Source organism: Leifsonia shinshuensis, from assembly GCF_022606355.1.
Lineage (GTDB): Bacteria > Actinomycetota > Actinomycetes > Actinomycetales > Microbacteriaceae > Leifsonia > Leifsonia shinshuensis_B.
The window spans coordinates 505037-612865 of the sequence record NZ_JAHHZQ010000002.1 but is presented as its reverse complement, the minus strand read 5'-3'; the positions used below and the strand labels follow the sequence as shown (position 1 = coordinate 612865).

Genomic DNA, 107829 nt, shown 5'->3' with positions numbered 1-107829 from the left:
CGTCATCCGGATGCTCGTGGAGTTCTGGGACCGGGTCAACCTGCACGAGCAGGAGAACATGATCGGCCGCCGGCGCGACACCGGGGCCCCGCTCACGGCCTCCGCCGAGCACGACGACCCGCACTTCGAGAACGACCCCACCGGCGACGTCATCCAGCTCGACGCGCACATCCGGCTCGCCAACCCGCGCACGAAGGCGTCGGCCGACCAGCGGATGCTGCGCCGCGCCTACAACTACGACGGCGGTGTGGACGCCAACGGGACCCTCGACATGGGGCTCGTCTTCGTGGCCTTCAACCAGGACCTCGACCGCCAGTTCGTCGCCGTGCAGAAGCGTCTGGCCGGCGAGCCGCTCACCGACTACATCCAGCCGTTCGGCGGCGGCTACTACTTCGCGCTCCCCGGAGCGCGCGACTCCTCCGACTGGCTCGGGCGCAGCATGCTCGCGTGAGGCGGAGGTCCGGTAACACCCACTCGAACAGAAGGAAGCAGGATGTCCAGACTCACTGGTCTGCGCCGCCACCCGGTCGCCTCGGCCGGCCTTGCGCTGCTCGGCGCCGCGACCCTCACGGCGGCCGGCGTGCTCGCCGTCGCTCCCGCGTCGGCGTTCCCCGGTCACGGGGACCCCGACCACTCCCACCAGACCCAGACCCCGATCAAGCACCTCGTCGTGATCTTCGACGAGAACATCTCCTTCGACCACTACTTCGGCACCTACCCGAACGCGACGAACACCGACGGCACGCCGTTCACCGCCGCCAAGAACACCCCGAAGACGAACACCCTCGTCACCAGCGGGACGCTCACCGACAACCCCAACCTCTACAAGCCGACTCGGCTGACACCGGCGCAGGCGCTCACCTGCGACCAGAATCACAGCTACGCGGCCGAGCAGGCGGCGGTCGACGGCGGCAAGATGGACCTGTTCGTCCAGAAGACCGAGACCGACACCTGCACCGGCAACTTCGGCCAGCCGGGTCTCGTCATGGACTACTACGACGGCAACACCGTCACCGGGCTCTGGAACTACGCCCAGAACTACGCCATGAGCGACAACATGTGGGACACCACCTTCGGCCCGTCGACCCCCGGCGCGCTGAACCTGATCTCGGGCCAGACCCACGGCGGCACCGCGTACGACCCCACCACCGGGGCCGTACTTCCGGTCTCCGGATCGGTGCAGTCGAAGAACGCCGCCGGTGTCGGCACCGTGATCGGCGACCCCGACCCGGTGTACGACGACTGCTCGGACAACGACCACACCTCGACCTCCGCCCTGGTGGGCATGGCCGGTAAGAACGTGGGCGACCTGCTCAACGCGCGCGGTGTCAGCTGGGGCTGGTTCCAGGGCGGCTTCACGCCGACCACCGCGTGGAACGGCACGGCCGGCACCTACGCCAAGTGCGACGCGACCACCGCGAACGTGGGAGGCGCGACGCCGAAGGACTACTCGCCGCACCACAACCCGTTCTCGTACTACAAGTCCACCTCGAACCCGCACCACCTCCCGCCGACGTCGACCAAGGCCATCGGCCACACCGACCAGGCCAATCACCAGTACGACCTGACCTCGTTCGACAAGGCGCTGGCGGCGAACAACCTGCCGGCCGTCTCGTTCCTCAAGGCTCCGGAGGCGCAGGACGGCCACGCCGGCTACTCCGACCCGCTGGACGAGCAGAAGTTCATCGTCAACGAGATCAACGCCCTCCAGAAGTCGAAGGACTGGTCGAGCACCGCTGTCGTCATCACGTATGACGACTCCGACGGCTGGTACGACCACGTCGCGCCGACCGTGACCAACGGCTCGAACGACGCGGCCGTCGACTCGACGGTCTGCACCACGCAGACGAAGATCGCCGGCGGCTACGCCGACCGCTGCGGTCCGAGCCAGCGCCTGCCGTTCCTCGTCGTCTCGCCGTGGGCCGCTCAGAACAAGGTGGACCACACCGCGATCGAGCAGACCAGCCCGCTGAAGTTCATCGAGGACAACTGGCGCACCGGCCGCATCGGCGACGCGTCGTTCGACGCGCGCGCCGGCTCGCTGAACGGCCTGTTCGACTGGCGCCACCCGCAGCAGCGCGAGGTGCTGCTGAGCCCGACCACCGGTGCCGTCAGCCAGGTCATCCCCACCCACGGCCACTGGGGCGACGACCAGCAGTGATCCAACCCCCGAAGGGCACGTTGTTGTCGCTTTTCCCCGCGGAGAGTGACAACGACGTGCCCTTCGTCGCTGGTTTCAGGGCTCAGCGTTCGCCGGCGAGGTACTCGTCGAGGGAGAGCGGGCGGCGGCCGGTGACGCGCTCGACGTCGCCGCTCACGCCCGCGAACTCGCCGGCGGCTATGGCCGTGTAGGTGGAGACCCACGCGTCGTACTGCCACTGCGGGGCGTCCCACTTCGTGCGGGACCGGTACGCCTCCTCCACCGTCTCGTCGTGGAACGACACGGGACGGCCCAGATGGGCCGTCAGCTTCTCGGCGACCTCCGACATCGTCAGCTCCTCCGGACCGGTCAGGTCGTACGCGACGTTGCGATGCTGCTCGGGATGCTGCATGGCGATCGCTGCCACACGGGCGACGTCGGCCCTGGCGACCATCGCGGCGCGCCCGCGGTCGGCGGGCCCACGGATCACGCCGTCGTCGCCCACCATGAACTCGACGAAGTCCAGGTAGAGGTTGTCACGGAGGAACGTGTACGACATCCCGCTGCCGGCGATCCGCTCCTCGGTCGCGAAGTGGTCCCGCGCCAGTGTGAACGTCGCGTCTGGCGCCGCGCCGAAGAACGACGTGTAGACGACGTGCTTCACGCCCGCGGCCTCGGCCGCATCCACGAACGTGATGTGCTCGCGCAGGCGCTCGGCGTTCTCGGCCGCCGACACCATGAGCAGCGTGTCGACGCCCTCCAGCGCCGCGCGCGCCGACACCGGGTCGCCGTAGCTGCAGGCGACGACCTCGGTGTTCGGGTACCGCGGTGCCCGTTCCGGCGACCGCGCCAGCATGCGGAACGGAACCCCCGCATACGACAGCGCGTCCGCCACGCGCCGTCCGACCACCCCCGTGACGCCCGTCACCGCGACAATTCCCATCACAGCCTCCGTCCAGCACCGTCGAATACGCCAATGATCGGTCAGAAACCGCAACCGAGTCCACTGAGAATCGACGAAGTCCGCAGGGGCTGTTGACCCTCACACCGTGTCAGGCTGGAGCGTGGCCACCGTCATGTACACCATCGGAGAGTTCGCCGCGATCGGGCGGATCAGCGTCAGGATGCTGCGGCACTACGACGCGATCGATCTGCTGCCGCCGGCGCGCGTCGACGAATACAGCGGCTACCGCTACTACGCAGACGCGCAGCTGGCCGACCTGCTGCTGATCGTCGAGCTGCGCCAGCTCGGCATCGGGCTCGACGCCATCGCCGCCGTGCTCGCCTCTGCCGACCTGCAGGCCGCCCTGTCAGCGGCGCTGCGGCAGCGCCGGGTCGAGCTGGAGGCGGGGATCGCCGACGACCGCGACCGGCTCGACCGCCTCGAGCGGCGTCTCCGCATACTGGAAGGAACCGAGACCATGTCCACATCCGTCGAGTACCGCCCGCTGGAGGCGCTCACCGTCTACGCCGTCAGCGGCACTGCGCCCGGCATGGGCAACGAGTTCATCGGGCCGATGGTCGGCCCGCTGATCGGCTCGCTCGACCAAGCCCTCGCGGCCGCTGGCCGCCCCATCCTGGAGCCCTCGGTCTTCTGGTACGAAGCCCGCGACGACGAGCGCCTGGAGGTGCACATCTCCTACCCCGCGGACTCTCCCGCGCAGCCCGGCGACGGCTATGACGTCGTCGAGCTGCCGGAAGTCCCGCTCGCCGCGACCCTGCTGCACCACGGCGACATGACCGGAATCGGCGACTCCTGGATGGCGCTCACCGAGCGTCTGGTCGCCGACGGCTACCGCGTCGTCGGCCCGACCCGCGAGGTCTACGTCCAGGCCACCGGCCACATCCCAGCGCCCGACTGGATCACCGAGCTGCAGGCTCCCGTCGAGCGCGTCTCCTGACGCAGCGCCGGATCAGGCGGACGGACCGGTCGGGATCGTGGCCGCCAGCCCCGGCGTCACATCGACCCAGCCGACCGATCCGCCGAGCTGGTAGAGGCGCGCCATGGAGGCGATGGGCCGCTTGGTGCCGCCGACCAGCTGGTAGATCGTGCCGTTGGGGGTTCGGATGAAGGCGGTCGCCGGTGCACTCCGGGTCAACAGTGCGCAGGTGTAGGCGTCGAGTGAGGTGAACACCAGTGGATACAGCGGCTTCGTCGTCGCGTCCAACGCGCGAAGGGCACCGGATGCGGCGACGTAGTCCGTGCCGCCGCAGACGATGCCATAACCCATCAGCGCCGCCGTCGGATACCCCGCCAGCGCGGCGTCCGAGACCACCGCCGTGCCGGTGATCCCGATCGATGCCGGGTAGTCGAAGGTCGAGACCGGGATCTTGTCGGTCAGGCCGTCGACCAGGTACACGCTCGCCTTGGTGGGGCTGCGCACCAGCGAGCCCACGGTCAGCGCCACCGGTCCGACCGGGAGGCCGGCGACGACCGAGGCGGGAACGGTCTGGATCACCGGGCTGGTGCCCTTCGGCGTGAGCGAGAGCAACGCCGGCCATGACGACACCGGCCGGATGGAGGTCGGCGCGACCACGTAGACCGTATTGTTCGACGGCGACTTGATGAAGGAGCCCACCGCGTAACCGCCGGGAGTCGTCGGCGAGGGTGTGGGCGTCGGAGTCGGTGTGGGGGTCGGGGTGAGGGTCGGCGTCGGAGTCGGAGTCGCAGTCGCAGTCGCCCCGACCGTGTACGAACCGGAGACGGCCGTCGACCGGCTGCGGACGCCCCAGCCCGCGACCACGCGATAGGTGTGCGCACCCGCCGCCTGCGCCGGAACGGTCAGCGTCCACTGGGTGCTCGACGCATCCACGGCACCCGTCGCCGCAGCGGCCGTGCCGCCGTCGACGTAGACGGAGACCGAGTCGCCTGTCGCCGCGTTGGGCAGCGTTCCCTGCAGGACCGTGGAGGTGCCAGGGGTCACGGTGGAGACCACAGGGGCGTCGACCGCGACCATGGGCTCCCAGCCCGTCTGCTGCGCGGTGATGCTGCTCGGTGAGCCCTGCACTGGGTAGATGGCCGAGTAGCCGGAGCTGTCGGTGCAGGCCGCGCTCGACCAGGTACCGCTCGAATTCACCCCCACTGCGTAGAAGCCGATCATCGCCGGGCCGCCGCTGTCGCCGTGGTACATGCACATGCTCGTCTGCACCGAGTTGACCGTGTAGCCGCCGTCGATGCCCTGTGCGTAGTTCACGCGTTGGACCGTGCCGCACGACCAGCCGGTGGTGCGACCGGACTTGCACACGTACGCTCCGACAGTGGCGGTGATCGTGCCGCGGACGGGGACCGTGCTCCCGTCCCACGTCGACGAGGCCGGCTTCGGGCTCAGCGAGGCGTTGGCCACATCGATCAGACCGGAGTCGTAGCCCCCTCCGAACTGGAACGAGGCGTATTCGAGCGTTCCGATGGTCGAGCCGGAGGTCCCCGACTGATTCGGCTGGCTCTGCACATAGCGCGTGGCGGTGACCGGCGCGGCGGGAACGGGCGAGTTGCCTCGGAGGCAGTGACCGGCGGTCGCCACGGTCGCAGCGCCTGACGCGTTCCAGCCGTTGAAACCCGTCGAGCAGATGGCGATGGAGGTGCTGCTCAGCGGCAGATACCAGCCGGTGCCGTTCACGAGGTCTTCGTAGGAGGAGGCCGTGGCCACCGGCGGGGCGGACGGCGGGGCGGACGAGGTGGGCTCGGCTCCGATCGCGGTCGCAGCTTCCGCCTGCTCGGAGCTCGCGGTGTGCACTTTGAGGACGCTGCCGGCGAGCCACACGTCGGACGGGTCGATGCCCGCCGCGGTCAACCGGGTGATGGTCGACGGAGCCGCGGCGGCCGCCTGGGCTCCGGCGAGGTACTGCTCCGGCGTGATGTGGAGGTCGCGGACGATCGCCGTCTTCAGGCCGCCGGGCAGCGCGGACGGGTTCGCGGGCGGCGGCGTGCTCTGCGTCGCCGACGCGTCCGGTGACCGAGCCGGCTCCGGTGCCTGCGACGCGGTGAGCGGCGAACCGGAGAGCGGCGAACCGGCTCCGTCCGCGTGGGAGGTTCCCGTCTGCGACGGTGTCCGCGCGCTGCTGTCGGCCGCCGGGGCGGCGGTGCACCCGGCCAGGACGGCTGCCGCCAGCGACGAGCCGGCGATCGCGGCCACGACGGCCGCATAGCGCTTGGTGTGCACGGGGCAGCTCCGCTTCCGATCCGGGCGAGTGCGGATCGATCCGATACTACGGGCCGCTCCGCAGGGCGCCTATGGTCGGCGCACACTGACACGGGAACGCGCGGAGTCGGGACCCGGCCGCCGACGCCGATGACATGCCGGCGGCCGGGAGTCGTGGCGGCTAGATGCCGCGTGCGAGGCGCTGGTAGGCGGCGTTCCAGTCGAGCTCGCGGGAGAACGCACGCAGCGTCGTGTCGTCGTCGATGACGAGCAGCTCGGTGCGGGCCATCCTGGCGTAGTCCTCGAACGCCTGGATGCCGACGGCCGTGCTCATCACCGTGTGGTGGGCGGCGCCGGCCTCCAGCCACGCGGTCGCCGACGTGGTGAAGTCGGGAGCCGGCTTCCACACGGCGCGCCCGACCGGGAGCTTCGGCAGCGGAGCCGACGGCTCCACGACCTCCACGACGTTGGCGACGAGCCGGAACCGGTCTCGCAGGTCCGAGAGCGCCACCACCACGGCGGGGCCGGGGTCGGCCGTGAAGACCAGGCGCACCGGGTCGTCCTTGCCGCCGATGCCGAGCGGGTGGACCTCGAGGCTCGGCTTCGCGGACGTGAGCGAGGGCGCGACCTCCAGCATGTGCGCGCCGAGGATGCGCTCGTCGCCCGGCGTCAGGTCGTAGGTGTAGTCCTCCATCAGCGAGGCGCCGCCCGGGAGACCCGCGCCCATGACGTTCGCCGCGCGCACCAGGATCGCGGTCTTCCAGTCGCCCTCCGCGCCGAAGCCGTAGCCCTCGGCCATCAGGCGCTGCACGGCCAGGCCGGGCAGCTGCTTCAGAGCGCCGAGGTCTTCGAAGCTCGTCGTGAAGGCGCCGAAGCCGCCCTCCTCGAGGAACGAGCGCAGCCCCAGTTCGATGGCGGCGCCGTCGCGCAGCGACTGGTGACGGTCGCCGCCGCGGCGGAGCTCGGGGACGACGTCGTACAGCTCTTCGTACTCGGCGACGAGCGCGTCGACGTCGGAGGACGCGGCCGCGGCGACGGCGTCGGCCAGCTCGGTGACGCCCCAGGTGTTCACCTGCACGCCGAACCGCAGCTCGGCCTCCGTCTTGTCGCCCTCCGTGACGGCCACGAACCGCATGTTGTCGCCGAAGCGCGCCAGCTTGAGCGAGCGCGTCGCGGCCCACCCTGCCGCGGCGCGCGTCCAGGTGCCGATGCGTTGCGTCACGGCCGGGCTGCTGACGTGCCCGACGACGGTCGTGCGCGGCACCCCGAGGCGCGTCTGGATGTAGCCGAACTCGCGGTCGCCGTGCGCGGCCTGGTTGAGGTTCATGAAGTCGAAGTCGATCTCGCCCCACGGCAGCTCGACGTTCGCCTGCGTGTGGAAATGCAGCAGCGGCTTCTGGAGGGCGTCGAGGCCGGCGATCCACATCTTGGCCGGGCTGAAGGTGTGCATCCACGCGACCAGGCCGATGACGGCGTCGTCGGCGTTGGCCTCCAGCGCCGTGCGGCGGATCGCGGCCGAGTCGGTGAGAACGGGCTTCCAGACCACGCGCACCGGCACATCGGACGACGCGGCCAGCCGGTCGGCGATCGCGCGCGACTGCTCGGCGACCTGGGCGAGCGTCTCCGGGCCGTAGAGGTGCTGGCTGCCGGTGAGGAACCAGACCTCGTAGCCGTCGAGCCCGTTCGAGTTCGGGGAGGCGGTGAGCTTCGGCATCAGGCGAGGGTTCCTTCCGGGTTCTGTCCGTAGACGTTCTGGTAGCGGTCGAAGAGGCGGTCCACGGCCTCCGGCGGAATCGGGACGAGCGGGCCGCCCTGCCGGGCGATGTGCACGGTACGGGCCACGTCCTCCGCCATCACCGCGGCCTTGACCGCGTCGCGGGCGTCGCGGCCGATCGTGAAGACACCGTGGTTCTGCATCAGCACCGCGCGGCTGCGGTGGCCGTTCAGGGTCTGGACGATGCCGCGGCCGATGGAGTCGTCGCCGATGATCGCGAACGGCCCGACCGGGATCTCCCCGCCGAACTCGTCGGCCATCGCCGTGATGACGCACGGGATGGCCTCTGCGCGCGCCGCCCACGCCGTCGCGTAGGTGGAGTGGGTGTGCACGACGCCGCCGACCTCCGGGAGGTTGCGGTAGACGTACGCGTGCGCGGCGGTGTCGCTGGACGGCGAGCGCTCGGAGCCGAGCGAGCCGGGCACCACCACGCCGTCGAGCGTGCAGAGGATCATGTTCTCCGGCGCGAGGTCGTCGTAGTCGACGCCGCTCGGCTTGATGACGAAGAGGTCGGCGCCGGGAACGCGTCCTGACACGTTGCCGCCGGTCCAGACGACGAGGCCGTAGCGCACGAGTTCGGCGTGCAGCGCGGCGACCCGCTCGCGGACGTGGCGGACCGCGGCGGTCTCCAGCTCTGAGGTCATCGCGCGGCTCCCTTCAGGGCGATCGAGGCGACGGCAGCGCGCTCAGCGGCCAGCCCGTCGCGGTAGCGGTCGAGGTGGGCGGCGAACCCGGCGACGTCGTCGGGCTCCGGCTCCGTCGTATCGAAGACGAACCCGCCGAAGACGTCGCGCTGGAGGTAGGCGCCCAGGCCGTCGGCCGCGCCGTCGTCACGGCCGCCGGCTGCGTGGTCCAGGTAGGCCGCGAGCACCGCGATGCCCCACGCTCCGCCCTCCGACGCGGTCTGCGCGACTGAGACCGGGGCATCCAGGGCTCCGGCCAGGAAGCGCTGGGCGACCCCCGCGGTGCGGAACAGGCCGCCGTGCGCGAACATCCGGTCGAGCGCCACGCCCTCGCCGTCGAGCACGCGCATCCCGAGCGCCAACGTGCCGAACACGCCGTAGAGCTGGGCGCGCACGAAGTTGCCCAGGGTCAGGCGGCTGTCCGGCGTGCGGACGACCAACGGGCGCCCTTCGTCGAGGCCCGTGATCGGCTCGCCGGCGAGGTAGTTGTAGGCGAGGAGGCCTCCCGCGTCGGCCTCGCCGCTGAGCGCCTCGCGCAGCAGCGTGTCGAAGACCGCATCCGGGGCGACCGGTGTTCCCGCGGCCTCCGCGAACCTCCCGAACAGCGACGCCCAGGCGGAGAGCTCGCTCGCGCCGTTGTTGCAGTGCACCATCGCGACCGGGTCGCCGGCCGGTGTGGTGACCAGGTCGAGCTCGTGGTGCACGTGCTCCAACGGCCGCTCCAGCACGACCATGGCGAAGATGCTCGTGCCCGCGCTGACGTTGCCGGTGCGCGGCGCGACCGAGTTCGTCGCGACCATGCCGGTGCCCGCGTCGCCCTCCGGAGGGCAGAGCGGCGCGCCGGGCCGGAGCGCCCCCGTCGGGTCGAGCAGCGTGGCACCCTCGGCGGTGAGCTCGCCTGCGGGGCGACCGGCGACCAGCACCTCAGGGAGGAGATGGGCGAGCGGGGGGATCTCGGCGCGGGTCGCCGCGAGGGCGTCGTAGCGGGCGACGAGGTCGGCATCGTAGGTGGCGGTCGCCTGGTCGATGGGGAACATCCCCGACGCGTCGCCCACCCCGAGCACGTGGCGGCCGGTGAGCCTTCTGTGCACGTAGCCGGCGAGCGTGGTGATCGAGTCGAGCCTGGCGAGATGCGGCTCACCGTCGACGACCGCCTGGTGGAGGTGCGCGATCGACCAGCGCAGCGGGATGTTGACGCCGAACAGCGCGGTCAGCTCGGCGCTCGCGGCGCCGGTCGTGGTGTTGCGCCAGGTGCGGAACGGCACGAGCAGCTCGCCGTCGGCGTCGAGCGCGAGGTAGCCGTGCATCATCGCGGAGACGCCGATCGCGGCGAACGTCTGCGGGCGGGCGCCGTGACGGCGCTCGACGTCGGCGAGAAGGTCGGCGTAGGCCGCTTGCACGCCGGACCAGACCGCGTCGAGCGAGTAGGTCCACTGCCGGTCGGCGAACTCGTTCTCCCAGTGATGCGAGCCGACGGCGAGCACGGAGGCCGGGTCGTCGGCGTCGACCAGGCAGGCCTTGATGCGGGTGGAGCCGAGCTCGATGCCGAGCGCGGTGCGGCCGGAGCGGAGGGCGGCGCCGGCGCGTGCGCCGGCCTGTGCGGCGCTGGCCTCGGTGGCCGAGGTGTCGGCTGCCATGGTTCTCTCCCACTCCCTTGTGACCGGTCACATTGCTGCGTCGAGCATACACGCACCCCCTCCACCCGGACACCCACCGCTGCCGAAGGGCACCCAAATGCCCCTAAAACGCCCGGGAAGGGGCGCTTGGGTGCCCTTCGATCGCCCGCCGCCGCGCTAGACGGAGTCGCGGACGACCAGCACCGGGGCGACAGGCGCGGCGAACGCGAGCTCACGGCCCTCGATGAGGGCGACGAGCCGCGCGATGCAGCGGCGGCCGAGCTCCGGGAAGTCCTGCCGCACGGTCGTCAGCGGTGGCGAGAAGAAGGCGGCCTCCGGGATGTCGTCGAACCCGACGAGCGCCAGGTCGTCCGGCACGCGCAGGCCGAGCACCCGGGTCGCGTGCAGCACGCCCAGCGCCATCTGGTCGTTCGACGAGAAGATCGCGGTGGGTGCATCCCGGGCCGCGAGCAGCTCGGCGCCGATGGCCGCACCGGACGCGGCGGTCCAGTCGCCCTCCCGCGAGACGACCGGCTCCAGCCCGGCGGCGGAGAGCTCGGCGACGAACCCTTCGCGGCGGGCGCGCGCCTCCGACCAGTCCGCAGGCCCGCTCAGGTGGGCGATGCGCGTGTGTCCGCGCTCGATCAGGTGGCGGGTTGCGATGCGAGCACCCTCGAACTGGTCCACGAACACGCCCTCGTCTCCGGCGACCCCCGCACCGTGCAGGGCCACGGACGGCACAGACAGCGACAGCGCGGCCATGGCCTCCTGCACGGCCCGCTGCGGGGCGATGACCACGACGCCCTCGACGGACTGCGCGCCGAGGTGATCGATGGCGGCGGTCAGCTCGGCGCGGTCGAGGGACGCCGCGTGCGCGACCGTCACGAAGTAGCCGGCCTCCCGCCCGGCCTGCTCGACCGCGTCGATGCTGGAGGCCGGGCCGAAGAGCGACGACGCCGAGGCCGCGAGCACGCCGATGGTGCGCGAGCGCGCGGTGGTGAGCATGCGGGCGGCGCGGTTCGGCCGGAAGTTGAGGTCGGCCATCGCGCCGAGCACCCGCTCGCGCGTCTCGGGGCGGATGCTGGGATGGTCGTTGAGCACGCGCGACACGGTCTGGCGTGACACGCCGGCAGCGGCCGCGACCTCCCGCACGCCCGGCGCCCGCCCGCTGTCACTCACATCCACACCCTAACGGCCGCCCGGCACGCATCGAGGGGCACGTCGTTGTCGCTTCGCGGGGCGAAAAGCGACAACGACGTGCCCCTCGGGTTCTGGATGGGGTTACGCGACGACCGCGAAGCCTCCGGTCCAGGAGACACGCTCGGCCGCGGCGAGCGAGATCTGCAGGAAGCCGAGGGCTTCGAGCTCGCGGGCGCGGCGGAGGGAGCCGGCGTCCACGGCGTTCAGGCCGCCCGCCCGCACCAGGCCGCCGAGCTCGGCTTTGGCCGCGTCGTCGTCGCCGGCGATGAGCACCGTGGTGGTCTCCGCCCCGACCTTTCCGGTGGCGAGCGTCGCGGCGAAGGTCGTGTTGAAGGCCTTGAGCACGGTCGATTCGGGCAGCGCGGCCGCGATCACGGCGGCGGCCGACGAGTCGGAGGGAACGGTCAGGCCGTCGAAGGTCGCGAAGTCGACCGGGTTGGTGATGTCGACGACGGCCTTGCCCGCGAGCTGAGCGCCGTAGGTCGCGAGCACGGCGTCCACCTCGGGGTACGGCACCGCGAGCACGACGATCGATCCGTCCACCGTGCCGCCGTCGCGACCGAGGTACTGCACGGTGCTGCCACCCGCGGCGACGACTCCGCCGATCGCCTTCGCCATGTTGCCGTTTCCGATGATGCTGACCGTGGTCATGAGCCTGTTCTCCTTCTCGAGGTTCTGGGGGTCCGCGCCAACTTTTGTTGACGCTTCAACTAAACGATAACCCCAGTTGGTTGAAGCGTCAAGTAATCGGGTAGAATGCTCTCCATGAGCACGAACGAGGACCTCGCCGGCCGCGAACGCGACGCCTGGCTCGGGCTCGTCGCGCTCACCCAGCTTCTGCCGCCCGTACTCGACGGCCAGCTCGCCCGCGACGCCGCCTCGACCCACTACGAGTACTTCGTGCTCTCGCGGCTCGCCGAGGAGCCGAATCACCGCATGCGGCTCAGTGCGCTGGCGACCGCGACGAACGCCTCCGTCTCGCGGTTGAGCCATGTGATCACACGGCTCGAAGCCCGCGACCTCGTGCGCCGGATGCCCTGCGAGGAGGACGGCCGCGCCACCAACGCCGTGCTCACCGAGGCGGGCGCCGCCGTCGTCGCGGAGGCAGCACCCGGGCACCTCGAGACCGTCCGCGAGCGCATCCTCGGAGCGCTTCGCCCTGAGCAGGTCGAGCAGCTCGCCGACATCTCGGCCGCCCTCGTCGGGGCGATCGATCCGGCGCGTCGTCCGTCCGACGCCTGCGCGAGCATCGTGCAGACCGCCGAGGGGCACGCAAGCGCCCCTATCCCGGGGGCTTAGGGGCGCTTACGTGCCCCTCGAAGCCGTTCAGTCGATGAGGTCGAGGGCCGCCAGGCGCTCCAGGACCGCACGGCCGGCGGGCGGGCAGCGCTCGGCGTCCGCGGTGGTGACCCAGTGGATGGCGCCCACCTCGGCCGAGGGCTCGGGCTCGGCGTCGGTCTGCGCCCGGAACACGGTCATGTGCACCATCCTGCCGTCCGGCTCGCCGTGCGCCTGCGTGCGCACCTCGAACAGCTCGACCAGCCCGGCGGGGTCGAGGACCAGCGAGACCTCTTCTCGGGCCTCCCTGGCCGCGGCCTGCACGGCCGTCTCGCCTGCGTCGATCTTGCCGCCCGGCATGTAGTGCACATCCCGGCCCCGAGCGGTCACCATGAGCACCCGTCGGTCGCGCACGAGCGCGACGGCCGACACCAGCAGGGGAGGCAACGTCATCCCCCCACGCTACTGACCGCGCGCGATGCCCACTCGCGATGCCATGCTGTGGGGATGATCAGCGCAGACTTCGCACGCCGCTTCGTCGATCAGTGGGTCGCGGACTGGAACGCGCACGACCTGGACGCCCTGCTGGCCCACTACACCGACGGCGTCGTCTTCTCGTCACCGCTCGCGGAGCGGTTCCTGCCCGGTAGCGAGGGCGTCGCACACGGCAAGGACGCCCTGCGCGTGTACTGGACCGCGGGGCTGGCCGCCGTGCCCGACCTCCGGTTCGAGGTGCTCGAGCATTACGTCGGCACGAGCACGATCGTCATCCGCTACCGCAATCAGAGCGGAGGAGTCGTCTGCGAAGTGCTCGAGTTCGACGGCGAGCTGGTGAGCCGCGGACACGGGACGTACCTGCCGAACTGAGCGGCGGCGTGCCGAGCGGCAGCACACCGAGCGGCGGGCGCTAGCGGTCTTCCGCGACCTGCCGCAGCTGTCGCAGCCCCTTCTCGAAGTCGCCGCCGACGAGCCGGTCGAGGTTGAAGAACCGGCTGAAGAACGTCTTGGGGCTCTCCATCCTCCAGATGACCCGGGTGCCTTCACCCTCGTCCGTGAGCGAGAAGCGGATGAGGCTGTGCGACCGGAACGGGCGCGTGAAGACCAGATCGATGCCCACCCCGTCGTCCTGCACATCCTCGATGCGCATGCTGCCGGCTCCGGCCTTGCGGTTGCCGTTCCAGCTGTAGGTGGAGCCGACGGCGCCGGGCGTGCCCGTGTACTCGCGGCTCATCGCCGGGTCGGTGCCCTCCCACGGCGACCACTCGATCCACTTCGGGAGCTCCGCGACGAGCGGCAGCACGGCCTCCCGGGGCGCATGGATGGTTTCGGTGCGCTCGACGACGACGGTTGCGGCCATGCGCACACCTTAGCGGCATGGCATGATCGGGCTGTGACCGGGCGAACAATGCTCCTCGACAGCGCTTCCCTCTACTTCCGCGGCTTCTACGGCGTGCCAGATACGGTGCGCTCCCCGGACGGCACGCCCGTCAACGCGGTGCGCGGGCTGCTCGACATCATCGCGAAGCTGGTGACCGAGTACGGTCCGGAGTCGCTCGTCGCCTGCTGGGACGACGACTGGCGCCCGGGGTGGCGCGTCGACCTCATCCCGAGCTACAAGGCGCACCGCGTCGCGCAGGAGGTCCCCGGGGGCGTGGACGTCGAGGAGGTGCCGGCCGAGCTGGTGGTGCAGGTGCCGGTCATCCGGGAGGTGCTCGACGCGCTCGGCATCCCGATCGTGGGCGCGGCGGAGGCCGAGGCCGACGATGTGATCGGCACGCTCGCGACCGGCGCGTCCGGACCGGTGGACGTGGTGACGGGCGACCGCGACCTGTTCCAGTTGGTGGACGACGAGGCGGATGTGCGGGTGGTCTACACGGCGCGCGGAATGAGCAATCTGGAGGTGCTGACCGACGCGGTCGTCGTGGCGAAATACGGCATCCACGCGCGCCAGTACGCGGACTTCGCGGTGATGCGCGGCGATACGTCCGACGGGTTGCCCGGGGTGGCCGGCGTCGGCGAGAAGACGGCGATGGCGCTGCTCACCGAGTACGGCGACCTCACCGGGATCGAGGCCGCCGCCTCCGACCCGGCCTCGGCGATGAAGCCGGCGCTGCGCGCGCGATTCGACGCGGCCGTGGACTACCTCGCCGTGGCACCGAAAGTGGTGAAGGTCGTGCGCGACCTCCCGATCGCGCCGGTGGATGCTCGGCTGCGCGTGCCGACCGCCGAACAGCGCGAGACGCTCGACGCCCTCGCCGAGCGGTGGGCGCTCGGCGGCTCCCTCGACCGCGCGCTCACCGCGCTCACGGCCGCCGCCGACGCCGCCGGCGCCGCCGACGCCTGACCGAGGCGGCGCAGAATCGCCGCCTCCGAAGCGGCCGCCCGCGGCTACTGGGCGGCGGGATCCCAGCGCCACAGTTCGCGCTGGGCGAGGAGGGCGAGCTCACGGAGCACGTCGAGGTCGCCCTCCGACTCGGAGGGACGCCTGGGCGTGCGGCCGAAGACGCACATCGCACCGATGCGCGTTCCATCCGGAGCCTCCACCGGGTAGCCGGCGTAGAAGCGCAGGTGCGCGGGTCCGGTCACGAGCGCGCTCGACGCGAAGCGTTCGTCCTGCTCGGCGTCCGGCACCACCATCCCGTCCGGCGCCTGGATGGTGTGCAGGCACGCCGACTGCTCGATCGGGATCTCGGTGAGCGACGCCCCGACCGCGGCCAGCGGCCACTCGGTGCTGTCGTCCAACACGGTGAACATCGCGATCTCGGCGCCGAGTGTGCGCTGAGCGGTGCCGACCAGCCCGGTCAGCCTCCCGTCGCGCTTGTGCTCGGCGAGGCGCAGCCGCTCGATCGCCGCCACGCGGTCCCCGGGCTCCGAGGCGCGGTGCTCCTCCTCGATCTCGTGGCCGATGAGCGCCGGCGCCAGCGTGTCGGCGATCCGCCGTGCCCAAAAGAGATAGTCGGCCGGACTGCGGTGACGGCCGCCCTCCGCCTGGGGTGACGCCGGCAGCGGGACGAAGGTCGCCCCGGCTTCGCCGCACGCCCGGGCGGCGGCACGGTTGAGGCGCTCCGCCTGCTCCTGCAGGAAGGCGCGGAACTCCTCGTCGAACGGCGGCAGCGAGCGGATGGGGTGAGCACCCAGCCAGGCGACGACGGGCACTCCGTTCGCCCGGACCTCTCGGATCAGCGCCTCGACGCGCGCACCCCAGCGCGCCGGCTCCACCATCCGCACCGCATCGGCGACCGCAGCGCTGAGGATCACGACGTCGTAGCGTCCCACCTCCGCCGAGCGCAACCGACGGGCCAGCCTGCGCACACCCGCCGACGGGTCCGCGATCACGTCGACGACGACGCCGCGGCCTGTCGTCGCCGCGATCGCGCGGGCGACCGCACCGGGCAGCGCCAGGTCGTGGCTGCCGACACCCCAGCCCACCACCGGGCCGGATCCTGCGAGGAGCACGCGCAGACTCGACCGGCCGGCCACGAACGCCTGCGGCGAGTCCGCTGGGCGTGCGAGCCCTTGCCGCACGGCGCCGACGCGCAGCAGCCTCACGCGCGCGACCCACCGCTGGAGTGCGCTCAGCCGGTCGTCGTCCACGCGATCGAACGTATCCCGGTCGGGGGTGTGGCGGGAGCACCCCGCCGGAAGAGCACGGACATACCGACAGGTACGTTCACGCCGCCCGCGGGTGCACCGCCGTCACGGGAGGATGTGCCCGGCGAGCCGGAACAGGCGGTACCACTCCTCGCGCGTGAGCGGCACGTCCGAACCGGCCGCGGCCTCCTGCACACGCCCGGGGTTCGTGGTGCCGAGCACGACCTGCATGTTCGCGGGATGACGGGTGATCCACGCGGTCGCAATGCCCGTCGGGGTGATGTCGTAGCGCGACGCGAGCTCGTCGATCGCATCGTTGAGCTCCGCATAGTCCTCGCGGTCACCGAGGAACACGCCGTCGAAGAAGCCCTTCTGGTAGGGCGACCACGCCTGCAGCGTGATGTCGTGCAGGCGCGCGTAGTCGAGGATGCCGTTGTCGCGGTCGATCGACTGGTCGAGGGCGACCATGTTGGCGGCGACGCCCTGCGCGATGATCGGCGAGTGGGTGATGCTCAGCTGCACCTGGTTGACGCCGAGCGGCTGCTTCACCCAGCGTCGCAGCAACTCGATCTGGCCGGGCGTCTGGTTGGAGACGCCGAAGGCGCGCACCTTGCCCGAAGCCTCGAGCTCGTCGAACGCGGCGGCGACCTCCTCGGGCTCGACGAGGGTGTCGGGGCGGTGCAGCAGCAGGATGTCGAGGTAGTCGGTGCGCAGCGCGGCGAGCGATTCGTCGACGGTCGTGAGGATGTGCTCGCGCGAGAAGTCGAAGTAGCCGTCGCGGATGCCGACCTTGGACTGGATGATCACCTGGTCGCGCTCGGACGCGGGCACGGCGCCCGCATCGCCGAAGCGGGTCTCGCAGCCGTGCCGCTCGTCGCCGTAGATGTCGGCGTGGTCGAACATCGTGATGCCGGCGTCGCGCGCCGTGCCGACGAGCGTCCGGATCTCCTCGTCGCTCAGCGGGGTGATGCGCATGAGACCGAGGATGACGTTGGAGGCGGGGATCGGGACGTTCGGAAGCCTGAGCGTTTTCATGTCCCTATCTAACCCCTCGTCAACCCCCTGGAAAGGTTCGACGATGAGACTAGCGTTCAGGTTCCGGGACCGTGCCCGGCCGACGGTGGGAGGGACCGATGACGATGACAGCAGCGGCGAGGACGGCGGTCGACGGTTTCCGGCGGGAGACGCAGCTGGCGGCGCGTCCTCCGCAGAGCCCCGCGTTCGTGGTGCACGCACTCGGCCGTGACTTCGACGTGAGCGACGAGATGGCGCGCATCTTCCTGCACCAGGTGGAGGCCGTGGCCGAGTCGGACTCGTCGGCCCTGGTGGTGCTGCGGCACTCGCACGGCGTCGAGTTGATCATGGTGACCGACGACACGTCGTTCTCGATCCGGGCGGCGACCCCGGCCGATCGGCTGGCCGCGCCCGGCCCGTATCCTCGGATGCGTGGATGATCAGCGCGCCGACGAGGAGGCCGTAGCCGGCATCCGGACCGCGCTCGACGATGCGGCCCGCGGCCTCTCGGAGGCGGGGGCGCGCGACGAGGCGCTCGCAGTGCTCGTGCCGCGGCGGCGCACGCTCGGCATCCCCCGGGAGCCGGTGCTCAAACCAGTGGGCCGGGTCTGGAGGCTCGGCGTGCTGCTGCTCGGCGCCGACGGCACCCTGTACGCGACGGGTCACCTCGTGCGGGCGACCCCTCCCGGGCGCACGCAGTATGTCTCGGTCTCCGCCGAGACCCGGCGCGCCTACCGCGCGGCCGCGGAGCGCGGCCACTTCCGCGACGGCGAGACGGTCGACTTCGACGCCCCTCCCCTCGACCTGACGGCGGACGCCTTGCGCGCCTCGCCGGGGCCGCTGATCCTGCGGGAAGGGCGGCCGCTCGTGCGCTGGAGCGCCTCCTCCGATCAGACCGTGGACTTCCACGCCTACCTGGCGGAACGCGTCGAACTGCTCGTACACCCGCCAGAGGGCGCCTGAGGAACGGCTCGGAGCCGTCGGAGCATCAGGCTTCGGTCGGGGCCGTCCCTGCGCTCTTCCCGGTGACCTCGTCGAGCTTGTCGGAAGCCTTGCCCACGGCCTCCGACACCTTGTCTCCGAGGTCGGATGCGGCACGGCCCGCGAGGTCGCGGACGTCGCCTTTCACTTTCTGCACCGGGTCGGAGTCGGAGAACCCCTGCCACTTGTTCCGGATGTTCTCGTAGGCGCCACGGCCCGCGCGCGATCCGATCACGAACCCGACGGCGACTCCCGCGACGAAGATGATGAGCTTCATGCGCAGCACCGTACGCGCGCGGTCGCGATGGCGACAGGGGGCAGAATGGGCCTCGTGACGCGACAGCCGACGGGCGGGGGCGACGCCGTGACCGGCTTCGAGCGAGCCGTCACCGCCGCCACGGCGCGGCGCGAACGTCGGGAGGGCGCGGTCATCGGGCGACTCCCGGAGGCGGTGACCGGCATCGTGCTCGTGGAGGGCGCGAGCGACAGCGCCGCGCTCCACGCGGCGGCCGGCCTCCTCGGCGTCGATCCGGCGGCGGAGGGTGTCGCCATCCTTCCGATGGGCGGCGCGATGAGCGTGCGGCGTTTCGTCGATGCCCTCGCGCCCTCCGGAGTCCGCCTCCACGGCCTGTGCGACGAGGGCGAGGCCAACTTCTTCCGACGCGCGGGATTGGGCGACGACGAGATCTCCGTGTGCCGACCCGATCTCGAGGGAGAGCTGCTGATCGCGCTCGGCACCAGTCGGGTGGAGGCCGTGCTCGCGAGGTCGGGAGACCTCGGGCTGTTCCGCACCTTCCAGCGCCAGCCGGCCCAACGCGGAAGGGACGTGACCGCCCAGCTGCACCGCTTCTTCGGCACGACCTCCGGCCGCAAGGAGCTGTACGGCCGGCTGCTGACCGCCGAACTCGCGGCGCACGAGCTTCCCGCGCCCGTCCGCGACGCGCTCACCGCCCTCCTCGGCGATCCGTCGGGGCGAGCGCGCCTAGGGTGAGGGCATGGCCTCCACTCCCCGCGAGCTGCTCGACCGGCTCACCGAGCTCTTCGCCGCGCGCGACCGCTCCAACATGGCGCCGACCGTCGCCGCCCTGCTGGAGGTACTCGCCGAGCATCCCGACGACCCGCACGTGCTGTACGAGGTCGGCGGCTCCTACGACACCGCGGGCGAGGAGCACACCGCTGCCGGGTATTACGAGCGCGCCCTCGCGGCCGGCCTCGACGGCGACACCCTGCGTCGGTGCCTGCTGCAGTACGGCAGCACGCTGCGCAACCTCGACCGGTTCGACGAATCGCTGGCCGTGCTCGACCGCGCCCGCGCGGAGTTCCCCGACTCGGAGTCGGTGCAGGTCTGGCACGCGCTCTCGCTGCACGCGGCAGGGCGCAGCGACGCCGCGGTCGCCGAGCTCATGGAACTGGCGGTCGACCGGATCCGTACCCCCGACCTGCTGCGCTACGAGGCTGCCGTCCGGGGCAACGCCGAGTACCTCCGCTCGCTCGAACACACCCAGCCCGCCCGACCCCACTAGGCGAGGAGGGCGGCTATGACGAGCAGGGCGGGCACGGCGAAGAGGGTGGTCAGCAGAACGACGTCGCGCGCGACCGGGATCCCGCGCTCGTAGCGCGCGGCGAAGTTGTACACGTTCTGAGCGGTCGGCAGGGCGGCGAGCGCCACCGCTGCGAACAGGGCGTGGCCTTCCAGTCCGAAGACGAACCGGGCCGCCAGGAACGCGATCAGCGGCATGCCCACCACCTTCAGCGCGACGGCCGAGACGATCTCGGCCCTCTCATGCCCCGCCTGCAGCGGGCGCGACCCGTGCAACGACATCCCGAAGGCCATCAGCACGAGCGGCACCGCGGCGCCGCCGATCAGCTCGAACGGCTGGTAGACGGCGTCGGGCAGGTGGAGGCCGGATACGTCGACGAGGATGCCGAGCACTGACGCGATGATCATCGGGTTGCGCACGGGCTGGGTGACGATCGACCACACGGAGACCGCGCCGCGGCTGGTCACGTCGAGCACGGTGAGCGCGATCGGGGCGAACACGATCAGCTGCAGCAGCAGGACGGGCGCCACGAACGACGCGCTGCCGAGCACGTAGACGGCCACCGGGATGCCGATGTTGTTCGCGTTGACATACCCGGCGCCGAGCGCGCCGATCGTCGTCTCCGGCGCCGGCCGGCGGAAGAACAGCCGGGAGAGCACCAGGAACACGCCCGCCGTGACGACGGCGGCGATCGCAGCGACCAGCAGCTGCGTCGAGAAGACCACCCTGAGGTCCGCGTGCGCGAGTGTCACGAACAACAGTGCCGGGTTGGTGATGAAGAACGCGATGCGATTGAGGACGAAGGGCGCCGACGGACCGCCGACGCCGAAACGCCCCGCGATGTAGCCGACCAGGATGACGAAGGCGATGATCGCGAACCCGGTCAGCACTCCAGCCATCGCTGCGCGGTCTCCTCTCGCCGTTCCCTGCCATCGTGTCAGGGCCCAGTCGATCGTGTCACGAACGACGGTCGTGTCAAGAACGGCGCGGTTGTGGCCGTCGCCCCAGCACGAGCACGCCGATCCCGCAGCCGATCAGCGCTCCGAGCGTGTTCGCGATCACGTCGTTCACCGTCCCGAACCGGTGCGGGAGCATGAAATGCTGGGCGAGTTCGATGGTGATGCTGCACAGGAGGCCGCCGACCGGCGCGATCCACCAACGTCTCCGCCCGACGATCAGCACCACCAGCACGGCGGGCACCACGAAGAACGCCACGTTCGCGGTGAACTCGATCACGTCGTACGCGTCCTTCGGCGCGATGCCCACGCCTCTCAGCGTGATGAGGAAGCGGAAGAGCGCGGGGTCGAACGGCCGGTCGACCGGGGTCGGCCAGAAGCCGATGACGGCGACGAAGACCGCGTAACCGGCGAGTGCGATGATCGCACCGGTACGGATCCGTCGGTCGAAGGGCATTGGCACAGCCTACGACTCCGGCCATGTGGATTCCTGTGTGTCAGACCTCAGGTCTCTCATGCTCAGCTGGAGCGCATGATGGTCGGGTGTCGCTGGATGCCGCCCTGAACGCCGCCGCGCTCGCCCTCTCCGCGGGCGCGGTCGTGATCGTGCTCTTCGCCGTGCCGTTCGTGGTCGTGAGCTATCGCCGGCGCGGTGGCCTCACCTTCTGGCGCACGGCGGGCTGGATCGGGACGGTCGTCTACGCGTTCGCGATCTGGACCTACACGATCCCGCCCCTCCCCGGACCAGACGACGCGTGGTGCGTCGGCGCCATCCTCGATCCCCTGAACAGCGTCCGCGGAGCGCTCCACTACGCCGCGGCGGGGACTCCGCTGCTCCGGAACCCCGTTCTGCAGGAGATGGCCCTCAACGTCGTGTTCTTCGTGCCGCTGGGCTTCCTGCTGCGCGCGATCCTCCGCCGGGGCGTGGCGGCCGCGGCGATCGTCGGCTTCGGCGTGTCGCTTCTCGTCGAGACCACACAGCTCACGGGCGTGTGGGGGCTCCTCCACTGCGCTCACCGCTTCTTCGACGTCACCGACCTGGCCACGAACACCACGGGTGCGGTGCTCGGGTCGCTCCTCGCCCGCGCGTTCGTCCGTCCGGGGGCGGACCGTGCCGGCGCCGACGCACACCTGCCCCGGGCGGTCACCGCCGGTCGCCGGCTGACCGCCGGGCTCGTCGACCTCCTCGCCGCCGGGCTGCTGGCGGGCGCCGTGCGTCTCCTCGCGACACCCGGGGACGCGCCCGCCGTCGCGGTCGCGGGCACCCTGCTGGCCTTCGCGGTGCACGCCCGATTCGTCCTGGCGACAGGTGCGACGCTCGGCGAGCGTGCCGTGCTGCTCCGCGCGCAGCCGGGCCGGTTCCCCGCCGTCGCCGCGCGGCCGCTCCGACTGCTCGTGGGCATCGGAGGGTGCATCCTGCTCTCCGGCGCAGGACTCGACCTCGCCGCCACCCTCCTGGCCCTGGCGAACGCGGCGGCGCTGCTGTTCACGCCGTCGCGACGCAGCCTCGCCCAGCTCTCGTCGGACCTCCGGCTCGCGGACGCTCGAGTGACCGTGGCAGCGCGCAGCGAAGTCAGCCCCGCTGCAGCCGCCCCCCGCGAGCGACGCGCACAGCGACCGTGACCAGCACGATCAGCACCCCGGCCGCCAGCGCGGTCACCGCGACGACGTCCTCCTGGAGGCCGCCCTGCGCCCGGGCGACCGCGATCCAGACGAGACCCCATGCCGCCGCGAAAGCGGGCATGAGCCGGCCGCGGTCCCCGAACGCGAGACAGCACCCGATCACGGCGACCACGACGATCAGACCGATCGCCCAGAGCGACGGGCTCACCCCGAGACCCGTGAAGCCGGCCGCCTGCAGCCAGGCCGCGATGTTCGCCACGGTCGCCACCATCACCCAGCCGAGGGAGAGACCGACAGTGCCGTCGAGCAGGACGGCGTCCGCCGTCGACTCCCCGGGATCGTGGCGGAGTCGCGCGAAGGCCACGGCGAGCACCGACGACAGCACCACGATGACCGCGACGCTCAGCGCCAGCAGCCCGGCCTGCGCGCAGAGGACCCACGCGGTGTCGAGCAGAAGGTAGGCGACCAGCCAGTACCCCACCGCGCGCTGGCGGCGGCGCGCGGCCTGCGACGGGAGTGCCTGCCAGACCGCGTAGCCGGCGAATCCCGCGTAGATCACCGGCCAGATCGCGAAGGCCGGCCCGGCCGGCGCCACCAGAGTCTCGTCAGGCGCGAACGCCCCTCCCGCCACCTGCGAGACGGGCCGCCCACCGCCCGCTCCCGATCCGTACACGGCGCCGGCGAGCGCGACGACGGTCGCGACGATCACTCCGCTCTGCCGCACGCGGTCGGCGGCGGTCGGACGAGTCGTTCCGAGCGGCAGCCTTCGGGCCAGGCTGGTCATGCCGGACACGCTACCCCCGTCGCGCCCCCGGAGCCATCCGTCCTGGCCCCGCACCGACCCCGCGGTCAGGACGCCGGTTTCAGGAGGTGCGGGTCGCGAGCACGATGGTGGCGTCGAGGTCGTCGTCCTCGACCACGCGTGCGGAGAAGCCGACGGCCTCGAAGAGCGCGACGCTGCGCGCCGACTGCTCCCGGCTGGTCTCGATGACGACGGAACCGCCCGGCGCGAGCCACTCCCCTGCCTCCGCGGCGATACGGCGGTGGAGGTCGAGGCCGTCCGCGCCGCCGTCCAGCGCCACGGCCGGCTCGTAGAGCCGGGCCTCCGGCGGCATCAGCGCGATCGCCTCCGTCGGGACGTAGGGGGCGTTCACGGCGACCACCGAGATCGCCCCTCTCAGCGAGTCGGGCAGCGCGGCGAACAGGTCGCCGGCGAAGACGCGCTCCGGCGGGAGGTTCACCCGGGCGGCGCGCACAGCAGCCGGATCGACGTCGGCGGCGTAGACCACGACCCCGGGGACACGCGCGGCGACGACGGCGCCGATCGCGCCGGCACCGCAGCAGAGATCGAGCACCACCTCGCCGGACCGCGCGAGCCCTGCCGCCGTCGCCGCGAGCAACTCGGTGCGCCGCCGCGGAACGAACACCCCGGCATCGACGTGGATGCGCAGGCCGCCGAACTCGGCGAAACCGAGCAGGGGTTCCAGTGGCTCCCCACCGACGCGGCGTGCGACCAGGGCGTCGAGCTCCTCCGCGGAGCCCGCGGCTTCCACGAGCAGCGCGGCCTCCTCCTCCGCGAAGACACAGCCTGCCGCGCGCAGCCGTGCCACGATCACCTCGTCCTCGACACCTCCAGTCACGGCCTCATGCTAGAGGCATGCCGCACGCCGCGAGGCCGATTCAGGGTGACGGCGGGCAGACAACCCGCGATTGTGCGGATGCGCAACCCCCTCCCCGGCCCCTTGACCGCCGGGTGTTCGGCTCGTACGAATGGTTCATGAAAAGGATCCACTACGCGAGCGGCTCGTTGCTGACCGGCGACGAGATCGCGGATGCGGTGGTGCGATTCGCGGCCACCCTCGCGACGAACGCCGCGGCCGCGGAGGTCCGCGCGCCCGCGATCCTCGACAACGGCGATATCGGCGAGACGCTTCTGCTGCTCGGGCCGGCCAGTCAGATCCTGGCGGAGACCGAGAAGTTCGACGGCGCGGAGTTGCATGCCGACGACTTCGTCGCCGACCTCGACAAGCGCATGGACGCCTTCGGACCGCAACGAGCGACCTTCGTGCACCAGGGCACCGACGAGCTCGAAGGGCTCGACATCGACTTGATGTGAGAATCCCTTCCCGATACACCTGTGCACTGGCGCAACCCGGTGGGCCGCGTACTATTCGGCGAGAGGGCGAGATTCCGGGGAGTTGAGCATGCAGGTGTTCCACGTCTACATCGACGAGTTGCGCTTCACGTTCGTCGATCGCGAGCCTGTCGACGAACTCAAACGGCGCATCATCGAAGCGAGCAGAAGCGCGGGTGACTTCGTGTCGATCACGCAGTCGAGCCGGCCGCCGAGCGAGATCTTCGTGACCGGCCAGACCCGGGTGCGCATCGAGACGGCCAGCATCCCCCGTGAACCGGTCGCCGCGAGCGAGCACGAGGAGGACGACTCCTTCTGGTTCGACTTCGACTCCCTCAGTTGATCGCGCGCGTTTGATCGCGCGCGTTCGAATGTCAACCGCCTTACCTACGCTGCCGGGGTGGAGCACGCTCGGATCATGTCGACGTCGCTCTGGCTCCGGACCGCTCCCCCCATCCCGACCGACCGCTTCGAGTGGGACGGCGCCTACGACGTCGTGATCGCCGGGGCCGGCCTGACCGGGCTCGCCACCGGCGTCATGCTGGCGCACGGCGGTGCTCGCGTGTGCGTGCTCGAGGCCCGAACGGTGGGAGCGGTGACCAGCGGGAACACGACGGGGAAGGTCAGCCTGCTGCAGGGCACGCAGTTGTCGCAGATCACGCGCTTCTCGTCGGAACGCGTCGCCGCCGCTTATGTCGACGGCAATGCGGCAGGGCGCGACTGGCTGCTCGACTTCCTCGACGACCACCGGGTGCCGTACGACGTGCGAGACGCGTACACCTTCGCGACCACGCTCGACGGACTCGACCGTCTGGATGCGGAGCTCCGCGCGGCCCGTGCGGTCGGCCTGCCGGTCTCCGAGGAGCGCGCGTGCGAGCTGCCGTTCCCTGTCGAGGGCGCACTGATCCTGCGCGACCAGGCGCAGGTGCACCCGATGCAGGTGCTCGCCGCGCTCGCCGCGGAGCTGCGCAGGCTGGGAGGCCGCATCGTCGAGGGAGAGCGGGTCACCGCCGTCTCCGCGGCAGACCCCGCTGTCGTGACCAGCAGCTCGGGGCGGACCACCGCCGACGCTGTGGTCCTGGCGACCGGAACGCCCATCCTCGACCGCGGCCTCTACTTCGCCAAGACCGAACCGTACCGGTCGTACGTCGCGGCGTTCCGGGTGCCCGGCGTCCTCCCGCAGGCAATGCATCTCTCGGCGGAGACGCCCGCACGGTCGCTCCGCACGGCGCGCGACGCGGACGGCGACCTGCTCCTGGTGGGAGGCGACGGCCATCCCGCCGGCCGTGGCGGTTCGACCGCGGCGCACGTCGCCGGTCTGACGGCCTGGGCGGAGCGGACGTTCCCCGGTGCCGAGCGAACGACCTGGTGGGCGGCGCAGGACTACCGCTCGGTCAACCGGGTGCCGTTCGTCGGATGGCTGCCGCGCGGCCGGGGCCGGATCCACCTGGCCACGGGGTACGACAAGCGGGGGTTGACCAACGCGGTGGCTGCCGCGATCAGCCTGAGCGCCGACCTCTCCGGGGCGGAGGTCCCGGAATGGGCGCGGATCCTGCACCACCGGGTCACCCGGCCGATCGATCTCGCCGACGGAGCGCGCGCGAACGCCGCCACCGGAATCGAGGCGGCGCGCGGCTGGGCGGCGGCCGAGACGGCGCACGCGAACGAGAACCTCGCACCGGCCGAAGGGATGGGGGCCGTCGGCCGCCGCGGAGTCGCTCCGGTCGCCGTCTCGACCGTCGACGGGCGCACCTGCGAGCTGAGCGCGGTCTGCACGCACCTCGGCGGTATCGTGCGCTGGAACGATGCCGAGCGCTCCTGGGACTGCCCGCTGCACGGCTCTCGGTTCGCGCCGGACGGCACCGTGCTGGAGGGCCCGGCGGTCGAACCGCTGGGCCACGCGTGACACGCTCCCTCCGAGCGATCCTCACGCCGCGCGCGCCAGAGTATAGCTTGACCAGAGCGATTCCAGTATCGTCGCGGCATGAGCATTCCTGAGGACGAGAACACGCCGCGGCCCGCAGAGGGCGGCGACCAGAACGGCGCCGTCCCGCCGGCTTCCGAGCCCGCGGCGCCCGCAGAGCCGCCCGCGGCGCCCGCCGAGCCCGCTCCCGCTCCCGCCGAGCCGGCACCGCCCGCGCCGCCCGCAGGCGACCTGCCTCCGGCGCCTCCGGCCCCGCCCGTCGCTCCAGAGCCCGCAGCACCCGCCGGCGGTTTCCCCTCGGCACCGCCGGCACCTCCCGGGGCCTTCCCGGCGTACGGCGCGGCCGCTGCGGCGCCCGTCGAGCGCCCCACCGGCATCCCGACGACGGTCAACACCGCGTTCTGGCTGTACATCGCGAGTGCGGTGCTCAGCGTGATCGGCGGCATCGTGACCGTGGTCAGCGCCGGAAGCAACCGTGCCGCCGCCCTCCGCCAGCTGGCGGGCTCCAACACCGACCTGCACGGCCAGAGCGCTCAGCAGGTGGTCGACGCGGTGATCGCGTTCGCCATCGGCTGGTCGATCGTCACGCTGATCTTCTGGGCGATCGTCTTCGTGCTCTTCGCGTTCTTCGCGCGCCGCGGCGCCAACTGGGCCCGGATCGTCCTGACCGTGCTCACCGTGCTGTCGCTGTTCAACGTCCTCCCCGGCTTCCCATTCGGGCTGCTGCAGGTGCTGGCGTCGATCGTCGCAGTCGTGATGCTCTGGCTGCGCCCGTCCAACGCATGGTTCGCCGCGATCAAGGCGTCGAAGGCGCCGCGCGCGTAGCACTCACCGTCGCAGAAGGACCCGTGGCCGCCCGGCCACGGGTCCTTCTGCTTCCGCGCACCCGGTGACCGGAGGCCGACCGAGGGGTACCGTGCGCGCTGCACGACGGAAGGAGGGCATCATGCCCGGACGTGAGGCCTCGCTGAAGGACCAGGAACTGTACGAGAAGCTCCGCGACGAAGGCGATTCGAAGGAGAAGGCGGCGCGGATCTCCAACGCTGCTGCCGCGCGCGGACGGAAGTCGGTCGGCCGCAAGGGAGGCGAGTCCGGATCGTACGACGACTGGACCGTGCCAGAGCTCAAGAAGCGGGCCAAGGAGCTCGGGCTGACCGGGTACTCCAAGAAGACCAAGCCAGAGCTGGTGAAGGCGCTCCGCTCGCACTGACCACCGAGCCGCACCGACCGCCGAACCGCACCGACCGCCGAGCGCGCCCTCGGGCTCCGAGCGCGTACACTCGCGCCATGGACCTGCGCGACGTCGCCGCGGACCTGTACGGGGTCGCACCCGCTGACTTCGTCGCGGCACGGGCGACGGCGGCCGCCGGTGCCGACGGTGGGCTGCGCGCCGGCATCAAGGGGCTGCGCAAGCCGACCGCGTCGGCGGCCGCGGTGAACGCACTGACCCGCAGGGACCCCGCGCTGATCGACCGCATCCTCGCCCTCGGCGACCGGATGCGCGAGGCGTTCGCCGCTCGCGACCGCGAGGCCATCCGCGAGCTGACCCGCCAGCGTCAGCGGCTCCTCCAGACCGCGCTGCGCGACCTCGACGCGAGCCCGGCGGTGGGCAGGGAGGTCGAGGAGACCCTCCAGGCCGCCGTGATCGACCCCGCGGCTGCCGCTGCCGTGCGCAGCGGGATGCTCGTGCGCGCGCTCGAATCCACGGGGGTGGAGTCGGTGGACGTCTCCGAGGCGGTCGCCGTGCCGCTCGATGCGTCGGAGCTGACCGCGAGGCCGCGTCCCTCCACCGCCGCCCCGCAGGCCGAGCCCGCGCCGGAGTCGACGGCGACGGCGCGCGAGTCCGCAAGCGAGCGCCGCGAACGACAGCGCGCCGTCCGTGCGGCCGAGCGCGCACTGGAACGCGCGCGGTCGGAGGCGGACGCCCTCGACGACGAGCTCGACGAGGAGGTCGACCGTCGCGCCGACCTGGAGGCGGAGCGGGCCTCCCTCGACCGTCGCCTGCAACGCACCGAGGCCGAGCTGGCGGAGTCGAAAGCGGCGGAACGGGCGCTGCGGAAGCGCATCCCCGACCTCCAGCGCGCTGTGCGCGAGGCGGAACGGGCGCTGGCAGAGGCTCGCGGCGAGTGACCTCTGTTCAGGTGGTTCCGACCTGAGCGAACCTCTGACAGTTCCTTTCGGCCACTCCTCGCAACGTGACAGCTCTTTGCCCTCGACTGCCTCCGGAAGTACGACGCACCTCTGGCACGAACCACTGTGGGTGCGAACTCGCCCGAGAAGCTGACCGTTGCCCGGTCTCTCCTGATGACGGTCGCGTTAGTGGGTAGTCGGCTCTCCGGGGGACGTGGTTGATGCCTGGAGCGTGATGGGCCGCCGTGGTGCTACGGGAGCCAGTAGTTACATATCTATGTCAGATGCTACGCTTTGCCTTCTGGGTTCTTGATGAGGGACTCGGATCCGCAACGCAAGAAATACGAGGACGTATGACGCGCATAAGGTTGTTTGCAGGGGTTGCCGCGATGTGCACAGTCGGACTGTTGTCGGTGGGTTTCGCCCCGGCTGACTCGGCTGCAGTGAACTCAGCGGACGCGGTCGGAGCGATTCAGGCCACGACTCCAGTCACGGTGGCCGCGGCCGCAGGCATGGCGACTGGCGATGGTGTTGCCGTTGAGGCGACCATCGATGATGTTCGCCTATCCATTCCGACGGATGCCGCCGACGGGATCGAGCTTGGCGAGAAAATCCAGATCGGCTTGCCGTTCGCAGCCCAAGCCGGCGATGCCACTGCGTCGTCGATCGCAGGAGTTGTGGTCTACGACAACCACAACGGCTCCAGCACTGTCCCGGTCATCACGGAGGATGGCATCCTCCAGATCCACACGGTGATTGCCAACGCGGATGCACCCCAGCGGTACGACTACCCGATCGATCCACCGGCGGGCGCGTCGCTCGTGCAGTCGCCGGACGGAGTCGTCGCTGTCGTCACTGCAAACGGGGCACCCCTGACGGTGTTCGGCGATGCCTGGGCGAAGGACGCCAACGGGGACCCGGTGCCGACGCACTACGAGGTCAACGGGAACACCCTCACCCAGGTCGTGGAGACCACCGAGAAGACAGCTTTCCCGGTAGTGGCCGACCCGTCGACGGGCGTCTACTCGTACAACTGCGTCCTCCAGAACGGCAGCAGCTATTTCCTTCAGCCCGGGACCGCGCTCAACACATGCAAAGGTTCGTATCTGCAGAAGTACATCAACGGCACAAAAGTACAAACCATCGCGCTCACCGGCTATGGGACTCCCGCGAACCCTCAAGCTTTCGGCACCCCCGAGTGCTACATTGCGATCGGTGTTGGGGTGGCAACGGTTTATGGTCCCGGCTGGTTGGTGAGGTTCCTGTCCGGAGCAATCGGATATGTGGCTAGTCAGGGACTACCGAATATCACCGCTTGTCGAGGATGAAAGGGCATCAGGTGAGCGAGTCGCATGACCTGCCCCGTTGGATGAGGTGGTTGTTCGGTTTGCCGCGGCTGTGGACCGGGTTCGCTTGGCTTGGTCTGGCAGGATGCGTGACAGTCTTCGGCATCGCCGCCGACGACACAGCTTCCTGCGTTTTTGCGGGGATGGCCTGCCTGTTTGGTGTGATCTTCATCGCCATCGCCACTCACGACAAGAAGTACAGCGTTGGGCGATACCGACGGCTTGACGGAGTAAAGGAAACTTAGACCGGTTCGCTGGTTCGATGAGCTTCAGGACGGACAGCTACGGCAGGTGGTGCCCGACCTCGTCCTCGGCCATGACGACCATGCCGCCCGTGCGCTGCGAGGTGTGCATGAGTGCCTCCAGCCACTGCGGGTTGATCGCCGGCGGGCGGCTTCCGGAGAACTGGAACGCGAGCGGGATCTCGCGGCTGATCCAGAGCGAGACGCGTCCGGAGCCCTGATCCACGGGCACATCCCAGTTGAGCAGGAAGCTCTCGTGGCGGCGCAGTTTGGCGACGATCGCGAGCTTGACGTGACTCAGCACGCGGTCGTCGAGGTCATATTCCTGACCCGCGCCGTAGAGGAGTTTTCCCATGGTCCCAATAGTGCCTTACGAGTGCTCCATCCGCGCATGCGAAGAAAGGGGATTGACACGCTTCTGAATGACCTATAAAGGTTCAACCTTCGAGGAATGCCAGCAGGTACGGCAGGAACGATCGCAGCGCGCGGTCGTCTCCCGACGCCGCCAACAGCTCGCCGAGGTAGTCGCCGTGACCGCCAGGCACGATCAGCAGGCGCGCGTCGGGAAGCAGAGCGGCCAGCTCCACGAAATGCCCGGCGCGGATGACGTCGCCGTCTGCGCCGACGACGAGGGTCGGAGCGGCGACCGACGCGATCAGCTCGTCCGGGAAGTCGGCGAAGCCGAGCATCAGCTGCCGGTCGAGCTCGAACATCCGCCTGGCGTGCTCGGGGTCACGGCTCACGGCGAGGTCGGCATCGGCGTAGACCGCGGGGAGGTCTTCGAACCGTCCGGCCTCCAGGCCGTCCCAGAACCCGTCGACCATAGCCTCCCGTCGCACCGGCGTCGAGGCGAGGACCAGCCGGCGCACCCGCTCGGGATGGCGCGCTGCCAGCTGCAGCGCGACCTGACCGCCGTTGCTGAAGCCGAGGACGTCGACAGGCGCGAGGTGCAGTTCGTCGAGCACCGCCGCGACGTCGTCGGCCGACTCCTCGAACGACGGCTCGCGGTCGCCCGCGGGCGTGCGGCCGTGCCCCTGCAGCTCGACGGCGAGCAGCGACCGGCTGCGCTCGAGCAGCGGGATCAGCATCCCCCAGTTCGACGGGATGGTGGAGCCGCCGCCGTGGATGAGCAGCAGCGGCGGATACGGCGAGTCCTCGTCGCCGTGCCATTCGCGATGCAGTGGGATTCGCGTCACAGTGCCCGACGCTACACCCCGGCGGCCGCGCACCGCCCCGAGTCGTCGACTTCTGCTGGCAATCCGGCAAAAGGTCTTCGAAGCACGCGGTGAAGTGGTTAGGCTGGACGCGTTCGCGCGCATCGAATACCAGGCAAGGAGGCCTTCACAGGTCATGTCCCATCCACTCGCTGTCGCTGCGATCGGTTTCTGGCACGTGCACGCGGGCGATTACGCGCGCGCGGCCCAGAACCATCCCGGAACCACCCTCGTCGCCATCTGGGACGACGATCCCGAGCGCGGCCGGGCCGCCGCCGAGCAGTTCGGCGTCGAGTTCGTCGCCGACCTCGACGAGCTGCTGGCCCGCGACGGGCTCGACGCCGTCACCGTCACCACGTCCACCGATCAGCACCGCGACGTCATCGGTCGCGCCATCGCGGCGGGCAAGCACGTCTTCACCGAGAAGGTGCTCGCGCCGACCGTCGAGGAGGCCGAGGAGCTCGTCGCCGCGGCCGACGCCGCCGGGGTGTCGCTCGTCGTCTCGCTTCCGCGGCTGCACCACGGCTACACGCTCGCCATCGAGCGCGTGCTCGACGAGGGCACCCTCGGCGAGCTCGCCTACAGCCGGGTCCGGCTCGCCCACGACGGGTGGGTGGCCGGCTGGCTGCCCGACCGGTTCGGGTATCCGGCGGAGGCCATCGGCGGTGCGCTCACCGACCTCGGCTGTCACCCTGCGTACCTCACCCGCCTCTTCCACCGGAGCGAGCCGCTCCGCATCACCGCGACGTACGGCAGTGTCACCGGCCGGGAGGTCGAGGACAACGCGGTGGTCACCGCCGAGTTCGAGGGCGGCAGGATCGGCGTGTTCGAGGCCAGTCTCGTGCAGGGACAGGGCGACTTCACGATCGAGCTGCGCGGAACACAGGGGGCGCTGGCCTACGGCGCCGCCGGGGGCGGCCTTCTGCTCGACGTCGGCGACGGCTGGCGCGAGCTGCCGCTGCCCGACGACGAGCCGGGCGCGTTCGACGAATGGGTGCGACGCATCCACGACGGCAGCAGGGCCGACGCGAACCTCGACCATGCGCTCGCGCTCACCCGCACGGTGGTCGCCGCCAACGCGTCGGCCGCGGCCCACGCCGCAGTGACACCCGCCCTCCCCCTGCCGGCCACCCGCTGACCCACCTTCCGCCGAGGGGCACGCAAGCGCCCCTATCCGCGACTTTTGGGGGCGTTTATGTGCCCCTCGACCATTCGAATTCTCTGGAGACTTCCGTTATGTCCGAAAACACCGTCCGTATCGGCCTGATCGGCGCCGGCGGCATCGCCGGCGCCCACGTCGAGGGCTACCTGCGCCACCCCGACACCATCACGTTCGCCGCGGTCGCCGACCCGGTCCGCGAGAGCGCGGAGAAGCGCGCCGAGGCCACCGGCGCGGCCATCTACGCCGACTACCGCACCATGCTCGCCGAGGCCGACATCGACGCCGTCGACATCTGCCTCCCGCACCACCTCCACAAGGACGCCATCGTCGCCGCCGCACGGGCCGGCAAGCACATCCTCTGCGAGAAGCCGCTCTGCCTGACTGCGGAGGAGGCCGCCGAGGTCTCCGCCGCCGTCGAGGAGGCGGGGGTCACGCTGATGAGCGCGCACAACCAGCTGTTCCTCCCCGCCGTGGCCCGCGCGAAGGAGCTCATCGAGTCCGGAGCGATCGGACGCGTGTACGAGGTGCGCACCACCGACTCGTTCTTCAACGACTTCGACCCGGCGAACATGGGATGGCGTGCGCACGCGTCCACCTCGGGCGGCGGTGAGCTCATCGACACCGGCTACCACCCGACCTACCTGCTGCTGCACCTGGCGGGTGGCACGCCCGTGGAGGTGACGGCGATGCTCGCCACCCACCGGCTGACGTTCATGGAGGGCGAGGACTCGGCCACCGTGCTCGTGCGGTTCGACAACGGCGTGATCGGCACCGTGGTCACCAGCTGGGCGTACGAAGCCGCTCCCGGCACCGAGAAGTTCTCGGCGGTCGGCGAGCTCGGGAGCCTCACCAGCGACGGCACCACACTGACCGTGAAGAAGCGCGGCGACGCGGAGCCGACGGTCTTCGAACTGGAGCCGGTGCACCAGTTCGGCGAGGAGCTGAACCACTTCGCGCGCAGCATCCTCGACGGCACCCGGCCCCTGCACACGCAGAAGGAGGGCATCGAGGTCCTGGGCATCATCCTCGGCGCCTACGAGTCCGCCCGCACGCGCACGGTCGCGGCCATCCCCGCCCTGAGCACGACGCACTGAGCTCGACGCACTGAGCACGCCCCGGGCCGCGGCGGATCCTGCTGCGGCCCGGGGCGTAGCCTCGTCTCATGGATCCGTTCCCTCTGCACCTCGACCTCCCCGGCCATCCCGGCGTCGCGCTGCGGCGGCTCGAGGAGTCCGACTGGGCGATCGAGCTGCAGCTCGCGCGGGTCGAAGATGTGCCGCGGTGGACGATGTATCCGGCCGACCTCGACGAGGACGGGGCCCGGCTGCGCGCCGCACGCAACGTGCGTGCCGCCGACGCGCAGCACGGCATCCGCTATGTCGTCGACGAGCAGGGTGACGCGCTCGGCACCGTCGGGTTCGGGAGGTCTGACGGCGGGTTCGAGGTCTTCTACGCGCTTCGGCCGGAGGCGCGGGGCCGCGGCCTGGTGACCGCAGCGGTCACCGCTCTCACCCAGTGGCTGGCCGACCAGGGCGAGTCGGTCGTCTGGCTGAGCACCCTCGACGGGAACGCCGCGAGCGAGGCCGTGGCGGTGCGCTGCGGCTTCCGGAGGTTCCGCTCCGGCACCCACGTGGACGGCCGTCCCCTCACCGTCTGGAACCGGTCAGCGGCAGCTGCCGCGAGCCCCTGATCCGGTCGATTGACACGAGATCTATTGCATATCTTCAGGGCAGGAACTGTTCCCAAAGGGTGGGTCTTGGGGTTAAAGTGACGCATGAGCACTCCGAAGGCGGGGGGCCAGCTCCGAGGTCCCGAGCACCCGCGGCACGACGATTTCGTCGCGGTGCCGTATCTCCGCCAAGGCCAGCTCATCTCCCTGATCCGTTGGACCCAGGTGTCCGGCGAATGGCGCTACACCACCATGCTCGCCCAGTACCTCCACCGCGACGAGGAGAGCTGGTACCTGGTCATCAACGGGCAACGGGCTAAACTGAGCCGCTCCGACTGGGCCATCTTCAACTGAGGCCGGATCCGCGCGGACACGCTCCAACTCGATGGCGTTCAGCCCGACCGACACGATGCCGCTGACGCACCGGGCCAAGCTGCTGATGGCGCTGGAATCGTTCGCCGGATTCGTCCTCCTCGTCCTCCTCGTGATCGCCCGGGCGGTGTCGCTGATCGGCCGAGGGAGCGCGGGTCCGCGGGCACACGAGCCGGGGCGCACGCAGGGAGCCCCCCGGAACCGGGTGTACACAGTGCGGCATGACGATCAGAACCGTGCTCTTCGACGTCGACGGAACGCTCGTCGATTCGAACTACCTCCACGTCGACGCGTGGCAGCGCGCGCTCGGCGACCTCGACGTCGCCGTCGACGCCTGGCGCATCCACCGTGCCATCGGCCAGGACTCCGCCCGACTGCTGCGCGCTGTCGCCGGCGAGCGCGACGAAGCCTGGAACGAGCGCGCGAAGTCGCTGCACAGCGCGCACTACCGCACACTGGCTCCGCGGCTGCGTGCGTTCGACGAGGCCGCAGGCCTGCTGCGCGCGATCGCCGCCCGCGGAATCCGGGTGGTGCTCGCCACATCCGCGCCCGAGGACGAGCTGGCTCTGCTGCGCGGAGCCCTCGACGCCGACGACGCCATCCACGCCGTCACCTCGGCCGACGACGTCGAGTCCGCCAAGCCGGACCCCGGCATCCTGGAGGTCGCGCTGAGCCGCGCGGACGCGGCCTCCTCCGACGCGCTCATGGTCGGCGACTCGGTGTGGGACATGGCGGCCGCGGCCCGCGCAGGCATCCGCTCCATAGGCGTGCTGTGCGGCGGGGTCGGCGCCCCGGAGCTGCTCGGCTCCGGCGCGCGGGCGGTCCACGACGACCCCGCGGCGCTGCTCGCCGCGCTCGACGACGTGCTCTAATCGCCGGGCAGCTCCCGGAGCTCGCTCGTCCGCTCCCCCGGCCGGTCGCCGGTGTTCACGGTGCCCTTCGGCTCGAACAGGACGACCAGCGCCTCCTCGTCCGCCCGCGGGCGGTGCTCGACGCCCTTCGGGACGACGAAGACGTCGTGCGGGCCGAGATCGACATCGCCGTCGCGCAGGCCGATGGTCAGCCGGCCCGACAGCACCAGGAACAGCTCGTCGGTGTCGGGATGCGTGTGCCAGATGAACTCGCCATGCAGCCGGGCGACCTTGACGTCGTAGTCGTTGGCGCTGGTCAGCCGGTGCGGCTGCCACGGCTCCGGCACGAGGGCGAACGCTTCATCGAGGTTGTGGACGGGGCCGCTCATGGCGTCAGCCTAGGGTGCGCATCTTGCCAAGGGCAGCCCTTCAGGCGTTGGATGCACCGTGAGAGGGTCAACCGACGGAAGGGATGACCATGTCCGCGAGCGAACTCGAGATGTCGAGCGTCCGCTACCCGTACCGCGAGCGCATCTTCCACGTCGAGAAGAAGGCGCCGGGCCAGTGGGTCGTCCTCGACGAGTCGCACGCCGAGCTCGGGCGGCTCGTGCGGGTATCGGCCGAAGGCGAGGAGCACGAACCGGTGTTCGGCGCCATCCCGCTGGGCTACACAGAGACGCTCCATGAAGGCTCGGACTGGAAGTTCCTGGTGGCGGCGCTCATCAACGAGGCGCTCGACGAGGAGCCAGAGGCGACCGGGAACCTGGGCGGGTCCTGAAGCCCGCCGACCCCGGCGCGTTCGCACACACGGTGCGCGCAGGGCGGCGGGCTACGATACCGGGGATGAACGCAGCGCTGCGCAGGACGCTCGGCTGGGTGGCCGCCGTGCTGCTCAACCTCGGCGCGGTGCTGTTCGTCGTCGGCCTCCTCGTGCCGCGCACCGGGGACACGTCCATCCTCGGCATCGGGATCGGGATGCTCCTGATCGGACTCGCCGTCGGCGCGGTGTGGATGTACGCCAACCGGGGCTCTGGCGTGCGCTGAGCCCGTCGCGGAGGCCGGGCCGGGACGCAGAGCGGCCCCACCCGGGATGACGTGGGCGGGGCCGCGGTCTCTGTGCGAACGCGTCTGTGCGAACGCTCCGGCTCACTCGTCCGGCGGTTCGACGTTCGCGACCAGGTCGGGATTCGACGGCTGCTGGGCGGGGTCGAAGTCGGCGGGAGGCGGCTCGGCGCCGTCCGAGCCGGCGGCCGGCTCGTCCTGGGTCCGGGCGCCCGTCACGTCCTCGGCGCCGATGTCATCTCCTTCGGGGTCGCCCGCCGGCCCGATGGCCGGGTCGTGGCCGGTGACCGCATCCTGCTCGTCACGCTTGTCGCTCATGCATCTCACGGAACGCCGAACCCCCTCGCTCTCGCAAGGGGGTTCACCGTGCCGCAAAGAGGCGTACGCTACGCGCTCGCCGCGGCCACCAGCTGGTCCAGCTGCTCGCGTGTGACCGGGCTCCCCGGGAACGCCGCCGCGCGCACCAGCGGAATGGACTCGGCCATCCGGCGCAGGCTCGGGTCGGCGAGCATGGCACCCATGCCCTCCGCCTCCGCGCTCTGCGCCAGCGCGGCCATCAGGATCGGGCCGCCGACCGGGTGCTCGAGCCACTCGCCGAGCGTCGAGTCGACGGTCAGCGGGGCGGTGCGGCCGTCGCCGGCCAGGGTCACGGTGACGGAGCCGCGCAGGTCGCGGGACGACGCCCCGACCTCCACGACGTAGTCGCCTCCCTCCACCGACCACCCGCCGAGCTCGGTGTCGTAGTAGGCCAGGTCGGACGCCGTGAGCTCGACGACGACGGTCTCGGTCGCGCCCGCGGCGACCGCGACGGTGGCGAAGCCCTTGAGCTCGCGCACCGGGCGCTGCACGCGCGAGGCCGGAACCGAGACGTAGACCTGCACGACCTCCCGGCCGTCGCGGTCGCCGGTGTTGGTGACCTCCACCGTCACGCGGATGCCGCCGTCGGCCGCAGGGGTCGCGATCGGAGCGCCGAACGCGAAGGTGGTGTACGAGAGGCCGTGGCCGAACGGGAAGCTGACGGCAGCACCGCGGGCGTCGAAGTCGCGGTAGCCCACGAACAGGCCCTCGCCGTAGCGCACGTGTCCCTTCTCTCCGGGGAAGTTGAGGAACGACGCCGTGTCCTCGATCCGCACCGGGATGCTCTCCGCGAGACGGCCGGACGGGTTGACGACGCCGAACAGCACGTCGGCGATCGCACCTCCGCCGGCCTGCCCGAGCAGCCAGCCCTCGACGATGGCGGGGACGCGGTCGGCCCAGCCCGAGACACGTACGACTCCGCCGTTGGACAGCACGACCGTGACGCGCGGGTTGGCGGCGATGACGGCCTCCAGCAGCTCAGTCTGCACGGCGGGCAGCTCGAGGTGCTCGCGATCGAAGCCCTCCGACTCGTCTTCGCCGGGGAGTCCGAGGAACACCACCACGTCGTCCGCTGCCGCTGCGATGCCGACGGCCTCGGCGGTGAGGGCGACCGCGTCGGCCTCCGCCGATTCGCCGAGACCGTAGCCGGGCGCGAAGGCCACCGTCGCGTCGCCGGCGAGCGCGATCAGCTCGTCGAGTGCGTTGTCGAGACGCGTCGGGACGATCTGGGAGGAGCCGGCGCCCTGGTAACGCGGCGTGCGGGCGAACTCGCCCACCACGGCGATCGAGCGGCCGGCGGCCGTGGCGAGAGGCAGGATGCCGTCGTTCTTGAGCAGGACGATGCTGCGGCCCGCGACCTCCCTGGCGAGAGCGTGGTGCCCGTCGACGTCGTACGTGGCGTCGGCGTCGGCTCCGGCGAGCGCCTTCTCGACGAGGTCGATGACGCGGTCCGCCGCGGTGTCGAGCACGGACTCCGCGAGCGAGCCGTCGCGCACCGCCGCGACCAGCTGTGCGTCGGTGACCCCGCCGGTCGACGGCATCTCGAGGTCGAGGCCGGCGACGAGCGCGCTCACCCGGTCGTTGACGGCACCCCAGTCCGAGACGACGAGGCCCTCGAAGCCCCACTCGTCGCGCAGCACGGAGGTGAGCAGCCACGGGTCCTCGCTGGCGTAGACGCCGTTGATGCGGTTGTACGAGCACATGACCGTCCACGGCTGGGCCTGCTCGACCACGTGCTGGAAGCCGCGCAGGTAGATCTCGCGCAACGGCCGCTCGTCGACGTCGGCGCTCACGCGCAGCCGGTCGGTCTCCTGGTTGTTGGCGGCGAAGTGCTTGAGCGAGGCGCCGACGCCCTGCGACTGGAGGCCGCGCACGAGCGCCGCACCGAGCCGACCGGACACGATCGGGTCCTCCGAGAGGTATTCGAAGTTGCGGCCGCACAGCGGCGAGCGCTTGATGTTGATGCCGGGGCCGAGCAGCACGCCGACGCCTTCGGCCTTGGCCTCCTCCCCGAGCGCCGCGCCGACGCGCTCGAGCAGCTCGGCGTCCCACGAGGAGCCGAGGGCGACGGCCGGCGGGAAGCAGGTCGCGGGCACGCTGTCGCCGATCCCGAGGTGGTCACCGCCCTGCGCCTGCTTGCGGACGCCGTGCGGGCCGTCGGTGAGATAGAGGGACGGGATGCCGACACGGTCGACGGGTTCGGTCTCCCAGAAGCTGCGGCCGCTGGTGAGCGACGCCTTCTCTTCGACGGTCAGTTCGGATGCGCGGGTGAGGCGGTCGACCATGATTCTCCTTCGATGACGGTCGCGGGTCGGACAATACCTTACACCAGTCGGTTTTTGTCGGACCCGCTGCTCCAACAGTTGCGCCGAATGTCGCGTTCGGCACGCTGAGACGGCACATTCGGCGCAAACGCGGAGGCTCACAACCGCTGCATGAGATCGCGCAACGCCCGCATGTACTGCGACGACGCCGGATAGCCCGGGTGCGTGGCGACGGTGACGAGGTAGAGCGGCGGCCCGAACTCGTCGGCGCCCCTGTCGATCTCGTTGTCCTTGAAGGACGCGTCGGGAAACCCCAGGTAGTCGGTGCGGCGCCAGAGGTTGATCCAGCCCACCTGGCCGTCCGGCTGCGTCAGCAGCTCGCGGAGGGTCGGCCTGTCGCGCCGGTCGGGATCTCGGCCCCCTGAGCCGTCGGTGCGGTGGTCCTCGACCACCTGCCGCAGCCACGGGTCGGCTTTCCACAGCGACGGGCCCCGGCTCGGGAGGGTGCCGAGCGCGTCGGGGCCGAACAGCTCGGGGAAGAACCGGCCGAAGTAGGCGCGCAGCTGGGTGCCGTACGTGAGAAGTCCCACGTTCTTCAGGCCGTCGACGGTGTCGGCGCCGAGGGTGAAGATCGTCGAGACGGCCAGCACCCCGCCGAGGCTGTGCGCGCTGACGATCACCTTGCAGCGCTGCCGGGTGGTCAGCGCTCGCAGCTCGTCCTCGGCGCGCTGCTCGGCGGTGCGCCGGTCCTCGACACTGGCCGCACCCGGCGCGATGTCGGCCTCCAGCCAGGCGACGATGCGGTCGCGCAGCTCCGGGATGACGCGCTCGGCGTAGCACGGCGGCCCGAACGGATGACCGGCTCGAGGCAGGAAGCACATCAGGTCCCACATCACGCCGATCGGACGCTCCTTGGTGGTGAGCGCGTTCTCCGCGATCGCCACGACGGCGATGACGGCGATCAGCCCCAGTGCCGGCAGGGCGAGGTCGAGCAGCGCGGGCCGGAGCGGCTGCGGCAGCGCGATCGCGACGATCACGCCGACGGCGAGCAGCGCGGCGAGCACGCCGAGCACCGGCTCGCCGCGGTGGAACAGGGCGGCGGAGCGCCGCGCCCGCAGCATCCGGAAGTCGAGCTTGCCCGCCGACTTCACCTGCGGCACCCGGCCGTCCCTGTAGCTGCGCAGCGGCTCCCTGAGGGCACGGCCGCCGATGGTCTCCGGCGTGGTCAACCGCGGGGTGGTCCGCATCCTCAGCATCGCCACCACCACCACGAACACCGCCAGCAGCAGGGCGAGCACCGGCACGGTGCCGCCGAAGTTGCGGTAGGCGACCGGCGTCGTCAGTCCCCCGGGGCTCAGCGGGCAGCCGGGCGTCGGCCCCGTCGAGGCGAGCGCGCACTGGGTGCCGAGCACGAGGAGGGTGGACAGCAGCATCGCGGCGCCGAGCGACAGCAGCATGATCACGCCGGGACCAGTGCCACGCCAGCCCTGATAGGCGAAGCTGCGGCGTCGGCCCGTCGGCCAGACGATCACCAGCACTGCCAGCAGCACGGCGCAGAGGGCGGCGATCGCGTACGCCGCGGTCGTGAGGGGCGCCAGGTGGAGGTCGCGCGGAGTCGACACCACCGCGACCAGGAGGGAGGCCCCGCCGACCACCACCACGATCACCGAGAGCCAGCGCGGCACCCCGCGTCGCCAGCCGAGCGCGGACAGGGCGATCGCGAGCAGCACGCCCAGGATGATGGAGGGCGCGATCACGAGCCCGAGGAACGCCGGAGCGTGGTGGCCGACGGTCGTGCGGTGGTCGACGGTCGCGTCGGGCACGGCGACCGATACCGCGACCGCGAGGTACACAGCCGCCGCGACCAGCAGCATCCAGCCGGCCGTGCCCTCCCGGCGCCGCAGTTTCGCGCGGATGAGCGCGTGCCGGCGCTCATCACGATCGGACGCGGCGATGCCCTCCAGCGCGCGCTCGGCCCTGCCGGCCACCGTCGTGTCGGCCTGCCGCACCACGAGCGCGACCACGACGACGAGCCCGAGCGCGGCGAGCGCGGCCGCGACGGCCAGCCACCACTTGGCGAGCAGCGGCGACGTCGCCGGGTCGAGACAGGCCGGAGGCAGGTCCACCCCGGCCGGCGCGCAGGAGCGGAAGACGCCGTCCCAGCCGATCAGCAGAGCCACCAGGAAGAACGCGGCCGCCACGTGGAGCAGCTCGCTCGGGAGCTTGACCCGGGTGATCCCCCAGAAGCCGTCGGTGGCCAGCGGCCGCCGCGGCGCCCCGGGCTGCCCTGCCGCGATGCCGCTGAGGTCGCTCGCGGTGCGGATCTTCGCGGCAGTGCCGAAGATCCCGGCCTCATAACGCGTCCGCGCCCGGTGCGAGACGAAGAACAGCAGCAGGACGCCCGCGATCGGCACCAGCGAGAGCACCGCGACCCGGATGCCGCGGTAGTCGAAGCCCGGCGCGTCGAAGAACCCGGTCACCCAGCCGGGGAGGGCCGGGCACAGCGACGGCCGGGCGAGGCATTGCGTGCCGACCAGGTCGAGGCTCACCGAGGCCAGTGCGCACACGTAGAGGAGGGTGAGCCCGAGCGCGAAGACCCGCAGGGAGGCGGCGCCGCGGCCGGCGTGCCATTCTCCGGTCCGCGTCTGGTCGGGGATCCTCCTGGTCCAGTACGCCGTGTTGCAGAGCCCGAACGGCAGGATGAGCAACCAGGCGAGCTGCACGAAGAACTGTCCGATCGCCACGAGCGCACCACCGCCGTAGCGGGCCAACATGCCCCAGGAGTAGCCCTCGCGCCGGATGACGGTCGGCGGGGTCGCCGGGTCGCCGGGATCGACCGGATCCACGGTCGGCACGTAGAAGCCGCCGTTCTCGTCGGCCTGGTCGGCGCGCACGTCGCCGGGCGCGACGCCGAGCATCTCCCCCGGCGGCGTGTTCTTGATCCCGTGGATCCTCAGCTCGAGGACCGACGGACCGCGCCTCGCGAAGATGGAAGGCGACCGCGCCATGGCCGAACGATACCGAGGGCGGGAGGGCGGTGGCTACGGCATGGTAGCCCTGGCCCTCTGAAGACCCGCACAGGCCTCTGGTAGCGCGACTCCGGAGAGCGTACGCTCACCGCTATGAGCACCCCAGATGAGCCGGCAGGCGACGCCCGCGAGAACCTCGAGGGCAGCTACACCGAGGCCGACGACGAAGGCCCCCACGAGCGCACCGTGCACGGCCAGTACACCGAGACCGAGGGCGACCCCGGCCCCGACCCCGCCGTCGAAGGCACGTACACCGACGCCGACGAGCCCGCAGACGCCCCCGAAGGCGAGTACACCGAGGGCGAGTACCCCGAGCGCTGACCGGCCCCGTCGGTCAGGAGTACTTCTTGCGGGCCTTCGCGGCCTGCTTCTTGGCGTTCTTGCGCGCCTCCTTCACGTCCGGGCTGTTCCAGAACGCGGTCAGCGAGTCGACGATCTGGTCGTAGCGCTCGCGTCCCGCCCGTGCGCCGAGGATGTAGGCGGCGGCGATGATCAGGAGCACGAAGAATGTCTTGGGTCGCATGTCGCGACGATAACCCTCGGTCCGGGCTGTGGGAAGGCCCGGCGACGGGGGGTCGCGGCTTCAGGCGGCTGTGCCGGGCTTCCGGCGGAGCAGCCTGCTCAGGACGATGTGCAGCGGCTTGGAGAGGAAGAGGATCAGCAGCCAGAACATCCCGACGTGCGGGAAGAGCACCGTGAGCACGAGCGCCACGGACATCAGGATGACGAACGTCCAGCCCCGCAGGGTGTCCGACTGGCCGACCGCCTCCGGCAGCAGCAGTCCCGGAGTGCGGACGATGATGACCTCGATGACCTGCATCGTCACCGTGGCGAGCAGCAGATCACCGACATAGAGCGCGTAGACGTCCGGCTGTCCGTTCGGGCTGTCCGACAGCACGTTCGCCGTGAACGGCATGAAGACGATCGCCGCGAGCCACAGCATGTTGAGCCACATCAGGGCGGGGGTGTAGGCGTCGATCCAGCCGAACACCTGGTGATGCACCATCCAGAGTCGCGCGATGACGGCGAAGGTGATCACGAAGGCGAGGAACTCCCAGAAGTTCGCGCTGAAGTAGGCGGCGATGCCGTCCTGGACGACGTCCCGGCTGGCATCCACCAGCGGGAGGATGAGCAGCGTGATCGCGATGGCGACGACGGCGTCGGAGAAGTTGACCAACCGGTCGAACCCCCGCTGCGTGCGCATCACCGCCATGCGCCCATAGTGCCAGACGGCGGACGTGCCAGACGGCGGACGTGCCAGTCCGCTGACATGCCAGACCGCTGACATGCCAGACTGCTGGCATGCCGCACCTCAACACCGGGCCGGGCGAGTACGACCTCACCGCCAGCGCTCTGATCCTCCGCGAACTCGGTGGTGACCTGCACCTCCTGGTGCACCGGCACCGCAAGCTGGGGCTCCTGATGCAGCCGGGCGGCCACGTCGAACGCACGGAGGACCCGTGGGCGGCGGTCGCTCATGAGTTGCGCGAGGAGTCCGGGTACGACCTCGAGCAGCTGCTGCTCCTGCAGCCCGCGCACCGGATCGACCACGCCCCCGGCGTCGCGGTGCTGCCGCAGCCGCTCTGCGTCGACGTGCACCCGATCGGCGACGACCACTTCCATACCGACCTGGTCTACGGGTTCGTGGCGACGACGGATCCGGCCGGCAGGCCGGGAGAAGACGAGTCGCAGGAGCTGCACTGGCTGGCCCTGGATGCGCTCAGCGCCCCGGAGGTGCAGGCCGATCTCGCCCCCGGACTGGCCGAGGTCGCCCGCTATGCCGGCGCGTCGCTGACGGCGTCGATGCTCGTGACGATGACGCCGCCGCGCGCTGACGCCTTCGCGGTGAGCGCGTGGACGTCGGGATCCGCGTCGCAGCAGCCGCCTTCGAGCCCGACCGGCCGCTAGTCGCCCTCCGGCTTGGCCCGCGCGCTGTTGTTGCGGGCGTCGTGCGTCAGCTCGATCAGTCCGAGCGCCTCCAGCAAAGGTGGCAGGTACATCCCGAACCGGCCGCGGTAGCCCTTGCGCAACCCGTACCAGCCGCCCACCGGATTGCCCGGGTCGCGCCCCCACGCCTCGATCGTCCCCTCGGCGGCCGGCTTGTTCTCGTCCGCGGCGCCGAGCGGCACCCAATCGCCCTGCTCGCGCAGCCAGGCCGTCAAGTCGTCGATGGCGCTCGCCCGGTAGCTCAGCCGCGTGGAGCCCACCTGGCAGACCAGCGCGGGCGGGTCGGCAGCGTCATCGCGGTACATGGTGTACTCCGAGGTGCCGGGGGCCGTGGTCAGCTGCCACGGGTCGTCCTTCGTTCCGGCACTCATGGCATCCTCCGCTCCCGGCGCGGCCCGTCTCCCGCAGCCCTTGCGGAAAGTGTGGACCGTTCAGCTGCAGGCCACCAGTACCGCATCGCTCACGTCACTGAGATGGCGGAGGGCGCGGCGCCGCTCGTCGGCGGTGTTGGTCAGGTACGCGACGACGAGATCGCGCACCGGATCGGCCCAGACGTTGCAGATGCTACTGCCGTTGTGACCGAATGTCCGCGGGTCGGCGCGCGAGCCCGTGGGCCGCGCCAGCCCGATCGGGCCGCCGAGCTGGAAGCCGTACGACCAGCGCACCGGGTGCCCCATGATCCGGTCGGGCTCGCCGTCGCTGGAGACCTCCCTCGACGCCGCGATCGTCTCGGGCCGCAGCACACCCTCCCCTCCGGCGAGCAGCAGGCGGTAGAACTCGGCGAGCTCGCGCCCGTTGGTGCTGACCGCGGCGGCCGGCACCGGGACCGCACGCGTGCGCGGACGGTTGAACAGCAGTGTCCTGGCGCGCTCGGGCGCGCTCAGCGCACGCAGTGGCACGCCACGGGAGGCCTGGGCCTCCGGGAGGCCCAGAGTCGTCGCGGTCAGGCCGGCCGGCCGCAGCAGGTTCTCGGCGATGAACCGCTCCACCGGCATCCCGCTGACGCGACGCACCAGCTCGCCCAGGATGAAGCCGAAGCTGAGCACGTGGTACCCGACGACCTCGCCCGCCGGCCAGCGCGGGCGGGCGTCCTCCGCGGCCGCCACCGACCGTCGCGGGTCGGTCAGGCGCACGGTGTCGCCCAGGAGGCTGCCCGTGGAGTACGGGACGCCCGCGCGATGCGAGAGCACGTGCCGGATGGTGATGTCGGACTTGCCGCCGCGCGCGTACGCCGGCCAATGCGCGGCGACCGGGTCATCGAGGCGCAGCATGCCCCGCTCGGCCAACAGGTGCACGGCGAGGGCCACGAAGGGCTTGCTCACCGAGAACGTGTAGAACAGCGCATCGGGATCGCAGCCGGTCCGGCGGTCGAGGAGGACCTCCCCACGGTGTACGACGGTGAGCCAGCTCGCGCCCCCGCGCGCGTCCACCAGATCGGTGACGCGGCGGAAGTCGGGCATGATCGCATCTTCGCGTGCGGCCAGGGGCCGTGCAAGGACCGAGGGAGCGGGGACCGGCGCTGCACCCGGCCGCCGCACCGGTCAGAGACCGAGCGACTTCTTGATGAGCGACTCGGGGTCGGGGGTCGCCGCGGCCTCGCTGGCCTCCTGATTGGCCTCGCTGACGGCCTGCACGACCTCGTCGCGCTGGATGCGGATTCCGCGCGGGGCGTCGATGCCGACGCGCACGCCGTCGCCGCGGACATCGAGGATCGTGACGACGATGTCGTCGCCGATGAGCACGCGCTCCCCGACTTTCCGCGTCAATACCAGCATTGGTCCAGCCTATCCGGCCCCGCAGCCGCATGACAGGACCTGCCGTCAGTACGCGCCGTCAGTACGCGCCCGAAGCCGGCGTGTCCCAGGGCGGCAGGTCCAGCCAGTTCGTCGACGCTGTGGCCGGCGGGCCGGGCGGGGCGTCGAGCCAGAGCAGCGGGAGGCCGAGCGCACCGACCGCCCAGGGCGTCGCGGTGAGCGCGGCGCCGTGTGCCGCCATCCCGTCGACGGCGAGCACGGCGTCCACGGCGCGCACCCAGACGGCGGTGTCGTCGAGCTTGCGGCCGACATCGACGGCGACCCAGACCTGGTCGGGCTCGATCGCGGCGAGGGAGGCGGCGAGCGCCGGCACGGCATCCACGCGCGCCAGCTCGACGACGCCGACGATCGGGCACTCGCGGCGCACGCCCTCCGCGCGGGCGGCCAGCGCCTCTCGGCGGTCGGCGACCGCGAGCACGTCGGCGTCCGCCGATGCCGCCAGGATCGCCGCAGCGGCCTGGGCATCGCCACCCAGCCCGACCACGAGCGTCAGGTCGCCCTTGCCGCGCAGTCGCGCCGGCGCCGCCCGCTGCACGAGCACACCGCCGGCACTCGCGCCCACACCCGCACCCACGCGTGCACGCGGCTCCTCGAGGGGCACGTCGTTGTCACTTTCGGGCTCCGGAAGCGACAACGACGTGCCCTTCGGCGAAGAAGTGTGAGGAGGTGGTGGGGTGGGTGCGGCGGGGGCCGCGGAGCCGGGGTCCGTGGCGCGCACGAGGTCGTCGAGGATGGCGGCGAACGTCTGCGACGAGGTCGAGACCGCGGGCAGCACCTCCTTTTCGAGGTCGCCGCCGAGCCACTCAGGCCGCGATCGACTCCGCACCTCTCACCACCCCGACCGTCTCGATGGCCGCCTGTGCCGCCCCGACCTCCTGGTAGCTCAGCACCGCGAGCCCGGAGAGCTGGCCGGCGACCAACCGCCGGATCGCCGGCCGCAGCGCGGGAGCGCAGACCAGGACGGCAGACACGTTGGCCTCGTCGAGCTGCGCCGCCGTCTGCCGGATCGACGACAGCACCGCCTCCAGCCGCAGCGGATCCATCACGATCTGCATGCCGCCCTCCCCCGGCCGCAGGCCTTCCAGCATCGACTGCTCCAGGCCGGGGTCGATCATGATCACGCGCAACGTCCCCCCGTCGATGTGCGGCGCGACCACCGCCGGTCCGAGAGCCGCGCGCGCGGCCTCGACGAGGCCCTCCGGGTCGTTCGACAGCTTGGCCCGCAGCGCCAGAGCCTCCAGGATGCGCGGGAGGTCGTTGATCGGCACCTGCTCGGCGAGCAGCCCCTGGAGCACCCGCTGCACTTCCGCGAGCGACAGGAGGTTCGGCACGAGCTCCTCCACGGCGGGCGCGTTGACCTGCTTGACGGCCTCGGTGAGCTGGCGCACATCCTCCCGGGTCAGCAGGCGCGCGGCGTTGGAGGTGATGATCGACGACAGGTGCGTGATCAGCACCGACACCCTGTCGATCACCGTCGCCCCGCCGAGCTCGGCGCTGTGCCGCATCTCGGAGGGGATCCACTTGGCGGGCAGGCCGAACACCGGCTCGACCGTCGGCGTTCCGGGGAGGCCGTCGAGCGCGTCGCCGAGGGCCAGCACCCGGCCGCCGGGAGCCTGCCCGCGGCCGGCCTCCACCCCGGCGATCTTGATCACGTACGTGGAGGGCGGGAGCTCGGCGCTGTCGCGCGTGCGCACAGGCGGCACGATCAGGCCGACCTCGAGCGCGATCTTGCGGCGCAGCGCCCGCACGCGGGCGAGCAGGTCGTCGGAGGCGCCGCTCACGATGTCGACCAGGTCGGGCGCCAGGGTGATCTCCAGGGCGTGCACCCGCATCTGGTCGATGAGGTCCTCCGTCGTCTCCGACTTGCCCGCGTTCTGCACCGCCGCCTGCGCCGCCTTCGCCTTCTTCTCGGCCGCCTGCGTGGTCCTGATCCGCTGGGCGGCGAGCACGAGCACCCCGCCCACGAGAACGAACGGAATCGGCGGCATGCCCGGGATGAGCGCCATGACGATGGCCGCGCAGCCCGCGATGGTCAGTGCGTTGCGCGACTGCCCGAGCTGGCCGCTCGCGGTCGTGCCGATGTCGGTCTCGGCGTTGGAGCGCGTGACGATCATGCCGGTGGAGACGGCCATCAGCAACGCGGGGATCTGGGTGACCAGGCCGTCGCCGATCGTCAGCAGGGTGTAGGAGTTGACTGCGTCGCCGAGCTGCATGCCGCGCTGGATCATGCCGATCGCGATACCGCCGACCACGTTGATGACGATGATCAGGATGCCGGCGATCGCATCGCCCTTGACGAACTTGCTCGCGCCGTCCATCGCGCCGTAGAAGTCGGCCTCGGCCGAGACCTCCGCCCGCCGTGCCCTCGCCTGCTCCTCGGTGATGATGCCGGCGTTCAGGTCGGCGTCGATGGCCATCTGCTTGCCGGGCATCGCGTCGAGGGTGAAGCGCGCACCGACCTCCGCGACGCGCTCGGCACCCTTCGTGACGACGATGAACTGGATCACGATCAGGATCAGGAAGACGACGGCGCCGATGATGATGGACCCGCCGACGGCCACGTGGCCGAACGCCTGGATGACCTGGCCGGCATATCCGTCGCCGAGCACGAGCCGGGTGGAGGCCACGTTCAGGCCCAGCCGGAAGAGCGTCGCGACCAGCAGCAGCGAAGGGAACACCGAGAAGTCCAGCGGCTTCTTGACGAACATCGTGGTGAGCAGGATCACGAGCGCCAGCATGATGTTGACGATGATGAGCGTGTCGAGGAGCCAGGCCGGCACCGGCACCACGAGCAGCATGATGATGCCGACGACGCCGATCGGCACCGCGACCTTGCTCGCTGTGGACTTCACTGCAGACCTCCTGCGGTTGCGGGTGCGGATGTCGCGCCGAGGGGCACGTTGTTGTCGCTTTCGGCGCCCGAAAGCGACAACGACGTGCCCTTCGGCGAGAGGAATTGCGCGGGGACGGCCGACGGGGTCGGCATGGTGTGCGTGCCGGCTGCGGCGCCGCGCGCCTTCAGCGACATGACGAACGCCAGCACGCGCGCGACGGCGTTGTAGAGCTCCACCGGGATCTCATCGCCGAGCCGGCAGCTCGCGTGCAGCGCACGGGCGAGCGGGATGTCCTTGACCACCGGCACCCGCTCCTCCTCCGCCTTCTCGCGGATGCGCAGCGCGATCGCGCCCGCACCCTTCGCGACGACGCGGGGAGCCGACTTGCCCGGCTCGTAGACGATGGCGACTGCGATATGGGTCGGGTTGACGAGCACGACGTCCGACTGGCCGATCGCCGCGATCATCCGGTTGCGGCTCATCGCCAGCTGGCGCGACCGCCGCTGCGACCGGATCAGCGGATCGCCGTCGGAGTTCTTGTACTCGTCGCGCACCTCGCGCTTGGTCATCCTGGTGTGCTTGCGGTTGCGGCGCATGACGACGAGCACATCGAGGCCGGCGAGCACGAGCCCCGCCCCGATCGCCGCCTGGAGGAGGCCGGCCGCGCCACCACCCGCAGCGGACAGCAGCGCGGCGATCGGCAACATCCCGGAGGTCAGCAGCACCGGCATCAGCCCCTGGACGACCAGGAACAGCCCGATCCCCACCACGGCCGACTTCAGCAGCGTCTTGGCACCCTCCCAGAGGGCGCGCATCCCGAACACCCGGGCGACGCCGCTGACGATGTTGAACTGCTCGAACTTGGGCGCCAGCCGCTTGAAGTGGATGCCGCCCTGCACGGCCGCGGCACCGACGACAGCGATCGCGCCGACCGCGAGCAACGGCCCGATCGTGGCCATGATGCTGCCGAGCCCGTCGCCGAGCGCGACCAGCGCCTTCGCGGGGTCGGGGCTCTCGATGACCGACCGCACGGTGAAGAGCTGGTCGACGGCGGCGTCGCTGCCCTTCTGCAGCGTGAGCGGCAGCATGACCGCCGCAGCGCCGACGCCGACCCAGGCGGTGAGGTCGGTGGACTTGGCGAGCCGGCCCTTGGAGCGGGCCTCCTTCATCCGTTTGTCGGTCGCCTGTTCGGTGCGTTCCTGCGCGTCGCTCATCGCGTCACCCCCAGCATGGTCTTCACGGCGGTGTCGGTCAGCGAGCCGACCACGCCGGGCAGGGCGATGAACACGACCGCCGACAGCACGACCGTCAGCATGATCTTGAGCGGGAAGCCGAGCGCGAAAGCGTTGAGCGCCGGCGCGACGCGGGTGAGGAGGCCGAGTGCCATATCGGCCATGAACAGCACGATGATGAGCGGCCCGGCGATCTGCAGGGCGGACAGGAACATCTGGGTGACGCCGGTGACCATCGCCTTCGCCGGGTCGGCCAGGTCCATCCCCGCCGCGAGCGGCACCGCGTCGAACGTGCGCACCAGCCCGCCGATGATCAGCTGGTAGCCGCCGGAGGCGAACAGCAGCGCGAGCGCGGTCAGCTGGAACATCCGGGTGAACTGCGCGCCGTTGATCATCGCCTGGGGATCGAACGCCTGCGCGAGCTGGAAGCCGCCGAACAGGTCGATGAAGCTGCCGGCCGACTGGATGGCGGCGAACACCACGAACACAAGGAAGCCCAGCGTCGCACCGACGGCGAGCTCGCGCACCATGTCGAGCAGGAACGCGCCGATGTCTCCGGAGTGGTACCCGGCGCCCACCCGCGGGGCCACGGCGATCGCGAGTCCGATCGCGAGCATCCCCTTCACCTGGGCGGGGAAGCCGTTATACGAGAACGGCGGTGCGATCACCAGGAACGCGACCATCCGCAGCGACGCCAGCGCGACCGCCTCGATGGCCGAGAGATCGATCGGGATGAACATCAGCCGCCCCCGAGGAGCGTCGGGATCTTCTCGAACAGCACGTGCGTGAACGTGATCAGTTCGGCGATCATCCACTGGCCGCAGATGATCAGCGCGATGGCGACGGCGGCCGCCTTCGGCACGAACGAGAGGGTGACCTCCTGGATCTGCGTGATCGACTGGATCAGCGAGATCGCGAAGCCGACCACCAGGGCGGTGACCACGATCGGCGCGGCCAGCTTGGCCGTGATGAGGAGGCCCTGCATGGCGATGTCGAGGACCGCGTTCGGGTTCATCCGCCACCTCGATAGCTCGTGATCAGGCTCGTGATGATGAGGCCCCAGCCGTCGACGAGCACGAACAGCAGGATCTTGAACGGCAGCGAGATCATCACCGGAGGGAGCATCATCATGCCCATCGACATCAGGGCGGCGGAGACGACCATGTCGATCACCAGGAACGGCACGAAGATGACGAACCCGATGATGAACGCCGCGCGCAGCTCCGAGATCATGAACGCCGGGATGAGCGTCAGGATGGGCACGGACGCCGCGGAGTCCGGGTTGGGACGCCCGGCGGCGCGCGTCATCAGCGCGATGTCCTCCTCGCGGGTGTGCGCCGACATGAAGTGCCGAAGCGGCACCTCGGCCGCGTGCACGGCCGCGGTGAAGTCGATGTGCCCGGCGAGGTACGGCTGCACGGCGGTGGAGTTGATGTCGACCAGCACCGGGCTCATGATGAACAGGCTGAGGAAGAGCGACAGGCCGGCGAGCACCTGGTTGGGCGGGATGGACGGCAGGGCGAGCGCGTTCCGGGTGATCGCCAGGACGACGAAGATCTTGGTGAACGACGACATCATCAGCAGCAGCGCCGGCGCGACCGAGAGCACGGTGATGCCGACGAGCGTGAGGATGGCGGCGCTGGGGGTGCCGTTGGGGCCGTTGATGTCCACGGTGATCCCACCGGTGCCCCCAGGGCCGGCCGGACCGGACGGGGTCGGGACCGGCGTCGGCACCGCGTGCGCGCCCGTCGCCGAGAGGAGGACGAACGCTGCGGCGATGAGCGCGACCAGCACGCCGGCGACCGCGACGCGCGGCAACAGGTGGGCGGCCGTGCCGTGGGCGCGGCCGACGGCGGAACGAAGGGGTGCGCGCAGCTCGGCGCGCGTCGCCGTCACCTCTTCTGCCGCACCGCCGAACTCGCCTGCCGCCAGGTCGCGGGTGACAGGATCGAGCCTTTGAGTGCCTCGTCGAAGAGCGAGGCGCGTCCCTGCGCCGTGAGGAAGTCGGCATCCTGCCTGGTGTCCGTGGATCCCTGAGCCCCGACCGAGGCGGACGGCGCCGCCGTCCCGGACGCCGCGACAGCCGCTCCGGCCGCGTCGATGTCCTTCGCGAACGTCTTCCGCACCGGTACCAGAGGGGTCACCTCTGCGTCCACATCCTGCGGACGGGCACCGGTGTGCAGCACGCTCACCTGTCGTTCGGTCACGCCGAGCACGAACCGGTTGCCGTCCACATCCACGACGACGACCGACGCCTTCGGCCCGACCCCCTGGCGTCCGACCACCGACACGGCGTTGCCGCGACGGGTGCGACCGCCGCGCGCACCGCGTCCGCGCGTGATCCGGCGCTGCACGAACCACAGCAGCCCGACGATCACGCCGAGGACGACGAGCACCCGGAGGGCGACGAACAGGGTCTCCACGGCTCGCACTATCGGCCGTCCGCGGCACCCCGTTAGGCACGGGTGTGGCAGGGTGGAGCCGTGGAGGGCGCGGAGATCGAGCTGGCGTACATCCCGCCCGGCGCGGTGCAGCTCCACGACGCCCGGCTCAAGCGCCGGTGGACCGTGGAGCTCGAGTCGTTCGAGATCGGCGTCTTCGCCGTCACCGAGGAGCAGGTCGCCGAGCTGATCGGCGAGCCGGCCTCGCATCCGCGGCGACCGGCGACCGGGATCAGCTGGCTGCGCGCCATCCGGTTCTGCAACGCGGCGTCGGAGTGGGAGGGACTCGACCCGGCCTACTCGTTCGACGGCGAGGATGTGACGTGGCACGTCGACGCCGACGGCTACCGCCTCCCCACCGAAGCCGAGTGGGAGTACGCCTGCCGGGCCGGCTCCACCGGCCCGCACTACGGGCCACTCGCCGAGGTCGCCTGGACGAGCGCCGACGGACTCTCGGCCCCGCACGACGTGGGTGGGAGGCTGCCCAACCTGCACGGGCTGTTCGACACCCTCGGCAACGTCTGGGAGTGGTGCTGGGACTATCTGGACCCCGCTCGCTACGACGACTACCGGGTGTTCCGCGGTGGCGGCTACGCCGACGACGCGTGGAGCGTGCGGGCCTCCGTGCGCCGTGGCGGCTCACCGCGCACGGAGCACGAGGACCTCGGCCTCCGCGTGGCCCGCGGAGGGTTCGACGCCGAGGGCGCGGCGCAGGGCTGGTCGGCGGAGGCCGACCGGGAGCGCGCCGACCTGGTGTACCCGCTCCCGCCCGGCTGGACGCCGCGGCGGTGACACGAATCGACCGCCGACGGGCACGCAAGTGCCCTGGTTCACGCAGTTGCAGAGGCGCTGAAGGGCTCCTCCAGGTCAGTCCAGGTCTTCCGCCGCGTCCAGGATCTTGGTGATGCGCACGGCGTAGTCCTGGTCGACGACCACGATCTCGCCGTGCGCGATCAGCCGCCCGTTGAGGAGCACGTCGGCGGGCGAACCGGCCGAGCGGTCGAGCTCGATCACCGCGCCGGGCTCCATCGCGAGCACGTCGCGCACCGCCATGCGGGTGCGTCCGATCTCGACCGTGAGCGCCATCTCCACGTTGCTGATGCGCGCGAGCTTGCCCGTGATCGCCCCGGAGGCGGCACGCTCGGCGATGCCGACACGTCCGCGCACCGCGAACCAGCCAGCGACGCCGGCCGGGCCGCTGAGCTCGAACACCGTCGTCGCCTCGTCGCCGAACAGCTCCTCCGCGTCCTCCACGCGCGCGTCGTCGAGGACACCTGCGCCGAAGGTGTCGCTCGCGGCCTCCAGGGCCGGCTGCAGCACGTCCTGCAGGGCGACGACGGGAGAGCCGTCCGCGCCCTCGTCGACGAGCGCCGGAGCCTCCAGCAGCACGACCCCGAGGTCGACGGAGGTCGCGCCGACGAAAGTCGCGACGACCGCGTTCGCGGTCCGTCCCGTGAAGCCGCCCGTGGTGTGCAGCAGCGCGGTCAGCGGTGCGCCGGTCGGCAGAACGCCGGCCAGCGCCTCCGCTGCGGCCTGAGCCTGAGCGAGGGAGAGCGTGGTGCCGGAGGCGATGGCCGCGGCGGCGGTGGAATTCAGACTCATAGCGGGTCAGTCCTCTGTCTTGACGACGACGCAGGCCAGGCGGGATCCGCTGGATCCCAGTGCTGCGCCGGCCACGGGGTGTCCCCCCACGGCGAGATCGAACGGTCGGTGTTGCGGATGCGGGAGGGTCACGAGGTCGCCGACGGCCAGACCGAGCACCACGCTCGGCTTCACGAAGGCCGGCGTCAGCCGCAGGGAGACGTCGACGGGCACGCGCGCGAGCTGTGCGTCGACGAGCTCCCTCGCGTTCTCGGTGCTCGACGTCGGGTTGGTCTCCCCCAGCTGCGGAAGCAGCACGGAGGCGGGCAGGGCCAGCGTCGCCGGTGCGGTGGACTCGCCCACCCGCAGCTGGAAGCCGGCGACGATCATGAGCTCGGAGGTCGCCGCCGCCTGCGCGAACTGGGAGTTGTACTGGATGGCGTCCACGGTGATCGTCGTCGCCAGGATGCTGCCCAGCGAGTAGCGCAGGTCTTCGAGCGCGTCATCCATCAGCTTGCGCACGAGCGCGTGCTCGATCTGGGTGAAGGTGCGCTCCTCGGCCACCGGCACTCCCGAGCCTCCGAGCATCGCGTTCACCCACGACAGCGCTGCGACGGTCGGGAACTGGATGACGCCCTTCGGGGCGAGACCCTCCAGCTCGCACAGCACCATCGCCGTCGTCGCCGGCAGGGAGGCCGCGTACTCGTCATAGGTCTGCATCGCGACGGAGTCGCAGGTGACCTGGCTGAGCACCCGCACCTTGGCGGTGAGCTGGGTCGCCCACTGCCGAGCGAACGTCTCGAACGCCAGCTCGAGCACACGCGAATGCTCGCGGGCGAGCGTGGTGGGCCGTCGGAAGTCGTACACCGGCAGCTCGGGTGCGGGAGCGTACAGGGTGGTCACGAACGGTACTATCGGCACCGTTTGCTCCCCCGTAAGCAGCCATCGCTTCCTCACTTTCTCCCGCATCCATTCGGCGTGTTGCGGGAGAAAGTGAGGAAGCGATGGTTGGGCGGTCCCCCTAACGGCCGACCGGCACGCGCCGATAGTGGGGCTGTGACGGCTCACCCGGAGCCGAGACCAGGATTCGCAGCCATGATCGTCGTCACCCGATTGAACGACAGCCAGTTTGCGGTCAACCCCGACCTCATAGAGCGCATCCACGCGAGTCCTGACACGACCCTCGTGATGGTGGACGGCGCCAAGTTCATCGTCACCGAGTCGATGGCCGAGGTCATCGAGAAGATCGCGGCCTACCGCGCCAGGGTGATCGCGCTCGCTCACGACCTCCCGGCCTCCGGCCCCCGACCCGTCCCCGCGCCTGTTCCCGACCAGGCGGCCGCCCCCGTTCCGTTGCGGGCCAGGAAGAAGTAACGAGGAGTCAGACCATGGATCCGGCAACGATCATCGGGATCGTCATTGCCTTCGCCTCCGTCGTGGCGATGGTCACGATCGAGGGCGCCCACCTCACATCGCTGGTGCTTCCCGCGCCGATGATCCTGGTGTTCGGCGCGACCATCTCGGTCGGCATCGCCTCCGGCACCCTGAAGGACTTCTTCACCGCGCTGAAGGCGCTCCCCCGCGCCTTCCGCGGCAAGATCGAGTCGCCGCAGAAGGTCATCGACCAGGTGGTCGGGCTCGCCGAGAAGGCGCGCGCCAACGGCCTCCTCGCCATGGAGCAGGAGGCCGACTCCGTCGACGACCCGTTCCTCAAGCGCGCCCTGCAGAACATCGCGGACGGCACCGACGGCGACGAGCTGCGGATCCTGCTGGAGGACGAGATCGCGACGCGCTCGAAGTCCGACCGGGTCGCCGCCAAGTTCTTCTCCACGCTCGGCGGCTACGCCCCCACCATCGGAATCATCGGCACGGTCGTGTCGCTGACCCACGTGCTCGAGAACCTCTCCAAGCCCGCCGAGCTCGGCCCGATGATCGCGAGCGCGTTCGTCGCGACGCTGTGGGGTCTGCTCTCCGCCAACTTCCTGTGGCTGCCCCTCGGCAACCGCCTGCGCCGGCTCTCCGACCTCGACGTCGACAGGATGACCCTGCTGATGGAGGGCGTGCTCGCCGTCCAGGCGGGCAGCCAGCCGCGCCTCCTCGGCGAGCGCCTGCGCGCCATGGTGCCGGGCGGCGAGTCCGCCAAGCCGGCCAAGGGGCCGAAGGCCGTGCCCGCCCCGGAGAAGGAAGCCGCCTGACGTGGCCGCCCGTCGACGCAAGCACGAGCCGGAGGAGGAGCACGAGAACGAAGAGCGCTGGATGGCCTCCTACATGGACATGGTCACCGTGCTCATGTGCATGTTCATCGTGCTGTTCGCCATGTCGACGGTCGACGCCAAGAAGTTCGAGCAGCTCAAGAACTCGCTCGCGACCGGGTTCGGCCAGGTGAAGACGGAGAAGGTCGACGCCGCGACCGGCGTGGTGGTGCCTCCCTCGCACGTCAAGGACAACGGCACGACGACCGACTTCGCGCTGGCGCGGCAGGAGGCCCAGAACCTGGAGAAACTGAAGGACCGCATCCAGGCGAGCCTCACCCGCGACGGGCTGCAGAACGCCGTGCAGATGAAGATCGACGCGCGCGGCCTCACGATCGGCCTCGTCGGCAGCTCGACGTTCTTCGAGTCGAACAAGGCCGACCTGAGCGCCACGGCCATGAGGGTCCTCGACGACATCGGCCCGGTGCTCGCCCCCGAGCAGTACCAGGTGTCCATCGAGGGCCACGCGGACTTCCGCCAGCCGGGCGCTCCCTACCCGACGAACTGGGAGCTGTCGGCGGGACGCGCGACGAGCGTGCTGCGCCGCCTGGTGGAGTCGGACGGCTTCCCGGCAGAGCGCATCGCCGCCGTCTCGTACGGATCCGCTCGCCCGTTGGCGAACGCGACGGGCGACACCGACCAGGACCTCGCGCTCAACCGCCGCGTGGATGTGGTGGTGCTGTCGAACCAGCCGGAGCGCATCCGCGCACTCATCCCGCAGGCCCTGCAGGGCACGACGGCGCCGGCGGCGACGGGGTCGGCTTCGGGGTGACGTCCGGCTCCGAACCTGCCCGCTCGCTCCCTCACTTCAACCGCGCCGGCCGCACCCGCACCGGGGCCAGCCAGCTCGCGACGATCACCGCGGTGATCGAGCCGGCGCACATGATCGCCGCGAGCACGACGACCTGGAATCGGCCGGCCTCCAGCGGGGACACCCCGCCGAAGATGGCCCCGACGAACGCGCCGGGCAGCGTCACGAGTCCTGTGGTCTTCGTCTGGTCGACCGACGGGATGAGCGCCGCGTAGACCGCGCCGCGCGCCAGCTCGAGCGTGGACTGCCGAGGAGTCGCGCCCAGCGCCAGCCACCCCTCCACCTCGTCCCAGTGATCGTCGACCGCCTCGGTGAACCGGCGTCCGGCGAGCGTCGCGATGCTCATCGAGTTGCCGATCACGATGCCGCCGATGGCGAGTGCGTAACGGGCGGTGAAGTCGATCGCGCCGGTCGTGAAGACGATGGTGAACGTCACGATCACCCCGGTCGCCATCCCGATGGCCATCATGGCCCCGTGGTCGAGCGACCAGCCGATCCGGTGCGTCGCGGTGGCCGCGGCCACGCTGAACATGACCAGGAGCGCGAGAGCCACCCACACCGGGCTCGTGATGACCCCGGAGAGCACCACGCTGATCACCGCGAGCTGGGCGGCTCCGCGCAGGATGGCCAGCAGCGGCGCCCATCGGTGCGGCGCACGGTAGAAGCCGAGCACGGCCGTCGCGAGCAGCGCGAGGAGGGCGACCCCGAGCAGGGTGGGCGCGAGCTCACGGACGATCGGCACCCTGCGAGCCTACGCGGCCAAGCCCTCTGCATGCCGAAGGGCACGTAAACGCCCTCATTTCGAGGTTTTAGGGGCGTTTGCGTGCCCTTCGGCCGCGCCGTGCGTCAGCGCTTGAGGTTGGTGAGCTCCTGCAGGACCTCGTCGGAGGTGGTGATGATGCGGGCGTTGGCCTGGAAGCCGCGCTGGGCGACGATCAGGTTGGTGAACTCCTGCGAGAGGTCGACGTTCGACATCTCGAGCGAGCCGCTCTGCAGTGTTCCGAGACCAGCCTCGCCGGGGCCGCCGAGCTCCGCCGCGCCGGAGTTGACCGTGGCGCGGTAGGTCGACCCGCCGGCCTTCTCGAGGCCGCCCGGGTTGACGAACGTGGCGAGCGCGATACGGCCGACGGCCTGCTTGTCTCCGTTCGAGAAGAGCCCGATGATCGTGCCGTCCTTCGAGAGCGAGAACGACTGCAGGGTGCCGGAGGCGCTGCCGTTCTGGTTCTTGAACGCCACCGTGGTGATCCCGGCGTAGCCGGTGACGGTGGAGAGGTCGACGGTGACGCCGCCGACGGCGAGGGTCCCGCCGGCGGTCAGCTTGCCGGTGGCGTCGAACGTGAGCGCGCCGGTGGCCGTCGCACCGTTCGCGTCGGCGCCCGCGACATCCCAGCCCGCCGCCGTCTTGGTGAAGGTCAGCGTGAGCTTGCGGGAGGCCCCGGTGCCGTTGTAGACATCGACGTCGCGCACCAGCTGGTCGCCGAGCGCGGCGTCGGAGGGCAGGTTTCCGTTGATCGTGCCGGCCGTCGTGGCCGTCGCCGGGGTGACCGCGTTGAGCGGGATGGTCACGTTGCCGAGCGCCCCGCCCTGCTGGATCACCCCGTTGACCGCGTTCCAGCCCTGCAGGATCGCCCCGCCCGGGCCGACCAGACGGCCGAGGGCGTCGGGGTCGAACGAGCCGGCACGGGTGTAGACCGTCTCGCCGCCGACCTTGGTGACGAAGAAGCCGTCGCCGTTGATCATCATGTCGGTGGGGCGGCCGGTCGCCTGGGCGGCTCCCTGGGTGAAGTTGGTGGAGATGCCGGCCACGAGCACGCCGAGGCCGATCTGCGCCGGGTTGGTGCCACCGGCCTGGGCGCCTGGCCCGGTGGCGCCCTGGACGAGCTGCGAGAGCGTGTCCTGGAACTGCACGGCGGAGCCCTTGAAGGCCGTTGTGTTGACGTTGGCGATGTTGTTGCCGGTGACGTCGAGCATGGTCTGGTGCGAGCGGAGACCGGAGATTCCGGAGTAGAGGGAGCGGAGCATGATGCTGCCTTTCTGTGGAAGTGGTGGCCGGCGGGATCAGGCGGTCGGGGTGACCACGCCGAGGATGGAGTCGAGGTTGATCTGCTTGTCACCGACGGTGACGACCGGCACGGCGCCGGCGTACGAGACGGACGACGCCGTCCCGGTCTGCGTGTCGCCGTTCTTGTCGAGGTAGCTGACGGTGTGGCCGATCAGGGCGGCTGCGGAGGTGCGCATCTGCAGCGCGAAGCTCTCCTGGCTGATGGAGTCCATGCTGGTGAGCTTCTCCATCATGGCCAGCTGCGTCGTCTGCGAGATCATCTGGTTGGTGTCCATGGGCGAGCTCGGGTCCTGGTTGCGCAGCTGCGTCACGAGCAGCTGCATGAACGCCTCGCTGTCGAGCGACTGCTTGGGCGTGCGCGTCGGCGCGGTGGTGTAGATGCCGCCGGTGGAGGCGGTGTCGGTTCCGGTGACGGGGTCGACGGCCACGGGGGCTCCTTTCGGTGTCTTAGACGATGAGGTCGATCGAGTGAGTGGCCCCGTCGAGCGCGGGGAGGGGCAGGAGGTCGGCGGCGCGGTCGGCCTCGGCGCGGGAGGACGGCGATCGGCCGTCCCCGGAGTTCCGGCCGTCGGCGGCCGCCCTGCCCTCTCCGTGCTGGCCGAGGGCGCGGCCGTCGGCGGCGGCCTGCTGCTGCGGCGACGGCTGGTTCTGCGACGACAGGTCCAGGGTGCCGGTGAGGCCTGTGCTGCCGAGGTCGCGGCGGAGGTCGGGCAGGATCGCGCGCAGCGCGTCGCGACCGGCGTCGGTCGGGGCGAACAGCTCGACCCGCACCCCGTCGACGCCGACGTGGGCGCGGACGGTGACCGGGCCCAGGTTGTCCGGCGTCACGTGCACGGTCATCACGTGCTCCCCACGGCCTGCCGCCGCGAGGGTGAACACCGGACGTGCGAGCTGGGCGTCGAGCGTCTGCGGCTGGGGAGAAGACGGAACGGCCGGTGCGGCGGCCGCGGAGGTGGCGGCGACCGCCGGCGCCGCCCCGCCTGTCACCGGCGCGGCAGCGGCCACCGAGGCAGGGCCGTCCGGCACCGCCCCCGGTCTGTTCTGCAGTTCGGCGGTCGGAGCGACGGCCACGACCGGCCGGGAGGTCGCGGCCTGCTCGACCGCTCCGGTCTGCGTGGTGGACGCCCCTGCGGCGGGAGCCTCCTGTGCGGCGCGGGCACCGCGCGGGGCCGGGGCGAGCGGGAGTGACTCGGGCGCCGCGGAGGATGCCGCGGGTGTCGCCGACGCACTCGAGGGCGTCGCTGACGGATCCGTCGCGGCAGGCGCGCCGGATACCGGGGTCGACATCGCCGCTGGAGGCCGCGCCGGCACCGGTGCGGGCGCCGCGGCCACGGGAGTCGCGGGGGCCGACGGAACCGGGGCGCCGTCCGACTCGGCCGGAACGACGGGAGCCGGCGGAGTTGTCGGCACCGCGGACGCCGTCGGGGCGGGAACCGCCGTCGATCGTGGGCCACCCGCCGTGGTCGACGGTGACGCTGTCACGGCCGTGGCGATCGGCGCAGCCGTGGCCGTGGCCCCGGGTCCGGCGGTCGCCGCGGTGTCCGGTGTCGCCGGCACCGCCGAGGCGGTCGCCGGTGCCGCAGCTGCGGCGTCGGAGGCCGCGAGGACCGCCCCGAGAGCGTCCACCGGTGTCGGCGACGTTCCGTCGGCCGGGGCCGCGGGCTGCATCGGGGCTGGGGCGGCGGCCTGCGGGCCGCCGGCGGAGTCGGTCGGCTTCTCCGACGCCTCCACGGCCGCGGGTGCGGGCTTGCGGTCGGCGGTGTGTCCGTGCTGATCGGGATGCGCCGGCACCGTACGTGACGGCGTCGCCGTCTCGCGCCGGCCGGGGGCGCCTGCGTGCGCTTCCGTCGCGCCCGCCAGGAACGCCCCGAACGCGTCGGCTCCGCCAGGGCGGCCCGCGCGGGCGCCTCCCGCCGGCGCGGGGCTCGACGGCGCCGACGGCGCGGCCGCAACCGTCCCGGGCGTCACAGCGAGCCTCCCTTCATCACGGAGGCCAGCAACGACCGCAGCAGATCGGCCTGTGTCGTCGAGCCCGATGCGCCGGCACCCGACAGCCCGGCCAGGCCGGAGAGTCCGGAGAGTCCGGAGAGACCCGACACCCCCGACGAACCCGACAGGCTCGCGAGCGCCGACGCCAGCGCCGAGGCCGACGCACCACCGGACGCCGAGGCCGTGGCCGCCGTCGCCTGCGGCACGATGCGCCGGATGGTCACGATGTCCGAGTCGTCCATCCAGTTGTTCACGATACTGACGTTGCGGCCCTCGCTCGGGGCATGGATGACCTTGCCGTCACCCGCATAGATCACGATGTGCTCTCCGCCGTTGGTGACGATGAGGTCACCGGGCTGCGCCTGGGCGAGCGACGGCACCTCCGTGCCCATCTTCGCCTGACCGGAGACCAGGCGCGGGAGGTCGATCCCGAGATCCTTGTAGACGCGCTGCACCAGCCCGGAGCAGTCGATACCCGATGAGCTCGTGCCGCCGAAGACGTACGGCACGCCCAGGTACTTCTTGGCGTCCGCGACGACGTCCGCGCCGGTGACTCCTCCCGTCGAGCCGGTCGCGCCGTCGACCCCGGAGGTCCCGAGCGCGCTCGCGAGGGCGTCGGCGAAGCCCGTCGACGACGTGCTCGTCGGCGCGGAGGCCGCCGACGCGCCCGTTCCCGTGGTGATCGTGTCGAGTTGCGCGATCGTCGCCTGGATCTGTGAGATCCGCCCGATCGCATCGGTGACCGTCATGCCTCGTGCCTTCCTTCGCCGTGGCCGGAGTGTCCGCGCAGCCACGCGCCGGTCGCGATCTCGTCGATCGCGGCCTGCTCGGCCCCCAGGTCGCCGGCGACGACCTCCGCGTGATGCCGGGCCTCGAGCTTCTCCAGCCCGACGGCGCGCTTCTTGGCCTCGGTGAACGCCTGCTGCGCGTCCGCGGCCTCCGTCTCGGCGCGCTCGGCGTACGCGGCCAGGTCGGCGAGCATGCTGCGGCTGGAGGCGCGGGCCGCGGCGAGCGCGAACATCGTGCTCGCGTCCGTCGCCTCCGCCGGTACAGCGTGCAGCGCCGCGATGGCGCGCACCTGCCTGTCCTGCACGTCCCGGCGGAGCGCGTTGGCCGCGGCGAGGTCGCTCGCGGCGTGGTCCTTCTCGATCTGCCGCAGCCGCAGCAGTCCGGCGAGCGGGAACGTCCGTGCCATCACACCACCCCTGTCCCGGCGGCTGGCATGGCCGCCACCAGCTCGTTCAGTCGTGCCCAGCCGTCCGCGAACGCGGAGGGTTCGCCGATCCCCTGTCGGAGGAAGCGGTCGATGGCGTCCTCGTTGGCGACGGCCGCGTCCACGCGCGGGTTCGTCCCTGGCTTGTACGCACCGACGTCGAGGAGGTCCTGCGCCGCGACCTTGGCCGCGAGGATGCTGCGCAGAGCGGTCGCCGCCGCCCGCTGCTCCGGGGTGGTGACCCGCGACGCGAGGCGCGAGATCGAGCCGAGCACGTCGACGGACGGGAAGTGCCCGACGACGGACAGCCTCCGGTCGAGCACCACGTGACCGTCCAGGATGCTGCGCGCCGCGTCGGCGATCGGCTCGTTGTGGTCGTCGCCGTCGACGAGCACGGTGTACAGGCCGGTGATCGACCCCGTCTCGCCGGTCCCCGCACGCTCGAGGAGCTGCGCGAGCAGCGAGAAGGTCGACGGCGGGTAGCCGCGGGTGGCGGGAGGCTCTCCCGCCGAGAGGCCGATCTCGCGCTGGGCCATCGCCACGCGGGTCAGCGAGTCCATCATGAGCACGACGTCGCGGCCCTGGTCGCGGAACGACTCGGCGATGCGGGTGGCGGCGAACGCCGCGCGCAGCCGCATCACTGCCGGCTCGTCCGAGGTCGCGACGACCACCACCGAACGCGCCAGACCGGCCGGTCCGAGGTCGTCCTCCAAGAACTCGCGGACCTCGCGCCCGCGCTCCCCCACCAGGGCGATCACCGATACCGCCGCATCCGTGCCGCGGGCGATCATCGACAGCAGCGACGACTTGCCCACGCCCGACCCGGCGAACAGCCCGAGGCGCTGGCCGCGCCCCGCGGTCACGAGCGTGTCGAGCACGCGCACGCCGAGCCCCAGCGGCGCCTGGATGCGCGCGCGGCGCATCGCGTCCGGCGCGCGGTTGTCGAGCGCGACGAAGCCGTCTGCGGTGATCGGCCCCCGCCCGTCGACCGGACGGCCGAGCGCGTCGATCACGCGGCCAAGCATCCCGGCTCCGGTCGGGACCAGCAGCGGGCTGCGCACGGCACGCACCGGAGCGCCGGCGGCGATGCCGGTGAGCCGGCCGTAGGGCATCACCTTCGCTCCTGTGGAGGTGGTGGCCACGACTTCGGCGTGCACCCCCGCCCCGTCGCCGATGACCACGAGGTCGCCGATCGCCGCGTGCACGCCCTCGATCTCCGCGCCGAGGCCGACGACGGCGACGACGCGACCCACCCGTTCGACCGCCGCGGCCTCCACCGCGGTGCGCCAGCCGGCGAGCGCGGCCGTCACCGCAGCGCCTCCTTCGCCCGATCGAGCGCGGACCGGATCCGCGCGTCGAGCCATCCCGTCGGCAGACCTCCGATCGCGTCGCCCGGGGTGAGCAAGGGGTCGGCCACAGCGGTGACGCCGTGGAGTGTCGGCGCGCCCGTTCCGTCGCCCGTCCCGGCCGCGCCGAGCAGTTCCAGGTCGTCCGGGTTGAGCCGCAGCACCGTCAGCTCCCCGGTCGGGGCCCCCGCGAACACCCGCGCCACGGCGGCCTGTGCGGCGGCGAGCCGGTCGGCCAGAGCGTGGCCGACCACCGCCTCGGCCAGCTCGAAGGCAGCCGCTACGAGCGAATCCTCCACGTCGGCGAGCACCGGCACCGTCGCCTCCTGCAGCTCGACCGCGGCCGAGCGCAGGGCGTGCGCCAGCACGGCGACGCGTGCGGCCGCCGCTTCGGTCTCCGCCGCCCGGGCCAGCTCGGCCTCGGCGCGCCACGCCGCCTGCTCGGCCGCGGCCTCGCGCCGGCCGTCCGCGTAGCCGGAGGCGAAGCCGCGCGCCCTGGCCGCGTCCGCTGCGGCGTGCTGGTCCTCCGTCTCCGCGAGCACGGGGACGGTCAGCGGTGCGAAAGCGACGTCATTCGACATACGCGTCCTCGTCGCCGCGCTGCACGGTGATCGCGCCCGTCGCCTCCAGGTCGCGGATGGCGCGGACGATCGACGCGCGCGCGTCCTCCACCTGCGACAGGCGCACAGGGCCCAGGATCCGGATCTCGTCCTCGAGGATCTCGCGGTTGCGCTCCGACAGGTTCTGCGTGATGACCTCGGTGACGGCCTCCGACGCGCCCTTGGTGGCGACGGCGAGCACGGCGGCGTCGACACCGCGCAGCACCTGCTGCACGTCACGCGGATCGAGGCGCACGATGTCGTCGAACGTCAGCATCCGCGAGCGGACCTCTTCGGCGAGCGCCGGATCGCGCTGCTCGAGCGACTCCAGGAGCGCCTTCTCCGTTGCGGCGTCCGCCCGGTTGATGATGTCGACCAGCGGCTGCACTCCCCCGACCGAGTCGGACGACGTGCGCGCGGAGACCACTGCGCTCGCACGCTGCTTGAGCGTGTCGGCGACGACCCGCACGGCGTCGGGGCTGGGCGAGCCCATGGTCGCGATCGCGTGGGCGACCTCGGTGCGCGCGACATCGTCCAGGCCGGCCAGCACGCGGGAGGCGTGGTCGGCGCGCAGGTGCGCGAGCACCAGGGCGCTCGTCTGGGGCAGCTCCCCGGCCAGCAGCATCTGCACTTGGCCGGGCTCGACCGCGTCGAGGAACTCGAACTGCTTGCCCGCCATCGACGACGCGACGCGGTTGAGCACCCCCGTCGCGCGCTCGGCGCCGAACGACGCCTCGAGGAGGCCGACGGCGATGTCGCGTCCGCCTCGGGTGCTGACGCCGCCGCGCGCGGTGAGGTCGTGGAACTCGCTCAGCGCCTTCTCCGCGACGGCCGGGTCGACCCGACGAAGGCGGAGGATCTCCGCGGTGATCTCGTCGGCCTCCTCGTCGGAGAACTGCTTCATCACCTGGGCGGCTCGCTGCTGATCCATGTTCATCAGCACGACGGCCACCTTCTGGGCGCCGGTCAGCGGGGTCTTGGTGTCGTTCATACGCCGGCCCTGTCCTCCATCAGACTGCGCAGGAACTCGGCGGTCTTCTGCGGGTCGCGCTCGGCGAGCGACTCGATCTCCTGCCGGCGGCGCTCGGCCTCCAGCTCCGGCCCCGTCGGGTCGGGCACCGGGTCGAGCTGCATCGGGACGGTCGGCGGCGCGGACTCCAGCGCGATCGGGAACGCCGCGGCTTCCAGTGCCGCCGAAGCGTCACGCTCAGCCTCCAGTTCGGCGTTCTCGGCCGCGCGCCTGCGGCCCCGGCGGAACAGCGCGAACGCGATGATCGCCGCGGCGACGACCGCCGCGCCGATGATGGAGGTGCGGATGATCCCGGTGAGCTGGTCGGCCGCTGCCGCGTCCTTGGCCTCCTGGAGCGCCTTGGCCGCCTCGGTCGCGCCGGCCTTGCTGAACGGGACCAGCTGCACGCTGACCGAATCCCCGCGCTTGGGGTCGATCCCGGCCGCCGCGTTGACCATGTTCCGCAGCTCGGTCGCGCTCACGTTGGAGACGGCGTCGGAGTTCACCGCGACCGACACGGTCTGACGGTTGATCGCGCCTGCCGGGATGGTGCGCTGCTCGGTGACCTTGTCCACCGCGTTGTCCTTGGTGCTCGACTCCGAGTTGAAGGTCCCGTTGCCGTTGGTGCCGTTCGGCACGGCGATGTTGTCCGGTCCGAGCACCCCTGCGGCGGAGTTGCCTCCGGTGCCCGAGTAGGTCTCCTTCTGGGTCGTCTCGCTCAGCGACGGTGCGTTGGTCGGCGAGGTGTACGACTCCTCGGTGCGCTGGGCCGACTCGTTGCTGACGTCGGCCGCGACGGCGACGGTGGCGTTTCCGGGGCCGACGACCTTGTCGAGCATGTCCTGGACGGCCGACTTCACCCGGGTCTCGTAGTCGGTGGCCTGTTTGTCCGCTCCCCCGGTCGCGCCGGCGCCGACGGTGCTCAGGACGTTGCCGTTCGCATCGACGACCGCGACATCGGTCGGCTGCATACCGGTCACCGCGGCGCTGGTCAGGTGCACGATCGCCTGCACCTGGTCGGCGGTGAGCGTCACGCCGGCCTGCGTCTCGACGAACACGGAGGCGGTCGGATCCTTCTTCTCGGAGACGAACACCGTGTCCTGAGGGATCGCGAGGCGCACCGACGCCGTCTTCACACCCTTCATGGCGGAGATCGTGTTGGCGAGCTCGCCCTCCATCGCCCGCTTGTAAGTCACCGACTGCTGGAACTCCGACGAGGTGACGCCCATCTTGTCCAGCAGCGAGTACCCGTTGGTGGTGGAGCTCGGCAGGCCGGCCGATGCCGCCTTGAGCCGCTCGTCGTACACCTTCTGCTGGGGCACCATGATGGTGCCTCCTCCGTCGGTGAGCTGATACGGGACGCCGTCGGTGCGCAACTGGTCGACGATCGCCGACGCGTCAGCGGCCTGAAGGCCGGAGAACAGCGGCGTGTACGACGGCTGCGACGCCCACATCGCGAGGCCGGCCGCTCCCAGGCCGATCACGGCCACGCCGATCACGGCGATGACCCGCTGGGCCACGCTGAACCCACGGATCGTGTCGCCGAGCCGGCGGAAGAAGCTCGTCACCTGCTGAGGCATCAGGCCTGCATCCTCATGATCTCGTTGAAGGCGTCGACGGCCTTGTTCCGCACGCCCGCGACCAGCTCGAGGGTGACCTGAGCACGCGTGGAGGCGAGCGTCGCCTTGTGGATGTCATCCAGATTTCCCGTCACCGCCTGCACGGCGAGCGCGTCGCTCGTGCCCTGCAGCTGCTGGAGGTTGTCGACGGCGCCGCTGAGCGCGGTGCTGAACGAGCTCCCGCCCGCGCCGGTGGTGGAGTTCGCCGCGGTCGTCCCGGCTGTGCCGGTGGCCGCGCCGATCGAGCTGATGGCGCTGATCGCGTCGACGGGCATCAGTTCCTCCCGATCTGGAGAGCGGCCTGGTAGGTCTCTTTGGCGCGGTCGACGACGGCGGCGTTCGCCTGGTAGCCGCGCTCGGCCATGATGAGCGACCCCATCTGCGACGAGAGGTCGATGTCGGGGTAGCGGACGTAGCCTTTCGCGTCGGCGACGGGGTTGTCCGGCTCGTAGACCATCCGGCCCTCCGCACTGCCGTAGGCGGCGCCCGCGACGTAGGCACCGGACACCCCCTGCCCTTCCTGGGCGACCACGTAGCGCGCCTGGAACGCCGCGCCGTTGGTCGGCTTCGCGGTGTTGATGTTGGCGAGGTTGTCCGAGATGGCGTCGAGCCACTTGCGGTGCAGGGTGAGTCCCGTGCCCGCGATGCCGATGGCGTCGAATGTCATCGTGAGTCCTTTCGGTCGTCGAGGATCGGGTCGCCGGTCAGCTGGTCTTCAAGGCGGCACGGATGAGCGAGAACTCGTTGCCCGCCGCCTGGGACGCGAACTGGAAGCCGAGCACCGTGTCGACGTTGGAGAGCGTCTCGGTGTCGAGATTGACGTTGTTGCCGTCGAGGCGGGTCGGCTCGAGCGAGCGTCCCGTGGTCGAGGCGGCGTGGCCGTCCCCGCGTGCGACGGAGGCGGCGAGGGCGTCTTCGAACGACACCCGCTCCGCGGTGTAGCCCGGGGTGTTGACGTTGGCGATGTTGTTGGCGATCGCGCGCTGGCGCGCCGCGAGGCCGTCGAGGGCGCTCGACAGGGCGGCACTGGTCACGGATTCGAGCACGCTGCACTCCATCGGTGGTCGAAGGGGGCGGCCTGTCCGTGGCCAGTCGTCGAGCGATCCGTGCTCGTAGGCCTCTATCGACCGCGACCGAGGATGCGTTAGCCAGGCGGGGCGTGCCCAATTCGTGGGTCACGTGCGCGGGTGAACGGCAGTGTTCGCGCGGGTGAAGGATGCTCAGCGGGACCTGTGGATGACCGGCAGATCAGACGCTGAAATCACAGATCTATCCACAGTCGTTTTTCGGGTGTGAGTTACACCGTTGTGGTTTAGAACAAAGCTTCGATTCGAGCCAGAATCGGACAAAATACCTGGTCAGAGGCCGTTACAACTCACTGAGAATTCTGAGATTCCACACAAGTCGCGCGTGTCCTCCACACGTTTTCGGCACTCATCCACGGCTTTTCCCCAGAGTTATCCACAGGTGGACAAGTTGGGGACGGCGCCCGAACGTGGACACACCGGTCGACCCCCACCCGTTGAACGCGCGATGAACGCGGGCGACACGCCCGGGGGGCGTGAGGAACCGGCGAAGACACGTTTGATGGCGGGCTCGAGTTCCGTCGGGCTGAGGTGCCGGCGGCCGTGACGTCAGACAGTACGCCGCTCTGGTGGGTTCCGTGCCAGCACGGATGCAGCCGCATCGGCATGCAACTTAGCGTCCTAGGTGAAAGGTTCTTGATGCTACATATCTGAACCTTCTGAAAGGAAGCAACATGACTGAATTCACGAGGCGTTGGGTATCCGGAGCGGCGATCGGTGTAGTGGTGGCAGTAGCTGCGAGCGCGGTTCCCGCCTGTGCGGATACCCCCGATGACACCTTGGCGGTGGTAGCTGCGGCAACACCGGAGACTGTCGCGGACGCGGCCAGTGTGCCGACGACAGACATCGGCGAGAACGCAATCGATGCCACGGTCGCCGGTGCGAATGTGACGATCCCGGTGGACCCTGCGGCAGGCATCTCTCTCAGTGGCGAGAACGGCACAGTCTCGATCGGTCTTCCGTTTGCTGATCAGGCTGCTGGCGCGACGGTTCAGAAGCCGGGCGTGGTGTCCTACGACAACGGCAACGGGTCGAGCACCGTCCCGGTTGTCCAGTCAGACGGCAGCGTACAGATCAACACGATTGTCGACAATGCGGCTGCGCCCACTCGATACTCTTACCCGCTCGACCTTCCGGCCGGACAGGGCATCTACGTGAACGAGGACGGCTCCGCACATATCGCGGATGAGGCCGGAACGGCAACGGGTTTCATCCCTGCACCGTGGGCGAAGGATGCGAAGGGCAACGACGTTCCGACCCGATTCGAGGTAAGCGGAAACGTACTCACACAGGTGATTGATTTCACCGATGAGACCGCCTTCCCGGTCGTTGCCGACCCGACCGTCACATTCGGTACCTATGTCGACATCACAATGTCCCAGGCAACGGCGAAATCGATCAATGCGGGCTCGGCCGGTACGGCAATCGCACTCCTCGCGCTGGCCGGCCCGGTGGGCGCAATCATCGGGGCCGCTGTCTACGGCACCATCGGCACATACAACGACAATCGCTTGAACCAATGCCGTAACTGGAAATTCAGCTATACCTACCTTGGGCAGCTCGTCAAGGCCGGCTGCGCCTAACATATGCCCATGAAGCTGAGTCGTTGGGGATGGCGGGTTGCTCCCGCGTGGACGTTCTTCCTCGGTCTACTGATCGGGGGCCTCCCGGGTGGCATTAGCGAACCCAAGAACCTGATTCCGATTGCACTCTATCTGGCAACGCTCGTGATCCTTATTCCCCTCGAAGTGCTCTCCCGGAGGGTCGAGGATCGAGCGAGGACCGACGAAAGGATCGGTTAAGGCAACCCACTGCGTTCAGGCTGCCGAAGGATGCGCTCTGGTGCCCCGCACCGGGGCGCATCCTCTTTGCACGACTGGAAGATCACCTCCGCCGGCGAGTCTCACCCGATCAGATCGAAGTACACCGGGTGCGGACCGATCTCCGTGCGCGGCACCGAGTTCACCGCGGCGAGGTGCCGCGCGGTCGTCTGGCGCACGTCCTCGAGGTAGCGGATGGTGTGCAGCTGGGCCTCCAGCAGTCGTGCCGCTCGCTCCTGCAGCTCTTCCGGGATCGGGCCGAGGCCCGCCGGCGGGCGCCACGGGATGGGGTCGACCTTGGCGAGAGCGCCGTGCAGTTCGCTCTCCATGCGCTCCAGGGCCTCCGCCCAGGCGTGCTCAGGCGACGCCGAGGTCACGTCCGGTCTCCGATTGGCCGTCGGCGGCAGTGCCGTACGGGGAGGCGGCCGAGCGGAGGCCGGGCGAGGAAGCCGGCAGGCTCTCCGCCGCCTCGTGCCACGCCAGGCGCAGCGGCTCGACGAGTTCGATGGCCTCGTGCACCTTCGCCGCGTCGTGCTCGACGGTCCCGGCGACGATCAGCTCGGCGAGGTAGCTGTAGAGCTGCAGCAGTCCTTCCGCGCCGTCCCACAGGTCGACCTTCAGGCTCGAGGCGAGTTCGGCGACGATCTGGTCGGCGTGCCGCAGGTTCTCCCACGCGGTGGGCCAGTTCTGCGCGAGCAGGGCCTCCTCTGCGCGGGTCAGGTCGAGCACGAGCCGGTCGTACAGCATCGTGACCAGCCGTGCGGGGCTGGCCGAGAGCACGCTGTCGCGGTTGTACGCGGAGAGCTTGGCGGCGGCGGAGTTCAGGAGACTCATCACTTGCCCGACGAGGAGAGAGAGGCGAGCTGACCGGTCAGCCACGACGACTGGGACTGCAGTTGCTGCAACTGGACTTCGAGATTCGCATAGGTCTTCTGGAGTGTCGATTTGCGGTCGGCCAGGCGGGTGTCCCAGTCGGCGATCTGCGCGTTGAGGCTCTTGACCGTCGACTGCTCGCCCTGGATCTTCTGGGTGATGGTGCCGTCGTACTTGTCGCTCACGGCGTTCGCGGCGTCCGCGACGCGCTGCGAGATGGTCGCCAGCGCCGACTTGACGGCATCCGGGTTCTTCGCGATGGCGGCGGCGAAGACCGTCTTGTCGAACGTGACCTGGCCGTCGCTCGTGATGCTGATGCCGTACGTGCTGGGGGAGACCCCGTTGATCGGCGCGATGACGGCGTCGGTCAGCTTCTGGTTGGCGTCGCGAACGGACGACTCGCCCGTGAACGTCCCGGCGGTGACGGTCGTACCGCCGGCGGCATCCGTGCCGGTCGTGACCGCCTGCTTCTGCGAGATGAAGGTGAAGATGTCGTTGAGGCTCGTCACCAGCGAGTTCGCGGCGTTCGAGATGCTGGTGTCGTCGCGCCCGACGGTGAGCGTGACGGGAGTGGCGGAGGCCGCGGACACGGTGATCGACACACCCGGCAGGACGCTGTCGAAGGTGTTCGTCGCGCTCGTCACGCTCTGCGCAGCGGACGAGCCCGCCCAGAGGGTGACCTGCGCATCCTGTGCCTGGCGCACCTGCGCGGCGCCGGGGTCGTTCAGGAGGTTCGTGGCGGTTCCCGCTGTCACATCGGCCGGGGTTCCGCGGTAGACCGTGAACGCGCCGGCCGCACCGGTCTGCGCCGAGCTGAGCTGCAGCCGGTAGAGCTTCGCGCCCGTGGCGGGATCGAGTCCCGCGGCGACCTGCGTGGCGCTGACGCCGACGCCGGCCTTGTTGATGGCTGCCGCCACGTCGGCGAGCGACGAGCTCGCCGCGGTGACCTGCTTCGTGGTGCCGTCTGCGGCTACGAACGTCAGTGTCGGCGGCTGGTCCGGCCACTGCGTGAGCGGTCCGGTGACGGTGACCTGCGACTGGGCGAGGCGGTCGACGGTGAAATCGATGGTGCCGTCCACCGCTCCGGCGCCCGCGGTCGCGGTGACGGAGGTCGAGGCGACGCCGCCCGAGCTGACCGACGCGGTGTGGAGGTCGGTGCCGGCCGGCTTGGCGAGCGCGGTGGCGGCGGTGGCGAGCGACGCGATCTTGGTGTTCAGCGTCTGCATCGCGGTGATGAAGGTCGTGGAGTCGGTGACCTTGTTCTTCAGCAGGGTCTGCGGAACCGCTTCCGCCTGCATGAGCTGGTCGATCAGCTGCGTGGTGTTGAGCCCGCTGATCAGACCATCGACGGCCATTCCCATGAGCTGCTCTCCCTCCTACGACGGTGATGCCGGTGGTGCCTGTGGAACGGCGGCCGGGATGCCCTTTGGGGATGACATCCCGGCCGCCGGGTCTGTAGCGAGCCTCTCGCGCTTAGCGGAGGAGCTGCAGGACGCCCTGACCAGACTGGTTGGCCTGGGCCAGCATCGCGGTGCCGGCCTGCGACAGGATGTTCGAGCGGGTGTACTTCACCATCTCGGACGCCATGTCGGTGTCGGTGATTCGCGAGTTCGCAGCGGACAGGTTCTCCTGGGAGACGTTGAGGCTGCGGATGGTGCTCTCGAAGCGGTTCTGGACCGCACCGAGGTTGGCGCGAGCCGTCGACACGTTCTTGATCTGGGTGTCGAGGGCGGCGATCGAGGTGAGGGCGTTCCCGGCGGTGTCGAACGTCAGCGCGCCGACCGCGGTGGCGACCGTCGAGACGTTGGCACCGGACAGGTCGACGGCGATCTGGTCGTTCGCGGCGACGGAGCCCGCGCCGACCTGGAAGGTCAGCGTGGCGTTCGAGCCGTCGAGCAGGTTGATGCCGTTGAAGTTGGCGCTGCCCGAGATGCGGGTGAGCTCCTTCGTCAGCTGGTCGACCTCGGTCTTGATCGCTGCGCGCGAGTCCGTGTTGTTGGAGTCGTTGCCGGCCTGGACAGCCAGGTCGCGCACGCGCTGCAGGATCGAGTGGACCTCGGTCAGCTGACCTTCAGCGGTCTGCACGACGCTGATGCCGTCCTGAGCGTTGCGGGCGGCGACGGTCAGACCGCCGACCTGCGACTTCAGGCCCTCGGAGATCGCGAGGCCTGCCGCGTCGTCCGCCGCACGGTTGATGCGGAGGCCGCTGGACAGCTTCTCGAGCGACTTCGAGAGGTCGCTCTGCGTGTTGTTCAGGTTGCGGTAGGCGTTGAGCGCCGAGATGTTGGTGTTGATCTGCATACCCATGATGTTTCCTCCATGACTGGGCTTCGGTTCGCGGTCCGTCCATGTCCCGCATCAACCCTTATCGGCCACCTGTCGCATCCCGTTAGGCATCTATCCGTTCCTCACTTTCTCCCGCCTTCGACGGCGTGTTGCGAGAGAAAGTGAGGAAGCGATGGCTGCTCAGGATGCGCGCGCCGTGCTGGGGGAGGGGGCGTGCGGGTGCAGGTGCGCCACGGCGTGCTGGGCGAGGCGGGCGAGGTAGGCGCTGCGCCGAGCCTGAGAGGTCTTCGCCTCGATGACCTCCGGGTCGCCCTCGTCCGCGTAGTGCGTGGCCATGCCCTCGCGCATGAGCCGGATGGCCTCCGAACGTTGCTGGGAGACCGCCGAGTGGGTGATGCCGAGCTCCTCGGCGATCTCGGTGACCGTGCGGTCGTCGAAGTAGATCGCCTCGACGATGGAGCGCATCCGGTCGGGCAGGGCGGCGACCGCCGCGCGCACGTAGGCGGTCCGCTCGCCGACGAGCAGCGCCTCCTCCGGGCCCACGGCCTCGGAGACGAGCACCGACTCGACCGTCTCGTCGAGCGCGGTGACCGAGCGGGCGGCGTCGGCGAGTCCGGCCGCCGCCGTCTCGCGGTCGACACCGAGCGCCGCGGCGATCTCGTCGACTCCCGGCGCGCGACCGAGCGCTGCCGAGAGGCTCTCCTGAACGGCCAGCGTCTCCTTGATGCGCTTGCGGGCCGATCGCGTCGCCCAGTCGCTGGCTCGCAGCTCGTCGGCCAGTGCGCCGACGATGCGCGTCCGGGCGTAGGCGCCGAAGGGCACGCCCGTGGTCGCGTCGTAGGCCTCGGCCGCCGTCACCAGCGCGACGGCGCCGGCGGAGGCCAGGTCGTCGCGCGACAGGTGCGTCGCACGGGAGCACAGGTCGGAGACCAAGTACCCCACCAGCGGCAGGTTCTCGACGACGAGCGTGTTTCGTTCTGTGCGGTTCACGCTGGGCGACCCCTCTTCATCGGACGGGTACCACGGAACATCCCGGTCGGGGTGGGATGGCGCGGGTACTCGGGCGGTGCTCGGATGCTCGGACTTACTCGGGTGCCGAACGCTGGTGCTAGGGGTTTCTCGTGTTCACGGTAACAATGCGAGTCCTTTCAGGTCGCGACGTCGATGCCCCCACTACGGGGCAGGACCTACCCCCAGTACGGGGAATACTGTGTGGTCGCCCCGAGCCGGTACGGCCTGAGGGATTTCATAGGGCCGCCCGCCTAACATCGGGGCGACCGGTGCCGATGGTCCCCCATGAGGCGGACACCCGTTCCGCCACGGACCGAGGGATTCAGTGCGCACAACGACTCACGAGGACGTCAGGAGCGACATGGCCGCGAGCGAACTCTCCGCTCAGCTCTGGAAGGAGCGCGAGCTGCTGGAGCTGCTGCTGTTCAAGCTGGAGGAGGAGCAGCTGCTGCTCATCGCCGGCAAGTCGCGCTGGATCTCGCACGCCACCCGAGAGGTGGAGCAGGTCATGGAGCGCATGCGCGACGCAGGGCTCGCCCGCACGATCGAGGTGTCCGTCGTCGCCGAGCAGTGGGGTCTCAGCCCGGAGGCGACCCTCCGCGAGCTGGCCGCCGGCGCTCCTGACGGCATCTGGTCCGACATCTTCGCCTCCCACCTGACCGCGATGACCGAGCTCACCGGCCAGATCGCCGACGTGCGCGACACCAATGAGCGCCTCCTGCGGGAGGCGGCTCGGTCGACCCAGGAGACGCTGAACGGCCTGTCCGGCTCCGGCCCCGACGCCGGCGTCTACGGCGCCGCGGGGGAGAGCCGCTCGGGCGACGCCGGCGGACGCCTCTTCGACACGGAGGCGTGAGACGATGAGCACCTTCAGCGGACTCAACACCGCGTACACCGGCCTGGTCGCGGCCAAGGCAGGCCTCGACGTCGTCGGCCAGAACCTGGTGAACGCCAACACCGCCGGCTACACCCGGCAGCGGGTCTCCACCTCCGGGGTGCCAGCCCTCACCTCCGCCGGCCTCTTCACCGGGGGCGTCCGGCCCGGCCAGGGGGTCAGCGTCGACGGCATCCAACGGCTCGATGACGCCGCCCTCGACGCCCGGGTGCGCAGCACGACGGCGCTCTCGGGCTACTCCTCGGTGCGGGCCAAGGCACTGACCTCGCTGGAGGATTCGCTGAACGAGCCGGGCACCAACGGGATCTCGGATCAGCTGCAGAAGTTCTGGTCGGCCTGGAGCGATGTCTCGAACCAGGCGGGCGACCAGGCCCCCGCGGGTGTGCTGCTCGGCCGCGCCGGCAGCCTCGTCACCCAGATCGCGACGGGCTACCGCGCCGTGGACGACCAGTGGACCGCCCTGCGACAGAACGCCGCAGGGATGGTCGACGACGTCAATCGGGCGGCCTCCGAGGTCGCCGACCTCAACGGCCGCATCCGGCAGGCGGTGGCCTCCGGCGCCTCGGCGAACGAACTGATGGATCGGCGCGACGTGCTGACGACCCAGCTCGCGAACCTCGCCGGGGGAGTCGTGCGGCCGAACCCCGATGGCACCGTGGATGTGCTGGTGGGCGGCAACGCCCTGGTGAGCGGCACGACGGCGAACGCGGTGCAGCTCGCCGGCGCGCAGCGCATGGCCGATGCCGGCGGCAGTCCGGTGCAGCTGGAATGGGCGCACCGACCCGGCTCCGCGATCGCGCTCGAGGGCGGCCAGATCGCCGGTGCGATCTCCACCCTCGCTCCCGCCGATGCGACCGGCACCGGCGGCGTGCTCGCCGAGGCCGCCGCCGGCTACAACGCCTTCGCGGCGACCCTGGCTCAGCGGGTCAACGCCGTGCACAGCACCGGATCGACCCCGACCGGTGCGACCGGTCTCGACTTCTTCGCCATCGACGCTTCCAAGCCGGCGGCGCTCGGCCTCTCGGTCGTCCCCACCTCCGTCTCGCAGATCGCCACAGGGACGCCGGGGGCCGGAGGCGCGGACGGCAGCATCGCCGACGCGATCTCGAAACTCGGCACGGGCACCAACGCGGTCGACAAGCAGTGGTCGGCATTCGTGGTCCGCATCGGTATCGCCAGCAAGACCGAGCAGCAGCAGTCGGATCTCGCCGATCTCGCGACGAGCTCCGCGACCAGCGCGCAGCTCGCCAACTCCTCCGTCGACCTCGACGAGGAGAACATGAGCATGCTCACGTTCCAGCACGCGTACCAGGGCGCCGCCCGGGTGATGACGGCCGTGGACGAGACGCTGGACGTGCTCATCAACCACACCGGACTGGTCGGGAGGTAATCGTGTTCACCCGTGTCACGAACGCAACGCAGACGGCGAACGCCCAGCACAACCTGCAGCTCAGCCTGCAGCGTCAGGCCAAGCTCTACGACCAGGCGACGAGCCAGAAGCAGCTGACCCGGCCGTCCGACGACCCCACGGCGACCGCGAGCGCGCTCAACGTGCGCTCCGGCCAGGCCGCCACGACTCAGTACCAGCGCAACGCCGACAACGGCGACGGCTGGCTGAACACCGCCGACTCGGCGCTCACGGGCGTGGAGGCGCTCATGCGCCGCTTCCGCGATCTCACGGTCCAGGGCGCGAACGACGGCTCGCTGTCTCCCGAGGCCAAGGAGTCGATCGCCACCGAGCTCGAGGGCATCAAGAAGAGCCTCCTCTCGCTGGCGAACACCACCTACCAGGGCCGCACGGTCTTCGCGGGCAACTCGGACGCCGGCGTCGCCTTCCAGCCCGACTACTCGTTCACCGGGTCGGCTGCCAGTACAGTGGAGCGCAGGATCGGGCCGGACGCGACCGTTCGGGTCGACGCCGACGGCGCCGCCGCATTCGGCACCGGCGCCTCGTCGGTGTTCGCCCTGATCGACAACACCGTCAGCGACCTGCGCTCGGGGGTGAACGTGGGTCCGAGGCTGGCGGAGATCGACAACAGGATGAAGGCGATCGTGGGAGAGCACGCGGAGATCGGCGGACGCCAGACCCGCCTGGACAAGGCGAAGGACGCCCTCGCCTCCGGAGCCATCTCGCTGGAGTCGCAGCGGGCGAGCCTGGAGGACGTCGACCTGAGCAAGGTCCTTCTCGACCTCAAGACGCAGGACGTCAACTATCAGACTGCCATCGCCGTGACCGCACGCGTGCTCCAGCCGACGCTGATGGACTTCCTCCGATGAGCGCCGTCCGGTTCGTCGTCCCGCCGCCCGGCCTGGAGCCGCTCGCCGCGTTCGAGCTCACCGCCGTCGCCGGGGCGGACGGTCTCTATTCTCTGTCGTCCGTCGAGCGCCCTGAGGTACGCCTCTTCACGATCGACGCGGAAGTGCACCTGCCCGGGTACTCGCCCGAGCTGCCGGACGACCGCGCTGCGGAGCTCGGGATCGGCGCGCCGGAGGAGGCCATGCTGCTGGTCGTGGTCACGCCGTCGCGCGAGGGCAGCACCGTCAACCTGCTCGCCCCGATCGTCGTCAACCGGGCGGACGGCTCGGCCATCCAACTCGTGCTCGACGACGACGCCCTGCCTGTCCGCGCCGAGCTCGCGGCCCTCGCCGGCGCCTGACCTCTGATCGAGACGGCGGATCCTCCGACCACTCGGTGCACTTCGTCGCAGTTCACGCCGCCTCGACGGCTACTTCGCCGCGGGAGTGGGGCACGGTGCGGCCGCCTTCATCGCCGCCACGGCCTGATCCTCTGACCAGGGGAGTGCTGCCACCGCTTTGGCGCCCTTCTTCACGGCGGGCACCTTCGACACGATCGAGGCGAGCCGCTGTGCCAGCCCCTGCGCGAAGCCCGCGCCCGGCGTCGAGTTGTTGACCGCCGCGACGATCGTGAGGCCGGACGACGGGTCGGCGTACATCGCCGTCAGGTAGCCGGGGACGGCCGCCGCCCCGCCGCGCAACGGCCCGACGACCTGTACACCCAGGCCGTACCCGAGCCAGGACGAGCCGGCTCCGACCGTGGTGTTCTGGGCGTCCGCCGACCGGCTGCTGAGCAGTGACCCGCCCGCGAGCGCCTGCGCGAAGGCCTTGAGGTCGGGAACGTTCGACACGACGCCGGCCGCAGTCCAGCCCATCGACGGCGACAGCGCGGTGACCTCTCGGACCTGATCGCAGAGCGGCGCACCGGCGGCGTCGAGCGCGGCGGCGTACCCGGCGGGGTGCTCTCCCGGCACGGTGAGCACGCCGTTGTCCGGGAGCGTCGACGCCGACATGTCCAGCCGCGAGAACACGCGGCTGGAGTAGAGCTGCTGCCAGTTGCTGTCGGTGGCGTTCTGCAGGGCCATCCCCACCAGCACGGCGTTGGTCTGCGAGGGAGCGTAGCGCGCTCCCGGGCTCCCGGTGCGGGCCGTCGCGATCCCGTCGCTCGCGAGCTCGAGCGGGGGCCAGTACCGGGTCGGGTTGGCGAGGAACTCGCCGTGCAGCTGCGCCGCGTAGTCGCCGATCCCCGACGTGTTCTGACAGAGCTCGCGCAGGGTCACGCCGCCGACCCCCACCAACCCGGGCAGCCACTTCGAGACAGGGTCGTCCAGCTGCACGGTGCCGTCGTCGACGAGCTCGAGGAGCACGGTGCACGTCATCGGGGTGGTGAGCTGGCCGATCCTGAACGTCATCGACGGCGTGACCGGTGTCGAACCTCCGCGGGTCGTCGTGCCGATCGCTGTCGTCCAGCTCCCGGCCCACGGCGCCCAGACCCCGACGATGCCCGCAGATCCGCCCGACTGGCCGATGGCATCCGTCACCGCGGCCGTGAGTCGTGCGGTCACGTCGGAGGGAAACCCGCCCGGCTGCTGGGGAGGGAAGCCGGGGTCGGCCGTCGTGGAGGCGCATCCGGCGAGCGCCACCGCCAGCACTGCGGCCGACGCACCGAGAACCGCCCGGAGCAGGCGGGAACGTCGCTGCATCGCTTCCCCCGATGTTCGTGACCGGGCCCCCCGCGGGCCTCGTGCAGCGATTGTAGCCCGCGCGAGGGCCACGGCGACTAGGCCCGATCGTGTCCAATCCGATCCGGCCACGGCGCCGAATCCCCTCCGAGGCGCGCAGGCCGCGCGCCGTCTTCCAAGGAGGAACGACACATGCGCACATCACCGAATCGCCTGGTCGCGACCGTCTTCGGCGCGGTCTATCTGCTGGTCGGCCTGCTCGGCTTCGCCTTCACCGGCGGCGTCGGCTTCGTGGCGACCCAGGGCGGCTTGATCCTCGGCATCTTCGAGGTCAACCCGCTGCACAACATCGCCCACCTGTTGATCGGCGCGGCGCTGCTCATCGCCGGCCTCACCAGAGCGGCAGCCGCGAAGGCCGTCAACATCACCGTCGGCGCCGTCTACCTGCTGCTCGGCATCGTCGGCTTCTTCCTGGTCGGCACGGGGGCGAACATCCTCGCCTTGAACACGCCCGACCACTTCCTCCACCTGGTGAGCGCGATCGTGCTCCTCGGTGTCGGTCTCGGCGCCGAGCGGACCGTGCGCGCCACGTCGGCGACCGCCTGACCGACCGGCCACGGCACTTCCCATGAGCAGGATGTCGGGGTCCGCCCCTGTCGCTCCGGCGACCAGGGCCTTCCTCGCCGTGGCCGCGCTGGGGGCCGGGCTGCTGCACGCCGCCCTGGCCCCCAGCGCACCTCTGCCGCTACTGCTGATCCTGGTCGGGATCGCGACGGGTGAGCTCGCCTGGGCGGTTGCCACGCTCGCCAGGGACCGGCCTCCGCTGTTCGCGGTCGCCCCCGCGCTCGCGCTCGCGCCGCTCGGGGTGTGGGCCGCTCTCGCCGTCGTCGGCGCGACCGCCTCGTCGGGCACGGTGCTGGAGCTCCCGCTCGTCCCGATGGGCGCCGCCTCGCTCCTGGATCTCGCCATCGCGACCACGGCGGCCGTCGTGCTGCGGCGGGGGACGCCGGTGCGCCGGAGTGCCGGAGCACTCCGATTCGTCAGCGCTCTCACCGTGAGCGCGTGCGCGGTCTGCGCTCTGACCATCCCGGCGCTCGGCGCGACCGACGCCGGCGTCGCAGCGGTCACCGTGCATCACCACCACTGACCCACCGGGTTGACGACACAGCCCATCCCCGCCAGACTTAGGTAAGCCTTACCTGACCTGGAGACCATCGTGGCCGAACTGATCCCCTTCTCACAGGCGCTCCGCGAGCGCACCCGCACCGTACACGAGCAGAGCGAGGGTGCGACCTTCATGCAAGACCTCATGAGCGGCAAGGGCAGCCGTGAGGACTACATCCACCTCCTCACCCAGCACTGGTACATCTACGACGCCCTCGAGGAGGCCGCCGGGTGGTTGGCCGACGACCCCGTCGCCACGCTCTTCATCAGCCCGAAGCTGACCCGCCTCCCCGCGATCGAGGCCGACCTCGAGTTCCTCATCGGCACCGACTGGCGCGACCGGGTCACGGCACTCCCGAGCACTCTGCGCTACACCGCTCGCATCCGCGAGGTCGGCAGCACCTGGCCCGGGGGCTTCGTCGCGCACCACTACACGCGGTACCTCGGCGACCTGTCCGGCGGTCAGATCATCCGCACCCTGCTGCAGCGCCAGTACGGCTTCGAGACCAACGGCGTCGGCTTCTACCTGTTCAACGACATCGCCAAGCCCAAGGTCTTCAAGGACGTCTACCGGGCCCAGCTCGACTCCGTCGACTGGACGGACGACGAGCGCGACCGCGTCATCGCCGAGGTGGCGCTGGCCTTCCGCTTCAACACGCAGCTGTTCGACGACCTCGCCGCGTCGAAGGCCGCGGCAGCCTGATCCGCGGCGCGGGTCAGCGCCGGCTCAGCGCGAACGACGCGTTCCCGAAGCGCACGATCGACCCGGGATCGACCTCGTGCCGGGTGTTGGGGTCGCAGGCGAAGGTGCCCTCGCCGGGGTAGCTGATCGTCGTGCCGTTGGCCGACCCGAGATCCATCACCCAGAACACGCCGTCGTACTGGCCGAAGGCCAGGTGCGCGCGGGAGACCGACTTGGCGTCGTCCGGCACGGTCACCAACTCGATGTGGGCGGGGTCGTCGAACTCGGTGCCCGGAGTGTGCGACGCCGGATTGCGACCGATGACACCGTTGCCCGACGTCTCGACATGCTGCCCGTCACTCAGATCCAGCGCGAACCTGACCGCCATCCGCTTCTCCTTCCAGCTGGCGCCCCGAAGCGCCCCGCCCAGCATGCCACGACGTGCTCGTGATCCCTAGAGCGTCCACGCGCTGAACGGTGCCGCCTCAGTCGGACGCCACCGGCACGCGCACCGGCCGGGCGTCGCGCATGAACCGCTCGACATCCGGGTCGACCGTGATGTCGCTCGGCCGCAGCGGGCGCGTCAGGTACAGCCCGTCGAGGCTCGTGATGCGGCTGAGGGCCACGTAGGTCTGGCCGGAGGTGAACGCGCGCGAGCCGAGGTCGACGATCGCCGCGTCGTAGGTCTTGCCCTGCGACTTGTGGATGGTGACCGCCCAGGCGAGTCTCAGAGGGAACTGCGTGAACTCGGCCACGACGTCCTTGGTCAGCTTCTTGGTCTCGGGGGAGTAGTTGTACCGGTACTTCTCCCAGATGGCCGGCTCGACCTCGTGGACCTCGCCGTCGACCTCCACATAGACGTTGGAGTCGATGCGCGTGACCGTGCCGATGGTGCCGTTGACCCAGCGCGGGCCGTCGCCCTGCCCCACGTCGTTGCGCAGGAACATCACCTGCGCGCCGACCTTCAGCTCGAGCACCTCGTCCGCCGGGTAGTTCCTGCCGCCGAAGTCTCCGCTCACCTCGGCCTTCGCCGTCAACGGCCGACCGGGCAGCCGTTCGAGGGCCTGTGCGTTGATGCGGTTGACGGTGTCGTTGCGCGTCGCCAGCGTGATCGTGCCGTCGTCGGGCGCCGGGCGCGCGCCGACCGTGTTGAGCCGGTCGGCGATCTCTTTGGTCACCTGACCGTGGCGCACGGCGTTGAGCATGTAGCGGAAGTCGGACTCGTGCTGCCGGTGGACCTGCAGCAGCTCGACGATGTGGAGGTCGGCCTCGCTCCACACTTTGGCGTCGAAGAACCACATCGAGCGGTAGGTGTCGCTGAAGTACGCGCGCTCCTCGTGGTCGCCAGGCACCGGGGCCAACTGGTACGGGTCTCCGAACAGCACCACCTGCACACCGCCGAAGGGCTCCTTCGGCCGTTGCCTGGCCTGCCGAAGGCTGCGGTCGACGGCGTCCATCAGATCGGCGTTCACCATCGAGACCTCGTCGATGACGAGGGTGTCGATGCTGTTCAGGAGCTTGCGCAGCTCGCTGGTCTGGTCGATGTCGTGGTCGGCGATGACTCCGATGGGCAGCTTGAAGAGCGAGTGGATGGTCTGGCCGCCGACGTTGAGGGCGGCGACGCCCGTCGGCGCGGCGATCACGATCGACTTCTCGGTGTTCCACGAGAGGTGGTTCAGGAGCGTCGACTTGCCCGTGCCGGCCCTGCCGGTGACGAAGACATGGTCGCGGGTGTGCTCGATCAGCTCGAACACAGCGCGCTGCTCGGGCGAGAGCGAGAGTCCGGCCATCGGCGTCCCCTTCCCTCCACGCGACCTGCCGAACTACTCTAACGCGGGCTGCAACGGCGGGGACGGTTATCCACACGCCCATAGGATGGCGTCTATGGGAGGGGTCGACAGGCGTCGTGCCGTGACGCCGGTGCTGCTGTGGTCCGGCCTCGGCGTGCTCCTCGTCGCCGCGTTCCTTGCGGCTCTGGGCGCGGTGCAGCGCACGTATTACAGTCCGGAGGGCTTCGTTTCCGCGTACCTGTCCTCTCTGGCCTCGCACGACCTCACCGAGGCGATGTCGATGCCGGGCGCGGCACCCACGAAGGCGGCGCTGACCCACGCTGGCCTGCCGACCGGCGCCTCCGCCGAACTGCTGCGGTCCGACCTGCTGCCCGCCTTCTCCGGCATCCACGTCGAGTCGGCCTCCGGCTCCGGCGACCGGCGCACCGTGACCGCGCGGCTGCTGGCCGACGGCCGATCCGTCACGACGACGTTCGACGTGCGCCAGACCGGCGCGGTCCTCGGCTTCCTCCCGACGTGGGAGTTCGCGACGACGCCGGTCGGCGTCGCGCACATCACCGTCGCACACGCCCAGACCTTCACCGTCGGCGGTCACACGGTGAGCCCGCGCGCGGCGGACCCGAGTCAGCCAGCGTCATCGTTCAGCGTGTCCGCCGACTATCTGGTGCCTGCTCCCGCGGCGTACGAGCTCGACCACACGTCGAAGTACCTCCGGGCCGAATCCGTGCGGGTGCAGGCAGCCTCCGGCCGTGTCGTCGACGTCACCGTCGATGCGCAACCCGACGCCGCCTTCACCGCGGCGGTGCAGAAGGAGCTGAACGGGTTCCTCGACGCCTGCGCGAAGCAGCAGGTGCTCCAGCCCGCCGGATGCCCGTTCGGGGTGGTCATCGACGATCGCGTGCAGGGCGCGCCGGCCTGGAGGATGGTGCAGTATCCGGAGGTCCGCCTGGTTCCCGGCACGACCTCCTGGACCATGCCGCAGGCCGTCGGCGTCGTCCACCTGTCGGTGACGGTGCAGTCGATCTTCGACGGTACCGTCGAGCACCGCGAGTCGGACGAGAAGTTCGGGGTCTCCCTGACCAGCGTCGTCATCCGGCCCGACGGGTCGCTCGACATCGTGGTGGGGGAGTAGCGGCGCGGGAGTAGCGCGCGGGATCAGAGGCGCCGGGCGGTCAGTGCGCTGCGGTGAACGCCAGCGCCGCGGCGCCGAGCAGGCCGGCGCGGTGGCCGAGAACGGCGGACAACAGCGGGGGATGCGACGGACGACGGCCGGCCTCGGCGTAGGCGCGCTCCATCGCGGCGGTCACCGGCGTCCCGGCCGTTCCGAGGCCGCCGCCGAGCACGATCGCCGCGGGATCCAGCACGGCGACGAGCTGGGCGCACGCCCGACCGAGCGCGGTGCCGGCGCTCGCCAGGACCCCGGCCGCCACGTCGTCGCCCGCTCGCGCGGCGGCCGCCAGGGCGCGGCCATCCCGGTCACGTCCGGTCAGCTCGCGGTACCGCCGCTCGATCCCCGTGCCGGACGCATAGGCCTCCAGGTTCGTGCCCTCGTCGGGCGACGGCCACTCGCCCAGGGCGATCGCCTCGCCGCGGGCGCCCGCCCACGGCCGCCCGTCGATCACCACCGTCGACGACAGCCCTGTGCCGAGCGAGATGTACACGAACGAGTCGAACGACGCACCGGCGCCGAAGCGCAGCTCGCCCCAGGCGCCGAGGCGCACGTCGGACTCGACGCGGACCACCGGATGGGTGGCACCGGCGGCGCGGAGCACCTCGGCCAGCACCTCCGCCGGCTGACGCGACCAGGTCAGCACCTCGTGGGAAGTCAGTCGGCCGTGGGCGTCGACGTACTCGGGGAACCCGGCGCCCGCGATCTCCGGCGCCTCGTCCCAGTCGGTCAGCGCGGCGCGGACGCCCTCGGCCACCGTGGCGATGTCGTCGCCGTCGACCCGCGTCGCGAACTCCCGTTCGGCGAGCACCTCCCCGTCATCGCCCACCAGGCCGACGAGGGTCTTGGTACCGCCGACGTCGATCGCGAGCGCGCTCACGCCCCGGTCTCCGGCGTTGCGGGCCGGAACAGGGTCGCCTGGAAGCGGTACGTCTCGGCGCGGTAGATGGTGCGCCCGAGAAGAACCGGCGAACCGGCCGCGTCGTACGCGACCTCCTCACCGATCAGCACCGGGTCGCCCGGGTCGATGCGCAGCAGTCGCGCCGTCGCCGTATCCGCGGCCGCGGCCTGCACCGAGTAGTCGCTGCGGACGATGCGCACACCGCTGACGCGCTCGAGCGTCTCGTACAGCGAGGCGTTCTCCAATGGCGCGTCCTCCAGCCCACTTGCGCGGCCGAGAGCGATGACGGAGACGTCGATGCAGGCGGGAACGCCGTCGAGCAGGCGCAGCCGGTGCAGTTCGAGCACAGGCGCGTCTGCGGCGACGCCGAGCACGGAGGCCTCGTCGTCGGTGGCAGGACGGCGCTCCTCCTGCTGGATCTGCGTCGTGGGGGTGATGCCGCGGGCGCGCGCCATCTCCGTGAAGCTGGTCAGCTCCACCCGCTCGGCCATGCGCTCCCCGCGCACGAACCAGCCGCGCCACGGCGAGCTCTCGAGCAGCCCGTCGCGCTCGAGCACGGCGAGCGCATCGCGGAGGGAGACCCGGCTGACGCCGACCTGGGCGGCGAGGTCGCGCTCACCCGGCAGCTTCTGGTGCGGCGTGAACACGCCGTCCGAGATGAGGGCGGCGATCGCGTCGCGCGCCTTCGTCACGGCGGGACCGAGTCGGGTTCCCCCCTGCGTTTCGGTCATCGGCTCTCCACGCCCGCCGGTTCGCCGGCCGCCGCCTCGTCGATGTACAGGCCCACGCCGGGAATGGTGCGGTAGACCGTTGCCGGCCACGACGGGTCGTAGCCTTCGCCCTCGGTGAGCCGGCGCACGGCCTCGCGCTTGTCGGCGCCGACCGCGATCATGGCGCCGCGCTTGGTCACGCGGCGGATGGTGCCGATACCGACGGTGACACCGTGGGTCGGGACCTCGTCGAGGCCCGCGAAGTCCGGGAACGTCGCGAGGTTGTCGCGTCGGGTCTGCTCCGCCAGCTCGACGACGCGGGTGTCGGACTCGATGTCCGAGCCCGGCGGGTTGAAGGCGACGTGGCCGTCACCTGCCCCGCTCGCGAGGACGAAGAAGTCGATCCCGCCGAGCTCGTCGAGCTGCGTCTCGTACGCAGCGGGATCCGCCGGGTCCGGCAACAGCACCGCGGAGTCCGGGATACGGCGCTCGACGGGCAGCCCACGGTTCAGCACCTGCTGGATCTCCGCCTTGGCGAACCGCACGCACGAGTTGTGGGCGTCCTCCGGCACGTGCGCCCAGCCTCCCGGTGTCGCCATGACGTAATCATCCATCATGGCGATCACGAGGCCGGAGATATCGGTGCCGCGACGCGCGAACTCGTCGGCGAGCGCTTCGTAGGTGCTCACGGGGGTGCGGCCACCCGGGCAGCCGAGCACGAACGTGCCCCGCTCCGCGATGGCGGCCTCGATGCTGTCGGCGAGCTCGGCCGCGAGGGCGCGGCCCAGCGACTCCCGGTCGGCGAAGATGATGGGTCTGACGGTCATGGCTATTCCTTTACTGCTCCTGCGGCGATCCCGGCGATGAACCGGCGCTGCAGGATCGCGTACACGACGATGATCGGCAGCGCCACGATCACGGCGGCGGCCGCGGTGACGGAGGGGTCGAAGTTGCGGGTGTTCCCGGCGAAGAACGACAGCGCGAGCGGGGCCGTCTGCACGGCCGGGTTCTGTGCGACGAGCACGAGCGGCATCAGGAACTCGTTCCAGGTGAACAGGAAGAGCAGTGTCGCCAGCGTCCCGACGGCGGGCCAGGAGATCGGCAGGTGCACACGCCAGAGCGTGGCCCACCGGCTGGCGCCGTCCATCTTGGCGGCGTCGAGCAGGGCGACCGGCACGTTCGCGTACGCGGTGCGCATCCAGAAGATGCCCAGCGACACCGACGTCGCGATCTGCGGCAGGATGAGCGCCCAGTAGGTGTTGAGCAGGTGCATCCCGTCGAGCAGGTAGTACAGCGGCACGATCAGGCCCTCGTACGGCATGACCAGCCCGATCAGCAGGAAGCCCGCGAGAAGGGTCTTGCCCCAGAACCGCATCGTCGCGAACGCGTAGCCGGCGAGCACGGAGAGGATGACGGCGCCGACCACGACTCCCGCGGCGACGATCGCGGACGAGATGAGCGCCTGGCCGAAACCGCCGTCCGTCCACGCGGTGACGAAGTTGTCGAAGGTGACCGCGGTCGGCAGCGTGAACCCGGTGACCCGCTCCGACTTCGGCGTGACCGCCAGCAGCAGGATGGACAGGAACGGATAGAGCGCCACGATGGCGCCGACCACCAGGACGGCGTGGCCGAGCGCGCGCTCGGATCGGGGTTGCCTCATGCGGCCTTCCCCTTCCGCACCCGCGTCACGACGGCATCCCGGTCGCGGATGAGCCACATGAGCAGGCCGATGACCGCGAGGATGAACACCGTCATCAGCACGGCGATGGCGGAGGCGCGACCGACCTGATGCACGGTGAAGGCCTCCTGGTAGATGTAGTACGACGGAACGCTCGTCGACGTGCCCGGGCCACCGGAGGTGGTGTTCCAGACGATGTCGAAGTTGCGGAGCGCCGCGGTCACCATGAGCACGAGGGCGACCCGGACCTCCCCGCGCAACGCGGGCAGCGTCACGGTGAAGAACTCGCGGACGAACCCGGCGCCGTCCAGACGCACGGCCTCGTAGAGCTCCTGGGGGATGTTCTGCAGCCCGCTCACGAACAGCACGAACGCGAGCCCGAACATCACCCAGGTGCCGATGAAGCCGACGGCGGGAAGGGCGGTGTTGAAGTCACCCAGCCACGCCCGGGCGAGGTCGCCGAGACCGATGAGGTGGAGGAAGCCGTTGAGCGGCCCGTCCAGGGCGTAGATCCAGCGCCAGGCGATCGCCACGACGACCGTGGAGAGGATGTACGGAACGAACAGCACCGCGCGGAAGAAGGCGAGGCCCCGCACGCGGATGCGCGAGATGATGGCGACGAACAGCAGCGCCAGCGCGGTGGGGATCAGCGCGTAGAAGACGATGAAGATCAGCGAGTGGCCGACGGCCTCCCAGATCTTCGGGTCCTGGAGGACGCTGACGAAGTTCGCCCCGCCGACCCAGGTGGAGGGCGTGATGCCGTCCCAGTCGAACAGCGCGATCCAGATCGACTCGAAGACGGGGCGGACGAGGAAGAGGATGTAGAAGACGAGCGCGGGCAGCAGATAGAGGTAGGCCGCCCAGTCGTAGCGGGTGCGCAGCCGCCCCCTCCGGCCGGGCCGCGTCGCGGTCCGGCCGGAGGAGACCGCCGAGTCGATGACGGTCACTTCGCCTGGAACTCCTTCCAGTTCTTCTGCACGGCGGCCAGCATGTCGGCCGGCGTCTGCTTGCCCGCCATCACCTGCTGCAGGTCGGCCGTGAACAGGTCGAACATGGTGGGGGTCGCCCAGTCGTAGTAGTAGAGGGCGCCGTTGTTCGCCAGCTGCTTCTTCGAGGCGTCGATGAGCTGGGTGAACATCGGGTCGTCGGCGGAGACTCCGGAGAGCTGGATGGGCACGCGGTTGACCGCGGCGAGGTAGTGCCCGCTGTCTGCGCCGTTGATGAGGCCGACGAAGGCGATCGCGGCGAGCGTCTTGGTCGACTTGCTGCTGATGTGCCACGGCATGCCGAACGAGCCGTTCGACGCCGCCGTGTTGCCGGCTCCGGACGGCGCAGGGATGAACCCGAACGTCGAACCGTCGGTGATCGTGCCGGCCATCCAGTTGCCGCCGAGGTAGAAGACGCCGGAGCCCTTCGCGAACGCGGCGGCAGCGTCATCCGGGCTGGTTCCGTCGTAGCCGGCCGAGATCGTGCCGTCCTGCGCCCACGACGACCACAGCTGGAGCGCCTTCGCGTTCTCCGGGGTGTCGAAGTCGGCTCCAGACTTGCCGGTGATCCAGCCGACCGTGTCCTTCGCGGGCGCGAGAGCGCCCTGCACGACCGAGAACGCCTGCATGGCCGATCCCTTGTCGGAGTTGCCGAGCACGATCGGGGTCTCACCCGCCGCCTTCGCCGCAGCCAGCGCGGTGGTCAGCTCGTCGAGGGTCGTCGGCGCTCCGAGCCCGAGCTTCTGCAGCTTGGCCTTGTTGTAGAAGAGCCCGACCATCTGGTTGTCGGGCGACATGCCGTAGACGCTGCCGGAGCCGAAGGTCTTGCCGTCGGTCGACCACTCGAGCTGGCTGATCGCGGCCCCGGCCGCCTTCTCGTAGTCGTACGCCTTCACGACGTCGTCGAGCGGGCGGATGAGGTGCGCCTTCACGAGCGCGCCGTCGGTCGCCCAGCCCTGGTTGCCCTGGGTCACGTCGGGCGCGTTGTCGGAGTTCATCGCGTTCAGCACCGTCGCCGTGAGGTCGTTGAAGCTCTTGAACTGGATCTTGACGGTGACGTTCGGGAACTGCTTCTCGTACGCCGGGACGATGGACTTCATCAGGTCCTGCTCGCCCTGGTCGGCCCAGACGTTGAGCGTGACCTTGCCGAGCGCCTTCACCTGCGCCGGCGTGACCGGTGCCGTGATGGTGTCGGAGACCGTGGTGTTCTGGCTGGTGCTGCCGCCGGGAGCGGAGCAGCCGGCGAGGGCGACAGCGGTCGCTGCGATCGCGGCGCCGGCGGCGAGGAGGGTTCTGGTACGCCGCGGGCGGCGTCGTTCGCGGGTGAAAGACAACATCGTCAGTCCTCTCTGGGGTGGTTCGGGATGGTGCGGGTGATCGGGATGGTGCGGGTGGTCGGTCGTTGTCCGGTAGGGGGTCCGGGTCTGGGTACCTGGTTGGTTGGACGGGAGCGTGGGTCTCCGCGCTGTCAGCCGACGACGCGAGGGGCGAGCCAATCGGCATTGCGCTTCTGGGTCGCGCGGACGGACGGGAAGTCGCCTGGCTGCAGCGGGGCCCGGTCCTGTTCGACGACGTACCAGCCGTCGTAGCCCGACCTCCGGCACTCGGCGAGGAACGCCTCCAGCTCGATGTCGCCCTCGCCGAGCGGCGTGCACAGCTGCGCCCACCACTCGTCGAAGTCGGCGCGACCGCTGCGCACCGCCTGCTCGAACACCGCCAGTCGGGCGTCCTTCACGTGGACGTGATCGATGCGCTCGTACCAGCGGCGGAAGTCGCCCACCGCGTCGCCGCCCCCGAGCACGACGTGCGCCACATCGAAGGTGAGGGAGACATCGGTCGCGTCGAGCAGTCGCTGGATCTCACCCGGCTGCTCGACGTAGGTCGCGATGTGCGGGTGGAACGACGCGCGCAGGCCGCGGTCCTCCGCCTCGGCTCTGGCGGCCTCCACGACGCGGACCAGGCGCTGCCAGCCGTCGTCGTCGAGCCCCAGCCCCGCACGGTGACGCGGATTGGCGAGGAGAGTGTCGTCGCCCTCGTCGGCGAGGATGACGCGCCCGCCACCCAGCGCCTCGAGCTCGGCGAAAGTCTGCCGCATGCGGTCGAGGTCGCGCTCGAGCACGGCTCCGGTGTCCTGCGTGTGCAACGGCACGTACGCGCCGACCGCGGCCAGCCCCGGCCCGGTGAACGCCTCGACCGTCTCCTGCACGTCGCCGAAGAAGCCGGGAGGACCCAGCTCGCTCCCCCGGAAGCCGTCGGCGGCCATCGTGCGCAGCAGCTCAGCCGGCGTCGCGGCACCGTCGACCGTCCGAGTGCCGAACACCCCGTACGAGACGGGCGCATTCGCGATCCGGGCGTCGTGCTGCGCTGTCGTCATCGTGCTGTCTCCACGGTCAGCTCCAGCCCGAGCGATGCAGCGATCGCGGCGGCGAGCGACTGCACCTGGCGCACGTCCTCCTTCGCGCCGGCGAGCGTCGAGAGCACGGGCTCGCCGTCTTGCACCGCCCGGCGGAAGGCGTCGAGCTGCCGGAGGAAGCCGGTCTCGTCGGTGTCGGACAGCAGCGTGTCCTTGCGCTGCGAGCCGGCGTGGCTCTGCACGCGAAGCGAGCTCCGGGCCTCCAGCAGATACGGCCGGGCCAGGTGGAACGCGATCCGTCCGTCGGAGGCGAGCACCGCGAGCTCCTCCTCGTACTCCGGGTACTCGGGCAGCCAGTTCCAGCTGAGCACGTAGCGCGCGTCGCCGACCGCCGCCTCCGCGAGCAGGCAGGCGGGCTCCGGGCCGTCCAGTCTCGGGAACACCGTGGCGGTCCACGACTGCGGCAGCGGCAGCCCCAGCCCCCGCAGCAGGCTGAACTCGTGGATGACGGAGCCGTTCAGCACGCCGGCGTAGTAGCGCAGCAACTCCGGAGAGGCTTCCGCGCCGAGCGCCTCGACGGCGCGATCGGCCTCGTACGCCTCGGCGGCCGCGATCTCGCGGGCGTCGGCGTCGCGCGGCGGCGGCGTCATCCGCAGGTGCGCGACCTGCGGCTCGTCCGCCGGGTGCGAGACGGTGATCCGCACCAGCCGGGTGTCGTTCAGGGCAGCGATCTCCGCCGCCGCCGTGGCCGTCAGCGGATCGTACATCTTCATGTAGCCGACCTGCACGATGGTGCCGTGCTCGGCGGCGGCCTGCTCCAGCTCGTCGATCTCGCGGACGGTCAGCGCGACCGGCTTCTCGACGAGCACATGCTTGCCCGCGCGGATCGCCGCGAGGGCGAGGCGGGCGTGGGAACCGGGGGTGGCGATGAGCACCGCGTCCACGTCGGGCGCGGCGAAGACCTCCGCGGGGTCGCTGCTGGAGCGCACGCCGTTCGCCGCCGCGACCTCCGCGACCCTCGTCGGCGACAGGTCGCACACGTACACGAGTTCGAGGCCTGCGCGGCGGATGCTCGGCAGGTGGACGGACTGGGAGATCGTGCCCGCGCCGATGACGGCGATGCGGAGCTGCCCGGGGGTGGCGGCGGCCATGACGTTCCTTTCGGTACGAGGGACGCCTGAGTCCCTCGTTATCAGAATGTCACAACAATACCAGCTAGTCCAGTCCAGTCAGACCAGTGTGGTCTGACTTACTCCCGAGAATCGCTAGCGCTGAGCCGTACCGTCGCGCGCGGCGAGGCGCGCGAGCTGCTCGTTGTACGCCTTCAACTCCGCCTCGCCGGTACGGTCGGCGTTGCGATCGCGGCGCTTCGTCTCGCGCTCGTCGCTGCGGCTCCACTGGATCGCCACCACGATCGCCAGGATGACCGTGGGGATCTCGCCGATACTCCACGCGATGCCGCCGCCGGTCTCCTGGTCGACGAGCGGCGTCGCACCCCAGGTGCGCCCCATCGCCCCGAACCAGTCGGCGAGCAGGAGGCCGTGCATCTGCATGATCGACAGCCCGAAGAACGCGTGGAACGCCATCGTCGCCAGCAGCAGAAGCAGGCGGAACGGATACGGCAGCCGGTACTTCACGGGATCGATGCCGATCAGCGACTGCACGAAGAGGTAGCCCGTGATCAGGAAGTGGACGACCATCCACTCGTGCCCGATGTGGTCGGTCGTCGCCCAGCGGATCAGCGGCGTGTAGTAGAACGCCCACAGCGAACCGGCGAACAGGCCGGCCGCCACGAGCGGGTGCGAGATGATCGCGGCGAACCTCGAGTGCACCGCGAGCAGGATCCACTCGCGACCGCCGCGCGACCCGTCCTGCCGCTTGCGGATCGCGCGCGCGGCGAGCGTCACCGGTGCGCCGGGCACGAGCAGCAGCGGAACGGCCATCGTCAGCACCATGTGGGCCGACATGTGCGCCGAGAAGAGGTACTTCTCGTAGACGTTGACGCCGCCGTTGGTGATGTAGAAGAGCAGGACGATGCCCAGCGTCCACAGGATGGTGCGGTAGATCGGCCACGCGTCGCCACGGCGGTGCAGCCGCCACACTCCCGCCAGGTAGAAGAAGAGCGCGAAGGCGCAGGCGAGGACCCAGAGCAGATCGAAGTTCCAGGTCGTGAAGAGCCGGCCCCAGGTGAGCTCGGGAGGCAGCTTGTCGCCCGTGAGGATCTCTGCGGGAGTCGGTGCCGGCGCCCGCGTCTGCGGCACCGGTGTGACCGTGCGGGCGAGTGCCGCAGCGACGCCCGAGGCGATGCCCATGAACGCGAGCTCGGCCGTGACGATCCACCAGAACGTGCGTCGCTCGCCGAGCCGCTTGAGCCGGTCGATGAGGACCCGGCGCTGCATCAACCCGAACAGCCCGAGCACGACCAGGGCGGCGACCTTGACGAGCACGAGGATGCCGTAGGGCGTCGCCAGCTCCGCCAGAGTTCCGACCCGCAGCTCCGCGTTGACGTAACCGGAGGTCGCCACCACGATGAAGCAGATCAGGGCGATGCTGGAATACCGCTCGAGCACGGTCACCAGCCGCCCGCCGCCGAGCGTGTTCTTGACGACGATGAGGGTCACCAGACCACCCAGCCAGATCGCCGCGAACAGCACGTGCAGACCGAACGAGGTGACAGCCGCGTCGTGGCCGGCGGCCTCCGAACTGTGCCCCTGCTGCGCCATCGGGATGACGGAGGCCATCGCCAGCACGGCGACGAAGGCGATCGCGGTCCGGTTGCGCACCGCGAAGCACAAGACGGTGACCGCCGCCGCGATGAGGGTGATGCCCAGCCACGCCTGACCCAGCGAGACGCTCGTCACGAACGAGCTCAGTCCGTTGGTGAAGGTCTCGTCGAGCGACCACGGCACGTTCGAGACGCTCACGAACGTGAAGAGCCCGGTGACCGCGGCGGCCACCGTCATGACGGCCGCGCACGCGGCGGCGAAGTCCAGCGCCAGCCCGTACTCGCGCTTGTCGGAGCTGAACGCGAAGCAGGCGAGGACGAGGGCGCCGACCGTCCCGGAGAGGCTGAGGTTGACGATCAGCGTCGAGATCGGGAGACCCCAGCGCACCAGCGCGCCCGGGTCGAGCAGCAGGGGCGCGGCGGCGCCTCCGCCGAACGCGAGGGCCGCCACGACGGAGACGAGAGCGGCTGCCAGCAGAGCGGCGGGACCGATCACGCGGAGAAGTCGGGGCACCCGTCAAGCCTACGTCTCCGGCGCTGAGCGCCTGCCCACAGGGGCGGCCGCCCGCACGAAACGGAACGGGGGCGGCGCCGCACTCGCGACACCGCCCCCGTGGAGCCTGTACAGGCTGGTTACTTGACGGCAGCCTTGAGCTTCGAGCCCGCGGTCAGCTTGACGCGGTGGCCGGCCGGGATCGAGATCTCCTCGCCGGTCTGCGGGTTGCGGCCGGTGCGAGCGGCGGTCTCGGTGCGCTCGGCGGCGAGCCAGCCGGGGATGGTGACCTTGCCGCCACCCTTGACCGTGTCGCTGATCGTGGCGAAGAACGCGTCGACGACGCTCGAGACGGTGGCCTGGCTCTGACCCGACGCGGCAGCGACGGCAGCGACGAGCTCGGTCTTGTTCAGGTTGTCAGCCATTGAGTGTCCTCCTCGGACCTTGTGCTGGTAATTCAGCTATCTTGTGGAACGGTTGAGGCCACATGGGCCATTACGTTTGGTCGGTCGACCGCCTCGAATGTATCAGAATCGCCCGGAAACACGCGGATTCTCGCGGATTTTCGACGGGTTCGCACGGCGTGTCCAGCCTGAAGAGGTGGCTGGACACGACGAAGGGGCGCCCGGCGGGTGCCGGACGCCCCTCCACAGGGTGTCGCTCGTGCTTCGTCGTGCGAAGGCTTACCAGCTCGACTTGGTGATACCGGGCAGCTCGCCACGGTGCGCCATGTCGCGGAAGCGGACACGCGAGATGCCGAACTTGCTGAGGTTTCCACGCGGACGGCCGTCGACGGCGTCGCGGTTGCGCACGCGGATCGGCGAAGCGTCGCGGGGGAGCTTCTGCAGACCGATACGGGCGGCCTCACGCGACTCGTCGGTGCCGTTCGGGTCGACGAGAGCCTTCTTGAGCTCCGCACGCTTGGCGGCGTAGCGCTCGACGATGACCTTGCGCTGCTCGTTCTTGGCGATCTTGGACGTCTTGGCCATGGTTTAGCGCTCCTCTCGGAAGTCGACGTGCTTGCGCACGATGGGGTCGTACTTCTTGAGCACGAGACGGTCGGGGTCGTTGCGACGGTTCTTCTTGGTCACGTAGGTGTAACCGGTGCCCGCCGTCGAACGGAGCTTGATGATCGGACGGATGTCCTGCTGCTTCGCCATTGTTAGATCTTCTCCCCACGGGCCAGGAGGTCCTTGACCACGGACTCGATGCCACGGGCGTCGATGACCTTGATGCCCTTGGCGCTCAGGGTCAGGGTGACGTTACGACGAAGAGACGGGACGTAGTACGTCTTCTTCTGGATGTTCGGGTCGAACCGGCGCTTGTTGCGACGGTGCGAGTGCGAGATGCTGTGACCGAAGCCGGGGGTGGCTCCTGTCACCTGGCACACTGCTGCCATTGCTTTCTTCTCCAATACCGTGATGCCGGACGGCATCACCCAAGGTCACTTGTCGGCGCACGACTTCCCGGTCTTTTCGAGATCGGGGTTTCGTACACGGCTAACGGAGTGGGAGGAGCCCACTCAGCCAAACATCCATGGTACGGCACAGAAGGCCGAGCGGCCAAATCGCGCCGTGCTACTCCCGCGCCGCCTTCGCCGTGCAGTTGGCGCAGAGCCCGAACACGTCGACGACGTGCTGCGCCTGCGTGAATCCGTGCGACGCGGCGGCGGCGCGCGCCCACTGCTCGACCTCGTCCGCCTCGATCTCGACGGTCAGGCCGCAGTTGCGGCAGATCAGGTGGTGGTGATGCCCTGTCGTGCACGCGCGGTAGAGGCTCTCGCCCTCCGGCGACTGCAGCGAGTCGGCATCCCCCTCGGCCGCCAGGTCGGCCAGCGCCCGATACACGGTCGCGAGGCCGATCGGCGACCCCGTCTCGTGCAGGTTGAGGTGGAGCGCCTGCGCGCTGATGAAGCCCTCCGTCGAGGTCAGGGCCTCGCGGACGGCCTCCCGCTGCCAGGTGTTGCGCTTCACGGTCTCAGGCTAGCCTGCCTGGCTCACCACCCGCCGTGAGCCGCGGGCGCCGACGAGCCGGCACACCACGTAGATGAGGAACGAGATCGTGGTCACATACGGGCTGATCGGCAGCGAGCTGCCCAGCGCCAGCAGGATGCCGCCGACGACCGAGAGCAGCGCGAAGCCGACGCTCAGCAGGGGCACGGCGAGCGGCGACGACGAGATCCGCATCGCCGCCGCCGCCGGGGTCACGAGCAGGGAGAGCACCAGCAGTGCGCCGACGATCTGCACCGAGACGGCGACCGCCAGCCCGAGCAGCACCATGAACGCCAGCGCCACGAATCGTGTCGGCACACCGCGCGACGCGGCGACGTCCGCATCGAGGCTGTCGAACATGAGCGGACGCCACATGAGCAGCAACGCGATCAGAACGATCGCACCGATGACCAGCAGCGAGCCCAGCTGCGGGTCGTCCACCGAGACGATCTGGCCCGTGAGCAGCCCGAACTTGTTGGCGCTGCGGCCCGGATAGAGCGCGAGCGCCAGGATGCCGAGGCCCAGGCCGAACGGCATCAGCACGGCGATGATCGAGTTGCGGTCGCGTGCCTTCGCGCCCAGCAGGCCGATCAGGATAGCCGCGATGAGCGAGCCGACGAGCGAACCGGCCACCACGTTCACCCCGAACAGCAGGGCGATCGCGGCGCCGGCGAACGAGAGCTCGCTGATGCCGTGGACCGCGAACGCCATGTCGCGCTGCATGACGAAGACCCCGATGAGGCCGCCGACGACGCCGAGCACGGCACCGGCGAAGATCGAGTTGCGCACGAGCGCCAGCAGCTCGCCGTAGTCGGTGAAGTTGAAGAGCTGCGACCAGAGATCGTTCATGTCGTCGGCTCCGGGTGGGGCTCGCGGGCGTGCTCGTGATGCTGATGGGTCTCGGAGTCGGGGATGCCGACCACGACGATGCGGCCTCTGCTGCGGATGACGTCCACCGGAGTGCCGTAGAGATCGGTGAGCACCTCGCTGCGCAGCACCTCGTCGGGCGTGCCGGTGCGGAACCGGCCTCCTGCCAGGTAGAGCACGCGGTCCACCATCCCGAGAACCGGGTTCACGTCGTGGGTCACGAACACGACGGCGCTCCCGTGCTCGCGCCGACGGCGGTCGATCAGCTCGCTGACGCCGCGCTGGTGCTGCAGGTCGAGCGAGAGCAGGGGCTCGTCGCAGAGCAGAAGCGCCGGGTCTCCGGCGAGCGCCTGCGCGACCCGGAGCCGCTGCTGCTCGCCGCCCGACAGCGATCCCACCGGGGTGTCGGCGTAGCGCCGAGCCCCCACGGAGTCGATCAGCTGGTCCACCTGCGCCCGGTCGGCACGGTTCGGGATCGGCAGGCCCCAGCGGTGACCGTTGACGCCGAGGGCGACGAGATCGCGGGCGCGCATCGGCGTGCCTGCGGGGATGAGCCTCTGCTGCGGGATGTAGCCGATGCGGCGGTCGCCGCGGCGGACGGGGTGCCCGTCCAGCTCGATGGATCCGGAGTCGAGCGCCTGCTGCCCGAGGATCGTCTTGAGGAGACTGGTCTTGCCCGAGCCGTTCGGACCGAGCACCGCGACGAACTCGCCCGCGTGCACGTCGAGGTCGAGCCCGCTCCACAGCGTGCGGTCGCCGAAGCCGAGCGCGGCGGAGCGCAGCCTGAGGACGGTCTCACGGTTCTCCGGCGCCGCCACCCGCTCGAGCGGCTCGCTCACTGGGCGAGCGCCGACTCCACGGCGTCGAGGTTCGCGTTCATCCAGCCAATGTAGTCCTTGCCCTTCGGCAGCGTCTCGGTGACGGGGACCACGGGGACTCCCGCCAGCTTGGCTGCGGCGAGCACGCGCTCGGTCTCGGGTCCTGAGGTCTGCTCGTTGTACGCGAGCAGCTTCACCTGGTGCCCGCTGAACAGGGCGAGCGTCTCCTGAAGCACGAGGGGCGAGACGTCGCTGCCCTGCTCGATCGCGGCGCTGAACTTCTCCGGCGTCTTGTCGACGAGGCCGATGGCGTCGAGCAGGTAGAGCGGCACCGGCTCGGTGATCGCCACGCCTTCGCCGGCGTACTTCGCCTTGAGCCCGGCCTCCCGGTTCTGGAGGGCGGCGAGCTTGCCGGAGAAGGCGTCCGCGTTCTTGGTGAACGTGGCCTTCTGCGACGGGTCGGCCTTCACGAGCGCGTCGGTCAGGGCAGTGGTGAACTTCTCGATGGTCGGGAAGTCGTACCAGACGTGCTCGTTGAGGTCGCCGTTCTCGGCCTTCTTGCCGGAGATGTCGACGACGTTCAGCACGGCCGCCTTCGTGTTCTTGGAACCGGAGCGGAGGGTGCCCATGAAGTCGTCGTAGCCACCTCCGTTCTCGATCAGGATGTCGGCCTTCGACACCGCGAGCTGGCTCTGCGCGCTCGCCTCGAACGAGTGCGGGTCCTGCGCGGGATCCGACATCAGGGAGGTCACCTGCACGGCGCCGCCGGCGATGGTGGAGGCGATGTCGCCGTACACGTTCGTGCTGGCGACGACGCGGATCGTGCCGTCGTCGGCGGAGGAGCCGGCGGAGCACCCGGTGAGTGCGAGTGCGGTCAGCGCGGTGAGGGCGATGGCGAAGACGGAACGCTTCTGCATGGGGGCCTGTCTAGTTCGACGATGGGTACCCCTTGACAGTAACCCTTGTTGAGAATGATTGTCAAAATCAATTCGGGTACAGACGATTTGCCGCAAATCTCACCTCAGTCGAGCAGCAGCGCAGGCTCCTCGATGATGGAGGCCACGTCCGCGAGGAAGCGCGACGCCACGTCGCCGTCGACCACCCGGTGGTCGAACGAAGCGCCCACGGTCGTCACGTAGCGCGGACGCACCTCGCCGTCGACGACCCACGGCTTCTGCTTGATCGTGCCCAGCGCGACGATCCCGACCTCCCCGGGGTTGAGGATCGGCGTGCCGGTGTCCATCCCGAACACGCCGATGTTCGTGATCGTGATGGTGCCGCCGGCCATGTCGGCCGGGGGAGTCTTGCCCTCGCGCGCGACCAGCGTCAGTTCCTCGAGCGCCTTCGCCAGCTCGAGCAGGGACATCCCCTGCGCCTCCTTGACGTTCGGCACGATCAGCCCGCGCGGCGTTGCCGCGGCGATGCCCAGGTTCACGTAGTGCCGGACGATGATCTCCTCGTCGGTCCACGTCGAGTTCACCGTCGGGTTGCGCCGCACCGCCCAGATGATCGCCTTGGCGACGATGAGCAGCGGGGAGATCTTCACGCCGACGAAGTCGGCCGAGTTCTTGAGGCGCTTGACGAACTCCATGGTGCGCGTCGCGTCCACGTCGACGAACAGGCTGACGTGCGGCGCACTGAACGCGCTGGTCGTCATCGCGGTGGCGATCGCCTTGCGCACGCCCTTGACGGGGATGCGGTCCTCGCGGTCGTCCGGCCAGGCCGGCGTCTGGATGTTGCGGAACACGCTGGCCTGCGTCGCCTCGCGCAGCACGTCGTCGCGCGTGATGTCGCCGATCGCGCCGGTCGGCGACACGGTCGTGAGGTCGACTCCGAGGTCTTTGGCGAGCTTGCGGATCGGCGGCTTGGCGATCACCGGCGCTCCGCCGACGGGCGACGCGCCGGCCGGAGCCGACGGAGTCGGTGCCGGCTCGGCTGCGGGCGCGGCGGCCTGAGCCGAAACGACGGAGGCCGGAGCAGGGGCTGCAGGAGTCGGCGCGGGCGCCGCCGCGGGTGCCGGCGCGGGCGTGAACGTGATCGGGAGCGCCGCCGTGCCCGGGTGCGTCACCCGGCGACGGCGGCTGGTGCCGTGGCCTGCGGCGCCGTAGCCGACGAGGACGGCACCGGCCTTCGGCTCGTCCACCTCGTGCGAGACGCTCTGGGCCGCGTCGGCCTCGGCCTGGGCGACCTCGCTCACCGGGGCCGCGGGCGCCGCGGCGGCATCCGCTCCCGTGACGGTGATGATCGGCGTGCCGACCTCCACGGTCTCGCCCTCGGAGACCAGCAGCTCACCGACGGTCCCCTCGAACGGAGACGGCAGCTCGACGAGCGACTTGGCCGTCTCGATCTCGACGATGACCTGGTTGACCGCCACCGGCTCACCCGGCGCGACCTTCCACGAGACGATCTCCGCCTCGGTCAGGCCCTCGCCGACATCGGGCAGCAGGAACTGGGACTCGCTCATGTGCGACTTCTTTCGTTCGGCGGGCTCAGTATGCGAGCGCGCGGTCGACGGCCTCGAGGATCCGATCGGCGTCGGGAAGGTACACGCCCTCGAGCTTGGCCGGCGGGAAGGGGGTGTCGAACCCGGCGACACGGAGGACCGGCGACTCCAGCGAGTAGAACGCCTTCTCGGAGACCGCCGCGGCCACTTCGGAGGCGACGGACACGGTGCCGGGCGCCTCCTGCGCGACGATCAGACGGCCGGTCTTCTGCACCGACTGCACCACCGGTCCGTAGTCGATCGGCGACAGCGACCGGAGGTCGACGACCTCCAGGCTGCGTCCCTCCTCCGCGGCGATCTCCGCAGCGCGCAGGGCGACGGGGACCATGCCGGCCCACGCCACGATGGTCGCGTCCGTGCCCGACCGGACCACACGGCTCGCGTGCAGGGGCACCCCGTTCTCGACCGTGTCGACCTCGCCCTTGGGCCAGTAACGGCTCATCGGCTCGAAGAAGATCACCGGGTCGTCGGAGGCGATGGCCTCCTGGATCATCCAGTAGGCATCGTGCGGGGTCGACGGCGCGACGACCCGCAGTCCGGCGGTGTGCGCGAAGTACGCCTCCGGAGCCTCCTGGTGGTGCTCGACCGCGCCGATGTGGCCGCCGTGCGGGATCCGGATGACGACCGGCATCGACACGGCACCGGAGTGCCGGTTCGTGAGCTTCGCGAGCTGCGTCGTGATCTGGTCGAAGCCGGGGAAGACGAAGCCGTTGAACTGGATCTCGACCACGGGACGGAAGCCGCGCATCGCGAGACCGATGGCCGAGCCGATGATGCCCGACTCCGCGAGCGGCGTGTCGAGCACCCGTTTCGTGCCGAACTCCGCCTGCAGCCCCTCCGTGACGCGGAAGACGCCGCCGAGCGGACCGATGTCCTCGCCCATCAGCAGCACCTTGGGATCCTCGGCGAGCGCGCGGCGCAGACCGGCGTTCAGAGCCTTGACCATCGGCAGCGACTGGAGGCGCGGTGCCTCCGGCTCTGGCTCGGACTGAGGTGCGGACGGGGTGACCGCGGCTCCGGAGTCGTCTCCCGCGACCACGTCGGCCTGCGGCTCGGTGGATGTCGGCCGAACCGACACGTCACCGTCCTGCGACTCGTCGCTCACAGCCTCCGGCTCGGCAAGTTCGGCCTCCGGCTCAGCGGGCGCGCTGTCCTCGATCGCGAACTCGCGCGTCCATTCCTGCTCGGCCACGTGCTCCTCGAGCACGAGCGAACCCGGCTCGCTCTCCACGATCTCCACCACGTCGATCGCCTGGGTGTCCGCGGCGGGCGTGTCGTGCTGCTGCGTTTCGTCATCGATGAGCTCGGCCTCCACATAGCCGGTCTCGGCTCTCGAGTCGCTCATGCGTCACCTCCGAAGGACGCCTCGTAGTCTTCGAGCCAGCGCCGCTGTTCGTCCATCAGGGGATGCGGCTCACTGTAGACGTGCTCGAACATGCTGGCGGGCTCCGGCGCCGCAAGCTCCAGCGTTCGGCGGCGCACGTCGGCGGCGAGGTCGGCCGCCTCCTCCTGCGCCGCGTCGAAGAACGCCTGCCCGACGCCCTGCTGCTCCAGGAAGATCCGGAAGCGGAGGATCGGGTCGCGCTCGGCCCAGTAGGCCACCTCGTCGTCGCTGCGGTACTTGGTGGGGTCGTCGCTCGACGTGTGCGCGCCCATCCGGTAGGTGAGCGCCTCGATCAGGCTCGGGCCCTCGCCGTTGCGCGCGTCGTCCAGGTGCTTCGCCGTGACCGCATAGGCGGCGAGAACATCGTTGCCGTCGAGCTGCACGCCCGGGATGCCGAAGCCGCTGGAACGCAGGTAGAGCGGCGTGCGCGACTGCGTCGTCACCGGCACCGAGATGGCCCAGTGGTTGTTCTGCAGGAAGAAGACCTGCGGGGTCTGGTAGCTGGCCGCGAAGACGAAGGCCTCGCTGACATCGCCCTGGCTGGTCGCACCGTCGCCGAAGTAGGCGATGACGGCCTCGTCGCTGTCCGGGTCGCCGGTGCCGACCTTGCCGTCGAGCTTCGCGCCGAGCGCGTAGCCGGTCGCGTGCAGTGCGTGCGACCCGATGACGAGCGTGTAGAGGTGGAAGTTGCGCACAGCGGGGTCCGTCGGGTCCCACCCGCCGTGGGTCGTGCCACGCAGCAGGCCCATGATCCCCACCGGGTCGATGCCGCGGATCATGCCGACGACGTGCTCACGGTAGGAGGGGAACAGGTTGTCCTGCGGCTTGGCGGCGTGCGCGGAGCCGACCTGGGCACCCTCCTGGCCGTGGCTCGGCACCCACAGGCCGAGCTGGCCCTGACGCTGCAGGTTGGCGCCCTCGTGGTCGACCGCGCGGACACGGACCATGTCGCGGTAGAACGCGCGGTAGTCGTTCTCGTCGAGTCGCTCGAGGTAGGGGAGGTACTCTCCGGCAGGTTCGCTCGGCTGGAAACGGCCGTCAGCGGTCAGCAGCTGGACGGTGTTCGCCGGGCGCGGGGTATCGTTCGTCGCAACCACCGTTCTAACCTAACCGCTTGCCGGGGTGCCCATTTGGTAGGTTCTGGACAATATCTGCCGCAACCTCCAGGAGTTTTTCCACAGATTCCTGCTCTCCGACGCTGATCCGGATGCCCTCCGGCGGAAACGCCCGCACGGTGAGACCCGCATCGAAGAAGGCATCGTTGGCGGCCCCCGTCTGCTCGCCCGTGGGCAGCCAGAGGAAATTGGCCTGGGAGACGGGGACGTTCCAACCCTGTTCGACGAGGGCATCCCTGAGCTTGTCGCGGCGCATGGCGATGCGGGCGACGCGCTCCATCAGCTCGTCCTCCGCATCGATGGAGGCCAGCGCGGCGACGCGGGAGGCGTCGGTGACCGACAGGGGGATGGCGGCCGACCGGGCGGCGTCCAGCACGGCCGCCGGGCCGACGGCGTAGCCGATCCGCAGCGCCGCCAGGCCGTACGCCTTCGAGAACGTGCGCAGCACGACGAGGTTCGGGTAGCGCGAGAGCAGCGGGATGCCGTCGACCGACGAATCATCGGTGACGAACTCGTAGTAGGCCTCGTCGAGCAGCACCAGGAGGTCGCGCGGCACCCGGGCCATGAACGCCTCGAACTCGTCCGCGGTCACCACCGGCCCTGTCGGGTTGTTGGGCGTGCAGACGATCACCACGTGCGTGCGGTCGGTGATCGCCGCCGCCATAGCCGGCAGATCGTGGCCGCCGTCCGGGCGGTTCGGCACCTGCACGCTCGTCGCTCCGGCGACGGTGACCAGGCCGGGATACGCCTCGAACGAGCGCCACGAGTAGACGACCTCGTCGCCGACGCCCGCGGCCGCCGAAATGAACTGCGCGAGCAACGCGACCGAGCCGCTGCCGAGGTGCACCTGCTCGACGTCCACGCCGTGGCGCTCCGCAAGACGCTGACGGAGGTCGGCGCCGCCCGCGTTCGGGTACCGGTTCAGCTCGGTGAGCGTCGCCGCCACGGCCTCCACGACGGAGGGGAGCGGGGGATACGGGTTCTCGTTGCTGGACAGCTTGAAACCGTCCGCCGGCGCCGGCCGGCCCTGCTTGTAGGCGGGAACCGCCACGATCTCGGGCCGCAGCCGAACGCCGAGCGCGTCTTCGTCAGTCACAGACCCAACTTAGTCGCGGGCGCATGCCGCGGGGAGAATTCCTCTCTACTGCGTGCGGTGCCGCTGGATGGTGAGCCGGATGGAGGAGTTGAGGAAGGCGAGGCCGAGGAACAGGGTCGTGATCCCGGGAAGGTCCACCTCCAGCGGCCATCCCTGAACGAACGGTGCCGCGACGGCGAACAGGTGCAGCCCGGCGAGCCACCAGCCCGCGAGCGGCCGGGCGGTCAACCGCCACCATGCGCGCGGGGGCGCGACCGGCTCGCTCCAGCCGCGGCACGAACGCGCGAACGCGACGATGACGACGGTTCCGAGGATGACCCAGAGGTCGCTCACGGCCGCCGTGGAAGCGACCAGGTCGAGCGCCCATCGAACGAGAACGCCGGCAACGATCCAGACGACCCAGACCGCGACCTTCTGCGTGGGGCTCGTCAGGCGCAGCGGCCACCACTGGATCGGCGGGTACACCTTCTTCTCGCGGTCGACGCTGCTGTACTGCGACGGCGTGAGCCCGTTCTTGTCCGGCATCCCGTTGAAGGTCACGCCCGCGACTCTAGCGGCGAGCCCCTGCCGCGCGCGCCTCCCGTTTGGGAGGATGTCGGCATGCGATTCCTGCTCAAGGTGATCATCAACGCCCTGGCGCTCTGGCTGACGACGTTCATCGTCTCCGGCGTCACCGTCGTTCCGTACGCCCAGGACAGCACGGCGACCGTCCTGACCTACCTCCTCGTCGCGCTGATCTTCGGCGTGGTCAACGCGGTCGTCGGAACCGTGGTCCGCGTCATCGCGTTCCCGCTGTACATCCTCACCCTCGGCCTCATCTCGTTCGTCGTGAACGCGCTGCTGCTGCTCCTGGTGTCGTGGATCAGCAGCCTGATGGGCTTCGGCCTCCACGTGGACGGCTTCTGGGCAGGTCTCTGGGGCGCGCTCGTACTCGGCATCATCGGCTGGCTCATCGGCCTGATCTTCCGGCCGCTCACGCGCGACCGCTGACCCGCGAGCGCCGAGGCTTCGCGGAGTGCGGGAGAATAGGAGCGATCCCACCACGCCGATCCCCGCGAGGAGTCTCATGACCGCCCTGCCTCCCCAGCCGCTCAGCCCCCTGGACGGCCGCTACCGCTCCGCAGTCCTCGGTCTCGGCGACCACCTCTCCGAGGCGGGTCTGAACCGGGCGCGCGTGCAGGTGGAGGTCGAGTGGCTGCTCTACCTGACCTCCCACCGGATGTTCGGTTCCAGCCCGCTGACCGACGAGCAGGCCCGCCAGCTGCGCTCGCTCGCGGACGACTTCGGCCAGGCCGAGATCGACCGGCTCGCCGAGCTGGAGGCCACGACCAAGCACGACGTGAAAGCCGTCGAGTACCTGGTGCGCGAGCGCCTGCACGCGCTCGGCCTCGACCGCATCGCCGAGCTGACCCACTTCGCCGCCACCAGCGAGGACATCAACAACCTCTCCTACGCCCTGACGGTCAACGCCGCCGTCGCCCAGGTGTGGCTGCCCGCTTTCCGCGCGGTGATCGCGGAGCTGCGCGCCCAGGCCGTCCAGTACCGCGACGACGCCATGCTGGCGCGCACGCACGGCCAGCCGGCGACCCCGACGACCATGGGCAAGGAGCTCGCGGTCTTCGTGCACCGTCTCGAGCGACTGCGCGCCCAGATCGAGAAGACCGAGTACCTCGGCAAGTTCAGCGGCGCTACCGGCACGTTCGCCGCCCACCTGGTCGCCGATCCCGAGGCCGACTGGCCGCGAGTGTCGCGCGAGTTCGTCGAGAGCCTCGGCCTCGGCTGGAACCCGCTGACGACCCAGATCGAGTCGCACGACTGGCAGGCCGAGCTCTACTCCCGCATCTCGCACGCCAACCGCGTGCTCCACAACCTGTGCACCGACGTCTGGACCTACATCTCTCTCGGCTACTTCCGGCAGACCCCGGAGCCCGGTGCGACCGGCTCGTCGACGATGCCGCACAAGGTCAACCCGATCCGCTTCGAGAACGCCGAGGCCAACCTCGAGCTGTCGAGCGCCGTGCTCGACTCGCTCGCGTCGACCCTGGTGACGAGCCGGCTGCAGCGCGACCTCACCGACTCGACCACGCAGCGCAACATCGGCGTCGGTCTCGGGCACTCGCTGCTCGCCCTGGACAACATCCAGCGCGGCCTCGCCCAGGTCTCGCTCGATCGCGAGGCTCTCGCCGCCGACCTCGACCTCAACTGGGAGGTGCTGGCGGAGGCCATCCAGACCGTCATCCGGGCGGAGGTCACTGCCGGTCGGTCCACGATCTCCGACCCGTACGCCCTGCTGAAGGAGCTCACGCGCGGCAAGCGCGTCGACCATGAGGCGCTCACCGCGTTCGTCGACGGTCTCGACATCGGGCAGGCGGCGAAGAACCGCCTGTTGGCGCTCACGCCGGCCGCGTACACCGGCTTGGCCTCGGAGCTGGTCGACCGCCTCTGACGGCGATCGGCTCGCAGCCGCACCGCCGCCGTTCCGGGCCGCCGCTGTTCCGGCGGGGGCTCAGTGGCCGGTCGGCCGGCCTTCGTCGGGTGCCTCGCCCTGCGCGGCGGAGCCGCTCGCGCTGCCTTCGGAGGCCGGGCGAGCCGCATCGCCGGCCCTCTCCGCGGCCTTCGCCTGCGCCTCGACGTCCTGTTCGTGGATGTCCTCGACCTCGGCCGCCGTCGGCTTGAACGCGAGCGCGAAGAGCGCCATCAGCACCAGCGACAGGATGAAGGCGACGCCCAACGCGACGCCGGCGAGGATGAACTCCCGCGTCGCGATCAGCACGATGAGCCCCACGAAGACGCCGAGACCGGCGGAGATGCCGAGGAGCTCGGCGGGGAGGAAACGATCGCGGCGGGTCGGCTGGAGGCTGTTGCTCACGCTGGGGTCTTTCTTGTCGCGCTTGGTCACGATCCGCTCTCCATCCGGCGGGCGGCTGCGGCGGTCCGCGCGGCCGTGCGCAGCGACGCCGCCCCGATGCCCTGGAAGACGCCGACGATGACGGCCCACGCTCCGAAGAGCCCGATGGCGAGGACGGCGTCGGCCGGAACGAGGAGGAGCACGAGGGCCAGGATCGCCGTCAGCGCCCCCGTGATGAGCCAGTCGCGAGCGGCGGCGTCACGCCGACGCTCGCGCACCCAGCTGTAGAGCTCGAGGACGCCCGTGAGGGCGGCCCAGACCGTCACGAGATAGAGGTACAGGCCGAGGCCGCCGCCGTTGAGCGCGAGGGCGACCACGCCGGCGACCACGCCGATCCCGCCCTGGACGGCGAAGAGGGTCCTGGTGAGGCCGCGCGAGCTGAACAGCAGGGAGAGGACGCTGGTCGCGAGGCCGTCCGCCACGCCGAAGAACCCGAAGACGATGAGACCGAACTGAGCGGTGTGCGCGTCGCGGGTGAAAGTGACGACAGCGGCGATCGCAAGCGCGACGAGCGCGCGCACAGCGGGGACGACCCAATAACGGCTCGGGTTCGGATCGCCCTGATTCTGGGGAACGGCGGGTGCCACTCGGCGACCTCTCTCAATCAGGATTCGCTCCCCAGTCTAGTCGGGGGCTTCCTGCGCGTTTGCCGCGCACAGCCGCGCTCGCCGTGTCCCTTCTCGAATCCTCGCTGCGGTCCGATCCCTACGCGGGGGCACCCTCGACGACCGGTTCGACGCGTGCCCAGCCGATGAAAGCGGCGATCGCGCTGACCACGAGCACGAAGGCCCCGGTGGGGAGGATCGTGGCGGCGATCGCGTGGTGCGCGCTCAGCGCGACGAGAACACCGGCGACGCCCCCGAAGGCGGCGACGATCGCGAAGGCGGCCGAGACCACGCGCGCTACTCCGGCCTGAAGGGCGGCCCGCACGCAGAGAGCGGCCGCCACGATCGTCCAGGTGGCGACGATCGGAAGAGCGACGATGGCGCCGAGGTCGTCCGTGAGCAGCAGGCCGGGGACGACGTACACGACGGAGCAGGCGAGCAGGAGGGCCGCGCCGACCGCGGTGAAGGCTGTCAGGCGCGCGCGTTCGCCGCTCAGCCGGCCCACGGGTTCCATCAGGCTGGGCCAGGTGAACGCGAGCGCGAACGACACCACCGCGAGCGCGACAGGGCCTGCGCCCTGCAGCAACGAGATGAGGACGGTGTTCATGCTCCCATTCCATGCCAAGCGGCAGGCATCCGCGTCATTCCGCAGGATGATTCCTCCCGCGGCCCGGCGGCTCTCATCGTCGCTCCGCGGTCACACGCCCTTCGCGAGCTCGGCGCGCGCGTAGCCGACGACGGCGTTCGCGTGCCCGTGGCCCATCCCGTACTCCGACTTGAGCCAGTCGACGACCTCCATGTGCGACGCGCCGCCCTCGAGCCGTCCGACGGCCAGATCCAGCCAGTCCTGCACAGGACGCCCGTAGTGCTTCTCGATACTCGGGAAGTAGGACGCCGGACCCAT

Annotated in this window: 126 protein-coding genes (2 of these 126 only partly in view); 43 read left to right on the top strand and 83 right to left on the bottom strand. The window is 70.5% G+C overall.

Annotation, left to right across the window (positions count from 1 at the left end; translation table 11 throughout):
• Positions 1 to 451, top strand: the end of a protein-coding gene (gene efeB / locus KNO15_RS09885) for an iron uptake transporter deferrochelatase/peroxidase subunit (protein ID WP_241703534.1). The gene continues 785 nt to the left of window position 1, outside the view; 451 of the gene's 1236 nt are visible here — the last part of the coding sequence; its start codon lies beyond the left edge, outside the window; it ends in the stop codon at positions 449 to 451.
• Between the two features lie 42 nt (positions 452 to 493).
• Entirely contained in the window at positions 494 to 2161 is a 1668-nt protein-coding gene (locus tag KNO15_RS09880) for a phospholipase C (RefSeq protein WP_241703532.1), read from the top strand.
• Between the two features lie 82 nt (positions 2162 to 2243).
• Here the strand turns inward: KNO15_RS09880 and KNO15_RS09875 are convergent, their stop codons facing one another.
• Complete coding sequence (locus tag KNO15_RS09875; protein ID WP_241703531.1) at positions 2244 to 3083, bottom strand: NAD(P)H-binding protein; 840 nt, start codon at positions 3081 to 3083, stop codon at positions 2244 to 2246.
• A gap of 106 nt (positions 3084 to 3189) precedes the next feature.
• On the opposite strand from KNO15_RS09875, the gene KNO15_RS09870 reads away from it, so the two are divergent.
• On the top strand, positions 3190 to 4041 hold the full coding sequence (locus KNO15_RS09870) for a MerR family transcriptional regulator (RefSeq protein ID WP_241703529.1): 852 nt from the start codon (positions 3190 to 3192) through the stop codon (positions 4039 to 4041).
• Positions 4042 to 4053: 12 nt separating this feature from the next.
• On the opposite strand, the gene KNO15_RS09865 is transcribed toward KNO15_RS09870, so the two are convergent.
• From KNO15_RS09865 to KNO15_RS09840, 6 genes are all read right to left on the bottom strand, one after another.
• Positions 4054 to 6300, bottom strand: a complete 2247-nt coding sequence (locus KNO15_RS09865; protein WP_241703527.1) for a S1 family peptidase — start codon at positions 6298 to 6300, stop codon at positions 4054 to 4056.
• 160 nt (positions 6301 to 6460) lie between these two features.
• Complete coding sequence (gene araA / locus KNO15_RS09860; RefSeq protein ID WP_241703526.1) at positions 6461 to 7993, bottom strand: L-arabinose isomerase; 1533 nt, start codon at positions 7991 to 7993, stop codon at positions 6461 to 6463.
• Positions 7993 to 8697: an L-ribulose-5-phosphate 4-epimerase gene (locus KNO15_RS09855; RefSeq protein WP_241703525.1), complete on the bottom strand. Its 705-nt coding sequence runs from the start codon at positions 8695 to 8697 to the stop codon at positions 7993 to 7995. The genes araA and KNO15_RS09855 overlap by 1 nt, the downstream gene beginning before the upstream one ends.
• Positions 8694 to 10373 carry a xylulokinase gene (locus KNO15_RS09850; protein WP_241703523.1) on the bottom strand — a complete coding sequence of 560 codons (1680 nt, stop codon included), beginning with the start codon at positions 10371 to 10373 and terminating at the stop codon, positions 8694 to 8696. The genes KNO15_RS09855 and KNO15_RS09850 overlap by 4 nt, the downstream gene beginning before the upstream one ends.
• Positions 10374 to 10529: 156 nt before the next feature.
• Complete coding sequence (locus KNO15_RS09845) at positions 10530 to 11531, bottom strand: LacI family DNA-binding transcriptional regulator (RefSeq protein WP_241703521.1); 1002 nt, start codon at positions 11529 to 11531, stop codon at positions 10530 to 10532.
• Between the two features lie 102 nt (positions 11532 to 11633).
• Complete coding sequence (locus KNO15_RS09840; RefSeq protein ID WP_241703520.1) at positions 11634 to 12203, bottom strand: NADPH-dependent F420 reductase; 570 nt, start codon at positions 12201 to 12203, stop codon at positions 11634 to 11636.
• Positions 12204 to 12317: 114 nt separating this feature from the next.
• Between KNO15_RS09840 and KNO15_RS09835 the strand changes: the two genes are divergently transcribed.
• Entirely contained in the window at positions 12318 to 12851 is a 534-nt protein-coding gene (locus KNO15_RS09835) for a MarR family winged helix-turn-helix transcriptional regulator (RefSeq protein ID WP_241703517.1), read from the top strand.
• Positions 12852 to 12878: 27 nt separating this feature from the next.
• Here the strand turns inward: KNO15_RS09835 and KNO15_RS09830 are convergent, their stop codons facing one another.
• Positions 12879 to 13283, bottom strand: coding sequence for an NUDIX hydrolase (locus tag KNO15_RS09830; RefSeq protein WP_241703514.1), 405 nt, complete (start codon positions 13281 to 13283; stop codon positions 12879 to 12881).
• Positions 13284 to 13337: 54 nt separating this feature from the next.
• Between KNO15_RS09830 and KNO15_RS09825 the strand changes: the two genes are divergently transcribed.
• Positions 13338 to 13697, top strand: a complete 360-nt coding sequence (locus KNO15_RS09825; RefSeq protein WP_241703512.1) for a nuclear transport factor 2 family protein — start codon at positions 13338 to 13340, stop codon at positions 13695 to 13697.
• Between the two features lie 40 nt (positions 13698 to 13737).
• Here the strand turns inward: KNO15_RS09825 and KNO15_RS09820 are convergent, their stop codons facing one another.
• Entirely contained in the window at positions 13738 to 14187 is a 450-nt protein-coding gene (locus KNO15_RS09820; protein WP_241703510.1) for an SRPBCC family protein, read from the bottom strand.
• A gap of 48 nt (positions 14188 to 14235) precedes the next feature.
• On the opposite strand from KNO15_RS09820, the gene KNO15_RS09815 reads away from it, so the two are divergent.
• Complete coding sequence (locus KNO15_RS09815; RefSeq protein ID WP_241703898.1) at positions 14236 to 15174, top strand: 5'-3' exonuclease; 939 nt, start codon at positions 14236 to 14238, stop codon at positions 15172 to 15174.
• A 44-nt stretch (positions 15175 to 15218) separates the two neighbouring features.
• Here KNO15_RS09815 and KNO15_RS09810 read toward each other — a convergent pair whose 3' ends face one another.
• A complete protein-coding gene (locus tag KNO15_RS09810) occupies positions 15219 to 16424 on the bottom strand; it encodes a GDSL-type esterase/lipase family protein (RefSeq protein ID WP_241703507.1) in 1206 nt (401 codons plus the stop codon).
• A gap of 102 nt (positions 16425 to 16526) precedes the next feature.
• Positions 16527 to 17456 carry an aldo/keto reductase gene (locus tag KNO15_RS09805; RefSeq protein WP_241703506.1) on the bottom strand — a complete coding sequence of 310 codons (930 nt, stop codon included), beginning with the start codon at positions 17454 to 17456 and terminating at the stop codon, positions 16527 to 16529.
• 98 nt (positions 17457 to 17554) lie between these two features.
• On the opposite strand from KNO15_RS09805, the gene KNO15_RS09800 reads away from it, so the two are divergent.
• Positions 17555 to 17875: a TetR family transcriptional regulator gene (locus tag KNO15_RS09800; RefSeq protein ID WP_241703504.1), complete on the top strand. Its 321-nt coding sequence runs from the start codon at positions 17555 to 17557 to the stop codon at positions 17873 to 17875.
• On the top strand, positions 17868 to 18398 hold the full coding sequence (locus KNO15_RS09795) for a hypothetical protein (protein WP_241703503.1): 531 nt from the start codon (positions 17868 to 17870) through the stop codon (positions 18396 to 18398). The genes KNO15_RS09800 and KNO15_RS09795 overlap by 8 nt, the downstream gene beginning before the upstream one ends.
• 25 nt (positions 18399 to 18423) lie before the next feature.
• On the opposite strand, the gene KNO15_RS09790 is transcribed toward KNO15_RS09795, so the two are convergent.
• Positions 18424 to 18693, bottom strand: coding sequence for a hypothetical protein (locus KNO15_RS09790; RefSeq protein ID WP_241703501.1), 270 nt, complete (start codon positions 18691 to 18693; stop codon positions 18424 to 18426).
• Positions 18694 to 18747: 54 nt separating this feature from the next.
• Between KNO15_RS09790 and KNO15_RS09785 the strand changes: the two genes are divergently transcribed.
• Both KNO15_RS09785 and KNO15_RS09780 read left to right on the top strand, forming a co-directional pair.
• Entirely contained in the window at positions 18748 to 19407 is a 660-nt protein-coding gene (locus KNO15_RS09785; RefSeq protein ID WP_241703498.1) for a TOPRIM nucleotidyl transferase/hydrolase domain-containing protein, read from the top strand.
• A 4-nt stretch (positions 19408 to 19411) separates the two neighbouring features.
• Positions 19412 to 19939, top strand: coding sequence for a tetratricopeptide repeat protein (locus tag KNO15_RS09780; protein ID WP_241703496.1), 528 nt, complete (start codon positions 19412 to 19414; stop codon positions 19937 to 19939).
• On the opposite strand, the gene KNO15_RS09775 is transcribed toward KNO15_RS09780, so the two are convergent.
• Together KNO15_RS09775 and KNO15_RS09770 are read right to left on the bottom strand one after the other, a co-directional pair.
• Entirely contained in the window at positions 19936 to 20856 is a 921-nt protein-coding gene (locus KNO15_RS09775) for an AEC family transporter (RefSeq protein WP_241703495.1), read from the bottom strand. The two genes, KNO15_RS09780 and KNO15_RS09775, sit on opposite strands and share 4 nt — an antisense overlap.
• 76 nt (positions 20857 to 20932) lie before the next feature.
• Positions 20933 to 21370 (bottom strand): VanZ family protein, encoded by a 438-nt coding sequence (locus tag KNO15_RS09770; protein ID WP_241703494.1) that lies wholly within the window; start codon positions 21368 to 21370, stop codon positions 20933 to 20935.
• Between the two features lie 86 nt (positions 21371 to 21456).
• Here KNO15_RS09770 and KNO15_RS09765 point away from each other — a divergent pair, with 86 nt between their 5' ends.
• Positions 21457 to 22536, top strand: a complete 1080-nt coding sequence (locus tag KNO15_RS09765) for a VanZ family protein (protein WP_241703493.1) — start codon at positions 21457 to 21459, stop codon at positions 22534 to 22536.
• Here the strand turns inward: KNO15_RS09765 and KNO15_RS09760 are convergent.
• Positions 22487 to 23320, bottom strand: a complete 834-nt coding sequence (locus tag KNO15_RS09760; RefSeq protein ID WP_241703492.1) for a TspO/MBR family protein — start codon at positions 23318 to 23320, stop codon at positions 22487 to 22489. The two genes, KNO15_RS09765 and KNO15_RS09760, sit on opposite strands and share 50 nt — an antisense overlap.
• A 79-nt stretch (positions 23321 to 23399) precedes the next feature.
• On the bottom strand, positions 23400 to 24176 hold the full coding sequence (locus KNO15_RS09755; protein WP_241703491.1) for a putative protein N(5)-glutamine methyltransferase: 777 nt from the start codon (positions 24174 to 24176) through the stop codon (positions 23400 to 23402).
• A gap of 17 nt (positions 24177 to 24193) precedes the next feature.
• Between KNO15_RS09755 and KNO15_RS09750 the strand changes: the two genes are divergently transcribed.
• From KNO15_RS09750 to KNO15_RS09715, 8 genes are all read left to right on the top strand, one after another.
• Entirely contained in the window at positions 24194 to 24652 is a 459-nt protein-coding gene (locus KNO15_RS09750) for a hypothetical protein (RefSeq protein WP_241703490.1), read from the top strand.
• 88 nt (positions 24653 to 24740) lie between these two features.
• A complete protein-coding gene (locus KNO15_RS09745) occupies positions 24741 to 25013 on the top strand; it encodes a hypothetical protein (protein WP_241703489.1) in 273 nt (90 codons plus the stop codon).
• Between the two features lie 75 nt (positions 25014 to 25088).
• On the top strand, positions 25089 to 26576 hold the full coding sequence (locus KNO15_RS09740) for an FAD-dependent oxidoreductase (protein ID WP_242599503.1): 1488 nt from the start codon (positions 25089 to 25091) through the stop codon (positions 26574 to 26576).
• A gap of 78 nt (positions 26577 to 26654) precedes the next feature.
• Entirely contained in the window at positions 26655 to 27419 is a 765-nt protein-coding gene (locus KNO15_RS09735; protein WP_241703487.1) for a hypothetical protein, read from the top strand.
• A gap of 121 nt (positions 27420 to 27540) precedes the next feature.
• Positions 27541 to 27804 carry a DUF7218 family protein gene (locus KNO15_RS09730; protein ID WP_241703486.1) on the top strand — a complete coding sequence of 88 codons (264 nt, stop codon included), beginning with the start codon at positions 27541 to 27543 and terminating at the stop codon, positions 27802 to 27804.
• A gap of 77 nt (positions 27805 to 27881) precedes the next feature.
• Complete coding sequence (locus KNO15_RS09725; RefSeq protein ID WP_241703484.1) at positions 27882 to 28724, top strand: hypothetical protein; 843 nt, start codon at positions 27882 to 27884, stop codon at positions 28722 to 28724.
• A 443-nt stretch (positions 28725 to 29167) separates the two neighbouring features.
• Entirely contained in the window at positions 29168 to 30052 is an 885-nt protein-coding gene (locus KNO15_RS09720; protein ID WP_241703482.1) for a hypothetical protein, read from the top strand.
• A gap of 11 nt (positions 30053 to 30063) precedes the next feature.
• On the top strand, positions 30064 to 30315 hold the full coding sequence (locus tag KNO15_RS09715; RefSeq protein ID WP_241703480.1) for a hypothetical protein: 252 nt from the start codon (positions 30064 to 30066) through the stop codon (positions 30313 to 30315).
• A gap of 37 nt (positions 30316 to 30352) precedes the next feature.
• On the opposite strand, the gene KNO15_RS09710 is transcribed toward KNO15_RS09715, so the two are convergent.
• Positions 30353 to 30667, bottom strand: coding sequence for a DUF7882 family protein (locus KNO15_RS09710; protein ID WP_208038818.1), 315 nt, complete (start codon positions 30665 to 30667; stop codon positions 30353 to 30355).
• Between the two features lie 82 nt (positions 30668 to 30749).
• The gene (locus KNO15_RS09705) at positions 30750 to 31508 is read right to left on the bottom strand and encodes an alpha/beta fold hydrolase (protein WP_241703478.1); all 759 of its coding nucleotides are present in this window, start codon (positions 31506 to 31508) and stop codon (positions 30750 to 30752) included.
• Positions 31509 to 31662: 154 nt separating this feature from the next.
• Here KNO15_RS09705 and KNO15_RS09700 point away from each other — a divergent pair, with 154 nt between their 5' ends.
• The 5 genes from KNO15_RS09700 to KNO15_RS09680 all read left to right on the top strand — a co-directional run bounded on the left by KNO15_RS09700 (position 31663) and on the right by KNO15_RS09680 (position 35601).
• A complete protein-coding gene (locus tag KNO15_RS09700) occupies positions 31663 to 32664 on the top strand; it encodes a Gfo/Idh/MocA family protein (protein WP_241703476.1) in 1002 nt (333 codons plus the stop codon).
• 98 nt (positions 32665 to 32762) lie between these two features.
• Positions 32763 to 33782, top strand: a complete 1020-nt coding sequence (locus KNO15_RS09695) for a Gfo/Idh/MocA family protein (protein WP_241703475.1) — start codon at positions 32763 to 32765, stop codon at positions 33780 to 33782.
• 68 nt (positions 33783 to 33850) lie between these two features.
• The gene (locus tag KNO15_RS09690) at positions 33851 to 34378 is read left to right on the top strand and encodes a GNAT family N-acetyltransferase (RefSeq protein WP_241703473.1); all 528 of its coding nucleotides are present in this window, start codon (positions 33851 to 33853) and stop codon (positions 34376 to 34378) included.
• A gap of 84 nt (positions 34379 to 34462) precedes the next feature.
• Positions 34463 to 34711: a hypothetical protein gene (locus tag KNO15_RS09685; protein WP_241703470.1), complete on the top strand. Its 249-nt coding sequence runs from the start codon at positions 34463 to 34465 to the stop codon at positions 34709 to 34711.
• A gap of 239 nt (positions 34712 to 34950) precedes the next feature.
• Positions 34951 to 35601 (top strand): HAD family hydrolase, encoded by a 651-nt coding sequence (locus tag KNO15_RS09680; RefSeq protein ID WP_241703468.1) that lies wholly within the window; start codon positions 34951 to 34953, stop codon positions 35599 to 35601.
• On the opposite strand, the gene KNO15_RS09675 is transcribed toward KNO15_RS09680, so the two are convergent.
• Positions 35598 to 35969 (bottom strand): cupin domain-containing protein, encoded by a 372-nt coding sequence (locus tag KNO15_RS09675; protein ID WP_241703467.1) that lies wholly within the window; start codon positions 35967 to 35969, stop codon positions 35598 to 35600. The genes KNO15_RS09680 and KNO15_RS09675 overlap by 4 nt on opposite strands.
• A gap of 89 nt (positions 35970 to 36058) precedes the next feature.
• On the opposite strand from KNO15_RS09675, the gene KNO15_RS09670 reads away from it, so the two are divergent.
• Together KNO15_RS09670 and KNO15_RS09665 are read left to right on the top strand one after the other, a co-directional pair.
• The gene (locus KNO15_RS09670) at positions 36059 to 36358 is read left to right on the top strand and encodes a hypothetical protein (RefSeq protein WP_241703465.1); all 300 of its coding nucleotides are present in this window, start codon (positions 36059 to 36061) and stop codon (positions 36356 to 36358) included.
• 65 nt (positions 36359 to 36423) lie between these two features.
• Positions 36424 to 36624, top strand: a complete 201-nt coding sequence (locus KNO15_RS09665; RefSeq protein ID WP_241703463.1) for a hypothetical protein — start codon at positions 36424 to 36426, stop codon at positions 36622 to 36624.
• Positions 36625 to 36726: 102 nt separating this feature from the next.
• Here KNO15_RS09665 and KNO15_RS09660 read toward each other — a convergent pair whose 3' ends face one another.
• The 3 genes from KNO15_RS09660 to KNO15_RS09650 all read right to left on the bottom strand — a co-directional run bounded on the left by KNO15_RS09660 (position 36727) and on the right by KNO15_RS09650 (position 42271).
• Entirely contained in the window at positions 36727 to 36960 is a 234-nt protein-coding gene (locus tag KNO15_RS09660; protein WP_241703461.1) for a hypothetical protein, read from the bottom strand.
• Between the two features lie 68 nt (positions 36961 to 37028).
• Complete coding sequence (locus KNO15_RS09655; protein ID WP_241703459.1) at positions 37029 to 39284, bottom strand: glycoside hydrolase family 3 C-terminal domain-containing protein; 2256 nt, start codon at positions 39282 to 39284, stop codon at positions 37029 to 37031.
• 137 nt (positions 39285 to 39421) lie between these two features.
• Positions 39422 to 42271 (bottom strand): hypothetical protein, encoded by a 2850-nt coding sequence (locus KNO15_RS09650; RefSeq protein ID WP_241703456.1) that lies wholly within the window; start codon positions 42269 to 42271, stop codon positions 39422 to 39424.
• A gap of 114 nt (positions 42272 to 42385) precedes the next feature.
• Here KNO15_RS09650 and KNO15_RS09645 point away from each other — a divergent pair, with 114 nt between their 5' ends.
• Entirely contained in the window at positions 42386 to 42613 is a 228-nt protein-coding gene (locus KNO15_RS09645; protein WP_241703455.1) for a hypothetical protein, read from the top strand.
• 13 nt (positions 42614 to 42626) lie between these two features.
• Here the strand turns inward: KNO15_RS09645 and KNO15_RS09640 are convergent, their stop codons facing one another.
• On the bottom strand, positions 42627 to 42815 hold the full coding sequence (locus tag KNO15_RS09640) for a hypothetical protein (protein WP_241703453.1): 189 nt from the start codon (positions 42813 to 42815) through the stop codon (positions 42627 to 42629).
• Between the two features lie 60 nt (positions 42816 to 42875).
• Entirely contained in the window at positions 42876 to 43505 is a 630-nt protein-coding gene (locus tag KNO15_RS09635) for a TMEM175 family protein (protein ID WP_241703451.1), read from the bottom strand.
• Between the two features lie 89 nt (positions 43506 to 43594).
• Between KNO15_RS09635 and KNO15_RS09630 the strand changes: the two genes are divergently transcribed.
• Complete coding sequence (locus tag KNO15_RS09630; protein WP_241703449.1) at positions 43595 to 44200, top strand: NUDIX hydrolase; 606 nt, start codon at positions 43595 to 43597, stop codon at positions 44198 to 44200.
• Here KNO15_RS09630 and KNO15_RS09625 read toward each other — a convergent pair.
• From KNO15_RS09625 to fliO, 10 genes are all read right to left on the bottom strand, one after another.
• Entirely contained in the window at positions 44197 to 44610 is a 414-nt protein-coding gene (locus KNO15_RS09625; protein ID WP_241703447.1) for a DUF6855 family protein, read from the bottom strand. The genes KNO15_RS09630 and KNO15_RS09625 overlap by 4 nt on opposite strands.
• Positions 44611 to 44670: 60 nt before the next feature.
• Positions 44671 to 45699 (bottom strand): serine hydrolase domain-containing protein, encoded by a 1029-nt coding sequence (locus KNO15_RS09620; RefSeq protein ID WP_241703445.1) that lies wholly within the window; start codon positions 45697 to 45699, stop codon positions 44671 to 44673.
• A gap of 81 nt (positions 45700 to 45780) precedes the next feature.
• A complete protein-coding gene (gene csrA, locus KNO15_RS09615) occupies positions 45781 to 46014 on the bottom strand; it encodes a carbon storage regulator CsrA (protein WP_241703443.1) in 234 nt (77 codons plus the stop codon).
• A gap of 58 nt (positions 46015 to 46072) precedes the next feature.
• A complete protein-coding gene (locus KNO15_RS09610) occupies positions 46073 to 46879 on the bottom strand; it encodes a hypothetical protein (RefSeq protein WP_241703441.1) in 807 nt (268 codons plus the stop codon).
• A complete protein-coding gene (locus KNO15_RS09605) occupies positions 46857 to 48851 on the bottom strand; it encodes a flagellar biosynthesis protein FlhA (RefSeq protein ID WP_278046516.1) in 1995 nt (664 codons plus the stop codon). Before KNO15_RS09605 ends, KNO15_RS09610 begins: the two co-directional genes overlap by 23 nt.
• 50 nt (positions 48852 to 48901) lie before the next feature.
• Positions 48902 to 50101 carry an EscU/YscU/HrcU family type III secretion system export apparatus switch protein gene (locus tag KNO15_RS09600; RefSeq protein ID WP_241703438.1) on the bottom strand — a complete coding sequence of 400 codons (1200 nt, stop codon included), beginning with the start codon at positions 50099 to 50101 and terminating at the stop codon, positions 48902 to 48904.
• On the bottom strand, positions 50098 to 50859 hold the full coding sequence (locus KNO15_RS09595; protein WP_241703436.1) for a flagellar biosynthetic protein FliR: 762 nt from the start codon (positions 50857 to 50859) through the stop codon (positions 50098 to 50100). Before KNO15_RS09595 ends, KNO15_RS09600 begins: the two co-directional genes overlap by 4 nt.
• Positions 50859 to 51134, bottom strand: coding sequence for a flagellar biosynthetic protein FliQ (locus tag KNO15_RS09590; protein ID WP_208038795.1), 276 nt, complete (start codon positions 51132 to 51134; stop codon positions 50859 to 50861). Before KNO15_RS09590 ends, KNO15_RS09595 begins: the two co-directional genes overlap by 1 nt.
• Positions 51131 to 51940 (bottom strand): flagellar type III secretion system pore protein FliP, encoded by an 810-nt coding sequence (fliP, locus tag KNO15_RS09585; protein ID WP_374113166.1) that lies wholly within the window; start codon positions 51938 to 51940, stop codon positions 51131 to 51133. Before fliP ends, KNO15_RS09590 begins: the two co-directional genes overlap by 4 nt.
• A gap of 71 nt (positions 51941 to 52011) precedes the next feature.
• Positions 52012 to 52542, bottom strand: a complete 531-nt coding sequence (gene fliO, locus KNO15_RS09580; RefSeq protein WP_241703434.1) for a flagellar biosynthetic protein FliO — start codon at positions 52540 to 52542, stop codon at positions 52012 to 52014.
• A gap of 60 nt (positions 52543 to 52602) precedes the next feature.
• On the opposite strand from fliO, the gene KNO15_RS09575 reads away from it, so the two are divergent.
• Positions 52603 to 53352, top strand: a complete 750-nt coding sequence (locus tag KNO15_RS09575; protein WP_241703432.1) for a formylglycine-generating enzyme family protein — start codon at positions 52603 to 52605, stop codon at positions 53350 to 53352.
• A gap of 75 nt (positions 53353 to 53427) precedes the next feature.
• On the opposite strand, the gene fliN is transcribed toward KNO15_RS09575, so the two are convergent.
• On the bottom strand, positions 53428 to 54162 hold the full coding sequence (gene fliN, locus KNO15_RS09570; protein ID WP_241703429.1) for a flagellar motor switch protein FliN: 735 nt from the start codon (positions 54160 to 54162) through the stop codon (positions 53428 to 53430).
• Positions 54163 to 54168: 6 nt separating this feature from the next.
• Positions 54169 to 55044 carry a flagellar motor switch protein FliM gene (locus KNO15_RS09565; protein WP_241703427.1) on the bottom strand — a complete coding sequence of 292 codons (876 nt, stop codon included), beginning with the start codon at positions 55042 to 55044 and terminating at the stop codon, positions 54169 to 54171.
• A 192-nt stretch (positions 55045 to 55236) separates the two neighbouring features.
• Here KNO15_RS09565 and KNO15_RS09560 point away from each other — a divergent pair, with 192 nt between their 5' ends.
• The 3 genes from KNO15_RS09560 to KNO15_RS09550 are packed head-to-tail and all read left to right on the top strand — an operon-like array spanning position 55237 to position 57165.
• On the top strand, positions 55237 to 55515 hold the full coding sequence (locus KNO15_RS09560; protein ID WP_208038790.1) for a flagellar FlbD family protein: 279 nt from the start codon (positions 55237 to 55239) through the stop codon (positions 55513 to 55515).
• A 14-nt stretch (positions 55516 to 55529) separates the two neighbouring features.
• Positions 55530 to 56336: a motility protein A gene (locus KNO15_RS09555; protein ID WP_241703425.1), complete on the top strand. Its 807-nt coding sequence runs from the start codon at positions 55530 to 55532 to the stop codon at positions 56334 to 56336.
• Between the two features lies 1 nt (position 56337).
• Positions 56338 to 57165, top strand: coding sequence for an OmpA/MotB family protein (locus KNO15_RS09550; protein ID WP_241703423.1), 828 nt, complete (start codon positions 56338 to 56340; stop codon positions 57163 to 57165).
• A 31-nt stretch (positions 57166 to 57196) separates the two neighbouring features.
• Here the strand turns inward: KNO15_RS09550 and KNO15_RS09545 are convergent, their stop codons facing one another.
• The 13 genes from KNO15_RS09545 to KNO15_RS09485 all read right to left on the bottom strand — a co-directional run bounded on the left by KNO15_RS09545 (position 57197) and on the right by KNO15_RS09485 (position 68087).
• Positions 57197 to 57946: an ABC transporter permease gene (locus KNO15_RS09545; RefSeq protein ID WP_241703421.1), complete on the bottom strand. Its 750-nt coding sequence runs from the start codon at positions 57944 to 57946 to the stop codon at positions 57197 to 57199.
• Positions 57947 to 58050: 104 nt separating this feature from the next.
• Positions 58051 to 59226, bottom strand: coding sequence for a flagellar hook protein FlgE (locus tag KNO15_RS09540; RefSeq protein ID WP_241703420.1), 1176 nt, complete (start codon positions 59224 to 59226; stop codon positions 58051 to 58053).
• Positions 59227 to 59262: 36 nt separating this feature from the next.
• Entirely contained in the window at positions 59263 to 59694 is a 432-nt protein-coding gene (locus KNO15_RS09535) for a flagellar hook assembly protein FlgD (RefSeq protein WP_241703418.1), read from the bottom strand.
• A 19-nt stretch (positions 59695 to 59713) separates the two neighbouring features.
• The gene (locus KNO15_RS23330; RefSeq protein WP_241703416.1) at positions 59714 to 61234 is read right to left on the bottom strand and encodes a flagellar hook-length control protein FliK; all 1521 of its coding nucleotides are present in this window, start codon (positions 61232 to 61234) and stop codon (positions 59714 to 59716) included.
• Entirely contained in the window at positions 61231 to 62004 is a 774-nt protein-coding gene (locus KNO15_RS09525; RefSeq protein ID WP_241703414.1) for a C40 family peptidase, read from the bottom strand. The genes KNO15_RS23330 and KNO15_RS09525 overlap by 4 nt, the downstream gene beginning before the upstream one ends.
• Positions 62001 to 62450, bottom strand: coding sequence for a hypothetical protein (locus KNO15_RS09520; protein ID WP_241703413.1), 450 nt, complete (start codon positions 62448 to 62450; stop codon positions 62001 to 62003). Before KNO15_RS09520 ends, KNO15_RS09525 begins: the two co-directional genes overlap by 4 nt.
• Positions 62450 to 63778, bottom strand: a complete 1329-nt coding sequence (locus tag KNO15_RS09515; RefSeq protein ID WP_241703411.1) for a FliI/YscN family ATPase — start codon at positions 63776 to 63778, stop codon at positions 62450 to 62452. The genes KNO15_RS09520 and KNO15_RS09515 overlap by 1 nt, the downstream gene beginning before the upstream one ends.
• Positions 63775 to 64395: a FliH/SctL family protein gene (locus KNO15_RS09510; protein ID WP_241703409.1), complete on the bottom strand. Its 621-nt coding sequence runs from the start codon at positions 64393 to 64395 to the stop codon at positions 63775 to 63777. Before KNO15_RS09510 ends, KNO15_RS09515 begins: the two co-directional genes overlap by 4 nt.
• Entirely contained in the window at positions 64385 to 65404 is a 1020-nt protein-coding gene (gene fliG, locus KNO15_RS09505; protein ID WP_241703408.1) for a flagellar motor switch protein FliG, read from the bottom strand. Before fliG ends, KNO15_RS09510 begins: the two co-directional genes overlap by 11 nt.
• A complete protein-coding gene (fliF, locus tag KNO15_RS09500) occupies positions 65401 to 67002 on the bottom strand; it encodes a flagellar basal-body MS-ring/collar protein FliF (RefSeq protein ID WP_241703406.1) in 1602 nt (533 codons plus the stop codon). The genes fliG and fliF overlap by 4 nt, the downstream gene beginning before the upstream one ends.
• The gene (gene fliE, locus KNO15_RS09495; RefSeq protein WP_241703404.1) at positions 67002 to 67316 is read right to left on the bottom strand and encodes a flagellar hook-basal body complex protein FliE; all 315 of its coding nucleotides are present in this window, start codon (positions 67314 to 67316) and stop codon (positions 67002 to 67004) included. The genes fliF and fliE overlap by 1 nt, the downstream gene beginning before the upstream one ends.
• Entirely contained in the window at positions 67316 to 67708 is a 393-nt protein-coding gene (locus KNO15_RS09490; protein ID WP_241703402.1) for a flagellar basal body rod protein FlgC, read from the bottom strand. Before KNO15_RS09490 ends, fliE begins: the two co-directional genes overlap by 1 nt.
• Before the next feature lie 37 nt (positions 67709 to 67745).
• On the bottom strand, positions 67746 to 68087 hold the full coding sequence (locus KNO15_RS09485) for a flagellar basal body rod protein FlgB (RefSeq protein WP_241703400.1): 342 nt from the start codon (positions 68085 to 68087) through the stop codon (positions 67746 to 67748).
• Positions 68088 to 68800: 713 nt separating this feature from the next.
• Here KNO15_RS09485 and KNO15_RS09480 point away from each other — a divergent pair.
• Positions 68801 to 69709, top strand: coding sequence for a hypothetical protein (locus KNO15_RS09480; protein WP_241703399.1), 909 nt, complete (start codon positions 68801 to 68803; stop codon positions 69707 to 69709).
• A 320-nt stretch (positions 69710 to 70029) separates the two neighbouring features.
• On the opposite strand, the gene KNO15_RS09475 is transcribed toward KNO15_RS09480, so the two are convergent.
• From KNO15_RS09475 to KNO15_RS09455, 5 genes are all read right to left on the bottom strand, one after another.
• Complete coding sequence (locus KNO15_RS09475) at positions 70030 to 70323, bottom strand: hypothetical protein (RefSeq protein WP_241703397.1); 294 nt, start codon at positions 70321 to 70323, stop codon at positions 70030 to 70032.
• The gene (fliS, locus tag KNO15_RS09470; protein ID WP_241703394.1) at positions 70304 to 70780 is read right to left on the bottom strand and encodes a flagellar export chaperone FliS; all 477 of its coding nucleotides are present in this window, start codon (positions 70778 to 70780) and stop codon (positions 70304 to 70306) included. The genes KNO15_RS09475 and fliS overlap by 20 nt, the downstream gene beginning before the upstream one ends.
• Complete coding sequence (gene fliD / locus KNO15_RS09465) at positions 70780 to 72174, bottom strand: flagellar filament capping protein FliD (RefSeq protein ID WP_241703392.1); 1395 nt, start codon at positions 72172 to 72174, stop codon at positions 70780 to 70782. The genes fliS and fliD overlap by 1 nt, the downstream gene beginning before the upstream one ends.
• A gap of 118 nt (positions 72175 to 72292) precedes the next feature.
• Complete coding sequence (locus KNO15_RS09460) at positions 72293 to 73126, bottom strand: flagellin N-terminal helical domain-containing protein (protein WP_208038771.1); 834 nt, start codon at positions 73124 to 73126, stop codon at positions 72293 to 72295.
• Positions 73127 to 73285: 159 nt separating this feature from the next.
• Positions 73286 to 74095, bottom strand: a complete 810-nt coding sequence (locus KNO15_RS09455) for a sigma-70 family RNA polymerase sigma factor (RefSeq protein ID WP_241703390.1) — start codon at positions 74093 to 74095, stop codon at positions 73286 to 73288.
• A 382-nt stretch (positions 74096 to 74477) separates the two neighbouring features.
• Between KNO15_RS09455 and flgN the strand changes: the two genes are divergently transcribed.
• From flgN to KNO15_RS09435, 4 genes are read left to right on the top strand one after another with little or no spacing between them, the layout of a single operon-like run.
• Positions 74478 to 74972, top strand: coding sequence for a flagellar export chaperone FlgN (flgN, locus tag KNO15_RS09450; RefSeq protein WP_241703388.1), 495 nt, complete (start codon positions 74478 to 74480; stop codon positions 74970 to 74972).
• 4 nt (positions 74973 to 74976) lie between these two features.
• Complete coding sequence (gene flgK / locus KNO15_RS09445) at positions 74977 to 76401, top strand: flagellar hook-associated protein FlgK (protein WP_241703387.1); 1425 nt, start codon at positions 74977 to 74979, stop codon at positions 76399 to 76401.
• A gap of 2 nt (positions 76402 to 76403) precedes the next feature.
• Complete coding sequence (flgL, locus tag KNO15_RS09440; RefSeq protein WP_241703385.1) at positions 76404 to 77288, top strand: flagellar hook-associated protein FlgL; 885 nt, start codon at positions 76404 to 76406, stop codon at positions 77286 to 77288.
• Positions 77285 to 77668 (top strand): flagellar assembly protein FliW, encoded by a 384-nt coding sequence (locus tag KNO15_RS09435; RefSeq protein ID WP_241703384.1) that lies wholly within the window; start codon positions 77285 to 77287, stop codon positions 77666 to 77668. The genes flgL and KNO15_RS09435 overlap by 4 nt, the downstream gene beginning before the upstream one ends.
• A 69-nt stretch (positions 77669 to 77737) precedes the next feature.
• Here the strand turns inward: KNO15_RS09435 and KNO15_RS09430 are convergent, their stop codons facing one another.
• Positions 77738 to 79009 (bottom strand): serine hydrolase domain-containing protein, encoded by a 1272-nt coding sequence (locus tag KNO15_RS09430; protein WP_241703382.1) that lies wholly within the window; start codon positions 79007 to 79009, stop codon positions 77738 to 77740.
• 171 nt (positions 79010 to 79180) lie between these two features.
• Here KNO15_RS09430 and KNO15_RS09425 point away from each other — a divergent pair, with 171 nt between their 5' ends.
• The 3 genes from KNO15_RS09425 to KNO15_RS09415 all read left to right on the top strand — a co-directional run bounded on the left by KNO15_RS09425 (position 79181) and on the right by KNO15_RS09415 (position 80855).
• Entirely contained in the window at positions 79181 to 79594 is a 414-nt protein-coding gene (locus KNO15_RS09425; protein WP_241703380.1) for a DUF4383 domain-containing protein, read from the top strand.
• 31 nt (positions 79595 to 79625) lie between these two features.
• Positions 79626 to 80135, top strand: a complete 510-nt coding sequence (locus KNO15_RS09420) for a hypothetical protein (protein ID WP_241703378.1) — start codon at positions 79626 to 79628, stop codon at positions 80133 to 80135.
• Positions 80136 to 80204: 69 nt separating this feature from the next.
• Positions 80205 to 80855 carry a biliverdin-producing heme oxygenase gene (locus tag KNO15_RS09415; RefSeq protein WP_241703376.1) on the top strand — a complete coding sequence of 217 codons (651 nt, stop codon included), beginning with the start codon at positions 80205 to 80207 and terminating at the stop codon, positions 80853 to 80855.
• A 13-nt stretch (positions 80856 to 80868) separates the two neighbouring features.
• Here KNO15_RS09415 and KNO15_RS09410 read toward each other — a convergent pair whose 3' ends face one another.
• Together KNO15_RS09410 and KNO15_RS09405 are read right to left on the bottom strand one after the other, a co-directional pair.
• Positions 80869 to 81222, bottom strand: a complete 354-nt coding sequence (locus KNO15_RS09410) for an FHA domain-containing protein (RefSeq protein ID WP_241703375.1) — start codon at positions 81220 to 81222, stop codon at positions 80869 to 80871.
• Positions 81223 to 81319: 97 nt separating this feature from the next.
• A complete protein-coding gene (locus KNO15_RS09405) occupies positions 81320 to 82624 on the bottom strand; it encodes an ATP-dependent DNA helicase (protein WP_241703372.1) in 1305 nt (434 codons plus the stop codon).
• Positions 82625 to 82718: 94 nt separating this feature from the next.
• On the opposite strand from KNO15_RS09405, the gene KNO15_RS09400 reads away from it, so the two are divergent.
• Positions 82719 to 83756, top strand: coding sequence for a hypothetical protein (locus tag KNO15_RS09400; protein WP_241703370.1), 1038 nt, complete (start codon positions 82719 to 82721; stop codon positions 83754 to 83756).
• Between the two features lie 40 nt (positions 83757 to 83796).
• Here the strand turns inward: KNO15_RS09400 and KNO15_RS09395 are convergent, their stop codons facing one another.
• From KNO15_RS09395 to KNO15_RS09290, 22 genes are all read right to left on the bottom strand, one after another.
• Positions 83797 to 84672: an ROK family protein gene (locus tag KNO15_RS09395; RefSeq protein ID WP_241703369.1), complete on the bottom strand. Its 876-nt coding sequence runs from the start codon at positions 84670 to 84672 to the stop codon at positions 83797 to 83799.
• Positions 84669 to 85424, bottom strand: a complete 756-nt coding sequence (locus tag KNO15_RS09390; RefSeq protein ID WP_241703367.1) for a GntR family transcriptional regulator — start codon at positions 85422 to 85424, stop codon at positions 84669 to 84671. Before KNO15_RS09390 ends, KNO15_RS09395 begins: the two co-directional genes overlap by 4 nt.
• Entirely contained in the window at positions 85421 to 86230 is an 810-nt protein-coding gene (locus KNO15_RS09385; RefSeq protein ID WP_241703365.1) for a 6-phosphogluconolactonase, read from the bottom strand. The genes KNO15_RS09390 and KNO15_RS09385 overlap by 4 nt, the downstream gene beginning before the upstream one ends.
• A 2-nt stretch (positions 86231 to 86232) precedes the next feature.
• Positions 86233 to 87063 (bottom strand): carbohydrate ABC transporter permease, encoded by an 831-nt coding sequence (locus KNO15_RS09380; protein ID WP_208038756.1) that lies wholly within the window; start codon positions 87061 to 87063, stop codon positions 86233 to 86235.
• Positions 87060 to 88028, bottom strand: coding sequence for a carbohydrate ABC transporter permease (locus tag KNO15_RS09375; RefSeq protein WP_241703364.1), 969 nt, complete (start codon positions 88026 to 88028; stop codon positions 87060 to 87062). Before KNO15_RS09375 ends, KNO15_RS09380 begins: the two co-directional genes overlap by 4 nt.
• Positions 88025 to 89404: an ABC transporter substrate-binding protein gene (locus tag KNO15_RS09370; RefSeq protein ID WP_241703362.1), complete on the bottom strand. Its 1380-nt coding sequence runs from the start codon at positions 89402 to 89404 to the stop codon at positions 88025 to 88027. Before KNO15_RS09370 ends, KNO15_RS09375 begins: the two co-directional genes overlap by 4 nt.
• A gap of 131 nt (positions 89405 to 89535) precedes the next feature.
• Positions 89536 to 90441, bottom strand: coding sequence for a sugar phosphate isomerase/epimerase family protein (locus KNO15_RS09365; protein WP_241703360.1), 906 nt, complete (start codon positions 90439 to 90441; stop codon positions 89536 to 89538).
• Positions 90438 to 91571 carry a Gfo/Idh/MocA family protein gene (locus KNO15_RS09360; protein WP_241703359.1) on the bottom strand — a complete coding sequence of 378 codons (1134 nt, stop codon included), beginning with the start codon at positions 91569 to 91571 and terminating at the stop codon, positions 90438 to 90440. The genes KNO15_RS09365 and KNO15_RS09360 overlap by 4 nt, the downstream gene beginning before the upstream one ends.
• A gap of 114 nt (positions 91572 to 91685) precedes the next feature.
• A complete protein-coding gene (locus KNO15_RS09355) occupies positions 91686 to 93659 on the bottom strand; it encodes a cytochrome c oxidase assembly protein (RefSeq protein WP_241703357.1) in 1974 nt (657 codons plus the stop codon).
• A gap of 119 nt (positions 93660 to 93778) precedes the next feature.
• The gene (locus tag KNO15_RS09350) at positions 93779 to 94063 is read right to left on the bottom strand and encodes an HU family DNA-binding protein (RefSeq protein WP_055922178.1); all 285 of its coding nucleotides are present in this window, start codon (positions 94061 to 94063) and stop codon (positions 93779 to 93781) included.
• A gap of 258 nt (positions 94064 to 94321) precedes the next feature.
• Entirely contained in the window at positions 94322 to 94627 is a 306-nt protein-coding gene (rpsN, locus tag KNO15_RS09345; protein ID WP_055922175.1) for a 30S ribosomal protein S14, read from the bottom strand.
• A 3-nt stretch (positions 94628 to 94630) separates the two neighbouring features.
• The gene (gene rpmG, locus KNO15_RS09340) at positions 94631 to 94798 is read right to left on the bottom strand and encodes a 50S ribosomal protein L33 (protein WP_055922173.1); all 168 of its coding nucleotides are present in this window, start codon (positions 94796 to 94798) and stop codon (positions 94631 to 94633) included.
• 2 nt (positions 94799 to 94800) lie between these two features.
• Positions 94801 to 95037 (bottom strand): 50S ribosomal protein L28, encoded by a 237-nt coding sequence (gene rpmB, locus KNO15_RS09335; RefSeq protein ID WP_241703355.1) that lies wholly within the window; start codon positions 95035 to 95037, stop codon positions 94801 to 94803.
• 178 nt (positions 95038 to 95215) lie between these two features.
• Entirely contained in the window at positions 95216 to 95611 is a 396-nt protein-coding gene (locus KNO15_RS09330; RefSeq protein ID WP_241703353.1) for a Fur family transcriptional regulator, read from the bottom strand.
• 9 nt (positions 95612 to 95620) lie between these two features.
• Positions 95621 to 96478: a metal ABC transporter permease gene (locus KNO15_RS09325; protein ID WP_241703352.1), complete on the bottom strand. Its 858-nt coding sequence runs from the start codon at positions 96476 to 96478 to the stop codon at positions 95621 to 95623.
• Positions 96475 to 97335 (bottom strand): metal ABC transporter ATP-binding protein, encoded by an 861-nt coding sequence (locus KNO15_RS09320; protein WP_241703350.1) that lies wholly within the window; start codon positions 97333 to 97335, stop codon positions 96475 to 96477. The genes KNO15_RS09325 and KNO15_RS09320 overlap by 4 nt, the downstream gene beginning before the upstream one ends.
• A complete protein-coding gene (locus tag KNO15_RS09315; protein WP_241703349.1) occupies positions 97332 to 98231 on the bottom strand; it encodes a metal ABC transporter solute-binding protein, Zn/Mn family in 900 nt (299 codons plus the stop codon). Before KNO15_RS09315 ends, KNO15_RS09320 begins: the two co-directional genes overlap by 4 nt.
• 104 nt (positions 98232 to 98335) lie before the next feature.
• Entirely contained in the window at positions 98336 to 99778 is a 1443-nt protein-coding gene (locus tag KNO15_RS09310; protein ID WP_241703348.1) for a dihydrolipoamide acetyltransferase family protein, read from the bottom strand.
• A 25-nt stretch (positions 99779 to 99803) separates the two neighbouring features.
• Entirely contained in the window at positions 99804 to 100763 is a 960-nt protein-coding gene (locus KNO15_RS09305) for an alpha-ketoacid dehydrogenase subunit beta (RefSeq protein ID WP_241703896.1), read from the bottom strand.
• A gap of 395 nt (positions 100764 to 101158) precedes the next feature.
• Positions 101159 to 102298: a thiamine pyrophosphate-dependent dehydrogenase E1 component subunit alpha gene (locus KNO15_RS09300; protein WP_241703346.1), complete on the bottom strand. Its 1140-nt coding sequence runs from the start codon at positions 102296 to 102298 to the stop codon at positions 101159 to 101161.
• Between the two features lie 4 nt (positions 102299 to 102302).
• Positions 102303 to 103412: a pyridoxal phosphate-dependent aminotransferase gene (locus tag KNO15_RS09295; protein WP_241703344.1), complete on the bottom strand. Its 1110-nt coding sequence runs from the start codon at positions 103410 to 103412 to the stop codon at positions 102303 to 102305.
• A gap of 45 nt (positions 103413 to 103457) precedes the next feature.
• Positions 103458 to 103952 carry a hypothetical protein gene (locus tag KNO15_RS09290; RefSeq protein ID WP_241703342.1) on the bottom strand — a complete coding sequence of 165 codons (495 nt, stop codon included), beginning with the start codon at positions 103950 to 103952 and terminating at the stop codon, positions 103458 to 103460.
• Between the two features lie 60 nt (positions 103953 to 104012).
• Between KNO15_RS09290 and KNO15_RS09285 the strand changes: the two genes are divergently transcribed.
• Together KNO15_RS09285 and purB are read left to right on the top strand one after the other, a co-directional pair.
• Positions 104013 to 104402, top strand: coding sequence for a phage holin family protein (locus tag KNO15_RS09285; protein WP_241703340.1), 390 nt, complete (start codon positions 104013 to 104015; stop codon positions 104400 to 104402).
• 76 nt (positions 104403 to 104478) lie between these two features.
• On the top strand, positions 104479 to 105858 hold the full coding sequence (gene purB, locus KNO15_RS09280) for an adenylosuccinate lyase (protein WP_241703339.1): 1380 nt from the start codon (positions 104479 to 104481) through the stop codon (positions 105856 to 105858).
• A 60-nt stretch (positions 105859 to 105918) separates the two neighbouring features.
• Here purB and KNO15_RS23100 read toward each other — a convergent pair whose 3' ends face one another.
• The 4 genes from KNO15_RS23100 to KNO15_RS09260 form a co-directional block, all read right to left on the bottom strand.
• A complete protein-coding gene (locus KNO15_RS23100; protein ID WP_278046498.1) occupies positions 105919 to 106311 on the bottom strand; it encodes a hypothetical protein in 393 nt (130 codons plus the stop codon).
• Positions 106308 to 106907: a DUF308 domain-containing protein gene (locus KNO15_RS09270; protein ID WP_241703337.1), complete on the bottom strand. Its 600-nt coding sequence runs from the start codon at positions 106905 to 106907 to the stop codon at positions 106308 to 106310. Before KNO15_RS09270 ends, KNO15_RS23100 begins: the two co-directional genes overlap by 4 nt.
• Positions 106908 to 107025: 118 nt before the next feature.
• Entirely contained in the window at positions 107026 to 107532 is a 507-nt protein-coding gene (locus KNO15_RS09265) for a hypothetical protein (protein ID WP_241703335.1), read from the bottom strand.
• A gap of 90 nt (positions 107533 to 107622) precedes the next feature.
• Positions 107623 to 107829, bottom strand: partial view of a DUF4287 domain-containing protein gene (locus KNO15_RS09260; protein WP_241703334.1) — the 3' portion only. 51 nt of this gene lie beyond the right edge of the window; 207 of the gene's 258 nt are visible here — the last part of the coding sequence; its start codon lies beyond the right edge, outside the window; its stop codon occupies positions 107623 to 107625.

What these genes read in the sequence shown, in the direction of transcription:
- KNO15_RS09880 (WP_241703532.1), top strand. Translation starts at nt 494, where the DNA reads ATGTCCAGACTCACTGGTCTGCGCCGCCACCCGGTCGCCTCGGCCGGC.
- KNO15_RS09875 (WP_241703531.1), bottom strand. Translation starts at nt 3,083, where the DNA reads ATGGGAATTGTCGCGGTGACGGGCGTCACGGGGGTGGTCGGACGGCGC.
- araA (WP_241703526.1), bottom strand. Translation starts at nt 7,993, where the DNA reads ATGCCGAAGCTCACCGCCTCCCCGAACTCGAACGGGCTCGACGGCTAC.
- KNO15_RS09855 (WP_241703525.1), bottom strand. Translation starts at nt 8,697, where the DNA reads ATGACCTCAGAGCTGGAGACCGCCGCGGTCCGCCACGTCCGCGAGCGG.
- KNO15_RS09850 (WP_241703523.1), bottom strand. Translation starts at nt 10,373, where the DNA reads ATGGCAGCCGACACCTCGGCCACCGAGGCCAGCGCCGCACAGGCCGGC.
- KNO15_RS09840 (WP_241703520.1), bottom strand. Translation starts at nt 12,203, where the DNA reads ATGACCACGGTCAGCATCATCGGAAACGGCAACATGGCGAAGGCGATC.
- KNO15_RS09835 (WP_241703517.1), top strand. Translation starts at nt 12,318, where the DNA reads ATGAGCACGAACGAGGACCTCGCCGGCCGCGAACGCGACGCCTGGCTC.
- KNO15_RS09830 (WP_241703514.1), bottom strand. Translation starts at nt 13,283, where the DNA reads ATGACGTTGCCTCCCCTGCTGGTGTCGGCCGTCGCGCTCGTGCGCGAC.
- KNO15_RS09825 (WP_241703512.1), top strand. Translation starts at nt 13,338, where the DNA reads ATGATCAGCGCAGACTTCGCACGCCGCTTCGTCGATCAGTGGGTCGCG.
- KNO15_RS09820 (WP_241703510.1), bottom strand. Translation starts at nt 14,187, where the DNA reads ATGGCCGCAACCGTCGTCGTCGAGCGCACCGAAACCATCCATGCGCCC.
- KNO15_RS09815 (WP_241703898.1), top strand. Translation starts at nt 14,236, where the DNA reads ATGCTCCTCGACAGCGCTTCCCTCTACTTCCGCGGCTTCTACGGCGTG.
- KNO15_RS09805 (WP_241703506.1), bottom strand. Translation starts at nt 17,456, where the DNA reads ATGAAAACGCTCAGGCTTCCGAACGTCCCGATCCCCGCCTCCAACGTC.
- KNO15_RS09800 (WP_241703504.1), top strand. Translation starts at nt 17,555, where the DNA reads ATGACGATGACAGCAGCGGCGAGGACGGCGGTCGACGGTTTCCGGCGG.
- KNO15_RS09790 (WP_241703501.1), bottom strand. Translation starts at nt 18,693, where the DNA reads ATGAAGCTCATCATCTTCGTCGCGGGAGTCGCCGTCGGGTTCGTGATC.
- KNO15_RS09780 (WP_241703496.1), top strand. Translation starts at nt 19,412, where the DNA reads ATGGCCTCCACTCCCCGCGAGCTGCTCGACCGGCTCACCGAGCTCTTC.
- KNO15_RS09775 (WP_241703495.1), bottom strand. Translation starts at nt 20,856, where the DNA reads ATGGCTGGAGTGCTGACCGGGTTCGCGATCATCGCCTTCGTCATCCTG.
- KNO15_RS09770 (WP_241703494.1), bottom strand. Translation starts at nt 21,370, where the DNA reads ATGCCCTTCGACCGACGGATCCGTACCGGTGCGATCATCGCACTCGCC.
- KNO15_RS09760 (WP_241703492.1), bottom strand. Translation starts at nt 23,320, where the DNA reads ATGACCAGCCTGGCCCGAAGGCTGCCGCTCGGAACGACTCGTCCGACC.
- KNO15_RS09750 (WP_241703490.1), top strand. Translation starts at nt 24,194, where the DNA reads ATGCCGCACGCCGCGAGGCCGATTCAGGGTGACGGCGGGCAGACAACC.
- KNO15_RS09745 (WP_241703489.1), top strand. Translation starts at nt 24,741, where the DNA reads ATGCAGGTGTTCCACGTCTACATCGACGAGTTGCGCTTCACGTTCGTC.
- KNO15_RS09740 (WP_242599503.1), top strand. Translation starts at nt 25,089, where the DNA reads ATGTCGACGTCGCTCTGGCTCCGGACCGCTCCCCCCATCCCGACCGAC.
- KNO15_RS09735 (WP_241703487.1), top strand. Translation starts at nt 26,655, where the DNA reads ATGAGCATTCCTGAGGACGAGAACACGCCGCGGCCCGCAGAGGGCGGC.
- KNO15_RS09730 (WP_241703486.1), top strand. Translation starts at nt 27,541, where the DNA reads ATGCCCGGACGTGAGGCCTCGCTGAAGGACCAGGAACTGTACGAGAAG.
- KNO15_RS09725 (WP_241703484.1), top strand. Translation starts at nt 27,882, where the DNA reads ATGGACCTGCGCGACGTCGCCGCGGACCTGTACGGGGTCGCACCCGCT.
- KNO15_RS09710 (WP_208038818.1), bottom strand. Translation starts at nt 30,667, where the DNA reads ATGGGAAAACTCCTCTACGGCGCGGGTCAGGAATATGACCTCGACGAC.
- KNO15_RS09700 (WP_241703476.1), top strand. Translation starts at nt 31,663, where the DNA reads ATGTCCCATCCACTCGCTGTCGCTGCGATCGGTTTCTGGCACGTGCAC.
- KNO15_RS09695 (WP_241703475.1), top strand. Translation starts at nt 32,763, where the DNA reads ATGTCCGAAAACACCGTCCGTATCGGCCTGATCGGCGCCGGCGGCATC.
- KNO15_RS09690 (WP_241703473.1), top strand. Translation starts at nt 33,851, where the DNA reads ATGGATCCGTTCCCTCTGCACCTCGACCTCCCCGGCCATCCCGGCGTC.
- KNO15_RS09685 (WP_241703470.1), top strand. Translation starts at nt 34,463, where the DNA reads ATGAGCACTCCGAAGGCGGGGGGCCAGCTCCGAGGTCCCGAGCACCCG.
- KNO15_RS09680 (WP_241703468.1), top strand. Translation starts at nt 34,951, where the DNA reads ATGACGATCAGAACCGTGCTCTTCGACGTCGACGGAACGCTCGTCGAT.
- KNO15_RS09675 (WP_241703467.1), bottom strand. Translation starts at nt 35,969, where the DNA reads ATGAGCGGCCCCGTCCACAACCTCGATGAAGCGTTCGCCCTCGTGCCG.
- KNO15_RS09670 (WP_241703465.1), top strand. Translation starts at nt 36,059, where the DNA reads ATGTCCGCGAGCGAACTCGAGATGTCGAGCGTCCGCTACCCGTACCGC.
- KNO15_RS09665 (WP_241703463.1), top strand. Translation starts at nt 36,424, where the DNA reads ATGAACGCAGCGCTGCGCAGGACGCTCGGCTGGGTGGCCGCCGTGCTG.
- KNO15_RS09660 (WP_241703461.1), bottom strand. Translation starts at nt 36,960, where the DNA reads ATGAGCGACAAGCGTGACGAGCAGGATGCGGTCACCGGCCACGACCCG.
- KNO15_RS09655 (WP_241703459.1), bottom strand. Translation starts at nt 39,284, where the DNA reads ATGGTCGACCGCCTCACCCGCGCATCCGAACTGACCGTCGAAGAGAAG.
- KNO15_RS09650 (WP_241703456.1), bottom strand. Translation starts at nt 42,271, where the DNA reads ATGGCGCGGTCGCCTTCCATCTTCGCGAGGCGCGGTCCGTCGGTCCTC.
- KNO15_RS09645 (WP_241703455.1), top strand. Translation starts at nt 42,386, where the DNA reads ATGAGCACCCCAGATGAGCCGGCAGGCGACGCCCGCGAGAACCTCGAG.
- KNO15_RS09640 (WP_241703453.1), bottom strand. Translation starts at nt 42,815, where the DNA reads ATGCGACCCAAGACATTCTTCGTGCTCCTGATCATCGCCGCCGCCTAC.
- KNO15_RS09635 (WP_241703451.1), bottom strand. Translation starts at nt 43,505, where the DNA reads ATGGCGGTGATGCGCACGCAGCGGGGGTTCGACCGGTTGGTCAACTTC.
- KNO15_RS09630 (WP_241703449.1), top strand. Translation starts at nt 43,595, where the DNA reads ATGCCGCACCTCAACACCGGGCCGGGCGAGTACGACCTCACCGCCAGC.
- KNO15_RS09625 (WP_241703447.1), bottom strand. Translation starts at nt 44,610, where the DNA reads ATGAGTGCCGGAACGAAGGACGACCCGTGGCAGCTGACCACGGCCCCC.
- KNO15_RS09620 (WP_241703445.1), bottom strand. Translation starts at nt 45,699, where the DNA reads ATGCCCGACTTCCGCCGCGTCACCGATCTGGTGGACGCGCGCGGGGGC.
- csrA (WP_241703443.1), bottom strand. Translation starts at nt 46,014, where the DNA reads ATGCTGGTATTGACGCGGAAAGTCGGGGAGCGCGTGCTCATCGGCGAC.
- KNO15_RS09605 (WP_278046516.1), bottom strand. Translation starts at nt 48,851, where the DNA reads ATGCTGCTCGTGGTGCCGGTGCCGGCCTGGCTCCTCGACACGCTCATC.
- KNO15_RS09600 (WP_241703438.1), bottom strand. Translation starts at nt 50,101, where the DNA reads ATGAGCGACGCGCAGGAACGCACCGAACAGGCGACCGACAAACGGATG.
- KNO15_RS09595 (WP_241703436.1), bottom strand. Translation starts at nt 50,859, where the DNA reads ATGTTCATCCCGATCGATCTCTCGGCCATCGAGGCGGTCGCGCTGGCG.
- KNO15_RS09590 (WP_208038795.1), bottom strand. Translation starts at nt 51,134, where the DNA reads ATGAACCCGAACGCGGTCCTCGACATCGCCATGCAGGGCCTCCTCATC.
- fliN (WP_241703429.1), bottom strand. Translation starts at nt 54,162, where the DNA reads ATGAGTCTGAATTCCACCGCCGCCGCGGCCATCGCCTCCGGCACCACG.
- KNO15_RS09560 (WP_208038790.1), top strand. Translation starts at nt 55,237, where the DNA reads ATGATCGTCGTCACCCGATTGAACGACAGCCAGTTTGCGGTCAACCCC.
- KNO15_RS09555 (WP_241703425.1), top strand. Translation starts at nt 55,530, where the DNA reads ATGGATCCGGCAACGATCATCGGGATCGTCATTGCCTTCGCCTCCGTC.
- KNO15_RS09540 (WP_241703420.1), bottom strand. Translation starts at nt 59,226, where the DNA reads ATGCTCCGCTCCCTCTACTCCGGAATCTCCGGTCTCCGCTCGCACCAG.
- KNO15_RS09525 (WP_241703414.1), bottom strand. Translation starts at nt 62,004, where the DNA reads ATGACGGTCACCGATGCGATCGGGCGGATCTCACAGATCCAGGCGACG.
- KNO15_RS09520 (WP_241703413.1), bottom strand. Translation starts at nt 62,450, where the DNA reads ATGGCACGGACGTTCCCGCTCGCCGGACTGCTGCGGCTGCGGCAGATC.
- KNO15_RS09510 (WP_241703409.1), bottom strand. Translation starts at nt 64,395, where the DNA reads ATGTCGAATGACGTCGCTTTCGCACCGCTGACCGTCCCCGTGCTCGCG.
- fliG (WP_241703408.1), bottom strand. Translation starts at nt 65,404, where the DNA reads ATGAACGACACCAAGACCCCGCTGACCGGCGCCCAGAAGGTGGCCGTC.
- fliF (WP_241703406.1), bottom strand. Translation starts at nt 67,002, where the DNA reads ATGCCTCAGCAGGTGACGAGCTTCTTCCGCCGGCTCGGCGACACGATC.
- fliE (WP_241703404.1), bottom strand. Translation starts at nt 67,316, where the DNA reads ATGCCCGTCGACGCGATCAGCGCCATCAGCTCGATCGGCGCGGCCACC.
- KNO15_RS09490 (WP_241703402.1), bottom strand. Translation starts at nt 67,708, where the DNA reads ATGACATTCGACGCCATCGGCATCGCGGGCACGGGACTCACCCTGCAC.
- KNO15_RS09480 (WP_241703399.1), top strand. Translation starts at nt 68,801, where the DNA reads ATGACTGAATTCACGAGGCGTTGGGTATCCGGAGCGGCGATCGGTGTA.
- fliS (WP_241703394.1), bottom strand. Translation starts at nt 70,780, where the DNA reads ATGAGTCTCCTGAACTCCGCCGCCGCCAAGCTCTCCGCGTACAACCGC.
- fliD (WP_241703392.1), bottom strand. Translation starts at nt 72,174, where the DNA reads ATGGCCGTCGATGGTCTGATCAGCGGGCTCAACACCACGCAGCTGATC.
- KNO15_RS09460 (WP_208038771.1), bottom strand. Translation starts at nt 73,126, where the DNA reads ATGGGTATGCAGATCAACACCAACATCTCGGCGCTCAACGCCTACCGC.
- flgN (WP_241703388.1), top strand. Translation starts at nt 74,478, where the DNA reads ATGGCCGCGAGCGAACTCTCCGCTCAGCTCTGGAAGGAGCGCGAGCTG.
- flgK (WP_241703387.1), top strand. Translation starts at nt 74,977, where the DNA reads ATGAGCACCTTCAGCGGACTCAACACCGCGTACACCGGCCTGGTCGCG.
- KNO15_RS09435 (WP_241703384.1), top strand. Translation starts at nt 77,285, where the DNA reads ATGAGCGCCGTCCGGTTCGTCGTCCCGCCGCCCGGCCTGGAGCCGCTC.
- KNO15_RS09430 (WP_241703382.1), bottom strand. Translation starts at nt 79,009, where the DNA reads ATGCAGCGACGTTCCCGCCTGCTCCGGGCGGTTCTCGGTGCGTCGGCC.
- KNO15_RS09425 (WP_241703380.1), top strand. Translation starts at nt 79,181, where the DNA reads ATGCGCACATCACCGAATCGCCTGGTCGCGACCGTCTTCGGCGCGGTC.
- KNO15_RS09420 (WP_241703378.1), top strand. Translation starts at nt 79,626, where the DNA reads ATGTCGGGGTCCGCCCCTGTCGCTCCGGCGACCAGGGCCTTCCTCGCC.
- KNO15_RS09410 (WP_241703375.1), bottom strand. Translation starts at nt 81,222, where the DNA reads ATGGCGGTCAGGTTCGCGCTGGATCTGAGTGACGGGCAGCATGTCGAG.
- KNO15_RS09405 (WP_241703372.1), bottom strand. Translation starts at nt 82,624, where the DNA reads ATGGCCGGACTCTCGCTCTCGCCCGAGCAGCGCGCTGTGTTCGAGCTG.
- KNO15_RS09400 (WP_241703370.1), top strand. Translation starts at nt 82,719, where the DNA reads ATGGGAGGGGTCGACAGGCGTCGTGCCGTGACGCCGGTGCTGCTGTGG.
- KNO15_RS09390 (WP_241703367.1), bottom strand. Translation starts at nt 85,424, where the DNA reads ATGACCGAAACGCAGGGGGGAACCCGACTCGGTCCCGCCGTGACGAAG.
- KNO15_RS09385 (WP_241703365.1), bottom strand. Translation starts at nt 86,230, where the DNA reads ATGACCGTCAGACCCATCATCTTCGCCGACCGGGAGTCGCTGGGCCGC.
- KNO15_RS09380 (WP_208038756.1), bottom strand. Translation starts at nt 87,063, where the DNA reads ATGAGGCAACCCCGATCCGAGCGCGCGCTCGGCCACGCCGTCCTGGTG.
- KNO15_RS09370 (WP_241703362.1), bottom strand. Translation starts at nt 89,404, where the DNA reads ATGTTGTCTTTCACCCGCGAACGACGCCGCCCGCGGCGTACCAGAACC.
- KNO15_RS09365 (WP_241703360.1), bottom strand. Translation starts at nt 90,441, where the DNA reads ATGACGACAGCGCAGCACGACGCCCGGATCGCGAATGCGCCCGTCTCG.
- KNO15_RS09360 (WP_241703359.1), bottom strand. Translation starts at nt 91,571, where the DNA reads ATGGCCGCCGCCACCCCCGGGCAGCTCCGCATCGCCGTCATCGGCGCG.
- KNO15_RS09350 (WP_055922178.1), bottom strand. Translation starts at nt 94,063, where the DNA reads ATGGCTGACAACCTGAACAAGACCGAGCTCGTCGCTGCCGTCGCTGCC.
- rpsN (WP_055922175.1), bottom strand. Translation starts at nt 94,627, where the DNA reads ATGGCCAAGACGTCCAAGATCGCCAAGAACGAGCAGCGCAAGGTCATC.
- rpmG (WP_055922173.1), bottom strand. Translation starts at nt 94,798, where the DNA reads ATGGCGAAGCAGCAGGACATCCGTCCGATCATCAAGCTCCGTTCGACG.
- rpmB (WP_241703355.1), bottom strand. Translation starts at nt 95,037, where the DNA reads ATGGCAGCAGTGTGCCAGGTGACAGGAGCCACCCCCGGCTTCGGTCAC.
- KNO15_RS09325 (WP_241703352.1), bottom strand. Translation starts at nt 96,478, where the DNA reads ATGAACGATCTCTGGTCGCAGCTCTTCAACTTCACCGACTACGGCGAG.
- KNO15_RS09315 (WP_241703349.1), bottom strand. Translation starts at nt 98,231, where the DNA reads ATGCAGAAGCGTTCCGTCTTCGCCATCGCCCTCACCGCGCTGACCGCA.
- KNO15_RS09310 (WP_241703348.1), bottom strand. Translation starts at nt 99,778, where the DNA reads ATGAGCGAGTCCCAGTTCCTGCTGCCCGATGTCGGCGAGGGCCTGACC.
- KNO15_RS09305 (WP_241703896.1), bottom strand. Translation starts at nt 100,763, where the DNA reads ATGGTCAAGGCTCTGAACGCCGGTCTGCGCCGCGCGCTCGCCGAGGAT.
- KNO15_RS09285 (WP_241703340.1), top strand. Translation starts at nt 104,013, where the DNA reads ATGCGATTCCTGCTCAAGGTGATCATCAACGCCCTGGCGCTCTGGCTG.
- purB (WP_241703339.1), top strand. Translation starts at nt 104,479, where the DNA reads ATGACCGCCCTGCCTCCCCAGCCGCTCAGCCCCCTGGACGGCCGCTAC.
- KNO15_RS09265 (WP_241703335.1), bottom strand. Translation starts at nt 107,532, where the DNA reads ATGAACACCGTCCTCATCTCGTTGCTGCAGGGCGCAGGCCCTGTCGCG.